The organism is Chelatococcus asaccharovorans, from assembly GCF_003201475.1.
Taxonomy (GTDB): Bacteria; Pseudomonadota; Alphaproteobacteria; order Rhizobiales; family Beijerinckiaceae; genus Chelatococcus; species Chelatococcus asaccharovorans.
This window is the reverse complement of sequence record NZ_QJJK01000007.1, coordinates 1-109,816: the sequence shown is the minus strand read 5'-3', so window position 1 is coordinate 109,816 and position 109,816 is coordinate 1. Positions and strand designations below refer to the sequence as shown.

Here is a 109,816-nt window from a genome sequence, read left to right as displayed (position 1 = left end):
GCTGCGCGTTCCAAGAGGTTGTGGTTCTACGGGCATAAGTCGCGTCGATGACACGCCCCGTGGCTTTCATTGAGCTTGACGACAGGGCGAAGAGGGAGGGTGTAACGCAATGTGCCAACCATTCCCCGATCAGATCCTCTATGGGTTCGGAATAACGTGATTACTGGAGGCGTCCCAGCGCGCGACGACCTCGTCACCAACGGTATGGCGCAGCCCTGTGGTGTGAAGCTGGTTTTGCTCGAAAGCAATGAGCTGCTGGCCACCCTGGGTCCTCAAGTAATAATGGCTTATGAACCCGCGGTAGATCACCTGCTCGACACGCGCCGCCACGACATTGGGACGGTCCGCCACCTCAAGGCCATTCGCCTTCTCGACGGTGATCGCTTCCGGGCGGATGGAAACGGTCACATCCGAGGAGGCCATCGACGGCATGCTGTCGACCTGAAGCCTAATCCCCGATTTGGCTGCGACAAGCCCGCCGGCGCCCTCACGCCGCTCGACAGCACCCTCGAACATGTTAGAAACGCCGATGAAGCTAGCGACGAATTTCGAAACGGGGCGTTGGTAAATCTCGGTCGCAGAGCCGACCTGCTCAAGATTTCCAGCCCGCATGACAACGATCTTGTCGGCCATTGTCAGGGCTTCATCCTGATCGTGGGTGACCATGATCGTCGTCAGGCCGAGACGTTGCTGCAAGGCTCGCAATTCGACCTGCATGCTCTCGCGCAGCCCTTTGTCGAGCGCACCGAGCGGCTCGTCAAGCAACAGCATCGCCGGCTCGATGACCAGCGCCCGCCCCAGTGCAACGCGCTGTTGCTGGCCGCCTGAGAGCTGGGCCGGATAACGGCCCCCAAAAGACGAAAGCTGCACCAGGGTGAGCGCTTCCGCGACCCTGGCCTTCGCCGCCGCCTTTTTGATGCCCCGCATCTCGAGGCCGAAGGCAATGTTCTCCTCGACCGTGAGATGCGGAAACAGCGCATAATTCTGGAACAACATGCCGATGTTCCGGCGATGGACCGGAACATGCGTGATATCAGCATTGTTGACGAATATTCCACCTGAAGTGGGGCGGATAAGCCCGGCGATCATGCGCAGGCAGGTGGTCTTTCCACATCCGCTTGGACCGAGCAGCGCGATCATGCTGCCCGGTTCAATCTTCAGCGAAACATTGTCGACCGCCGTCAAGCGGTGGTATTGCTTGCTGATATTCTCAAGCCTGACTTCGGCCGACTTCATGACATCCACTCAGCTTGTGAACAACTGGTTGTAGCGCTCGAGCCACGGACCCCGGCGTGGGACGATATAGTTCCAGTCCGGCGTGAACAACCCGAGTTCTGTGGCTTTGGTATCGGGGTAGGCCAAGAACTTTGCGACTTCCGGCTTGAACTCGATACCGCTGACTGACGGCGCGCTCAAGGTCTGCTCCGCCAGCATCTTGGCCACGGACGGCTCGAGAATGCGATTGATGAAGGCGGCGCCCAGTTCGGGCTCCGGTGCATTCTTGACCATCGTGATGCTGTTGATGCCTGTGAAGGATCCTTCCTTGGGGAAGGTCATGTCGAGCGGAACGCCCTTGGCAGTATGCGGATAGACGGCCTTGGAGTATTCGATACCGCCGATAGCCGCCTGGCCCTGGGCGACCTGCAGCACCTGTGCCTCGCTGTCGTAAATCGTCAGAATGTTTGGCTTGAGCGTCGCCAGCTTGTCCCAGCCGCTGTCGACCAGATACTGCGCCTCCTTGAGGGGCTTGCCCGTCGCCAAGGCGGTCGCGACGATGAGCATCAGGATGCTCTGCGTGTTCTTCGGTGTATTCAGCAATATCTGCTTGCGGTACTTCGGATCGAATATTTCTTCGTAGCTCTGGATAGGCTTGGTAACCTGCGGGTTGATAAAGAGCGCCGCGCTCGATATAGCGAAGCCCACGCCAAAGCCGTCCTCGAAAATATAGCGCTTGTAGACCTTTTCCAGATTCGGAATCTTGGCGGGATCGAGCTTGTCGATCAGGCCTTCCTGCTTGGCTTGCGGAATGCCGACGTCGTCCATCGACATGACGCTGAAGCGTGGGGCATCCCGCGTGGCGCGCAACGCGGCGATATTGGCGAGCGTCGCGCCCTCGGTCGTGAAGACCCGGCACTTGTACTCCGCCTCGAATTTGGGAATGACTTCTTTTTGGATGAGTTTGCCTTGTGCCGAATTATAAACGCCGACATGCAGCTGCTTGGCCTGCGCCGACGCGCGGCTGATGATCGTCGGAAAGACAGCCGCAGCCGCTCCTGCTTTCATAAGATTTCTGCGTGTAAAGGTCATTATAAGTTCCCCATCATTATAAATAGTATTTGAGCGAGGCGAATTTTCAACACCCTGGTAAATCCAGGTATATTTCTTGTCCTACTAGACCGGTGTATCGTTAGGACCCGCGTCGATCCTATACGGTTAGGGCTCGCCGCAGGCCAACCAAGCGCTCCAGCACCAGCACACCGGCCATCGCGAAGAGAATGATGATCGTCGACATCGCTGGAACCGATGGATCGAAGACATTGACCAGTTGGCGCATGAGGACAAGCGGCACAGGCGAATACTCCGAGTTCGCCAGCCACATGGAAATCGGGTAATTGTCAAAAGAGACCATGAAAGCGAACAGCCCGCCGGCAGCAACGCCAGAGGCGATCTGTGGCAACGTCACCCGCCAGAACGTGCGCATGCGGCTCGCGCCCAGCGTCCGTGCGGCGTCCTCGAGATTCTCGTCGACCAGCAGCAGGCTGCTCAAAACCGTGCGGATAACATAGGGCGCTGTCACAACGATATGGCCGATCAGAAGGTTCAGACGCGCATCCTCGGAACCCAGCCTGGACAAGACCTGCAATAGGGCCAAGCCCGTGACAAGTGCCGGAAAGATCAGCGGCGAGAGCAGGAAGCCCGTGATCGCCGCCGCGCCGAAGAAGTCGCCGCGCACGAGCGCGAAGGCCGCGGGGACACCCAGGAGAAGCGAACCTATGGTGGCGCCGAGCGCGAGCAGGATGCTCAATTGCATCGCGTCTATGAAGTCCCGATCCTGCAGCACCTTGGCGTACCATTTCAAGGTGAAGCCCTCGGGTGGAAAGGTGACGAAGTACGAATCCGAGACCGATACGGCCATCACCAGCAATAGAGGCGACAGGATGAAGATCATCATGGCGATCGTTATCGCATAGAGGATCCAGGCTCCTGGGCCGGAAAAGCGCTCGTCCATCAGGCCGGCCTCCTCAGGCGGCGGCCCTCAAGGAGCCACATTGAAAACCCGTTCACCGCAAAGACGACGGCAACAAGGATGAGGGCGATCGCCGCGCCGAAGGGCCAGTCGTAGACCACGAATATCTGTTGCTCGATGAGATTTCCAAGCATGATGGCTGAAGCGCCGCCCAATATCGCGGGGATAACGAAGGATCCGGCGGTGAGCGAAAAGACGATCGTGAAACCCGCAACGAATCCTGGGAGGCTGAGCGGAAGCGTCACCCGAAGGAATACCTTCCACCAGGGCGCGCCAAGCATGCGTGCGGCGTCCTCGAGATTGGGATCTATTTTTCCCAAAGCCGAAGCGAGCGGCAAAACCATCATCGGATAGAATACATGCAGGGAGCCGATGATGACCGCTGCCTCGGTATAGAGAATGGACAGGGGCGCATCGACGATCCCGAGGCTCATCAGAAGCCAATTCAGGAGGCCCTTCGGCCCGTTCGTCAGGATGAGCTGCCAGCCGTAGCCGCGCACGACCACACTGACGATCAAGGGGGCGATGACGATGAGGGTGATGATCCGCGTCACCATCGGCCGACTTTTGACCATCACGATCGCGACCGGATAGGCCAGAATCGTAGCAATCAACGATGTGATGACGCTCATGCGAAGCGTATTCCAGAATACGCGTGCATAGAGATCTACGTTGAGCAGGCGCGTATAGTGCTCCAAGGTATAGGGTGGGCCGACTATCCCCTGACTGTTCTGCGTCTGAATGCTGGAGAACAGCAGACGCAGCGCGGGATAGAAGAAGAAATAGGCGAGGAAGGCCAGCATTGGTATCATCAAATAACTGGCCGATAACCGGAGACCGAACGCCGGCGCCCGCCCGCGGGGCTGAGTGATTGAGGAATCAATCTCAGCGGCCATCACCGGATGCCCTCGGCGAAAACGGATTGAAATGGTCGCTCAAATCTACCTCCCGTGAACGACAACCTCTAGACCTTCCGCCAAGCGGCTGCAGTGACTGAATGGTCCGCCCAAACGAATCATCGCAGACGCGCGATGCGCCACAATGATGTTCAGCAAATGGCTCATAGCCAATACTAATACGCGTCAGATCGCCTGGGCCGAGTGTGGCGACCGAACCCCTCACTTTTGCAATAGCTTAGGCGGCACCCCTCTTCTGCGCCAAGACGATCTTCGTTTAGGGTCATCGTTGCGCCTTATGGCTTATGGACCGGAACGCGCCTGATCAAGCTGGGGTTGGTCAGCCGAACCCAGGATTGATGGCCGAGCCAGTCCGATCCACGATGGCCCTATGACGACAAGCCAGCGCAGAGCTGAGCAATGCGGAGACATCCCTCTTTCAGCGAGTCAATATCCGTCGCATAGGAAATGCGAAAGTGGGGGCTCATGCCATAGGCGCTACCCGGTACCGCGGCGACATGAGCTTCCTCCAACAAAGCAGACACGAAGTCCGTGTCCGTCTCGATAGCGCGACCGCCCGCTGTCGTCTTGCCGATACAGCTGGCGATGTTCGGATAGACGTAGAATGCGCCCTCGGGCTTGTGGCAGGTGATGCCGGGGATCGCATTGAGCAATTCCACGACGAGATCGCGACGGGCCTGATAGATCGTGGCGCGCTCCTTCAGAAGGTCTTGGGGCCCGTCCAGCACCGCGACCGCTGCCGCCTGACTGACGGTTGTAATGCCCCCCGTCGCCTGTCCATGCACATTGTTCATGACGTCGATCAAGGACTTCGGGCCTCCGCAATAGCCCACGCGCCACCCCGTCATCGCATAAGCCTTCGAGACCCCGTTCACCGTCAGGACGCGGTCCCGCAACGCGGGTTCGACCTCCGCCAAAGTGCAGAACTTGAAGCCGTCATAGGTCAGATGTTCATAGATGTCGTCGGTGAGGATCAAGACATGCGGATGCCTGAGCAGGACCTCGGCGATCGCCCGCATCTCGTCCCGCGTGCACGCTGCGCCGGTCGGGTTATTGGGGAAGTTTAGGATCAGCCATTTCGTTCGGGGCGTGATGGCTGCCTCGATATCCTCCGGGCGCAGCTTGAACCCGTTATTCTCCGGGCAGGGAACGGGAATCGGGGTTGCCTCGGCGAGATAGGCGATATCCGCATAGGTAATCCAGCCCGGCGATGGGATGATGACCTCGTCGCCAGGATTGCAGGTGGCAAGCAGCGCGTTGAAGATGATCTGCTTGCCACCGTTGGCGACGAGGATTTCCCCGATCGCATAATCGAGATTGTTGTCGCGCTTGAACTTGCGCTGGATGGCCGCGCGCAACGCGGGCGTTCCGGGTTGGGGCGGATACTTCGTGTCACCGGCAAGCGCTGCCTTATGGGCGGCCTCGATCGCGTGGAGAGGGGTTGGAAAGTCAGGCTCGCCGGAGGACAAGCTGATGATCCCGATCCCTTGCGCGCGCAGTTCGCGCGCCTTGTCAGTCATCGCCGCTGAGGCGGACACTTTCACGTTTCTAAGGCGGTCTGCAGACATCAGCATCAGTATTCCAATCGTTTATGCTATACTGTGAGTTTGAGCCCCCCTTAGACGGCGCGCCTGGCAAACTGCAGACCGCCGACGACTTGACAGGTCGGCGTCACTTCCAGAGTTGCCACATTCATGCGTTCCGGGGCCTTGATGGCGAAGATCAACAGGTCGGCGATATCCGACGGCTGCAAGGTTTCAAACGATGTCGTGAGTCGCGCGCTGTCATCCGGCGCGACTTTGGCGTGGGCGAAGACATTGGTGGCCACGCGGCCCGGCGCGATCTCGGTGACGCGCACGCTCTTGCCTAGCAGATCCACCCGCAACTGCTGCGATAGCAAATGGATACCGGCCTTTGTCGCATGGTAGGCGATTGAGGAGTTGAAGGTCGTCTCGTTCTCACCAAAAGCATAAAGCCCGGCGATGGAGGAAATATTGACGACATGGCCACGGTTACGCTCGCCCATGCCAGGTACAATAAGGCGCGTGAGATGAAGAACCGCGCGCAGGTTGATATCGACCAGCGTGTTTACATCTCCGGGTGTCGTTTCGAGAATAGTGCCGCGCCTTGACTGTCCAGCATTATTGACGAGGATATCAACGTCGATGGACTTCACTAGGCGTTCGACTGCGAAGCTGTCGCACACATCCAACGCGTGTGGTTCGCAGCCTGTCTCCGCAGCGAGCTCTGCGAGGCGAGCGGCGTTCCGCGCAACAGCGTGAACAGTCAAGCCCTCAGCGCATAGCCGGCGCACCGCGGTGGCCCCGATCCCGGATGAGGCACCCGTCACGAGCGCCATGCGATAATCCGAAAAAGCCATGCGTTACGTTCCCCGCGCCCACGCCAGTCAGGCAAGCGCCGTGCTTGTCTCTGGGGCCACGTTAGGAGGGCGATCCTGCAGCGCATACTAGCTATTTGATCTGCCCTCATAAGGAGGGGCGATGCGGCGCTGGTCGGTGCAGCGGTTTCAAGCGGGGGCGGGCTATAAGCGCATCGGATGGCGACAGAGCGAATTGCTCTTAGCTCCGCCGGGCAGCACCTCCTAGTTTTGTTGCCAATACAGAATGAAATACGAACGAGGAGCGGCATATGCTGGCTGTCGACAACCGCATCGTCATGGTATCAGGCGCCTCGCGCGGCATCGGACGGGCGGTGGTGGAGCTTCTGCTCGCCTCCGGTTTTCGTGTGTCCGCCGGGATGCGCGATCCCTCGCGGCTGGCGGAGACCGATCGCCTCATGACACATGCTTACGAGGCCGAGGATCCCGACAACCCGCGCACCTGGGTCGCAGCAACGGTCGCCCGGTGGGGCGGGGTGGACGCCCTCGTCAATTCCGCCGGGATCAACCCCAAGGTCAGGGTGTCGGATCCGGAGGAAGATGCGCTCGATCAGATGTGGCGGATCAATGTGAAGGGGCCCCTCAGGCTTGTGCGCGCCGCTCTGCCCCATCTGGAGGTCTGCGGCCATGGGCGGGTCGTCAATCTTGGGTCGCTTGCCGGAAAGCGAGTGGGCTCCAACGTGGGCTACGCCATGACCAAGTTCGCGGTCGTCGCGCTCACCCACGGCATCCGGCGGGAAGGCCGGGCGGCGGGTATTCGTGCGACGGTGATCTGCCCCGGTTATGTGGCGACGGACATGACACTTGCGGACGATGAGATTCCGCGTCACGATATGAGTTCGCCTGAAGATCTGGCGCAACTGGTGCAGACCGCACTGCTGCTACCTAATAATGCCGCCGTATCAGAGCTTCTGGTCCATTGTCAGTTTGAACCGACCCTTTGATGAAATGGTATCAAGGGCTGACTACAATTAAGTTCTGATCAACAGACGCCCGGCTTCAACGGCGTTGAGAACCGGGCTCCGCTTTGTATGGATACTCAGAGCATTGGCTCAAACTGGGAGTGAACGAGCAACTCCGAAACCGCAGCGTTGTTGGGTAAGTTAAGTACGGTCTCAACTACAGCCGCTATGTCATCAGGCAGCCCTGAAGGTGCCGCTGCGTTGGTCGACGCACTAACCTCACATCCAGCGCAAATCCTGTTGCCGCCGTCACTTTGTCAGCTCGTTCCGCAGCTACTCGAACGTGTAGCCGCTGGAGTGCCCACAACTGGCATCAAGTCTCGGCTTGCGATGGCGCTATCGGAATTTCTCCGTATCACCGCGGACGAGATCCCGGAGCCGATCGCGATTCCGGCACTTCAGGTGGCTGCGATCCTCTTAGAAGACAAGCGGTCGTCATCTATCGGCGAGTTCGGCGAGGCTGCACGTTACGTGCTTTCGGCGATCTAAACTTGCGCCAAACGTGTTGCGTCCCGAAATGGCGCAGCGTCACGGCTCGGTGACGCGCACACTCTCTCTCGAGGCCGGGGCACTGCCGTCGATGCGATGGAAGCCGGAAGGCTCTCGCGTAGGTCTGGAAGCCGACCTTCACGCGGCGACAATGTGTTCACGCTAAGCCGCGTAAGCATCGCAAGGGGCACGGCAACACCCGAAACCGAAGCCTACTTGTTACCCAGGAAATCGAGCTCGCATTGACGTTGGACGCAGTCGGTATCGGCGTTCGTCCCGTTCTTCTGGGCGCGCGTTTATCCGTTGCGATCCTGCCGAACGTGGCTGCAAGCGGACATGCCGCGGCCAGGGCACCGCCAAGAATGCGGACATCACCATTCTTACCGCCAGAGTTGGGGGTTGGCCCGAATCGGTCGACGGTCGCGGGGACAAGGCCACCGCGAAAGTCCGACTTTTACGAGGGCGTTTTGCGGCGGAACGGCTTGAAGACTTCAGGACATCACAAGACTGACCCAGCTTTCAGACGGCCACGAAACCGCCGTCGACGAGTAGTTCCTCGCCGCCGACAAAGCTGCTTTCGTCCGATGCCAGAAACAGAACCGCCTTGGCGACTTCTTCGGTCCGGGCGAGCCTGCCGAACGGAATGGTTTGCTTCATCCAGTCTTCCGCACCAGCATTGTTCTGAAGATAGGTCTGCATTGCCGGTGTCAGGACCATGCCGGGCGAAACGACGTTCACACGGATGCCCTGGCTTTTGAGATCGGTCGTCCACGTTCGTGCGAACGAGCGGATCGCCGCCTTCGTCGCGCTATAGATGGACAGGTTGCCAAAGCCTTTGCTGCCTGCCCCCGATCCAGTCATCACCACAGCCCCTCCAGCAGACATCAGCGGGAGGGCCTTTTGCACCGTGAAGACAATGCTCTTCACGTTGATGCCGAAGACGCGGTCGAAATGGTCCTCTTCAATGGAACCAATGGCGGCAGACTCGGACACGCCGGCATTGGCGAATACGACGTCCACACGGCCGTGATCACGCTTTATGTCTGCATAGAGCCTGTCGAGATCTGCAAGACTGCTGACATCGCCTTGAACGCCCACAGCGCCGTTGCCGATTTCCTCAAGCGCCTCGGCCAACCGTTCTTGCCGACGTCCGGTGACGTACACATGGGCACCTTCTGCGGCGAACGACTTGGCGGCTGCCAAGCCTATGCCGTCCGTTCCGCCCGTGATCACCACGACCTTGTCCTCAAATCGCTTCATCATGTCATTGGCCCGCCCGCGCAAGAAGTGGAGGATTGCTCCAGTTATTATATGGAGGTATTCTCCACTTACAAGTCATGGTGAGGCAGATTCCTTGGCTGACGAAACGCCATTGCGCGCCGATGCGCAGCTCAACAAGGAGCGAATCCTCGCGGCAGCGGAGGACATCTTTGCAGAGCGAGGCGCCGGTGCCTCATTGGACGACGTCGCAAGGAGCGCCGGGGTTGGGATCGGGACGCTCTATCGCCGCTTCCCAACACGGGAAGACCTTCTGGCCGCGACGTATAGCGCCCGGTTCTTGGTATTGGCTGAGAGGAGCCGTGCCAGATCAGTTCATCTTGCACCCTCACACGCCTTGCGCGCTTACCTTGAAGAACTCGTCCAATATACAAATATTTATCGAGGTTTTTCGGCTTCCCTCGGGACAGTTCTACAGATTGGAACGCCCGGATGTGTCGCAACCAGTGAGGAAGGTGCCCGACTTTTGCATGCGGCGCAGGAGGCGAAAGCTGTTAGGCCTGATATCAGCTTCAAAGACATCGTTTGCGTTGTGACCGCAATTTCACTCGCTACAGAGCAAGACAGCTCACCACAAGCGCGCATCGCTCATCTGGTAGCCATCTTTATGAATGGGATCGTCGAGCGCTCAAACTCCTGCGATGATCGCGGTAGGCGCATTGATGTCGTCAAGGGATAGCATGATAGCCATCTGCCTTCGGGAAAAACGCCAGAGCGGACTTTGGCTGCGGCGCGCAAATTTGCAGCCAAATGCGCAATATTGCCGCCGTTCGATGCGCAGACGCCGGCACCAATTGCCGCATAATGCTGAATATCTTCATAATTGTCAGAGTCTTCTCACTTTCTCATCGCACTCATCGTCGGTCTCTGCCCGCCATATCGGCAAAACGGCCAACATCGCGAAAGGCTTCCGCCGGTTTCCCTCCAAATCCCCCTTCCCTGCTCCGCGTTGATGACCCGCATGGTTGTGGGCCAATCCGTCGCGGCCGCGATCGGACGAGCTTGGTTAGGCAGGTCAGGTGGCTCGCTTCGGCTTGTCCCATTTCCCGCGCCTGGCACCCCGTTTGCCCGCCATGTCGACCAGTCGGCGAAACGTCGGACACTCCATATGGGAGGGCGCCGGGCAATCAGCGACGTGACGCAGCGTATCGCGCAGCGCCACCAATTCGCGGATCTTCCGGTCAATCTCGTCGGCCTTCGCGTGTATCACGGCGCGCGGCAGATTGGGCATACCGTCTCGGTGAAACATTCCTCCGATCTCGCCGAGCGAAAAGCCGGCCGACTTGCCCATCGCAATCAATTTGAGTTGCAACAGGACTTCCGGGGCAAACTGTCGGCGCAAGCCATGGCGTGAAACCGAGGAAATCAGCCCGGCCTCTTCATAGTAGCGAAGCGCCGAGGGCTTGATACCGCTCTTTTCCGCAACCTCTCCAATATCCAGAAATTTCATGCTTGACCTCAAGTCGGCTTGAAGTGGCAGCATGCTCTGCAACGGACATGCAAGCAAGAGGGATTGGCAATGGAACAGGCGGAATCAGTCGTATCGGAGAGTTCCCAGCCAGGCATCACGATCACATCGGCGCTCGCGATGCTGTTGGCCGCGCTCGGCACCAGCATCGCCAATATCGCACTGCCGGCGCTTGCCGAGGCCTTCTCAGCCCCCTTCGCGCAGGTGCAGGCCGTTGTCGTCGCCTATCTCGCGACCCTGACGATCTGCGTGGTGATCGCGGGTCGGCTCGGTGACAGTCGTGGACTGAAGCCCATGCTGGTGGCCGGCCTCGCCATTTTCTCCGCCGCCTCGCTGCTATGCGCAGTCGCTCCGAACCTCTTCCTGCTGATCGCTGCGCGGGCGTTGCAGGGCATTGGCGCGGCATTCCTGATGACGCTCGCCATGGCGCTGATGCGCCAGACCGCGAGCGAGGCGCGTGTCGGGCGGGCCATGGGTCTGCTCGGCACCGTATCGGCGCTGGGCACGGCGCTGGGCCCCTCGCTCGGTGGGCTGCTGATCCCGCTGGCAGGATGGCGCGGCGTCTTCTGGGTACAGGTGCCATTGGCGGCGCTGGCCCTGATACTGGCGATCACCATCCTCCCGGCCGAGCCCGTCAAGCAGAGGGCACCGGCCGTTCGCCTGCGCTCCGTCATGAACCGGAAGCTCGCGCCCAATCTCCTCGTGAATGGCGTGGTCGCGGCCGTCATGATGACGACGCTGGTGGTCGGGCCCTTCTATCTCGGCATCGGGCTTGGTCTGCCGCCGGCGCAGGTCGGCTTCGTCATGGCGGTCGGGCCGGTGATCTCCATCGTCAGCGGCGTACCGTCCGGGCGACTGGTGGATGCCTGGGGCAGCAATCGCATGCTCGCCATCGGCCTTGCCCTCCTCGCGACCGGCGCGTTCCTGCTGGCCCTTCTGCCGAACGGCATCGGCGTGGCCGGCTATGTGCTCTCCATCATGGTGCTGACGCCTGGCTATCAGCTCTTCCAGGCCGCCAATAACACCGCCGCGCTGGCCGACGTCACCAAGGACCGGCGCGGCACGGTGTCCGGATTGCTCGGCCTGTCACGCAATATCGGACTAATCGCCGGGGCATCCGCCATGGGGGGCGTCTTCGCCATCGGCGTGGGGTCGGAAGAATTGGCGCGCGCGACTGCCTCGGCTATCGCAGCGGGGATGCGGCTGACCTTCCTGCTGGCTGGCACCATGATGCTTGTCGCCATCGGCATTGCGTTCGTAGATCGTAAGCCCACCAAACGCCCACCCTGACGCTGCAATGACCGCCATGACTTGCGAAACCGTCGCGGCCCCCTCGATTCCGACATAAATCCACCAGCGTTGTTCGGGATCATCAAGTGATGCAGGTGATCGTCGCCGGGGCCTGATTGGCGCGCGCGCCGAGCCTTGTTCTCGGTCCAGCATCAAGCTCTTGCAGTTGAATGGCGTGAGGTGCCTGATCAACGCTCGGGCGATTCCCGCTGTCGCACGTTCCTTTCACGATTGCCGCTGAGACCTCATGTCCTTTTCCGATTCCGTCTATCGCCCCTTCGAGACGCTCGTCCATCCGCTCGATATTCCCGCAACGCCCCTGCCCTCGAGCGGTCCTTTCGCGCTTCTCAGACATTTCGCCGCGCTGTTCCGCGGCGTGCTTGTCGCCGTCGCGTTGCTCATGATCGCCGTCGAGGGCATCAATCTCGCGACCATCTGGGGTATTTCCTTCGTCGTCGATGGCGTGACCGCCAGCGGTGCGGCCGCTTTCCTGGATAAGGAGTGGCCGACGCTGGCCCTTCTTGGGGTTTTGATTTTTCCCCTTCTGCCGGTGCTGATCTTCCTGGGCAACACGCTGAACTCGCAAGCCGTCGCGGTGTGCATGCCAGCCGCCATCCAGTGGCAGGGCCATAAGGCGGTGGAGCGTCAGGACCTCGCCTTCTTCCACGACCTGTTCGCCGGACAGGTCGCGGCACGCATTGCCCAGGTCGCCTCGGCGGTGCAGCAGCAGATCGTGGTGGCCTTCTACCAGATACCGCTCTTCCTGGTGCAGTTCGTCGGGTCATTAGCGCTGCTTGGCGCATTGTGCTGGCCGCTGGCGCTGCCGGTCTTCGTCTGGATCGTCGGCAACATCGCCCTCGCCGTTGTCGCCGTACCCCATTTTTCCGAGCGTTCGCGCCGGACGGCCCGGGCGCGCAGCCTCATCGTCGGCGCCATGACCGACGTCTACAGCAACATCCAGATGGTGAAGCTGTTCGCGGCTGAAGACAGCGAAGCAGGCGCGATGCGGACCTTCATGGCGACCGCCATCGAGACCCAGCAGCGCGAGAGGCGGGTCCATCTGACGACGGACACGGCCGTCATTTTGCTCAACACCCTGCTTGTGCTCGCCAATTTTGCCATCGGCTTCTGGGGCCTTGTTGCCGGCTTCGTGACGATCGGCCAATTCGTCGCCTCGATCGCCATTGTGCAGCGCCTCAGCGCCAATTCCCGCGCCTTCCTCCAGATGGGGCAGCAGATCTTCCAGGCGGTTGGCACGATCCGCGACGCGATGCCGGTGGTGACGACCCCGCCCACCATCATCGATGCTCCCGACGCCCAACCGCTCAGGGTCACCGCGGGCGAGGTCGAATTCCGCAACGTCCATTTCGCCTATCGACAGGGACAGGCCGTCATCGAAGACCTCTCGCTCACCGTCCGCGCCGGCGAGAAGGTCGGACTGGTCGGCCTCTCCGGCGCGGGTAAATCGACCCTTGTCAGCCTGCTGCTGCGGTTCTTCGAACTGAAGGACGGCACGATCCTGATCGACGGGCAGGACATCCGCTCCGTCACCCAGGCGAGCCTCAGGGAGAGCATCGGCGTCGTCACCCAGGAGGTCTCGCTGCTGCATCGCTCGGTCGGCGACAACATCCGCTACGGGCGCCCCAGCGCCTCGCCGGCGGAGATCCGGCATGCGGCCGTGCTTGCCGAAGCCGACGGCTTCATCACCCCGTTGAAAGACGGGGAAGGCCGCACCGGCTACGAGGCTTTCGTCGGGGATCGGGGCGTCAAGCTTTCGGGCGGACAGCGTCAGCGCGTCGCGATTGCCCGCGTGCTGCTCAAGGACGCGCCTATCCTCATTCTGGATGAGGCGACTTCGGCGCTGGACAGCGAAGCCGAGGCGGCGGTTCAGGACAAGCTCACCCTCCTGATGCAAGGCAAGACGGTCATCGCCATTGCCCACCGCCTCTCGACCATCGCCAGCATGGACCGCATCATTGTCGTCGACCGCGGACGCATCGTCGAGGAAGGCACGCCGCAGGCCCTGCTCGAACGCGACGGCCTCTATGCCCGTCTCTGGAAGCGGCAGACCGGCGGCTATATTGCCGACACCGTCGAGGCGATGTGAATCCGGTCCCGTGACAAGGCGGGGGCCGCGAGCGGGCCTTTCGGCCCGCCCCGGAATGACGACGGAGCTTCCGGCGGCTTCATCAGGGCAACTGTCCACACGGCGCTAGGACAGACAGAGGAGTCTTGCCGTTTGGTACGATTTTTCGAACGCGTCCAATGGAAGAAACTCGAACCGCGAGTGAAAGTTGTACGCGCCCGTGAAGACATTCGGCGTGGGGATACCCCGTGCCGACAGCACGGAGCCGTCCGTTCCGCCGCGCATCGGCACGATCTTTGGCGCGATATCCAAAGCTTTCATCGCGGCAAGGAGCCGTTCGGCCGGGCGGGTATCCGCCTTCATGGATTGCCCGATGTTGGCGTAGGTATCCGTGATCACGCAACTGACCTTGGCGGACGGATAGTGCGCTGCCGCGAGGCGCACGGCTTCCCGGAGACATTCCTTGCGTTTCAGCAATCCGTCTTCGTCGAAATCCCGGATCAGGACCGTAAGGCGCGCCTCCTGATCATTGGACGTCAGCTCCTTGAACCAGAAGAAGCCCTGGCGCCCCTTCGTTCTCTCAGGCGTATCGTTCCGGTCGAACCCGGCGATGAAATCGGTCGCCATCAGCAGGGGATTGACCATGACGCCATAGGCGGACATCGGGTGGACGCTCACGCCCGAGAAGACGATGTCCGCCGTGGCCGCGTTAAAGGTCTCGAGGACGACCTCGCCCAACTCGCAGCAATCGATCGTATAGGCGAAGTCGCAGGCGAAGCGCGCGAGATCGAGCGCCTTGGCGCCGCGCATGCCGATTTCCTCGTCCGGCGCGAAAGCGATGTGGATGTCACCGTGGTCGCGATCGGGCGGAAGCCGCGCGAGCAGCGTCATGATGACGGCGATCGCGGCCTTGTTGTCGGCGCCCAGCACACTCGTCCCATTGCTGAAGATGATGTCGTGGCCGCCCCACGGCATGATCTCGGGGTGCTCGGCCGTGCGCAACCAGATATCGTCCTTGGCATTCAGGCAGATATCCACGCCCTCGAAGCGCAGAACCTGCGGCCGGATGATCGCGGACAGGCCGACATCGGCCGTATCGAGATGGGCGATAAAGCCGATCTTGGGCGAATCCATCCGTGTTCCGCGTCTGACCGCCGTCACGGTCGCATGATCGTCGAGAACGATGTCATCCAATCCCAACTCTTGCAGTTCGCTCGCCAGCAATGCCGCAAGTCGTTGCTGCCCCTGGGTCGAGGGCAGGCTGGTGGAACGGGCATCGCTCTGGCTTTCGACGGCAAGGTAGCGAAAGAAGCGTTGGGTCAATTCACTGCGGATATCCATCGGGCCCCCTTTTGCGTCACAGACGACGGCTGACGATATCATTCCAGATCAAACTGCCCGTGCCCATCGGCAATTTCGATGCGGGAGCCATAGTCTGCGGAGGATGTTTTAACCCTCTTGAGAATGCGTTCGGCGGACGCGCCGGTTGCCGGATGCGGTACAAGCCGGTTCTCAAGCCGGTCGTCCCGAAGCCCCTCTTCGCCGCCGACGATCAGCGGATGCAGCGTCAGCGCGGTGAGCCGGTTGTCCGCGCCGAACGTACAGCGCGCAACGACGCTCTCCCAGACCTCCCTCTGCTGCCAGAGCGCGATCTCGGACCGCGTGTGAAAGATGAAATTGCCGAGACTGTGGAAGATCGGGCGTCCGCGATAGATCTCGATCGGCAGGAGCACGGGAACGCCGTGGCTCACGAAGATCGCCGCACCGGCGTCGATGAATTGCCGCGCGAATGCGCTCATCCAGTCCGGGGATTGCAGCCAGTCGCTCGACCAGTGATGGTGATGAAGATAGGCGATGACCAGATCTCCCGCCTCCGCCGCGATGCGAACGGCGCGCAGATTGGCCTCGAGATCGTCCGGGTCGATCTTCACCGTTCGCTTGAAACGGTCGGAACTGCGGAAGATCGCGCGGCCGATCGCGAGTTCATCCGCCGCAACCGGGGGTTCGTCATCCGGTTGATTGTCCATCAACAAGTTGAGGGAAGAATATCCGGCCTTTTCGAGGATCCCCTGCAGCTGTTGGAAGGTCTCGCTTTCGAGCTCGAGAATGCGCGATAGGCGGATGCGGTTGACGCCGGGTCTCTCGCCCCGTTCACCTGCGGCATCGGTCGCATACATGAAGTCCGGTCCTGGCCCGCCGTCCATCGCGACCATAGCGACAGACTTGCCGTCGAATGAGGTGCTCGCCGCCTCTCGCGCCGCGCTTTTGCTGCGCCCGATGCCGGCATGCAGAAATCCCCGCCTGCCGACTTCATCCAAGGTCGACAGAACGCCGGGGGGCCCGAGATCGAAGGCATGGTTGTTGGACAATGACAGCGCCTTGAAGCCGATCTCGTCCAGCGCATCGAGAACGGCGGGCTTGGCACTGCCGTAGTAGAAACCCTTCATCGGCCAGCCGCCATGGGTCCCGTATATGGTTCCTTCGAAATTGGTGAAGGCGAGATCCGCGCTTTTCACAACCGCCTTGATACGATCGAACTCCGGACTTTGTATAGCTCTCGTGTCATGTTTTATCAAGGATTGGCCCGTAACGGCCAAAGTAAAACTATCGCTCATTCGAGTACTCGCGTTATGAGTGTTTGTTGATAGAGGAGCATCTAGAGCAAATCCGGCTTAAACGGAATCGTCTGATACCATCTAAGCCAGTGAATTTGCTCGTCAATTTTTGAACGGAGCAAGTCCGCAACAGACGGACTTGCTCTAGGCGGCGAGGATTTTCGGGCGCGCGTCGATCAGATGCCGGGTGTAGGGATTCTCGGATTGGCCGAAGATGAAATCGGACGAGCCGTAGTCTTCGATCCGGCCATTCCGCATCACGCAGACATCGTCGCAGATGTCCTGGACGACGGCGAGATCATGGGAGATGAAGATCATCGAGAGGCGGTTCTCCGCAACCGTCTCCTTGAGCAGCGCCAGGATTTCCGCCTGCACGGATACATCGAGCGCCGACGTGGGTTCGTCTGCGATCACGATTTTTGGCCGGGCCAGCAGGGCGCGTGCAATGCAGACGCGCTGCTTCTGGCCGCCGGACAATTGGTGCGGAAAGCGGTCGAGATGGAGTGTCTGCAGGCCGAGCCTCTCGATCGTCTCGATGACCCGGGCCCTAACCGCCGCCTGGCTGGTATCCTCTCCAGCCGGCGCGGTCGCCCGCGCACATTCCGTCAACGCTTGCGCCACCGTAAGCCGCGGGTTCAGCGCGGAGGAAGGGTCCTGAAAGATCATCTGGACCCGGCCGAGCAGGCTTCCGGCCCGGTTGCGGTGGCTGATGTCGCAACGCTGTCCGTCGAGCTCGATCCTGTCGGCCTCGGCGGACTCGAGCCCGGCCAGTATGCGGCCGATCGTCGATTTGCCGCTGCCGCTTTCCCCGACGATGCCGAGGACGCCGGCGCGCGGCACCCGGAAGCCGATATCGCGCAGCGCGAAATGGGGCTTTCCGGCACCGAACAGGTCGAGGATGCTCCTGCCGCCGAACGACTTCGACAGGTTTTCGACGACGAGGATCGGTTCACGCGCGCCCACACCCGGGGACGCCGGGTCGGGGTGGACCGAACGCAGCTTCGGCACCGCCGCCAGAAGCCTCTGGGTGTAGGGATCCTGCGGCGCCTGCAACAGCGCGGCGGTGGCGCCCTGTTCGATGACCGCGCCATCCTTCATGACCACGACCCGGTCGGCGATCTCGGCGATGACGCCCATGTCATGGGTGATGAGGAGGATGGAAAGGCCGTGGTCTTGAACGAGCCCCTTCAGCACGTGCAGGATCTGCTTCTGAACGGTGGCATCGAGCGCCGATGTGGGCTCATCGGCCACGATCAGGGAGGGCGCGCCCGCCAGCGCCATAGCAATGACGATGCGCTGCCGTTGGCCGCCCGACAATTGGTGGGGGTAGCTGTGGTGACGCCGTGGCGCATCGGGTATCCCGACCCGCTCCAGGAGCTGGATGGCGCGTGCCCGTACATCGGAACGGGACAGTTCGGGCGAAAGCGCCGCGATTGTTTCGTCAAGTTGCGCCCCGACCGTCATCAGGGGGTCGAGGGAGGATGAGGGATCCTGGAAGATGCTGGCGATCGCCCGGCCCCTGAGGGCACGTCTCGCCTCGCCGTCGACGGCCTCGAGCGCGGTTCCCTCCAACCGGATGGTGCCGGCGGTCTGCGCGATGCCCGGCGCCAGAAGGCCGATCACGGCATTGCCGATCGAGGACTTGCCGGCTCCCGATTCACCGATAATGCCGAGCACTTCGCCATGGTCCAGCGAAAAATTCACGTTGCGAACGATCGGCAAGGATCGCGACGCTCCCCGGTAGACGAGGGATAGTTCGCTCACCTCGAGCAGAGGGGCCGTGTGGTTCTCCGCCGTCATAGCGACCTGCTCCTTGGGTCCCAGAGCCGGCGGATGTCCTCGCCGGAAAAATTGATGGCGGCGATCAGCGTGAACAGCGCGATGCCCGGAAACAGGCTGATCCAGTACTGGCCCGTCAGCAGGTACTGGAAGCCGTTCGCCACCGTGGAGCCGAGCGAGGGCTGATCCATCGGGACGCCGAGCCCGAGGAAGGACAAGGTGGCTTCGAGGGCGACCGCGTGGCCGATCTCGATCGGTAGCAGCGTGATGGCCGGCGCGATGCTGTTCGGCAGGAGATGCCGCAGGATGATCCGCCCGCGCGACAGCGGCATCGTGCGCACTGCATCGATATAGGGCTTTCCCGCCTCGCTTAGCGCCACGCTGCGGACCACCCGCGCATAGGTCGCCCATTGCACGATGATCAGCGCCAGGATGATCCGGTCGACGCCGGGTCCCAGAGTGACGATCGCGATAAGCGCGACGAGCATGGTCGGCAGGCTGAGTTGCAGGTCGACGACGCGCATGATCACCGCATCGACCCAGCCGCCGAAATAGGCGGCGGCGACGCCAAGCGTGAGGCCGAGGGCTGCCGCAACCGCGGCGCTGATAACGGAGACCAGGAGGCTGATACGCAATCCGAAGAGAATGCAGCTCGCGATATCGCGGCCAAGCCCATCGGTCCCGAGCCAGTAGCGATAGCCGTTGCCGCTCATCGTGCCGGGTGGCGAGGAGGCCTCCCAGCCCAGGATCTGCAGGAGGTCGTAAGGATTCTGCGGCGCCAGCAGCGGCGCCGCAAGCGCGGCCATCACGAACAGCGCGAGGATCGCATTGGGCAGCGTCAGGACCGGTAGGAAGCGGCGTGGCGCGCGGGTCATGGTGTTGATAATCTCCATATCCGCTTCCCCATCAGGCCGAGATACGGACGCGTGGATCGAGCACGGCATAGAGCAGGTCGACGATCGCGTTGAGGACGACGAAGGTGAGCGCGACCAGGGTCAGCGTCGCCACCACGACGGGCCGGTCGAGAAGCTGAATCGAATCGATCAGCAGTTTGCCGACCCCCGGCCAGGCGAAAATGCTCTCCACCACGACCGCAAAGGCCAGCATGCCGCCGAATTGCAACCCGACGATCGTGATGATCGGCAGGCTGATGTTGGGCAGCGTGTGCCTGAACAGGATGCGCCGGTCGGATATGCCCTTCGCACGGCAGAAGCGCACGAAATCCGCCCGTTGCACCTCCACCGTGCCGGCGCGCGCAAGCCGGGCGATCAGCGCGATATTGGGAATGGCGAGGGCCAAGGCGGGCAGCACCAGATGCCTGAGCCCGTCGATCGTCAGGAAACTCCAGTCCCATCCGAGAAATTCGGCGGTGCTGCCCCTCCCCCCCGACGGAAACCAACCGGTCGTGACCGCGCAGAGCAGTATCAGCATCATGCTGAGCCAGAACGACGGGACACTCAGGGCATAGACGGTGGCCGCGACGACGACGCGATCGAGGCGGCTTCCCGGCCGGGTCCCCGCGAGCAATCCGAGCCCGGTCCCCGTCACCGTCGCGACAATCATCGCGACGGCGGCAAGTTCGAATGTGGCCGGCAGCTTGCTCATGACGAGCGCGAAGGCCGGCTGATGGTAGATGTAGGAGATGCCGAAGCTGCCGGTGGCGAGGTTCTGAAGAAAGACGAAATACTGGCGCCACAGGGGCAGGTCCAAACCCAGCAGCTCGGTCGCGCGCCTGATGTCCTCCGGCGTGGCCGTTTCGATATTGACGACGTTGTAGACCGGGTTGCCGACGCTATGGATGCCGACGAACCCGACCAGGGACATCACGGCAAGGAGGAGGAAGGCCTGATAAAGCCTCCCCGCGATGACCTTGAACAGCGCCATCACTCAGTTCGCCGCCGGCTTCGCCTGCATCGCTGTGGTCCAGCCGCGCGGATGCATCAGATAGCTCGTCACGCGCGGGCCATGACCCGAGATGTGGTGGAAATGATAGAGCGGAATGATCGGCTCGTCGCTCATGACAAAATCCGTCAAGTCCGCCAGCGCCTTGTCGCGATCCGGGCCGGCATCCACCGTCCGGGCCTTGTCGAGCCTCTCGTCGTAGGCTGGATTGCGATATTGCCCGAAATTCAGCGCGCCCGCGCCGGTCGCGCTATCCGGCGATTTCAAGACGGCCTCGAGGCAGACATCAACCGACTCGCCGGAGCATCCGCCGTACCAGATGCCGTATTCACCGGCGCCGCGCTTCGTATTGAACACGGAGAAGGGAACGCCGACAGGCCGCGCGTTCACGCCGATCCGTGCCCAGCTCTGGGCAACCGCCTGCAGCGTCTCACCGTCACCGGGATAGCGGCCGGCCGGTCCGTTGAGCACCACCTTGAAGCCGTTGGGATATCCCGCTTCCGCGAGCAGGGCCTTGGCGTCCTCGTAGCGCGCCGGCTGCGGGGTAAGGTTTGGCGACGTGCCGGCGAGCCCGTTGGGAAAGAACTGCGAGGCGGCGGTGCCGTAGCCTGACAGGATCTTGTCGACGATGACGTTGCGGTCCACGGCCAGGGCCAGCGCCTTGCGCACCCGCGCGTCGCGGAAGGGGTTTGGGATGGGTTTGTCCGCCTTGTCGGTCACGCCCGGCGCGACCTCCTTGCCGAGCTCGAACTGAAAGAAGTTCAAGCGCGCGGCGGGGACGCTTTCGACCTTCGCCCCCCTCTGCTTCAGCGTCTCGACGTCCCGGGCCGGCACGAAATCGGCGATGTCGACATCGCCGGCTGCCAGGGCGGCGACGCGGGCCGCGGGGCTTTCGACGATGCGGAAGGACACGTTCGACCAGGTGGGACGGCCGCCCCAGTAGTCGTCATTGCGGGCGAGGTCCAGGGTCTCGCCGGAACGCCAGGCCTTGAACTTGTAGGGGCCCGTGCCAACAAGGGACGAGCCGGTGTTGAGCGCTTCGGTTGTTGCGAAACCGGCCGAGCCGCGCGGCATGATGAAGATCGCCGAAAGCGCGAGCGGCAATGTCGGCTGGCTGTCGACCGTGTCGATGACCACGGTTGTCGGGTCGACAGCCTTAACCGCGGCGATGGCCTTGGTGTAGGCCTGAAATCCGCCGCTTGGCGGCTTCAGAAAGTCGCGGACGCGTTCGATCGTGTAGACGACGTCATCGGCCGTGAAGGGCGAGCCATCGTGAAAGCGGACATTGTCGCGGAGCTTGAACTCCCACCGCGTATCGGAAACGCGCTTCCAGGATGTGGCAAGCCCGGGCTGAAGCGCAAGTTTCTCGTCCTGATAGACCAGCCGCTCGAAGACATGGGACAGCAGCGAGGAGTTCTCATTCAGGGTCGCGAAATGCGGATCGAGCGTCATCAGCTTATAGGACGTCGCAACGCGCAAGTCCTGCGCGGCGCCCGGGCCCGCAGCGAACAGTGCAATTAATACGGAAGCAACCGACAGGCCGCTGGCGCGAAAACGCGTCGTGATGTTCATCCTCGTTCCCCTTATTATCGGCGCGGATCGCGCGAAACCCGAACCGGATCCGCATATTTGAGAGTCAAAAAACCCTGAGATCGAGAATTCAAAAATTTGGGGCAATCCGTCAATTTATTAAGTTTTTTCGCCACCCTATTAGGCTGACTTATATCAAAAATTCGGCGCTTCGCGGCCGCATGCCAGCCGAGGACGACGAAGGAGGGACGAGATGAAGGACGATGGCGGGGTCGGGCTCAGGCGCGCCGAGATCTTCCGGGAAATCGTGCGCTCAGGGTCCACGCGGCGGGCGTCCAAAGTCCTCAAGATCACCCAGTCCGCGGTCAGTCAGCAGTTGAAGCTCTTCGAGGAACTGGTGGGAGAAAAGCTCTTTGTGAGGGATCGGCGTGGCCTGATCCCGACCACCCGTGCCATCGATATCTACAACCGGATCGATCGCTATTTCGACACGCTTGGTCATATCGAGCGCGAGATTCTCGGCTCCTTCAGTTCCGCACAAAACAGCTTGAGCATCTCGGCGCCGCATGTCGTCTGCCTATCGATGCTGCCCAAGCTGGTCGCCGCCTTGGAGCCAACACATCCAGCGCTGGAATTTTACATCAGGGCGCAGAGCTATGATCAGATCGCCCAGCATGTGCTGACCGGAGAGGCCGACATCGGCATTTCCCGATTGCCGCTCGACGAGCGGTTCTTCGAATGGCGGACCATATCCATCAGCAAGACCATCTGCCTGATGCGGGCCGGACATCCCCTCGCGAACAAGAAGCTGATCACGGCCGAGGACGTCTCCGCGGAGAGCCTGATCACGCTCGACCGCGAATTCTCATCCAACCTGCTCGGATTGAACGCCTTTGTTCACAAGGGCCGCTATCCGAATGTCCGGGTGCGTACCGATGCCATCGGCTTCGCCGCCGCTTTTGCCGCCCATGGTTCCGGTATCACCTTGATGAACGAATTCATCGCGCGACAATGCGGCATGTTCGATCTCGCGATCGTGCCCCTCCATCCCGCCATCACCTATGAACATGTGGTGTTCTGGCGCCGCGGCAGCGATAAGGTGGCGCGCCAGGCTGCCCTGGTCGAAGCCGTCGTCGCATTTGCCAGAGATCAAGCATCGGATATGGCGCAGGATTAGGCGCGCCGAGAAGCGGGCTGACCTCGCTGTTGGATGCGCCACCGACGGCCGCTATACCGCCTCGCCCACGTCCGTCGATTGTGGATTTGCGCCCACGCCGAAATCGACACGCATCGTCAGCGGCGGGTCCGCGAAAGCACCTCCCGAATGGCCTGGACAACTGCATCGGGACGTTGGACGGGAATATTATGACCAGATTGGACCTCACGGATGACCGCATGAGGGTAGAGACGGGCGAAGTCGGCGCGCTTGGCATTGTCGAAGGCCCCGATCGCCGTCCCTGATCGATTCGGCGCGATCAGGATCACGACCGGCATGTCGGCCGGCAGCCCCGGCGCAGCCAGAACAGCGCGGCCGGTCGGCTCCACGCCGTCGAACTCGGCCTTGACCGGTCCGAACAGCCCTTGCGTGGCGATGAGCGCTGAGGCGAGGCCGCGGTTCTCGATGGCGCCTTCCCCCTCAAATTGGGTCGGGTGGGTCGGATCGACCAGCACCAGCCCCGCGACTTCGGAGGGATAGCGACGAGCGTAGAGTTGCATGTACAGTCCCCCCACCGAATGCCCGACGAGGATATAGGGTGGTTGCAGGTTCCGGCTGCGCAAGAGGGCGCGCAGCTCTGCGACGATCGTTGCGCCGTCGCGCGGTCGTGTCGTTTCCGCGCTTCGGCCAATACCCGGCCGGTTGTAGGCGAAGACGGTGTTTGTGGATGACATCGCGACAAACACGTCACGCCAATATTCCTTGTGAGCGCCCATGCCAGCCTCGAGCACAATCGTCGGCGCCCCTGCCCCGGCGACCGAAGCCTCGAACCGCCCGGTATCGGTGCGATAGACCTCACTCCCCGGCAAGGAGGCGCAGCCTGCAAGCAGCAGGCTGAATGCGACGGCGCCAGTCACCGCGCGCAAAGGCCAACCAGCCCGCACAGGGGCTTGGGAAAATAGCGGGTTCATTGACATCTCATGAAGGTTATATTAATTATTGTTACACGATGATTTTTTGCTGTCAATCGTCGATGAGGGCGAGTCAATGCTTATCTCGAACACCACTCCCCAGGCCTTGATCACGCCTGTCCATGGCCGGTCGCTCACGCGCATCGCAAGTGGCCTTCGCCTCGCAACGGTTTTCGGCGCGGTGACGACCCAGTGTATTCTTGCGTGGGTGTGGCTTTCGCCGGATCGGGTCGTGACATTCATCGCGGCCCGGCTGAGGTTGGAACACGTTCCGCTGGCGCTTGATGACGGGTCGCGAGCGCTGGGGTTCTCGATATCCATGGTCCCGGTGGCTGTGCTGTTCTATGCGCTTTACCAGGTTTATCGGCTCTGTGATGGACTGCGACGAGGGGCCGTTTCCTGGCAGCTATCTGCGTTGCATCTTCAACGGATCGGATGGGCCATGCTGGCGATCAGCGTGCTCCGTCCGCTCACCAACACGTTCCTGTCCGTCGTCCTCACCTTGGCGAACGCCGCGGACGATCGGCACATCGTGGTGGCATTGTCAACGGACGACGCCATGATCGCCATTCTCGGCGGGCTGGTCCTCGTCCTCGGCCGCGTGATGAGCGAAGCCGGACTGATCGCCCTGGAAAACGAGCAGATCATCTAGAGCATTTCCGCGAAATACGGTTCGCCGGACATGCTCTATCTCTGTGATATTACACAATTCCTCACGCGGAACCGCTACACACGTCCGCTGGAATCGCTCTAGGGGAGTTACATGGCAATCGTCGTCAACCTCGATGTCATGCTCGCGCGACGAAAGATGCGATCCAAGGAACTTGCCGAACGCGTCGGCATTACGGAACAGAATATATCGCTTCTGAAATCGGGAAAGGTGAAAGGAATACGGTTCGACACGCTCGACAGAATTTGTGCTGTCTTGCGCTGTCAACCCGGCGATATCCTCGAATATCGTCCTGATGATGGGCTGGATATTATCGAGATGAGACCAAGACGCGCCGCCGGGTAGATGTGGTGTGACGGCAAGGCTCAACATCGACGGACAATCATCGGTGGCGGATGCCACCCCGGGTTGGGGTTGCGCCTTCCTCTCATGCCGCTCCTACAAAATACGCGCTGTCGCCGCTATGACCCAATCCAATTTTCAGGGGGGAAGACGTTCTCAGTGAAAGATCATCGCGCCTGCATTGATTGCAATCCCCCATGAACCAACGCTAAGGTCGCGGACGTCACCGTCACAGGCGGCGACAACTTTCTATGGTCTTTGCGCGCCGCCGGCGGAGGGTAGATGTCCAGATCGACTGTCAACGACGATCCATTGTCGGGACTTTTGCGTTTGAAGCCGGCGACTTGGCAATGGACCCGTGCAATACGATCTGCCTTATGCATCGGGCTCCCATTCGTCTTTGGCTTGATTATTAACGATATCATGACCGGCATGTGGATCGCCATGGGCTGCCTCATGATGATCACGGGCGAAAGCGCGGGCAGCTACGGCTCCATCTACAAGACAATGTTGATCTCCGCGCCGATCGGCGCGCTGGGATACCTTCTGGGCTACCTCGGTACCCTGCCATGGGGCGCGGTTGTTGCCGGCATGATGGTGATCGGGTTCGCATCCGCGTTGCTGAGCAGCAAGAACAGAGCGCTGTCGATCGGGACGTTGCAGACTTTGCTTGTCGCTTCGATTGCCGTGGGCGTTCCAGCCATTGCCCCGTTCTGGCAGCCTGCCGTTCTCTACCTCGTTGGTGCATTATTCTACGCTCTGGTGCTTGGCATCGAAGTTCTCATTCGCGGCTGGCACGCGCAGGATAATCCGACCGAGACCCAGTCCTCGCAGAAGGAGGCCAAAGGAACGCCCCGGCCGGTTGCCTCGAACTGGGCTCCGCCTGCAGCGTTTTCACTCTGTCTGGGCGTCGCCTATTGTACGCATTGGGTCAACGACACGGCGCATTGGTTTTGGGTGCCATTGACCGTCGGACTTGTCTTGAAGCCGGACTTCGGCTCTATCCGTGATCGCGCGCTGCAACGGACCATCGGCACGCTGGCGGGCGTAGTGATTGGCGCGACGGCGCTCGCCACTGTGCCGAAGGGCTTGCCGCTAGTCGTTGTGATGTCCGTCCTGGCAGGGATATTGCCTTGGGCGATGCAACGCTCTTATGTGCTGCAGGCCGTTTTCCTAACGCCGCTGGTCCTGATACTCGTCGACGTCATTGTGCCGGGTACCCGCGACATCGATTATGGGGTGCAGCGGCTCATCGATACTGCAATCGGGGGCGTCATCGTGATCATCTTCGGCTATCTCCCCTTGCAATATCTTCAGAGCCGCCGCAAAAACCCCTGACGACAATGCAACGTGATGCTCGCACCCCCGATTGGACGTTCAGTGGGCTCCTCAAAAAGTGCGTTCAAGAAAGACCTGAACAGAGTTCTGGCGCGCAGCAAGCGGGATCGACGCCAGACGCCCCGAGATGGCGGCATCTTGCCAGGCGATCGAGCCTTCTACGCCAGCTTTGAAGCCATCGAGAGGCTTCCAGACCAGGTTCGCGGACAGTCGATCGATACGAAGATGTCCGGCCTTTGATCCTGATTGCAGCAGGTAGAGATCGTAACGGCTGACATAGGCATTGGCAGACCAGGTGTCGGACAGATCGCGGCCGATCGAGACCACGCCCGACCACCCCCGTGTTGCATCGTCCGCCACGAGCAGTCCCGCCACGCTCCGGCGGTCGAGCTGCGAGCCGATGTAGGGCGCCGCATTGATCGCGCCCGCGACCTGGCCTGAGATTGTCGTGCTTTTCCCGAAGAGATCGGCCTGCCAGGTTGCACCGACGATCCCCGCTCTGCCCAGACGGCCGGGAGACAGGGCTGTCGCCGGGACGTCATGATAGGCAGCAGCGGTGTGCAGCGTCAGCGTGCCATCGTCGTAGACCAGTCGCGCCACACCGTCCGGCACACGCGCACCATCGGGAAGCTGTATGGAGTTCTGATTGCTTTCAAGGGTCTCGGCCGACAGCGAGAATGTGACTTTATCCGTGACGGCCCTGTTGATCCCGGCGAGGCCGACAGTCCGGCTCGGAACGCGGGCGACGAGGACGAAATCCTCCCCTGTCCAGAAATCGAACCACGAATCCGTGACCCCGAAGGTGTAGGGGCCGAGCGTCATGCTCGCTTCCACGAAGGTTGGATTGTCCCCACCGTTCGGGGTATCGAACGAAAATTCCAAGGCCGTGGAGAGATAGAGTCCATTGGCCAGGGCTTGCCCGGTTTCAAGACGAAACGAGGCCGTTATCGGAAATGTGGTCGTATCGAGGGCCGCCAGTCCGGCTGCCTTTGCCGCCGCCTTCGCCTGCGCCTTGATCCGGTATCCATCATACTGCATGCCGGTCGTCGCTGTTCCCGAGATCGCCATGCAGGTGTCCGATCCCGGAACGTTGAAGCCTGCAGGGCTATCGTCGTCGTCATCCGCGTCGTCATCATCGCCGTCGCCGTCATCACCGTCGTCGGAATCCTCGGAATCGGAATCGTCGTCCTGCGCGCGCCGTGCCCCATCTCCTTCCGCGGCAGCGAAAATCGGGTTGGGCGTTGGCACGGACACGGTGCAGCCCTGGAGGGCGGGTCGTCGTTTCGCCAAGGCGAGCGCGCCGGTGGCCGTCGGCAACGCGAAGAGGCTGGCGAGAGCCACGGTGACGCCGGGATATGCGAACAACCGGTGCCTCATTGCCCATCCCGACGCCATGCGGCTGCTCATCAACCGCTACGCCTTCTTTTGCGCGCGGCAGCCCGGCGCGCAAGAGCCAACCGGTCGCATGTCCCGCGCGCTCTTGAATGTCACGCATTCCATTCGTTCGGCATCGGCGTTCCAAGACGCCCCCTGTGGCCGCGATTGCCTTGCTCACGCTTGACGCAACTCCAGGTCGGGCGCCTTCTGATGTCAGTCTCCGCCCCAGACACGGGAGGTTCTGATGGAGGCAAGGCAGAGCAGTTCAAGACAACCAATCTCGCGTGAGATCGACAGCACCAAGCTGCAAGCGTTCGTCGACAAGATGCTCGGCGATGTCGGCGCCGCGATGACCGGTTCGCTGGTCATGATCGGCGACGAACTCGGGCTCTATCGGGCGATGGCCGAGGCCGGACCGGTCAATCCCTATGAACTGGCGCAGCTCACCGCCACCAATGCCCGGATGGTGCAGGAGTGGCTCGCGGCCCAGGCCGCCGCAGGCTACGTGAATTTCGATCCGGTCGCCGGAACCTATACGCTCGATCCGGAACAGGCCATGATCTTCGCCGACGAAGACGGGCCGGCATTCCTGGCGAGCGCCTATGACATCGTCGCCGCCGGCTACCGCGACGAGCCGCGTGTGCGAGAGGCTTTCAAGACGGGCCGCGGGCTCGGCTGGCACGAGCATCATACCTGCCTGTTCCGCGGCACGGAGCGCTTTTTCAAGACAGGATACAAGGCCCATCTCGTGTCGGAATGGCTACCGAGCCTGGACGGCGTGGTGGCGCGGCTTGAAGCCGGCGCGCGTGTGGCCGACGTCGGCTGCGGCCATGGGGCCTCGACCCTGATCATGGCACAAGCCTTTCCGAAATCGCAGTTCTTCGGTTTCGACTATCACATGCCGTCCATTCTCGCCGCGAGGGAGGCGGCAGCGGATGCCGGCCTGGCGGATCGCGTCCATTTCGAACGCGCCACGGCGAAGGACTTCACAGGCGGGCCGTACGATCTCGTCTGCTTCTTCGATTGCCTCCATGACATGGGAGATCCGGCCGGCGCGGCCGCCCACGTCAAGGAAGAGCTCAAGCGGGACGGCGTCTGGATGGTCGTGGAGCCGCAGGCGGCGGACAGTGTTGCCGATAACCTCAACCCCGTTGGCCGGATTTTCTATGCGGCCTCAACCATGATCTGCACCCCCGCCTCCATGTCCCAGGACGTCGGGCTTGCGCTCGGCGCCCAGGCCGGCAGGAAGCGCCTGGGTGACGTAATGAGAGAGGGCGGCTTCAACCACGTGAAGGTCGCGGTGGACACGCCGTTCAACATGGTGTTCGACGCGCGGCTGTAGCGCGCTTGTCCTTGGTGGCGAGACGCGCCAGCAGATACTCGACCTCCGCCTTGGCCGTGGCGGACAGGCCGCCCGCGGGTGCGCGCTGGGCGTCGGAGGCGATCAAGCCACGGCGCGCCATCACATATTTGCGGACGGCAAGGCCTATGCCCTGCTGCTGCTCGTAGCGCAGGAGCGGCAGATGCGCATCGAAGAGATCATGCGCCGCGTCGCGCTCACCGGCCGCCGCGAGGCGTACGAGATCGGCCAGCATGTCCGGGAAGGCGTAGCCGGTCATGGCGCCGTCGGCCCCGCGCTCCGTCTCGAAGTCGAGGAACAGGCCGCCGTTGCCGCAGAGGATGGAGACATGGCGCAGCGAACCCTCGGCTTCCCACTTGCGCAGTGTCGAGATCTTCTCGAGGCCTGGCCAATCCTCGTGCTTCAGCATCACGCAGGACGGGTTGTCCGTGATGATCCGGCGGATCACGCCGGGCGTCATGACGACCGTGAAGGTCAGCGGAAAGTCCTGGATGCAGAAGGGAATGTCCGCGCCGATCGCCTCGACCGCCTGCCGGTAGTAGGTGACGATCTGGTCGTCCGTGCGCAGCGTGTTGGGCGGGGCGATCATGACGCCGGCCGCGCCCGCGTCCATCGCCGCCATGCTCAGCCTGCGCATGGCCGCAAAGCCCGGCGCGGACACGCCGACGATCACCGGCAGTTGCGGCGCGCGCTTGATATAGCGCCTGGCGACGTCGAGCGCTTCGGCCCCATCGAGCTTGGGCGCCTCGCCCATGACGCCAAGGACGGTCATGCCCGTGCTGCCGCATTCCCCGTAGAAATCCGTCAGCCTGTCGATCGAATCAAAATCGATCGCCCCGTCGGGAGTGAACGGGGTCGGTGCTATGGGAAAGAGCCCCTTTGCGGACGCCTCGAGTGCCATGGCGATGTCTCCTCTTAGTCTTGCTCGATACACAAAGCCAGCAATCGCAGGAACCGCAAGACGTCTCGCCAAAAAAAGGCGGCCATGCAGAGCGCGGCCGCCGGAAGACAGGGAGGAAATCGGAAGGATTAGGGCCAAGCGACATTCAAGAACTGCCCAAAATGCCATCGTCATCACCGGGCTTGTCCCGGTGATCCCGACCCGAAAGACACCTCCATTCATCGGGATGGCCGGGACAAGCCCGGCCATGACAGCGGAGAACGCTGACTGTCGGTTGAATCTAGTGCTTCGCCGCCCGCGAACCGCCCACGCGGCGGCCGCTGTCATGGGCGAAAAGCGAGAAATCGCTCAGATCACAGGTCACGGTCACCACGTCGCCGAGGCCAAGGTCCGTGTAGCCCGGAAGGGCTGCCATGACCTTGTCGCCGTGGCGGCCCTCGTCGTCATGGGCGGTCTGAACGCCATCGAGCGCGACCGACACCAGCGACTCGGCGCCGATATGCTCGATCAGCGCGACCCGCCCCGTCAGGGAAGCGCTGTCGGCCGGCGCGGCGCCCGCCTTGAGCTTCAGCGTTCCCGGGCGCACGCCCAACCAGACCCTGGTGCCGTTGCCGGCGGGCAATTCCGCGCTCTCCGGCACGGGCAGAAGCGCCGCACCGATCCGGATCGCCCACCCCTCGACGACAGCCTCGATCAGGTTCATCGGCGGCGTGCCGATGAAACGCGCGACATAGGTATTGGCCGGGCGCTCGTAGATCTCGCGCGGGGTGCCGAACTGCTGCAGCTTGCCGTCGCGCAAAAGGGCGATGCGCGTGCCCATGGTCATCGCCTCGATCTGGTCGTGCGTGACATAGACGAAATTGCCACCGACATCGCGATGGAGCTGGGTGATTTCGGCACGCATGGCGGTGCGCAGCTTGGCGTCGAGGTTCGACAACGGCTCATCCATGAGGAAGGCCGACGGCTGGCGCACCATCGCGCGCCCCAACGCCACGCGCTGCCGCTGTCCACCCGACAAGGTGCGCGGATAGCGATCGAGCATCTTGGTCAGGGCCAGCATATCGGCCGTACGCTCGACCTTTTCGCGCACGTCCGATGAGTTCTCGATGCGGCGCTTGAAGTATCCGCCGACGACCGGCAGGTGATACCACCAGCGAAACTGCCGCATGATCAGCGGAAAGGCGATGTTCCGGCGCACCGTCATATGCGGATAAAGCGCATAGGACTGGAACACGAAGGCCATGTCGCGCTCGCTCGGCGGCAATTCATCGACACGCCGCCCGCCCAGATGAATACTGCCGCCGCTGACCGTCTCGAGCCCGGCGATCATCCGCAGGATCGTGGATTTTCCGCAGCCTGAAGGCCCCAGCAGGACGAGAAATTCGTTGTCGCCGACCTCGATATCGACCCCGTCGATCACCTTTACGTCCTGAAAGGACTTGGTGACGTTGTTCAACTTGAGCGACATGCGCGTCCCCTTGGAGAATACGGCCCGTTCGTGATTGTCACGGTGTCGATCATCCCTTGACACCACCGGACGTCATGCCGGCAACCACGTAGCGCTGGACGAAGAGATAGAAGACAACGGCGGGAACCGTGTAGATGAAGCCCACCGCCATCACCGTATGAACCGGCGTGCTGAGCTCGCCGATGAAGCTCGCGAGGCCGACGGAGGCCGTGCGCCACTGGTCGTCGCTGATGAAGGTCTGCGCGAAGACATATTCGTTCCAGCCGTGGAAGAAGGCGATGACGGCGGCAGCCGCCAGCGTCGGCGCGATCAGGGGGACAACGACGGCAAGGACGATGCCGATGCGCGAGCAGCCGTCGATGCGCGCCGCCTCCTCGATCTCGTAGGGAACCGCGTCGATCGCGCCCTTCAGGATCCAGGTGACGACCGGCACAGTGAAGGCGGCATTGGCCAGGATCAACCCGAGCAGGGTGTTGAGCAGGGAGAGCTTGGTGAAGATGTCGTAGAGCGGCACCACCAGCATCGCTTCCGGCAGCATCTGCGTCAGGAACAGCGCGAAGCCGAACAGAAGCTTGCCCCTGAAATCCATGCGCGAGAGCGCATAGGCCGGCAGGATGGCGAGGACGATGCTGAGCGCCGTTGTGCCCACGGCGACGATGATGCTGTTGAACAGCCAGTGCCGGAGCGACGTGCCGCTCCAGGCCTCGATATAGGTGGGCAGTTGCGCAAGCGACGGCAGCAGCTGCGGCCGGTCGGCGAAGAGCTGGTCGGACGGCGTCAGCGAGGTGACGAACATCCAGTACAGCGGGAAGACGGCGACGCCAAGAACCGCAAGGACCGCAGCGGCATGGAAGGGATGGAAACGCGCCATGCTGGTGCTCACCGCTTGCCGGTCGCAGCTTCGGTGCGCTGCGAAACCCAGAAATAGATGACGGTCACGAGAACCGCGATGACGAGGCCGATCACGCCGACCGCCGCAGCCTTGCCGAGATCGAGATAGACGAAGGCGCGCCGGTAGAGATCGATGACGAGGGTGTTGGTCTCGCCAAGCGGACCGCCTTGCGTCATCAGCCAGATCACGTCGAAGCGCCGCAGCGACCAGACCGTGATGAGCAGCGTGAGCAGGGTGACGGTGGGGCGGATCGTCGGCCAGACCACCGCCTTGAAGACGCTGAAGCGATCGGCGCCATCGATGACGGCGGCCTCGCGCAGTTCCGATGGAACGCCCTGAAGCGCGGCGAGGATGACCACGGCCGAGAAGGGAAAGATCTGCCAGAGCGTGGTGATCAGGATCGCCGGCAACGCCATGGACGGCTCATCCAGCCAGTTCACGCCTCCCGCGGAGAAACCGAGGAACTGCGACAGCCGGCTGAAGAGGCCATATTGCGCGTTATACATCCAGGTGAAGATCAGTGCGGCCGCGACGGGCGGCGCAGCCCAGGGGACCGTCACCAAGGCGCGCGCCAGACCGCGCCCGCGGAACGGCCGATCGAGCAGAAGCGCCGCCATCAGGCCGAGGAAAATGGATCCCACGACGCAGACCACGGTGTAGACGACAGTCACCCGCAATGACTGTGCGAATTCCGGATCCGTGAGCAATTCCCGGTAGTTGTCGGCCCCCACGAAGGTGCTGCTGCCGGGATTGAGCAGCGACGTCGAGGTCACGCTCAGGAAGAACTGCTGCACGAGCGGGTAGAACTGGAAAGCCAAGAGATACAGCGTCACAGGCGCGATGAAGACCATCGGCAGCCATCGGCTCGGATCCGTTTTGCGGGCGGCTATCGCCGTATCGTGCGAGGGCGGTCTGGTCATGGCGCAAATCCGGCTGCGGGATGGTGAGAGGCGGCCGCGCTCAAGGCGCCGCCGCCATCCAGAACAAATGTCATCGGCGATGAACCGAAGCGGCCTGCGCTGATCCGCGAAGGCCGACGTCGATCCGATCGGAGCTTACTGGCCGAGGACGCGCGTCTGCACCAGGCGCTGCGCCTCATCCATGGCCACCTGGGGCGCGACGCCGCCCTGCAGAACCTTGAGGAGCTGCTGCACGACGATCTGCTGGATCTCCGGCGACTTCACCTCGAGGCCCTGCGGCAAGGCGGGGACGCTGTAAGGTGTCTGCTCGTCATAGGCCTTCAGCCAGGGCATGGCCTTGAGTTCCTCGGGCGTGCGCTCGACGATCGTCGCGACATTGACCGCCCCGAGCAGGGTCTGCAACTCCTGCTGGTTCTTGGGCTCCAGCATCCACCGCAGGAACTTGGCTGCGGCATCCTTCACCTTCGTATTGGCGTTGATGGTGATCGGGGCAAGGATCATCCCCTGCTCGCGATGCGGGAAGGGCGAGTGGGCGGCGCTGATGGGATGCGCCTTGCCCTGCGAGGTCAGGATCGTCGCCACGCCGCCGTTGTCGACGACGGTCGCGATCTTGCCTTCCCAGAACATGCGACGATAGGTGGCCGCATCGGTGCCCTTCGGGGTGATGCCGGCGTCATAGACCTGCTTGTAGGCGGCGATACCCGCAACGACCTCCGGGCTGTTGAAGGTCGGCGTGCCATCGGGCTTCGACCAGCGGCCGCCGAAGCCGTAGACGAAGTTGGTCACATCGTACCAGGCGCCGCCGCGCTCGGCCATTGTGGCGCGATAGGCGAAGCCGTAGTTGCCGTCCTTCGTCGCCGCCTTGGCGGCGGTCAGGAACTCGTCGAAGGTCTTCGGCGGCTTGCCGTCCGGAAGCAGCGCCGCATTGTAAATCATCGCGTAATTGGCGGTATCGAAGGCCACGCCATAGCGCTTGCCGTTGATCTTCAGATACTTGTCGGCGCTGGTGAATTTATAGTCGGCGTCATTGATCACGCCATCCCAGGGGAGCACGGAATTGGAGGCGGCCGCCGCATAGAACTCCGGCAGGTCGAAGCGGATGAGATCCGGGCCGCCCTTGCCGCCGAGCTGGGTGAAGATGGTGGAGGCGAAGGACGAGAAGGGAATGGTGACCGGCTTGACCTCGATGTCCGGGTTCGCCGCGTTGAACTTCTCGACCCAGGCCTTCAGCCTGTCGCCGCGGCCGACTTCCGCGAAATGCGAGGCCGCGAAGGTGACCACGGTCTTTCCCGACTGCGCAGAGGCACCCGTCGCAGCAAAAAGCATCGTCCCCGCGACCGCTGTCGCAAAAGACCCAGACAATAATTTGCGCATGTTCATCGACGTCATCTCCCGAGATGTTCTTCTAGTGTGAAATAGAACGGTCAGTGCGACATATTATTGTTATGAATGTCCCCATGCCGGTGGCGACATCCCCCTACTTGCGCCGGAAGACCGGCGGGCGCTTTTCCTTGAAGGCCGCGCGCCCCTCGGTGGCATCCTCCGTGGCGAAGCAGATGGTCTGGAGATCGCGTTCATAGGCGATGGCCTGCGTGATCGGCAACGCATGCGCGGCCGCCAGATTCATCTTCGCGGTCTCGGCCGCGACCGGCGCCCGGCTGGCGATGATCGCCGCCAATTCCTGAGCGCGTGCGAGCAAGGCGTCCTGTGGCACGACTTCGCTGACGAGCCCCCAGGCGAGAGCCTTGGCGGCATCGATCGGATCGCCGGTCAGGATCATCATCGCCGCGTTGGACGAACCGATGCTGTGCGACAGGAAGGCCGCCACGCCGCCACCGCCGATCCAGCCGAGCTTGATCTCCGGCGCGCCGAACTGCGCATTGTCGGAGGCGATACGGATGTCGCAGCTCATCGCGGTCTCGAGCCCGCCGCCGAAGGCGTAGCCGTTCACCGCGGCGATCGACGGCTTGCGCAGATTGCGGATGGCGTCGCAATAGTCCTCGCGGTTGCGGAAGTTCCAGGCGGTGTCGTAGCGATCGAGCTCACGGATATCCGAGCCGCAGGAGAACGACTTTGGACCAGCGCCGGTCAGCACCACGCAGCGGATGGCATCGTCCTCGTTGCAGCGCTTGACGGCGGCCACGAGGGCCGAGGCCATTTCCGGCGTGACGGCATTGAGCTTGGCCGGGCGGTTCAGGGTGATCGTGGCAACGAAGCCCTCGATCGTGAAGCCGATTTCTTCTGTCATCTCAAGCTCCTGCAAAGTCTGGAGTATGCTGTGTTTGGATGGAATCCCGCCGGTCATTCCGGGGCCTCGCGTCAGCGAGGAGCCCGGAACCCATGAACACGACGTCTGAGAACAAGGCGCATCGGACTGTGCCTCCCCGGTTAAGCGTAGTGTTCATGGGTTCCGGGCTCGGGCCTTTCGGCCCGCCCCGGAATGACACGGTGGTTCCGTATAAAATCAGCATGCTCTAACGCTCGCCGCCGCTGCGGCGGCTCTCGGCATATCGATCCTGGAGACGGGCAAGGACCTCACGATGCGAACTGCGCGTGGCGAGGGCGTCGCGCAGCATCGCCGCGGCATCCGTCTGAAAGGCGATGTAGCCGTCGTGGCGCGGGCGGACATAGGCCGCCTCCAGCGTCTCGGCCGTATGGGCGTAGAATCCGCCCCAGCGCGCGTTGACGCCGGCGTCATGCCAGGCCGCGCGCCGGCTCGGCTGGCCGTCATGATCGGGAATGAAGCGGCGCTGCGTCTCCGCACCCAGCAGCCAGCGCAGATGATCGAGCAGCTGCGGGGTGATCTCGCAGCGCGTCGACAGCCCGATGCCGGTGCCGCCCAGCGTCGAGCCGGGGTGCCCACCCGCCTCCCCGCGCGGGGCATTGGCGAAGGTGATGGGCAGGCCCTGCCCTTCCCGGGGTGCTGCGTAGTTCACATAGCCATAGACGAGCGGGCAGAGCGCCACATCGGCGTGGCGCGCCATGTATTCCAGGATGCCGATCGGGTTCTTCGCGCGCGTTGCCTCCGGCATCCGGCCATCGAGCTCGGCCATGATGGCGAGCACCGCGAGGCCGACTGTCTCGGATATGAGGACATCGGCATCCGCGACGGCGGGCGGCTCCCCGAGCGCTGCGGCGATCGACAGGAAGCTGAGGCAGGCATGGGGGCCGGCGAGCGACAGCACCACCGGCTTGCGCCGGGAGAGATCGAGAACATCCTGCCAGGTCCGAGGGGGCGCCTCATCGAGAAGATCGGCGCGCAGCGCCATCACCTGCGTCGCGGCATCGAGCGGCAGCGCCCAATGTACGCCGCCGAAACGGTAGCTGGCGAGGCTCGGGCCGATGCTGTCGCGCCCCCAGGCGGCGATATCTTCCTCCGGAAAGACATCTTCGAGCGCGCGCAGGCAGCCGCGCGCCACCGCCTCGCCGACATGGGGATGGTCCATCACCACGAGATCGTAGCGCGCGCAGAGATCCTCGATGGGATGCGCCTCGAAGCCCTCCAGCGGTTGCTTGTCCCAGTCGATGGCGAGGCCATCCCGGCGCGCGTCGAGCCGGCCCGCAGCCGCGGCAAGGGCGTTGTAACCGCGGGGATGATCCCATGTGAGGGCACGATAGCGCATCACGCCGTCTCCGCCTCGCCGACGACGCCGGAGGCCAGCAGTGCGTCGATCTTGTCCGGGGCATAGCCCGCTTCCGCCAGCACCTCGCGCGTATGCTCTCCTGCGAGCGGCGCGCCGCGTTCGACGCTGGACGGGGTCTTCGAGAATTTGATCGGGAAGCCGGGCGTGGTGACACGCCCCTCGGTCGGATGATCGTAAGTGACGAAGGTGCCGTTATGGGCGATCTGCGGATCCTTCAGCAAATCCTCGTAGCCATAGACCGGCCCGCACCAGATGTCGTTGGCGCGGAACAGCTCCAGCCATTCAGCACTTGTGCGCTCCGTCAGCTTTGCGCGGGTCTTCGCGAAGATCTCGTCGCGACGCGACCAGCTGTCGACTTCGTCGTTCATGGTGAGGAAGGACGGCTCGCCGATCAGTTCGCCGAGACGTTTCAGCGGTGGAAAGGCGAGAATGATGAAGCCGTCGCGCGTCGCGAAGGCGCCATAAGGCGAGCGGATATAGACATGGGCATGCGGCTCACTGGAACGCTTCTGCGGCTTGCCGGCCACCGTATAGACCGATAATTCCTGCATCTGCAGGGTCGTGATGGCATCGAGCATGTTGACCTGGACGAGTTGCCCCTCCCCCGTTCGCTCGCGGTGGAGGAGCGCGGCGAGCACGCCCTCGAAGGCCGTGTAGGCGGTCACCGCGTCGACGAGATACTGCCCGGCGGGTGTCGGCGCCTCGCCCTCGCGGCCTGCCGACAGCATGGCACCGGAAAGCCCCTGGAGGATGAGGTCCTGGCCGGGATGGTTGGTATAAGGCCCACTCTCGCCATAGCCGGACATGGAGCAGTAGACCAGGCGCGGATTGATCGCCGACAGGGTTTCATAGTCGACGCCAAGACGTTGCGCGACACCCGGACGGTAATTCTGAAGAAATACGTCCGCCGTCTTAACGAGATCAAGCAACAGCGCCTTGCCCGCCGGGTCCTTCAGGTTCACGGACAGCGAGCGTTTGTTGCGATTGAGCGAGAGGAACGACACGTTGATGCGGTTGCCGCCGGCCCCGCCCGCCGCGACATGGCGCTGCCATTCGCCCGTCACCGGCTCAACCTTCACCACATCGGCGCCAAGATCACCCAGCCGCTGCGCCGCCAGGGGGCCGGCCATGGCGATCGAGCAGTCAAGGACGCGATAACCGCTGAGTACGTTACGCTTGCTGGTCATAACCTGATTTATCCTGTGGTGCAGTCGCGGCGACGATCGTCTCAAGAGACCGCGGCGGGCAAAGATCTGCCGTCTCCGCGGCCCTTGGGGACGCGGATGATGGACAAGGACAGCCGACAGCATCCGGCGTCCACGCCGTGCCGGTCGTGGGCCGCGAAACTGGTATCGGCAAAGTATTCGTGGAAGCGAACCACCAGACCGGATCGCTTCCGTCAGAGCGGCGCCGAGCCGCCCTGTCTGTGATCAGCCCGCCTTGATGAAGCTGCGATTCCAGGTTGGGCTGATGACAATTTCATTCACACAGATCCGCGCCGGCATTTCGGCGACCACGCGGATCATCTCTCCGATGTCGTCAGGCTTGAGCAGGCGCTCCAGTTCGTCCGGCGTCGGCGGCACGGCGCGCTTCATGATGAGCTCCGTTGCAACCTCACCCGGCATGATGACACTCGAACGGATGCCGTTGCCGCATTCTTCCATGTTCAGCGAATGGCTGAGCGTCACCAGTGCCTGTTTTGACGCGTTATAGCCGGGGCCTCCCATAAGCGCGGGGTGCCGCCCGACCCAGGACGATATGATGATGACGAGCCCATCACGCCGGGCGCGCATGCCGGGCAGCACGGACTGGATGGCATACATCGTCCCATTCAGATTGACGTCGATCAGCGTCGTCCAGCTTGCCGAATCGAGGGCCGAGAAGGAACGATTGGGCACATTGACGCCGGCGCTGGCGACGAGAATATCGATGCCGCCATGGTTGGCGATGATGCTATCGGCGACGCTGCGCACCTGAGCCTCGTCAGCCACATCAACGACGGCCGCCTCGGCGGTGCCGCCGGACGCGACAATGCGCTCCACGACATGGTTCAAAGCCTCTGAACGCCGGCCCGAGACGATGACATGTGCACCGGCCGCGGCGAGCACCTTTGCACCAGCCTCGCCGATACCGCTTCCGCCTCCGGTTATCCAGGCGATCTTGCCAACCAGCCCGCTCATGACCCGCGCTTCCGTTCCCGCGCAGCCCGGTAACCCGCCCGGGGCTCCGCCTGCATCTCAATTTTGTTACCGCTAACATGAGCGATAACATACTCCGCGAAATGGATGCAAGCCGACTCGCGAAAAATATGTTAGCGCTAACGCAATTGCCCCAACCCACCTGGCAAGAGGCCGGCGCGGAACCAGGAAAGCTGCGCCTTGCGCGGCAACGCGGGTGCGGGCATCAAGTCTAGTAAAAGTGTGGGCGACGACGTCCATGCCATGGTGATCGAGGAGAGACTGTCGCCCCATGCCCAGGGAGAGCGTACCGACGAAAACGAGGGCTCCGCGTCGCCGCTCCGCCACGTCAGCCGTGACCATGGCTGATGTCGCGGCGGCCGCAGGCGTTTCGACCCAGACCGTTTCCCGCGCTCTGCGTGATCCGGCGAGCGTCAGCGGCGAGACGTTGCAGCGCATCGAGGAGGCCGTCCGCAACACGCATTACGTGCAGAATTTCGCGGCGAGCCATCTGGCATCCAACCGGAGCATGACCGTCGCTGCGATCATTCCGGCCATATCAACCTCGATCTTTGCCGAAACGATCCAGGGGCTGTCGGACGTCCTCCTGCCGGAAGGCTACCAGGTCTTCCTCGGCCACACCGACTATGTCGCCGCGCGGGAGGAAGCGCTCATCCGGAGTCTCAGCGGCCGACGGCCGGACGGCTTCTTCATCATCGGCACACAGCACACCCGCGACGCGACGCATATTCTCAAGCGGGCCGGCGTGCCCGTCGTCGAAAGCTGGGGCCTGACCTCGCGGCCGATTGACCTCGTGGTCGGCTTCTCCAACCACGCGGCCATGAAGACGGTGGTGAACCACCTCGCCGACCGCGGCTATCATCGGCTCACCTTTGCCGGCGTCATGAAGCCGGGCGACGATCGCGCCAAGGAACGCCGCAAGGGCTTCCTCGACGCTCACGGGGAACGGTTTCCCGGCGTCGAACCGCAGGTGGTGACGGTCGCCAGCAACTCGATGATCATGGCGACGGGCGCCGAGTTACTTGACCTTGTGCGCGCCACCTATCCCGAGACCGACGCCATCGTCTTCACCAGCGACGTGCTTGCCTCCGGCGCCGTGCTGCGCTGCAATGATCTGGGCGTTCGGGTTCCAGCCGATCTCGCCATCACAGGCTTCGGCAACTACGATATCGCGGGACATCTACGGCCGAGCCTGACGACCGTTGCCATTGCAAGCCGCAGGATCGGCATGCTCTCGGCCGAGCTGCTGCTCGCCAGGATGCAGAACAAGCCCGTCACAGAACGCGTGATTGACATCGGCTTTGAACTCTTGGTCCGCGACAGTTCATGACGACGGTGGAATGACGCCGGAGCGGCATTCCCATCGTCTGCCACGAAGGGCGCGGCGATCAATTGGCCGCGAAGCAATAGAACAGGCCGGCCCCGCCGGTCGTCTTCAAGGCATCCTGGCTACAGCCGCGTGAGGGATGCGATGAGTTCCAGGACTTTGCCGGCGGCTCCTCGTTGAGGCCCATGCGGTCGTGATGGCCGACCATCGCCGCGCCGTCGGCACCGCCCTTCGTCCAGTTGCCGCATGTCATGTCGTTGCCCGCGGGAAAGGCGGTACCATCCGGCTGGGAGCCCGTGAGCACGTCGTGGATGTTGGGCGTGTCGCCGCGCCCGTTCACGACCGTGCCCTTTTCCGTCAGGGCCGTCTGCTTGGTGAGGTTGTTGCCAGCGCCGTGAAGGTCAGCAACATCCTTAGCTACAACAACGCCCTTGACGTTCTGCCATGGTCCCCGGCCAATGCGATCGCGGGCATTGACGGCCGTGGCGCCGTTCGCGGCCTGGGTCGAGAGATAAGCGCGCCAGCTCTTCGCCCCTGCGCCAACGGCCTGGGCCAGCGTCTGGCACAGGCGGTCCGCGCCTTCGAGGCCGCCCAGATTGGCGCCCTGGCCGGAGCCGGCACTCGTCACGAAAAACGTCATATCCGCCTGCTGAGCTAGAGCAGTGGCTCCCAATGCGCCGACCAATAACCCGCAAGCCAATGCCGATGTTCTGATTACAAAGCCCATACCGCCCTCCCTCGTCGCGCTCGCGATCTTCGTCCGAGCCATGCAACTCGATTTAAACGGGAGAACGATCGTCCTGGTCCCATCACATTCTCTTGTGCGAGGCCTTGCTTCCAGATGATATTCCAGCTTGGACTTTGCCTTGCTGCGGCAAAGGCGGGATTCGCGCGCCCCGCATGCGGCAGGGCCGGGTTTCTCGGTGGGAGACTACCCAAGTTATCCCTCTTCTGGACTATGGACATAGGCAGCGCGACTCGGGGAGGCTTGGCATGCGGCAGCGCTTTATCGTGAGTGCGGTATTCATTGTGGCCAGTGTGGCGGGGGCCAAGGCGCAAACATGCGCGCAGAACTTCAGCGTCAGCGGCGTGCCGATGATGACGGCAATGACTTTCAAGACCTTCCAGGAATTCCCCAAACTGCGCGCCGACGTGGCCCTGAACCGGCTCGCCCAGGGCGTGGCGGCGGAGGGATTTCGCGGCGTCAAGGTCAACAAGGCGCTGAGCGCGATCGACGCGTTCCAGGAGACGTCGGGCTCCGGCCGCATCCAGACCTTGCGCGTCGTGGCACGCAAGCGCGGTTCCGGCACGCGCGTCGATGCAATCTTCGAAATCCAGGCCGGACAGGTCACCGACAACAGTGTGGTGCGTAAGGGACTGTGCGACATCGTCCAGTCGGCGATCGACTAGATGAAGCTGAGGGGCCGCGGCTCCCGGCCTTGCTATTCATGTACGGCCAGACCGAGCGGCGGCGGTGCACCCTTGGGCATGAGAATCTTCAGCCTGATTTCAGCGTCGGGTCGAGGCGATCACGGATCCAGTCGCCGAGGATCGAGATGGACATCGTCGTCAGAAATATCGCCATGCCGGGCAGGATGGCGATCCACCACGCCGTCATGAGATAGGCGCGGCCGGCGCCGAGCATCTGGCCGAGGCTCGTCAGCGGCGGGCGGATACCGAGCCCGAGGAAGCTCAGCGATGTCTCAAGCAGGATCACCTGCGGAAAGTTCAGGGTGAACTGGACGATCAGGACACTCAGGATGTTGGGCAGGATATGCCTGGCATAGACATGCCAAGGCGGCGCACCGAGCGCCACGACGGCCAGGGCAAAGCCCTGGGTGTTGGCTGATATGACGACGCCGCGCGTGAGGCGCGCGAAGACCTCCCAGCCGTAGAAGCCCATGATGACGATGAACAGCGCGAAGCTGCCGCCGAAGAGGGCGATCAGCGCCAGTGCGATCAGCATGAAGGGCAGCGAAGCCTGCACGTCGGCCATCATCATGATGGCTTCCTCCACCCAGCCGCGGAAATGCGCGGCGAGGAAGCCGAGCAGCGTGCCGATGACGGCGCCGATCGTCGTTCCACCCAGCGCGACCAGCACGCTGAAGCGGATGGCATAGATCAACCGGCTCAGGACGTCGCGCCCGAGTTCATCGGTCCCCAGCATGTGGGCCCAGGTGCCCCCGAGAAAAACCGGCGGCTTCAGGCGATTGATGAGCGACTGGGTCCGGTAGTCATAGGGCGCGAGCACGTCGGCGAACAGGAAGACGACGACGATCAGCGCCACGAAGACGAGCGAGGCCACGACGAGCGCGGGATAGCGCGCCTCCGCCTTGACGGGCGTCTCAACGCCGCGGCGCGTTGGCCAGAACAATGCCATATCGCCCTCCCCCTCAGCTCTCGGCCCGCGCCGCACGCATGCGGGGGTCGATGAGGGTGTAGATGACGTCGACGGCGAGATTGGCCAGGATCATCGTGATCGACACCATGATGAGGATGGCCTGCACCAGCGCGAAGTCACGCGAGGTCACGGCATTGACCAGGAGCCGCCCGACGCCGGGAACGGCGAAGACGGTCTCCACGATGATCGAGCCGGCGACGAGATCGCCGAGCTTCAGGCCAATGATGGTGATGATCGGGATGGCGGCATTGGGCAGCGCATGCCACAGCACCCGGCGCGGGCGCGGCACGCCCTTGGCGCGCGCGGCAACGACATATTGCTTGTTGAGCACCTCCAGCATCGCCGAACGCGTGAAGCGCGCGAAGGTCCCGGCAAAATGGGTGCCGAGGGTGACCGCCGGCAGGATGAGATGCCAGATGGTGGCGTCGCCGGAACTCGGCAGGAGCCGCCAGTGGAGTGAGAACAGGAGGATGAGCAGGATACCGAGAAAGAAGTTCGGCAGGCTGAAGCCGAGCACGGCAAAGCTCATCACGAAGCGGTCGATCGGCCGGTTGCGGTTGAGTGCAGCGACGATGCCGAGACCGATGCCGAGCAGGAGCCCGACGGAAAAGGCGAGGAGGCCGAGCCGCAGCGTATGCGGCAGGGCGGCGGCGATCAGCGATACGGCCGGCTGCTGATCCGACAGCGACAGGCCGAAATCCCCCTGCGCGATACTGCCGAGATAGGCGAGATATTGCTGCCATAGCGGCCGGTCGAGACCGAACTTCTCGCGATAATGGGCGATGACCTCGGGCGAGGCTTGGTCTCCCACCAGCGCATCGACCGGGTCTCCCGAGAGGTTCAGCGCGATGAAGGTGAACGTCACGATGATCCAGATGGTCAGGAGACCGCGGACGATTTTCGTGAGGTAGTGACGACCGAGCATCAGGTGGCTCCGGCGGCGGACGGTGCTGTCAGCAGCGTCGGATCGTTGACGAGCACGGCCTGTGGCGCCTTGGCGATGATTGTTGAGAGGGTTGCCCCGTCGATGTCGCCCGCGTCACGGCCGGTGCGGGGGCCCCCCGCCGTCACCCACACCGGCCGCCTAGCGAGGAGGCGCTCGGCCTCTTCGCCCCCCAAATCCCCTTCCCAGACGCGGAATGCGCGCGCACCGGCGCGTGCGAAGGCCTCGACATCCGCTTTCTCCGGCAGGAAAGCGAGAATGTTGACGCCCGGAATGAGACGGCTCGCCTCGGTTGCCTGGCGATGATCACGCACGCCGATCCAGACGCGATCACCGGCCCCGGCGCGCGACACCGTCGCGGCGATGGCATCGATGATGGCGAGATCCTGCGTCTTCACGTCGATCAGCGCCGGCCGCTGCGGGCAGATCGTCGCCAAAGCCTCCGCAAGGGTCGTGATCGCGCCCTGCGCAAGCGGCATGGCGAGGAGCACGTCGCTCGGGAGATCGGCGACCGCATCGTCGCGGCCTGCCAGACGCGCCAACGTCGGGTCATGGCAGGCGACGACGACGCCGTCGGCGGCAAGGCGGGCATCCGTCTCGACGATATCGGCGCCGGCCGCGATGGCGGCGCGATAGGCCTCAAGCGTGTTCTCGGGGTAACGCGCGGAATAGCCACGATGCGCGATGGCGAGCGGTCTGGTCACGACGGGAGCCTGGTCATGATGCGGTCCTGAAGTCTTCAGCGAAATGGCAGCGAACACGCCGGTCATCGACGGCGCGCAACTCCGGCTTCTCCGCAGAGCAGCGTGGCTGCGCATAGGGGCAGCGGGTGTGGAAATGGCAGCCGGACGGCGGATTGGCGGGCGACGGCGGATCGCCGACGAGCCGCGCCCTTGGTTCACCCTTGGCCACTGACAGGTCCGGAATGGCGGCCAGCAAGGCCATGGTGTAGGGGTGCAGCGGCTGCCGATAGAGCGGATCGGTCAAGCCCTCCTCGACGATCTGGCCGAGATACATCACCGCGACCCGGTGCGAGAGCTTCTTCACCACCCTGAGGTCGTGGGAGATAAAGAGATAGGCGATATCCAGTCGCTCCTGCAGGTCCTGAAGCAGGTCCGTCACGGTCGCCTGCACGGACACATCAAGCGCCGACACCGGTTCGTCACAGACGATCAGGCTCGGCCGCATGGCAAGCGCGCGGGCAATGACCACGCGTTGCGCCTGCCCGCCGCTGATCTGGTGAGGATAGCGATCCGCCAATTCGACGGGCAGCGCGACGGCCTGCATCAGCCTCGCCACCTCCTCGTCGCGACCGGCACGCGCGCCGATATCGTGGAGATCGAGCGGCTCGCGGATCTGACGGGCGATCGTCAGGCGCGGATCAAGCGCCGACTGCGGATTCTGGAAGATCATCTGCACATCGCGCCGCTGGCGTTGCCAGTCCTTCGGCGTCAGCCGCGTCAGATCCCTACCCTTGAAGGTGATCGTACCGCCGCTCGGCGTTTCGAGCCCGACGATCATGCGCCCCGTCGTGGACTTGCCGCAGCCGGATTCGCCGACAAGGCCGAGCGTCTCGCCCACCCGCAACGTCAGCGAGACATCCTCGACGGCACGAATGGTGCGCTCCCGCCGCAACAGCGCGTGCCGGCCGCCGAAATGGCGGCGCAGATGTGTGACCGTGAGCAGGGTGTCAGGCATCTCCCGCTCTTGCGAGCCGGTCCCTTGCGTCTTTGGCCCTTGCATCTGTGGCCCTTGCGTCTGTGGCCTTTGCGCGTCCGTCATCTGGCGCTCCGCTGGCGATAGACCGGCGCGGCCACATCGAGGCGCGGCATCGCGGCAAGCAGGGTCTGCGTATAGGGCGCCTCCGGTGCGCTGAGCACCCGCGCGGCCGGCCCCGTCTCCACCACGCGCCCGTGACGCATCACGACCACCGTGTCGGCCATTTCGGCGACCACGCCGAGGTCGTGGGTGATGAACAGGATCGCCATGCCAAGCTCGGCCTTGAGACGGTTCAGGAGGTCCAGGATCTGCGCCTGGATCGTGACATCGAGGGCCGTCGTCGGCTCGTCGGCGATGAGCAGTTGCGGCTCGCAGGCCAAAGCCATCGCAATCATGATGCGCTGCGCCATGCCGCCGGAAAACTGGTGGACATAGGAGGCAAGCCGCTGCTCCGGTTCCGGGATACCGACCATGGCGAGAAGATCCAGCGCCCGCTTCTGGCGCTGGAGTTCGGAAAGGTCGGTGTGCAGGCGCAAGGTCTCGCGCAGCTGCGCCCCGACCGTGTGGAGCGGGTTGAGCGACCCCAGCGGATCCTGAAAGACCATGCCGATGCCGCGCCCGCGGATGCGCTCCAGCGTGGCCTCGTCGGCCGCCGCAAGATCCATCCCCGCGAACAGGATGCGCCCGCCGGTACGGCGGCCGTTGCGCGGCACAAGGCCGAGAATGGCCTGGCAGGTCACGCTCTTGCCGCTGCCGCTTTCGCCGACGACGCAGGTGGTGCGGCCTTGCTCCACGCGGAAGGAGACCGCGTGGAGGACGTCGGCATAGCCCCGCGCCGTGCGGAAGCCGACGGTCAGATCCTCGACCGCGAGGAGGGTGTTCTTGCCCTCCCCCGGTTCCGCAATGGTCATGCCGGTCACTTCGCGGCGATCGAGAAGTTCGACGGGCGGAAGTCCATGTAATACTGGCTATAGGGTGTCCAGTTGATCGTCTTCTTCATGGCATAGCCCGTGACCGGATTGTAAAGCATGGTCATCGGCATGTCGTCCTGGAACGCCGTCAGCAGCCTGGCGAAAATGGCCTTGCGCTTGGCCTCGTCGCTTTCGGCCTGCAACTCGCGCGCCGCGGTGTTGAAGGCCTCGCTCGCCCCGTAGAACTTCCAGCCCGTCTGGTTCTCGGTGTCGGGCCCCCAGAGCGCGAGGATCGAGCCCGTCGGGTCAGGGACGCGGTAGGTGTTCGACCAGGCGAAGACCTGGGCGCCGGGCTTGCGCACCTCGTTGAAGCTTTCGACGAAATCGATCCGGGCATTGATGCCTACGGCGCGCCACATCTCCTGGATGATCTGCGCCGCCTCGACATTATAGAGATAGTAATTCGGAATCAGGCGGTAGGAAATTTCCTGACCCTTGTAGCCACTTTCAGCTACGAGCTTCTTGGCAAGTTCAGGGTTGTAGTCGTAGCCCGGGTTGTCCTTGACATACATCGCTCCGAAGCTCGGAAGCTGATGGCCGTTCGGCGCGTAGGTCTCGCCCTTCCACAGCGCGTCGATCAGCGCCTTGCGGTCGATGGCAAGGCTCATCGCATGGCGCAGCTTCTTGTCCGCAAGCACGGGATCGTTCGTGTTGAACTGAAGTACGTGGCTGTTTTCCAGCGGCTCGGTCTTCAGCACGATGTCATTGTACTTCTTGAGGCTCTCCCACTGATCCGGCGGGATCTCGACGGCAATGTCGAAATCCCCGGCAACGAGCCCGGCGACGCGCGCTGCGACTTCGGGCACAGAGCGGAAGGTGATCGACTTCGCGGCGGGGGCACCCTCGTAATACTCATCAAAGGCGACGAGCTTGATGCGATCGTTTCTCTGATATTCGGAGAACTTATAGGGACCGGTGCCGACCGGTTTCCAACGCAGAGCCTTCGCGGCCTCGTCCATCCAGACCTTGGCCGCGACGCCGTCCTTCTTGAAGGCGTTCCATGGCTCGTCGCAAATGACGAAGGACATGTAGCTCGACAGACGATGCGCCATGATCGGATCGTGCTGGGCGACAGTAAATCGCACCGTAAAGTCGTCGAGCTTATCGACGCCGGTCAAATTTCCGAAGTAAACGCGGCCGTCGGGATAGTAGGGCTTTTCTCCCCATAGGCGGTCCGGCGAGAAGGTCGCCAGTACGTCATTGGCGTTGAAGGGGCTGCCGTCGTGGCATTTGACACCCTGCCTGAGCTTGACGTCGAAGGTCGTCGGCGTGGTCCAGGACCAGCTCTCCGCCAGGCCCGGCACGAGCTTCGCGCCGCCATCGGCCGTCGGATGGGCGAAATCACGCCGGATCAGCGTATCGAAGATCGAGTAATAGACGCGCACGTCGACATTGCCGGTGCGCTCGCCGGGGTCGAGTGCGCGCGCCAGCTCATTGACCGCGACGGTCACGTCGGGCCGGTCGGCCGCCGTCGCCGACAGGCTTGGCAGCACAACGAGGACAGCCGCAAGAGCAGCCCATGATGTCGTTACGGAGAGCCTCGAGTTCATCTTCATTCCTCCCAGTCAATCGCCCCTCTCGCGAGGCTTTTTGAATACGCGGGCGACGCCGATTACACGGCACGCTTAATCAGGTCTTTCCCGGAACATGCGCTGCAACATATCGACCTTCGCAAGCTTCGCGAGCGAGCGACCGTGATCCGTCCGCGACAATTCGAGGATCAGCGTGTTGCAGATCGCCATCGGCACCGAGAGCGAATGGAACTCGCCCTCGTTGCCGCGGGCCGCGACGAGCTTGGTGTCGCAGGCCGGCATGCCCGCGTGGCGATCCGTCACGAGAAGCGTGGTCGCGCCCACGCTCTTGGCATAGTTCACGACCCGCGACGCGCCGGGGCTCGCGTGCCGGAAGACGAAGGCGACGACAATGTCCTCAGCGGTCAGGCTCAAGAGCGCATCCGCAGCCTGCCAGTCGGCGTGGCCAACATGGCGCGCCTCATAGCCGGAGCGCACCAGCCTGCGCACGAAAATCTCGGCGAGACTGCTGGCATGCCCCTCTCCAAAGGCCAGAATACTGTCGGCATCGCGCAGCATCCCGGCCGCATGGACGATATCGGCATCGGACACCTGAGACGGTAGCGCGGCCAATGCGCTGATCTCGCCCTCGACCACCGAGGCGAGCAGCGAGTGGCCCTCCGCGCGCTTCAAACGCCGACGCACGCGCACCGAGGCGTCGAGATCCGCCAGGATCGTATCCTGCAATGCGCCGCGCATGTCGCGATAGGAGGAAAAACCGAGCTTGCGGGCGAGCCGGCCCGCCGTCGAGGCATGGACCCCGGCCTTGCGTGCAACCAGATGCGCCGGCAGAAAGCTGCCCGCGGCCTTGTCGGCCAGCAGGACATCGACCAGCCGCCGGTCTGCCTCCGACAACTTGCCCTGCTGCGCAGCGATGATCTCTGTCAGGCTCATACGCCCTCCCTTGATCATGACGGTAGACGAAGTGCCGCGCGCCATGCAAGTTTTATTGCGCTCAATCCAGCAACGCAATAAAACTTGCACAAACCCGTGATAGGGCGGGTGACATCGAGATTGGCCCATAGCCTCGGGAACCGAATTCCATGACAGAGATCGCCTCGCACCGCGGTGGTGCGCAATGCTGGCCCGAGAACAGCCGCCTCGCCTTTCGCCAGTCGTCCGGCCTGCCGGTCGAATTCGTCGAGTTCGACATTCACCGCAGCAGTGACGGCGTGCTCCTGGTGCACCACGACGCCACTCTCGGCCGCACGGCTGAGGGTGACGGCGCGATCGCCGATCTCGCGTGGAACACACTCAACAGGGTCCGCCTCATCGGCACCGACGGCGAGACCATCCCTTCCCTCGGTGAGGTCCTCGACATCCTCGGCCCGAGCCCGCTCAAGCTCCGCGTCGAACTGAAGAACCGCGCCGACGGAAGCCGTTATCCCGGTCTCGAAGGCGAGGTGGTGGCGGAGCTTTCCGCGCGCGGCCTTTTGGACCGCACGACCTTTACGTCCTTCGACCTCGAGACGCTGGTGGAACTGGCGCGCCTTGCCCCCGGACGGCCGCTGATCTTTCTCGTCAAGGAATCGTATTTCACCACCCACGGCCGCGACATCCGTGCCCTCGCACGCAAGGTTCGCGCCGCCGGCATCGGCGAACTCGCGCTGCGCGTCTCCCAAATGGCGGACGACGATCTGGCGATCTGTGAAGAGGAAGGCGTGCGCTTCGGTGTCTTCGCGGCCCATGACGAGGCGGCCATCAGCCGCGCCTTCGCCGCTGGCGTCTCGGCTTTCACCACCGACCGGCCGGATCTGGCGATCACCCTCAGACCACAGGCTTGACCGCCGGCGACGCTTCCGGCACCAAGCGTCGATGGATGACAACAGGCGCTTGCACGCGGAACCCGCGCTCCGGACTCTGTGAAATGGCGATCGAACTCGACCTGCGTGGCCTGAAATGCCCCCTGCCCGTGCTGCATACGCGCAAAGCCCTGCAGGCGGCTGATCCCGGCACGCGGATCGTGGTGTCCTGCACCGATCCGATGGCCGCGATCGACATTCCCCATCTCCTGCAACAACGTGGCGATCGCCTGGTGTCGCAGGAGCGCCGGGACAACGTGCTCGTGTTCACCATCGAGCGCGCTACTTCCACCTGAAAAACCCACGTGGCGCGGGAACGAAACGGCCCCTATCCGGCACCGGCTGAAAGCCGCTCGGCCGCGTCACGATCGGCAGGCGTATTGATGTTGAAGAACGGGTCGAGCGGTTCGGACGGCCATTCAACCACGGCGATCCGATAGCGATCGGTGAAACCGGCCACGGCGCGAATCCCTTCGGTCGCCACAGCCTCATACAGGGCCGCCGCAAGCGCGACCGGCCACAGCGCCGCCGTATGGTGCCTGCGGCCTCCCGAAGCGGCACAGGCGAGATCCGCGCCGGCCTCGGCACGCTCATGATGCAGCCTGGCCACCAGATCGCGCGGCAGGAAGGGCGTGTCGACGGCACTGCTCACCATCCACGCCACGTCGGGATGGGCGGTCGCGCACCACGAGAGCCCCGCGAGGATGCCCGCAAGCGGCCCGGCCTGCCCCGGGATGGGGTCTTGCACGATGGGATGGCCGAGGCCTGCGAATGGCCTTGTGTCGTTGCCGGCATTGATGGCGACCTCGACACATTGCGGGACGAGGCGCTTGAGGACATGCGCGACCAGGGGCTTGCCGGCAATCGCCAGCGTTGCCTTGTCGGTGCCCATGCGGCGGCTCGCGCCACCTGCCAGCACAAGGCCCACCGTCGGGGGCGTTGTCGGCGGGATCATCCTGTGGAGCCGCTGGGAAGCGAGGCGCCGGATGGGCGCTCGACCTGATCAAGGCTCCAGGCCAGGAGCGCCTCGACAAGAGCCGCGCGCGCGCCCGCTGCCGCCGGAACATCGCCGGCATTGTGCCAGGGACTGCCGAGGAAAGCCTCCCAGTCTGCTAGCCGGCTTGCCGGAACGGAGGTGACCAGAGGAATGCCGTGCGACAAGGCCGTGATGAATTCCGCGCGCAGCCCCCCACCATCGACTTCGGCCTTGCCGAATTTGGAGAGAATGGCGAAGCTGGCCTTCGGCAGGGACTGCGCGGCCAGTGCCGCCGCTTCCGCGAGCCCCTGGCTGTCCAGGCGACAACCGGCGGCCGCCGCGCCGCGCGACTGCGAGATGCCTATCAAACGCCCGCTCGCCAGGTCCTCCGCGACCATCTGTGTCGGCTCCAGCGAAGGCTCCTGCGCCGGCCCGCCCCCGCGATTGTGCTGGATGAGCCCCGCGATAGCGACGCCCCGTTCACGCAGGCGCGATGCCAGCGCGGCGAGGATCTCATCCGCCGCGCCGCGTGCGTCATAGACGATCGCCGCGACCCGGAAGCCGTCCCGCGTCGCTTCATTCATTGCCGACAATTCTCCGCCCGTAAGCCGCCCATCGTTGGCAAACCTATCGTCAACCGCTCGATGAGGCCATCGGACGTTTTGTCAGGCCGCGGCTGCGCCGTTCGCCGTCACGGTCTGGATGACCTCGAAGCCTTCGAACTGCGGATGGCCGATGTAAATTGCGCCGCTCGAACCGGCCCCCTTATGGGCGAGACGGAAGGCCTCCGACTTCGTCCAGGCCTCGAAGTCAGCCTTCGTGCGCCAGATGGTGTGCGAGGAGTAGAGCACGTGATCCTCGCTGCGCGGGCCGCGGAGAAGATGGAACTCTACGAAGCCCGGCAGATCTTCAAGATGCGTCTCGCGCGAAAGCCAGACGTTTTCAAATGCGTCCTCGGATCCGAGAGCGACCTTGAAGCGGTTCATTGCGATAAACATGTCTCACGTCCCTTGCTGATTAAAGGCCTTCGCCGCTAAAGCAATTCCGGTGAAATCCGGCTCACCGGAACTACCCTAAATATTTGTTTTTACGCAGTTTCTTGACGCGAACCGGTTTCCGCCTCGCTTGAAAATGCTTTCGAGCATGGCAGATCAACCGGTGGAGGTCACCAGGTGGAGGGGCGATCTCCCCCACCCGTGATCCCGGTTCGCGCTATTTGCTGGCGAAGCGTACCGTCAGCGCGAACTTGGCGGTCAGGCCGGCGCTCGCCTCGGAATTCAGGTACTGGGTGTACTGGCGATCGAACAGGTTCTGGATGACCACGTCGCCGCGAATGTCGTCGTTGTACTGGTAGGAGGCGAAGAGATCGACGAGGCCGTAGCCGGCTTCCGGGTTGGTCACCGTCTTCTTCGTGCTGTCCACCAGCGTCAGGCGTCCGCCGACCGTCAGCTTGTCGTCGAGGAAGCGGAAGCCCAGCGTCGAGGAGACCCGGTTCGGGGAAACCGTATTGAGCGGACCGCCGGTCACCTCGTTCTTGCCGTTGAGAACCGTGCCGGCCACCGTCATGAAGCCCCACTTCCAGTCGTAGGCGGCCTCGACCTCGACACCGGTGATCTTGGCCTGGGCGATATTGACATACTGGTACGAGTATATCGACATGCAGTACTGCGGCGCCCGTGCGCAGACACTCGCCGGCATGCCGGGAATGTAGGGCACCAGATAGGGGCTGCCGACCTCCTCCATGTCGATGTAGTCGTCGATCTTGTTGCGGAAGACGTTGGCCTTGGCCCGGAAGGTGTCGCCGTCCTTCAGGACGTCGTTGTACTTGACGTTCACGCCCGCTTCGATGTTCCGCGCCACTTCCGGCTTGAGGTTCGGATTGGGCAGGATGTTGAAGGCCGGGAAAGGGTGAGTGCCGGCAATCAGCGTCTCGGTGATCGACGGGGCCCGGTAGCCTTCGGCATAGGTGCCGTAGAGCTCGATGCCCTTGACCGGCGTGACGCCGACCGTGACCTTCGGCGACCAGCGGCTGCCGTCGGATTCATAGCCGCCGCCGTCCAGCTTGTAATTGTCGTAGCGCAAGGCGCCGAGCACCCGGAGCCAGTTGTTGTATTTCACCTCGTCCTGAATGAAGCCGCCGGAGAGACGGCGATTGCCGGAGGGCGTCAGCGCGCCGACATAGCCGCCGGCGTTGTCGACCGTCTTCACCCGGTCCCAGGAACTGTCGAAGCCGTAGGTCAGCGCATGATCGACCGGGCCCGTCGAGAAGCGCGACGTGTTGTTGACGTCGAAGCCAAGGGTACGGATGCGGTCGGAGAGCCTGTCGCCCGCCTCCACCCCCAGCGCGGAATAGGTCGTGTTCGGCGCAATGGTGGTCTGCTGAAGCTTCGTCTCGGTATAATAGCCCTTGATGCTGAGATCGAGCCACGGCACATCGGGGCGGCTGAAGGTATAGCCGAGCGTATAGGTCCCGGTCTCGACCTCGTTGCTCCAGCGTGTGCCGGCGCCACTGGTGCCGTTGTTGTCGTAATCATAGTTCTGCCGCATGGCCGTGGCGCTGATCTGGTGGCCATCGGCGGGACGGATATTGAACTTCACGAGACCCGCAACCAGCTCGCTGCCGGTGTCGGGGATCTTGTCGCCGTTGCCGTCCTTGTAGGAATTGGTGTTGCGATAGACGAACTGGCCGAACAGATCGGCATTCGTTCCGAGGCGGACCGCCCCGGACGTGCTGTTGAGAAAGCCCGCGCCGTTCGTGCCGAAGCCGATCTTCTGCTCCATCCCGAACTTCTCGTCGGGCTTGAGGATGTCATTGATGGTGCGTGTCTGGAACGCCGCGACGCCGCCGATGGCGCCCGAACCGTAGATCGTCGAGACCGGGCCGCGCACCACGTCGATCTGTCCGATGAGTTCGGGATCCAGATAGAACGTGCCGTTCGCGTTATGGCCGGAAATCTGGAAGTTCTGCCGCGCCCCGTCGACCAGCACGTTGACGCGGCCGAAATCCTGCAGACCGCGGATGTTGATCGACTGGCCGGGATCGTTGACCGCCATGGGTGCCACGACGCCGGGGACACCGATGAGCGCGTCGGAGACCGTGGACGCCTGGAAGCGGTCCATGTCGGCGCGCGTCACGACGCTGGCGCCGGCCAGCGTGTCGACCACCGTCTCCTCGGTCTTGGTGGCGGTGATGGTGATCGCATCGAGCGTCACCACGTCCATTGCCTCAGTCATGGCCGGCTGCGGCTGATTCGCGGGCGCTTGCGCCTCAGCCTGCGCCGCCATCATGGCTGAAAGGGATATAAAGGCCAAAGCCTGCAGCCTCATCGCACGAAACATCGCAACGTCCTTGAAAAACGTGTTGAATGTGCTGGCTGGCGAGGTCCCAAAAAGGCGGACCTGGAGGCTGGCTGGCGTCAGAACGTCGAATGCCTGATGCATGCGACGTTTGCGTTTCGTAAATACCTATTTTAGAGGTGTCAATATTGGCGTTCGACCTAGTTTAAGCTTCTTCTAAACTAGCACTTTAACGTCGCCCGACTTTACTTTCACATTTGAACAGTTCAAAATCATGACAAGTCCGCACGACACCTCTCCGCCGGCGCCGCCGGCCTCCGCAAGACGCCCCGCGGAAGAGCCGACCGTGAACGCCCAACAGCTCTTCGGCGACAAGCGCGAGCTGGTTATCGTGCACAACGGCGAACGCTATCGCCTGCGCATCACAGCCAATGACAAACTGATCCTGACGAAATGACAGATATCATCGCTCCGCCGTTGTCCCGACGGTCCCTGCTGCACGTTACCGGTCTGTCCGCGCTGTTCATCGCCCTCCGGCCGATGGCCTTGCTTGCCCAGGACGCGTCGCCACAACGCATTGTCGCCGTCGGCGGCGCCGTGACGGAAACTCTCTATGCGCTCGGCGCCGAGGGGCGGATCGTCGGGATCGACACCACGAGCCTCTATCCGCCGTCCGCGCTGAAAGACAAACCCAACGTCGGCTATATGCGCCAGTTGTCCGCCGAGGGCGTGCTGTCGCTGTCACCCGATAGCGTGCTCGTCTCGGCCGGGTCCGGGCCGCCGGCGGCCCTCAAGCTCCTGGAGGAAGCCGGCGTTCGCCTGGTGACGATTCCCGACACGCCGACGGCGGCCGGAATCATCGAGAAGATCCACGCCATTGGCCGGGCCACCGGCAGCGAGGCAGCGGCCGCCCGGCTGGCGAGCGATGTCGAGACGCGCTTTGCGGCCGTGGCCAAGGCCCGGGAAACGGTGACCAAGCCCGTCAAGGCGCTCTTCGTCCTCGCGATGCAGAACGGCCGGCCGCTCATCGCCGGCACAGGCACGGCAGCCGACGGCATGATCGCCCTGGCCGGGGCCACGAATGTCGGCGCCGGCTTCAGCGGCTACAAGGCGATGACCGACGAGGCCATCATCACCGCCGCCCCGGACGTCGTCGTCATGATGGCGCGCGAGGGTCTGCACGCAGACCCGGATACGGTTTTCGCCAATGCGGCACTGTCTGCGACGCCCGCCGGCGCTGCGCGGCGCCTCGTCACGGCCGATGGTCACTGGCTCCTCGGCTTCGGCCCGCGCACACCCGAAGCGGTTGCCTATCTGATGCAGGCCTTCTATCCGGACCTGCCGGCGGTGAAGGCTCTCTCCGCGAGCGAGCATCTGCCCGCCGCGGCCGGCCGATAATCCCACATCTGGGCAACGGCGGGGACAACGGCGGGGGGTAACGGCGGGCGGGCGGATGCCAGCGTGCTTCCGCATCGCGACGCGAGGTGAATGGCGTGACGATGGATTCCAGGCCGATGGGTGCATCGCCGGCGCGGGCTGCTACGGCCGGCGTGGGCGTGACGCTGGCTGCCGCATTGCAGCGGCGGCGCAGACGAACGGCGTTCGTGTTTGGCCTGCTCATGCTCATTGTCGCGGCCACCAGCGTGCTGTCGCTCGGCCTCGGTGCCGTCCCCATTCCACCCGGCAGAACCCTTGCCGCCCTCTGGACCTCCGTGACAGGCCTGCCCGTCGATGCGGACGCCGCACGCGACAGCCTGGTCATCCTCAATATCCGCCTCCCACGCACCTTGCTTGGCCTGATAGTCGGCGCGACGCTCGCGGTCTCCGGGGCCTTGATGCAGGGGCTGTTCCGCAATCCGCTCGCCGATCCCGGCCTCGTCGGCGTCTCAAGCGGAGCGGCGCTGGCGGCAGCCACCGTCATCGTGCTCGGCGAACGCCTGTTGCCGTATCTGCCCTTTGCTGTCCTGCCCTTTGCTGCCCTGCCGATCGCCGCCTTCTTCGGCGGCCTGCTGTTCACGTCGGTGCTCTATGGGCTCTCATCCGGCTCGGGGCGGACGTCGATCGCCACACTCCTGCTCGCGGGCGTCGCCCTCGGCGCCATGGCGGGCGCCATTACGGGGCTTCTCACCTTTATGAGCAACGACCAGCAGTTGCGTGATCTCACCTTCTGGTCGCTCGGGAGCCTCGGCGGCGCCACCTGGACGAAGGTTGCGACGATCCTGCCGGCCTTCATCCCGATGGCCATCGCGCTGTCCTTCCTCGGACGCAGCCTCAACGCCCTGTCGCTCGGCGAGGCCGAGGCCTTCCACCTTGGCCTGCCGGTGGAACGCATCAAGCGCATTGTGATCGTCGTCGTGGCGCTCGCCGTCGGCGCTGCGGTCGCCGCCGCCGGCGTCATCGGCTTCGTCGGCATCGTCGTGCCGCATCTCCTGCGGCTTGCCATCGGCGCGAACCACAAGGTCCTTCTGCCCGCGAGCGCCCTGCTGGGCGCGGCACTGCTCCTCGGATCCGACATTCTCGCCCGCCTGATCGTCGCCCCCGCGGAACTCCCCATCGGCATTCTGACGGCGGCCATCGGCGCGCCCTTCTTTCTGTGGCTCCTGCTTGCGCGCAGGAGAATGGTCACATGATCCCGCTCGTCGAAGCCCGCGGCATTGGCTTCGCGACCCGCCGCACCACCATCCTGGACGATATTTCGCTTGTGCTGCCGCCGGGACGCATCACCGTCGTGCTCGGCCCGAACGGCGCAGGCAAGTCCACGCTTCTGCGCCTGCTTGTCGGGGAACTCGCGCCGACATCGGGCAGCATCGCCTACAGCGGCGTCCCCCTGCGCGACCTGCCGCACTGGCAGCTCGCCGCCAAGCGGGCGGTGCTGCCGCAATCGGGAACCCTCGCCTTTCCCTTCACGGTCTACGAGGTCGTCGCGCTCGGCCTCGATGGCGCCGGCAGCCCTGTTGCCGGTCGTTCCGCCCAGGCCAGAATCGCCACGGCCCTGGAACAGGCCGACGTGGCCCATCTGGCCGAACGGCAGTTTCCCACCTTGTCCGGCGGCGAGCAGCAGCGCGTGCAGTTCGCGCGCGTATTGTGCCAGCTCGCGGCCGGGCGCATTCACGAGCCCCGCCAGGTGCTGTTTCTCGACGAACCGGTGTCGGGCCTTGATCTCGAACACCAGATCGCCGTCCTCGAGACGGCGCGGCGTCTCGCCACCGAAGGCGCGGCGGTCTTCGCCATCCTGCACGACCTCAATCTGGCGGCCGCCTATGCGGATGAGCTGATCGTGCTTAAGTCCGGTCGCCAGGTCGCACACGGACCCCCTGCTGAGGTGCTGACGGATCGTCTGCTGGCCGAGACGTTTGGCGTTCGCCTCGCCATTCGCGCCATCCCCGCGGCGCCGATGCCCTTTGTTCTGCCACAAGCGCGGCAAAGCGCCCCCTGACGGCGATCGGCGGCGAATCGCCGCCCGGTCGGGCTCGCGCCGGAGAAGGCGATATGCGCCCGCCTTATCCTCGACGCATTCTCGGACCAGAGAGGGGCCGAGCTTGAGATGCGGCCCCGGGGGTGAACGCCGGAGTGAACATCCCGATGAAATCACCCTGGGTATTGAAATACCTTTTAGGTAATTAAATACCGTAACTTTTCCACAGGTGGTTGATAAGGAAGTTCCTCACAGGCAAAATCGGGGCAATGAGCGAAATTTTTATCGCAACTGGCCGAAAAACTGCTATTCGCCAAGGATGTTGTGACGACGAGCTCTGTCGCCACGTTTGCCCTCCGCTCCCCCGGCGGGCGACGGGCCGGAGTCGTAGGCCATGCCTACGAGGCGCCGGAAGCTCCCCCCTTCCGGCGCCAATTCTTTCTCGGGCCGAACATTCACGATCTACGCGCATTTTATGTAGAAAAGCTACGCATTCAACCGCCCAGCCCCCCAGGGATGGCCGGGACAAGCCCCGGCCATGACATCTGAGCACGCCGAATGGCGATTGGCCCTAATGCGGCGTATGCACAGGCTGGATCGTCGCCTCGCCCTGCGTCCGCGTGTCCGCGTGCCAGCGACGGACGAGATCGTCCATGTCGTCAGCGACGGTGAGGATATCGGGGGCGTGGATGCTGGCACTGTCGAGATAGACGTTGCAGCCACCGTGGGAAATCGCCCGGACCATGAGGATGTGGTCCGCATTGACCAGAACGCGGTGCCCCGAGGCTTTCTCCGTCACGGAAATGATGGTCGCCATGCATTCCTCCCGTCTTTGGTCCTGCTTTGCCGGCAAGTTTACCACATCCCGTCCGTCAATTGGACCGGGATTTGCGAAAACATGCAAAGTGCAGGCAACCGCGGGGCTTCCGTGAGGCGGCGGGTGGGGGGAGAGCCGGCAGCGCGCCCTTGAAATCGCTCTGCCGGCATCTGTGCCGGCCTATTTCAGGGTGCTCTTCACGAAAGCGGCGAGTTCGGGGGTTTTCGGGTGGGAGAACAGCTCTTCCGACGGCCCCATTTCCCAGACCTTGCCCTGATGCATGAAGACGGTGAAATCGGCGACGCTGCGCGCGAAGTTCATTTCATGCGTCACGAGCAGCATGGTCATGCCGCCGCGGGCCAGTTCCTCCATGACCAAGAGCACCTCGCCGGTGAGTTCGGGATCGAGCGCCGAGGTCACCTCGTCGAACAGCATGACCTTCGGCTGCATGGCGAGCGAGCGGGCGATCGCCACGCGCTGCTGCTGGCCACCGGACAGGTTGTCCGGATAGACATCGAACTTCTCCGAGAGCCCCACCTGCGCCAGGACCTTCTCGGCCTGTGCCCTCGCCTCCTCCTTCGGCACGCCCTTGGTGATGCGGGGCGCGAGCATGATGTTCTGGCCGACGGTGAGATGCGGGAACAGATTGTAGCTCTGGAAGACGATGCCGACGTCCTTGCGCAGAGCCCGCAACTTCTCGTCGGTATAGGTGACGGTGTGGCCAACCACCTCGATGCGCCCGGACTGGATGGTCTCGAGCCCGTTGATGCAACGCAGCAGGGTCGACTTGCCGGAACCGCTGCGACCGATGATGGCCACCACCTGCCCCGCCTCAACCGTCAGCGAAACTCCCTTCAGGACCTCGAGTTTGCCGAAGCTCTTATGGACGTTCTCAATGTGTACGGCCGACATGGAGCACCTTCTCAAGATGTTTGCTGAGACGCGACAGCGGGAAGCAGATCAGGAAATAGATCACCGCCACCGAGCCAAAGACCTGAAACGGCTGGAACGTCGCATTGTTGATGAGCTGGCCAGCGCGTGCCAGATCGACGAAACCGACGACCGATACGATCGAGGTGTTCTTGACGAGCTGCACGAGGAAACCGACCGTTGGCGGCACGGAGATCCTGAGCGCCTGGGGCAGGATCACGTAACGATACTGCTGGCCGCGCGTCATGGCGAGCGACGAGGACGCCTCCCATTGCTGGAAGGGCACGGCCTCGATCGACCCGCGCCAGATCTCGGCGAGATAGGCACTGACATAGATGCCGAGGGAGAGCGAGGCGGCGATCAGCGGAGGAATGTCGAAGCCTGCCAGCGAGAGCCCGTAATAGGACAGGAACAGCACCATCAGCACCGGAACGGACTGGATGACCAGGATGTAGACCGATGCGACGTTGCGTAGGATGCGGCTCTGCGCCAGGCGCATGATCGCGAAGGCGCCGCCGACGATGCTGCCGAAGAGGAAGGCGACCACCGTCAGAACCAATGTCCAGCCGGTCGCCCGGACGAGGAACATGAATTCAGGCCAGCCAAAGGACTCGATCATGCTGCCTCTCCCTTGACCTGGACACGGGAGAGCCCGGACACGCGGGGGAAGATGAGCCGCCCGAGGCCGAGGAGCCCGACCTTCAAGGTCAGGGCGAGCACGAGATAGAGGAGCGTGGCGACGATGTAGCTCTCGAAGCTGCGGAACGTGCGCTGCTCGATGATGGCGGTGACGCCCGAGAGTTCCTGCACCGAAATGAAGGAGCAGATCGAGGAGGCGAGCAGCATCAGGACGAACTGGCTGGACAGCGCCGGCCAGACCTTGGCGATCGCCGGCACGATGATGACGTGCTGGAAGATCTGGCGCTTGGTCATAGCGAGCGAGAGGCCCGCCTCGATCTGCGAGCGGTGGATCGAATCGACGCCGGCGCGGATGATCTCGGTGGAATAGGCCGCGAGATTCAGCGTCATGGCGAGCAGGGCAGCCTGGTCGGCCGTAAGGCGTATGCCGATCGAGGGCAGCCCGAAGAATATGATGAACAACTGCACCAGAAAGGGTGTGTTGCGCAGCAATTCAACATAGACGTCGACGAGGCCGCCGACCCAGCGTGGACCGTTGGCGCGCAGCGCCGAGAACAGGATCGCGATGATCGATCCGAGGATGATCGAGCCAATCGACAAATAGATCGTCAGCAGGATGCCCTGCATGATGAAGCCGGATTCGGCCAGAACACTGTTGAATTGAAATTGATACTGCATCGTTTCGCCACTGGCCTCTCGTCGTCAACGCGCGCAGTGCGGGCGGCAGGCGGCTGGAGCGAAAGCCTACCGGCTGGAATGCCCCGCCTGTGCTTGTTCAGCGCAGGCGGAGCGGTCGTCGATGGCAGTTGTCCTCGCGTGGTGGATTTGAAATTCGTCACAGAATGGGTCGAGGGTGATGAGCGAATTTCAAATCCGAAAACCACGCGAGAATCATTAGCCTGCTAGTGGTTCGACTCCGACATTTGCATCCGCCTGATACCGGCCTCGGAGCAAATGTCGGAGTCAAGAAAACCACTAGCAAGTTATTGGTTCTAGTGGAGCTTTTGAATTTGACATTTGATCTGGAGCTTGATGTCAGGCGGGACTCAAATGTCAAATTCGCTCCACTAGTGTCCTGATTGAATCCGAAATTCGAACGACGCCTCCCGGAAATGATACGAATTTCGGATTCGGGACACTAGAGCATTTTCGAGCGAAGTGGACACCGGTTCGCGTGAAGAAAATGCGTAGAAACAAAGACCTGCAGCATTTCTGGTGAACCGGAGTTCACCAGAAATGCTCTAGAACACCGGCAGCTCGGGCAGCGGGGAGCCGACCCACTTGCGGGACACGGCATCGAGCTCACCGTTCAGCTTGATGTAGTAGATCACGTTGTTGAGCCAGTCGCGCAGGTCTGTCTGGTCCTTGCGCACCGTCATCGAATTCGGCTGCCGGGCAAAGATGAACTTTTGCTCGTAGTCGGTGACGTTGCGCGCCTTCATGGCTGCGTTGGCCTGCGCATCCGGACCGGCGATCGCGTCGACCTGGCCGGTGAACAGCGCCATCATGACCGTGGCGTCATCCTCGAAGCGCATGATCTGCAGATTGAGGTCCTTCTCGCGGCTCGTCAGCTCGTGCTCCACGCTCGATCCGCGATTGACGCCGACCTTCTTGCCCTTGAGATCTTCCCACTTGGTGATGTTCGCGTTCTTGTGCGCGTAGATGCCCGGCTGGAAAATGCTGTAGGGGATCGTGAACAGCACGGATTTCGCACGCTCCGGCGTCGGGGCCAGCGTTGCGATGAGGAAGTCCACCTTGCCGGATTCAAGCGCCGGAATACGCGACGGCGGCGTCAGCTGCACGACTTCGACGGGCACGCCGAGATATTTGCCGACGATCGCCGTGACATCCGCGTCATAACCAACCGCGTTGCCCTGAGCGTCAACCGAACCATAGGGCGGAGCGCCGATCAGCACGCCGATGCGCGCCTTGCCGCGCTTGACGATGTCCTGGACGGTCTGGGCAGAGGCCTGGCTCGTCGCGCCGACGGCAGCGGCGCCGAGCGCAAGCGCCGCGATCGCATATTTGAAAGTTCTGAAAGACACCATAAAATCTCTCCCTATACGCGGATGTTCCGCTTCGTTCGTCAACCTGGGTTCTTCGTTGGATCCCGGGGAATGCGTTTTGCCTCTATGAATCAGCGCTCCCCCCTTCACGCACGACATTTGTGCAGGGCCGCCCGGCTGCACGGCTCAGGACATTGTCGGCGATGGTCTTTTGTCTCCGGCGAATGGTCCCGCTCGTCCACCCGGACATATGCGGGGTCATGACAACATTCGGCAATTCATGAAAAGGTAGAATTGACGGCAGCACATCAGGTTTGTCTGGGGACGGATAGACATACCATGTGTCGATCACCGCACCGGCGATTTTGTTGTCCCGCAAAGCCGCGTAGAGCGCGGTCTCGTCTATGGTGGGGCCACGCCCCACATTGAAAACGACTGCGGAGGGACGCATCGCATCGAAGGCTTCTTTACCAACAATCCCTGTGGTTTCAGCGGTCAGCGGCACCGACACGACGATGAAATCAGCCGATCCCCAGAATTCATCAAGCTGGTCCAGCGTAAAGGACCTGTCCACCCGTTCCGACGCCGGCACAGGCGAGCGGTTGGCGACGTCGACCTTCATTTCGAAGGCCTTTGCCCGTACAGCGATCGCCTTGCCGATATGGCCGAAACCGAGGAGCCCGATGGTCTTCTCCGCCAATTCGTCGTGGACGCGCTCCGGCGCTCCCGCCCAATAGGACCAGTCCTTCTTACGGAGCTTGGCATCGGCATCGGCGAGCGGCACATGACGCGCGAGAATGCCCGCCATCACATATTCGGCAATGGCCTGCTCATGGCCGAAGCAGTTGCAGACGGTGGCTGAGGCCGGCAATGCGCCGAGATCAACCGCGTCGTAGCCGGCCCCCGGCACGTGAAAGAGCTTCAAGCCTGCAGGGCGTGGAAGCGACGTGTTGAAGCGTGTGCCGACCACGACATCCGCAGCCGCATAAGCGGCGCGATCGGCCTCGCTCGCGAGGATATCGGGCAGAACGGTGATGTCAGCCTCTCCAACCAGATCGGCGAAGCCGTGGCTGAAGGATGCTGCATTTTCACCATGAAAGACGATGCGCATGAGCAGGATCCGAACTTGCGACAGATGACTGACGCATCTGCCCCTTTTGTGGGTTCATCGGGTTGAAGCAGGCGATACGAAAGGTGCGAGGTTGCAATCGAGCAGGGAGGGATCGACCTCCCGCTCCATGATGTCGAACATGCTGTCGACGAAATCCATCAGGGCGTCTGACGCGGCCACCGCCTCATCCACCTGCCGGCCGGCGATCGCATCGAGGATGGCGAGATGGCTGTCGACGGTCGCGCCGAAATTCTGGTCCGAGGCAATCCGGTTGTGGAAGATCCAGCCGATGCGCCGGAACAACGTGTGCAGCGGACGCAGGGTATGTTCCAGAAATGGCTCTCCCGCCGCGGCGAGGATGAGCTGGTCGATGCGGCGATCGAAGGTGTTGAACTCGCTCAGCGTCAGGGTCTCGCGATGCTCCCGCAGGGCACGCGCGAGGTGGAGCAGCTGGTTGCGGTGGGAAGGTCCCGATTTCTCGGTGGCGAGCCTGATGACGAAACGCTCGAGATCGCGACGCAGCCGGAGCAACACACGTTCGCGGGCGAGATCGATGGGCGCGATCTGCACGCCGTGGCGCGGCCGGACGATAACCAGCGTATCCGCAGCGAGACGACTGACCGCCTGATGCACCGGGGTGCGCCCGAAGCCGCTGATGTCCTGAAGATCCTGGATCGCCAGGAACCGCCCGGGCTTGAGCTCGCAATTGACGATGAGATCCTCGAGCCGCTCATAGGCAAGATCAAACAGGTTCACGCGATTGCGGCGACGCGGCGCAGCAGGCTCGGCAGTATCGACCGCCGTGAGCGTGGACTGGCTGCGTGTCTGCGCCATCAAGCGTTTCCCTGTCCCTCCCCATCCGCGGTCAAGCGGCTGGGATCTTCGTTGAGCTTGAACGACCGCTTGTCGAAGCCTCCGACAAGAAGCGGCCGGAACGGGCGTTATTCGTCCCCGTTGCAACTGCATTTTAAAACATGTTGTAATATTTTACAAACGGAAATATAACTATGACCGATGTGGTTCGGTCGGGTGGAAGGCTGCGGTGGCTATGGCCTCAGCTCTTGACAGCCCTGGCACCTGCCACGGCATGGCGCGATCATCGGCAATGTCAATGCGTTTCCAATTGAGCCCTTTCCTATGCGAGCGCGATGACCCGCGCGTCCGGAGCGCCTCTGGCGTCGCGCCGGGGCCCGTTGCCATGGAGCACGACAGCGCCGCGCATGCCCCGCGTGGAATTCCACCGAGCCTCCTCTCGATGCTCCGCGGCGCGCAAGCAGTGCGGCCGCGCGCCACCACGGCTCGCAGTCGCGCGGCATATCACTAAAGTCAGTAGACAAGGTTCATCTCCGCCAGAAACCGATCGGACCGTCTGGCAGGGACAAAAGACGTTTCAGGAGGAAACCGACCGATGAAGATCACGTCCATCGAGACCCTGCGCACGGAGGAATTTGCCAATGTCCTCTGGGTGCGCGTTCATACCGATTCCGGGCTGATCGGGCTCGGTGAAACCTTCTACGGCGCGGGCGCCGTCGAGGCCCATATCCATGACACGCTCGCGGGCCGCCTCCTCGGCCGCAATCCCCTGCATATCGAGGCGATCCACCGCGACATGGTGAACCTGCCGATGGCGCAATCCTCGACCGGTGTCGAATATCGCGCGGCCTCTGCCATCGACATCGCGCTGTGGGACCTGTTCGGCAAGGTCTGCAACCTTCCCGTCCACCAGATGCTCGGCGGGCTCTGCCGCGACAAGCTGCGCATCTACAACACCTGCGCCGGCTACGGCTATGTCCGCTCCAACAACATCAAGCCGGTCTCGAACTGGAACTTCGGCCAGAGCGAGGCCGCCGGTCCCTATGAGGACCTCGAAGCCTTCATGACGGACGCCGGCGCGCTCGCCGAGAACCTGCTCGAGAACGGCATTACCGCCATGAAGATCTGGCCGTTTGATCCGCATGCCATCGAGAACCAGGGTCTCTACATCACCGCGGCGCAGCTGAAGACGGCCATCGAGCCCTTCGAGAAGATCCGCAGGGCGGTCGGCGACGCGATCGACATCATGGTGGAGTTCCATTCGCTGTGGAACCTGCCGACCGCCAAGCAGATCGCCAAGGCGCTGGAGCCCTACAAGCCCATGTGGTTCGAGGATCCGATCCGCATGAACTCGCCGCAGGCGCTCAGTGAATATGCCCGATCCACGGATGTCTGGGTCTGCGCCAGCGAGACGCTCGGCTCGCGCTGGCCTTACAAGGACATGCTCGATCGCGACGCCACCCATGTGGTGATGGTCGATCTCTGCTGGTCCGGCGGCTTGACGGAGGGGCGCAAGATCGCCGCGCTCGCCGAGACCTGGCACCGCCCCTTCGCGCCGCATGACTGCATCGGGCCGGTCGGCTTCGCGGCGGCGGTGCACACCTCCTTCAGCCAGCCCAACACGCTGATCCAGGAATCGGTCCGCGCGTTCTATACGGGCTGGTACAAGGAGCTTGTCACCGTGACACCGACCATCAAGGACGGCTATGTCTATCCGATGGAAGGGCCCGGCCTCGGCCTCGACCTTCTGCCCGCCGTCTTCGACCGCACCGACCTGACCGTCCGCCGTTCGGACGTCTGAGGAGCCCATTCATGGCCAAGAACCTGTTCGACCTCACCGGGCAGACCGCCCTCGTCACCGGCTCCTCGCGTGGCCTCGGCCGCGCCATGGCGCAGGGCCTCGCCGAAGCGGGGGCTACGATCGTGCTCAACGGCGTCGATGCCGCGCGCCTCAAATCCGCTGCCGACGAAATGCGCGCGGAGGGCTTCACCGTGTATGAGGCGCCCTTCGACGTCACCGACGAGGACGCCATCAAGGCCGCCTTCGCCAAGCTCGACGCGGCGGGTGTCGCCGTCGACATCCTCGTCAACAATGCCGGCATCCAGCTGCGCAAGCCGATCGTCGAGTTGTCGAGCGACGAATGGCGCAAGGTCATCGAGACGAACCTCACCAGCGCCTTCATCATCGGGCGGGAGGCGGCCAAGCGGATGATCCCGCGCGGACGCGGCAAGGTCATCAATATCGGCTCGCTGACGAGCGAACTCGCCCGCGCCACCGTGACGCCCTATACGGTCGCCAAGGGTGGCATCAAGATGCTGACGCGCGGCATGGCCGCCGAATGGGGCGAGCACGGCATCCAGGCCAATGCCATCGGCCCCGGCTACATGATCACCGACATGAACCAGGCTCTCATCGACAATCCGACTTTCGACGCCTGGGTGAAGGCACGAACCCCCGCGCGCCGCTGGGGGCGGCCGGACGAGCTGATCAGCACCGTCGTCTATCTCGCCGCACCGGCATCGAGCTATGTCAACGGCCAGCTGATTTTCGTGGACGGGGGCATGGCCTCCGTGCTGTGAGGCCGGAACAGCACGCGCAATTTTGGACACCACCCCGGCGCTTTGCGTCAATCGTGTCGAGCAGGCTTCACAACTTCGGCACGCGGATCCCTCCCCTTCAGGGGAGGGTGGCCTCGCGAGAGCGAGGTCGGGTGGGTTTCAGCGGCCAAGCCTTGTGCTTTGGAGTTATCACAGCGAGCAGGCCCCACCCGGCGCCTGCGGCGGCGCCCTCCCCTGAAGGGGAGGGGTCCGCGCCATATACCTCGCGCATGCCGGTCATCCGAAAAGCCTCCGCAGATCGCCCTCTATTCGCCAGGGCCTCACGGGTCTAAAAAAAGCTTCTTCTACCCCTTGGAGCTCCCATGCAACGTTTCAAAGCCGTACCGCTGACTGCTGAAGCCTTTGCGCCTTATGGCGAAGTTCTCTCACACAAGGGCGAGGTCAAGTTGCAGCCCGTGCCCGGCGCCTTCGACCGCACGGACGACGCCCCGGTGCCGATGCTCAGCCTGCTGCGCATCGAAACCGCAAATGCGTTGCCTGTCGTGATCGACCGGCTCGAGCGGCATCCGTTCTCGGCGCAAAGCTTCCTCCCGACGGAAGGCGGACGCTGCCTCATCGTCGTGTGTGATACGGGCGCCGACGGCTTCCCGGATATCGCATCGACGCGGGCTTTCATCAGCGAGAAGCGCGAAGGCATCACCTACAAGCGCAACGTCTGGCACCGGAGCGTCACGGCGCTTGAAGCGCCGTCGCAATTCGCGACCGTCATGGCCCAGACCGGCGACGGCCGCGACAACCTGTTCTTCGACCTGACCGCGCCGATCGAGATCGTTGCCGGCTGAGGGCCCGACCGCTTCATCGTTTTCCGTTTGATATCCGCCGGCCCGCGCCATAGCTTACCGGCGTTGGTCGGGCTACGGCTGGAGACAAGGTGTCCACGCGGGGAGAGACAGCAGCGCCGGAGGGTTCCTGCGACCTTCTGGTCATCGGCGGCGGCGTCAATGGCGTGGGTATTGCGCGCGACGCGGTTGGTCGCGGACTGAAGGTCATCCTTTGCGAAAGCAGGGATCTCGCCTCCGCCACGTCGTCGGCGTCCAGCAAGCTCATCCATGGCGGCCTGCGCTATCTCGAGCAATACGAATTTCGGCTGGTGCGCGAGGCGCTGGCGGAGCGCGAGGTGCTGCTGGGCATCGCCCCCCATATCGTGCGGCCGCTGCGCTTCGTGCTGCCCCACAATGCCACGCTGCGGCCGGCCTGGATGATCCGCATCGGTCTCTTTCTCTACGACCACCTCGCCAAACGCTCGCGCCTGCCGGGCTCGCATGGGGTCGACCTGCGGCACGGCGCCGAAGGCGCGCCGCTGAAGCAAGAGCTGACCAAGGGCTTCGTCTATTCCGACTGCGCCGTTGATGATTCCCGCCTCGTGGTGCTGAATGCCATGGACGCCGCCGCCCGCGGCGCCGAAATCCTGACCCGAACGGCCTGCACTGCCGCGCGGCGCGAGGGCGCGCTCTGGCATGCGACGCTCACGGGGGAGGACGGACAATCCCGCACGATCCGCGCGCGCGCGCTGGTGAACGCCGCCGGCCCCTGGGTCACCGATGTGCTTCAGCATGTGCTGCATTCGAACTCCCAGGATCACCTGCGGCTTGTCCAGGGCAGCCACATCGTCGTCCCACGGCTCTATGACGGCGACCACGCCTATATCCTGCAGAACCCGGACGAGCGCATCGTCTTCGTCATCCCCTACCAGGGCGCCTACACGCTGATCGGAACCACGGACGTGGCCTATGACGGCGACCCTTCCGTCGCGGCCATTTCACCCGCCGAGACGACCTATCTCTGCTTGTCGGTCAGCCGCTATTTCGCAAAGCCTGTCAGGCCGGAAGACGTCGTATGGAGCTATTCCGGCGTGCGGCCGCTCTATGACGATGCGGCGCAGAACACGTCCCCCAACAACCCCTCGACGGTCACGCGCGACTATGTGTTCGATCTCTCGGGCGGCACCGATGGAACTGCGCCTCTGCTGTCGGTGTTCGGCGGCAAGCTGACGACCTACCGCCGGCTCGCCGAACATGCGCTTGAAAAACTTGCGCCCCTCCTGCAGGCTCCGACCAAGGGCTGGACGCATGCGGCCCCCCTGCCCGGCGGCGATCTCGGCGGCGCCAGCATCACGGCTTTCGCACGCGACTTTGCGGGCCGCCATCCCTGGCTGCCGGCCGATCTCGCGTCCCGCTATGTGCATAGCTACGGGTCGCTCGCCACGACATTGGTCGGCGACGCGCGCTCCCTCGCCGACCTCGGCGAGCATTTCGGGGCCGGCCTTTATGCGCGCGAGGTCGAATACCTCGTCACGCATGAATGGGCCCGCAGCCCTGATGACATCCTGAACCGCCGGACGAAACTGCTGCTCGAGGCCGATACGGCCATGCGCGAAAAGCTCGCCGGCTGGCTTGCCCGATACGGCCGCTCCGAGGCCCGTGCGGTCTCTTGATCTCCCGCAATGATACTGCGCTCCGGCCGCGCTAACCTTAAAAGCAAGCGCCTGCCTTTTTGGCTACGGGTTAAACATTCAGCGCGTCTATCTTGTCTCGCGGTCCAGGTCTGTGCAACGACCGCGACGTCTATCGGCAAAGTCCTTTTGTCCTCCATACGCGCATTAATCTTAATACTTGTGTCGGATAAGAACGGACAGCCGAACGGCCCAACAAAGGACAGAACATGTTCCGTACAGTCGCTACGACGATTGCATTAATCGCTGCCATGAATACGGCCCTTGTGAATACGGCAATCGCTTGCACGGCCGTCGATATCGTCGCAGCCGACAAGAGCGTGATCGCCGGACGAACCATGGAATGGGCGTTCGATATGAAATGGACGCTCGTCAGCCAGCCGAAGGGCACCGCGCTGACGCTGACCGCTCCGAAGGACACAGGTTTGCCGGCGAAGTCCGTCACCACGCGCTACGGCGTTGTGGGCGTGAGTGCCGGCATCATCCCGGGCGGCGCCCTGCTCGACGGCCAGAATTCGGAAGGCCTGTCGATGAGCGGCAATTTCCTGCCGGGATTCACGCAGTATCAGACGGTTACCGCACAGGACAAGGAGTACCAGTCGGTCCTGACCTTCGGCAGCTGGGCGCTGGGCAATTTCGCCACCGTCGATGCGTTGCGCGAAGCTGTGAAGACCATGAAGGTCTGGGCCGACGATAGCCTGCCGACCGGCCCCACGCCGGCGACCATCCACTTCGTCTTCGTCGATCGCAGCGGCGCGGGAATGGTCGTGGAATATGTCAAGGGCGAGGTCAAGATCCACGACAACCTCGCGCATGTGCTCACGAACGCGCCGACCTATGACTGGCACATCAACAATGTCCGCAACTATCTCAACCTGTCGACCGTCGGCGTGCCGGCACGTCAGGTCGGGGCTGTGAACGTGACCGAGCTCGGCCAGGGCGGCGGGCTCCTCGGGCTGCCGGGCGATTACACGCCGCCGTCGCGTTTCGTGCGCGCCACGATGCTGCGTCACGGCGTGACGGAGCCGAAAACCGCGGCCGAGGCGGTCCAGACCGTCGCGCATATCCTCAACAACGTCGACATTCCCGTCGGCATCGCGCAGTCCCGCATGCCCGATGGCAAGCTGGTCTCGGACTACACCCAGTGGGTGGTGTTGAAGGATCTCACCAACAACCGCCTGATGATCGCCGACTACAACAACCGCCTCAACTATCTGACGATCGACCTGGCGCCGATCTTCGCGGAGGGTAAAGCGGGCGCGAAGCTTGTCGACGACCTGCCATACCCGAAGCCGGTCGCGGGTGCGGCGGCACTTCAGCCTTGATCGAAGGGTGCCTCACGTCATTGGGCGCGAGGCACCGCACCAAAAAGCCGCGTCAGGCGACGTCGGCCGCTTCCACCGCGAGGGCTGCGGACTGGATGATCGCGGCGAAACGCACGGCCGTCTGGATCGCCTCCGTCGTCACGCCGCCCTTGCGCAGCACGTCCTCATGGGCGTCGATGCACATGCCGCAGCCGTTGATGGCGGAAACGGCCAGCGACCACAGCTCGAAATCGAGCTTCGGCACGCCCGGATTGCCGATGACATTCATGCGGAGCTTCGCCGGCAAGGTCTTGTAGTCCTTGTTCCCGGCCAGATGCACGAAGCGATAATAGACGTTGTTCATGCCCATGATCGCGGCCGCAGCCTTTGCCGCCGCCATGGTCGCCTCGTCCAGATGCGCCGCGGCCTCGGCGACGAGCGCCTTGCGAACGACCGCGTTCCGGGAGGCGATGCCGCAGGCGACGAAGAGGCCGTATTTCTGCGCAGGCGTCAGGCTTTCGTCGCCGCCCATCGATGACAGGTTGAGGCGGACGTCCTTGGCGAAATCCGGGATCTGGGATTTGAGCGTATCAATCGACATCATACCCTCGACATAAAAAAACCGGCAACGCGGCCGGGACAGAAAAGTGGCGGCCTCCAGAGTGGAGACCGCCATACGCATTACATCGGTCGTGAAATCACGCCGCCTTCAGCGTCTCGCCGCCGACCTCGCGGTTGCAGGGGCAGAGTTCGTCCGTCTGCAGCGCATCGAGCACGCGGAGCGTATCCTTCGGCGCGCGGCCGACGTTCAGGTTGGTCGCATAGACATGCTGGATGACATTGTCGGGGTCGACAATGAAAGTGTAGCGATAGGCGACGCCGTCGGGCGAGCGCACGCCGAGGCCGTCGACGAGCGAGCCGTTGGTGTCGGCGAAGGACCAGATCGGCAGCTTGTTCAGGTCCTTGTGGTCGCGGCGCCAGGCGAGCTTGACGAATTCATTGTCCGTGGAGCCGCCGAGAACTACCGCGTCGCGGTCGGTGAACTCATCGGCAAGGCGGGCGAATTCGGCGATCTCGGTCGGGCAGACGAAGGTGAAATCCTTCGGGTAGAAGAAAATGATCTTCCACTTGCCCGGGAAGCTCGCCTCGGTGATTGGCTCGAAGGCCGAGACGCCGCCTTCCTCGTGATTGTTGAAGCCGGGCTTCACGCCGGTGACCTGGAATGTGGGAAGCTTGTCGCCGATACCAAGCATGCGCTGAACTCCTCGTAGCCGATTGATTGCGGGCCCATGTCGCAGCTTCGAAATGCACGACCATGATTCCCCCAGCGGGTAGTGGGATAGCCCCTCTGGTGCAGTGCAATCAAACCGATTGTGCAAATGCGAGCTATCGGCCATATCGATAGGTGTTATCGCCGTTCGGACAGGTTGCGTTTGCGCATGATGGCCGAACCCTAAACTGATCGAGCAGAGCGTGTTGAACGTGAGCTTCCGCCAGCTGCACTATCTCGTGGCGCTGGCCGAAACCAGATCCTTCTCGCGTGCCGCGGAGCGGGTCGGGGTTACCCAATCGACCCTGAGCGCCGCGATACGCGCCTTGGAAGCCGAGCTCGGCACCGATCTCGTCGATCGATCGGCGCGGGCCATCCAGCTGCTGCCGGCCGGCGAGGCCGTCACCCGGCGCGCCAAGGCGATCATCGGCCTCGTCGAGGAATTGCCGGAACATGTCGCGGAGGCGGTGCGGCCGCTGACCACACCGCTGCGCCTTGGGGTTATTCCCTCCGTCGCCCCGTTCATCCTGCCAAAGGTGATACCGAGCCTGCGGGCCACTTATCCTGAGCTGCATCTCTTCGTCCGGGAAGGACTGACACGCTCGCTCCTCGAAGCCTTGCGCAGCGGCGGACTCGACGCCGCGCTCATTGCCGCACCCTACCCCTTGGAGGGGCTAGACTGCGAAATCCTCGGCGACGACCCGTTCCATCTCGCGGTCCCGCTCGACCACCCCTTCGCCAATCGCGAAACCGTCGAGCTCGGTGAACTCAGAAGCGAAACGTTACTGCTGCTGGAAGCGGGCCACTGCCTGCGCGAGCATGTCATCGCCGCCATCGGCCTGCGCGATCTGCCCGAAGCGGGCGACGTGCGCGCGGCCAGTATCATGACGCTGGTGCAGATGGTCGAATTCGGCATGGGCGTGACGCTTTTGCCCGATATCGCCGTGGAGGCGGGCGCGACCCGTGGCGCACGCCTGCGCCTTCTGCCCTGTGCGGATGCGCGCGCCAAGCGCAGCCTTGCGCTCGTCTGGCGCACGGGTGCGGCCCGGCGGCGCGACTATCTGCTGCTGGCCGACCACCTGCGCGATCATTGCCTGCCGCACCGCGCAGTGAAGGCCGAGGCTTAGCAGGCTCTGCTCGTCGGCACGCCCCCTTTCTCGCAAGCAAGCGCCCTTGCCCCTGCCCGTCTTTAGGTTGATCCTGCGGCGGTCGACATGACGAGGAAACGAACAGGACAAGTGATGCGAACCGATCTCCCCGCCAATTCCTTCAAGGCCAGACTGCAGGCGGACAACCCGCTGATCGGTTTCTGGCTGACGACGGCGAGCCCCGTCTCGACGGAAATCGCCGCCGGCGCGGGTTTCGACTGGCTGCTCATCGATATGGAACACAGCCCGAACGATCTGCCGGACGTCACGCATCACCTGCGCGCGGCGGAAGGCGGCACGGCCGAACCGGTCGTCCGCGTGCCGTGGAACGAGCCGGTCATGGTGAAGCGGGTGCTCGACATGGGCGCGCGCACGTTGCTTTTCCCCTATGTGCAGTCGGCCGAAGAGGCCCGCCGCGCGGTCGAGGCCACACGCTATCCCCCGCAGGGCATCCGTGGCCTCAGCGGCCTCACCCGCGCCAACCGCTATGGACGCGTCCCTGACTATTTCGGCCGCGCTGCGGACGAGATCTGCGTGCTCTTACAGGTCGAGACCCGGCGCGGGCTCGATGCCATCGAGGAGATCGCCGCCATTCCCGGGGTGGATGGCCTGTTCATCGGCCCGGGTGATCTATCCGCCGATTTCGGGAAGGCGGGGAAATGGCGCGAACCGGAGATCTGGAGCGCCATCCTGGACGGGGGACGGCGCATCAAGGCGGCCGGCAAGGCCGCCGGCTTTCTCTCCCCCGCCGAGGCTGACTGCCGCGACGTCATCGCCGCCGGCTTCGACTTCGTGGCCGTCGGCATCGATGCCGGCATCCTGGCGCGGCAGACGGACGCGCTCGTCAAAGCCTACAAAGGTTGAGAGTTCGGCAATTGGTCGCGTCGTCGGTTTACCCCCACCCCTTACCCCTCCCCCACGGATCTTGGACCTGTCCAAGATCCGCAGGCATCTGCGCAAGTCGCGCAAGCCCGACTCGCGTTGGGGAGGGGCGACGGCAGCGTGGAGCTTTTCCGTTGAACTTTGGGGTATCAGGACGCTTTGGAGCGCCGACGCGTTTTCCAGGAATCTCGACGCCGAACGCGCCCCTCCCCCTTGCGGGGAGGGGTAAGGGGTGGGGGAAGCCACAGCGCGCGCCCGGCCCGCCGAGGCCTCCTCAAAATCGCATCGTACCCGTCTCGATATACCGCTGATGCCAGGACAGCGCCTCGGCGGGCAGGCAGGGCGTCTGTAGGCCATAGGAATGCTCGCGCGCGCGCCTGAAATAATCGGCGAGCGCCGGGCGGAAGTCCGGATGGGCGCAGTTCTCGATGATCACCTTGGCGCGTTGCTTGGGCGAGAGGCCGCGCAGATCCGCCAGCCCCTGCTCTGTCACGATGACCTGCACGTCCTGGTTGATATGGTCGACATGGCTCGCCATGGGCACGATCGCCGAGATCTGGCCTTTCTTCGCCGTCGACGGCGTGACGAAGATCGAGACATAGGCGTTGCGCGCGAAATCCCCCGAGCCGCCGATGCCGTTCTGGATCCGTGACCCCATCACATGGGTCGAATTGACGTTGCCGTAAATGTCGGCCTCGATGAGGCCGTTCATGGCGATGCAGCCGAGGCGGCGGATGATCTCCGGGTGATTGCTGATCTCCTGCGGGCGCAAGATGATGCTGTTCCGGAAGCGATCCATATCCGCATTGAGGGCAGCGGCGGCCTCGGGGCTGAGCGAGAAACTGGTGGCCGAGGCCATCCTGAGCTTACCCGCCGCAAGAAGATCCAGCATCCCGTCCTGGATCACTTCCGTATAGGCCGTCATGGCCTCGAAGGGGCTGTCGAGCAGGCCCGCGAGCACCGCATTGGCGATGTTGCCGACGCCGGATTGCAACGGCAGGAGCGAAGGTGGCAGACGGCCGCGCGCCACCTCATGTCTCAGAAACTCCAGGAGGTGCCCGGCGATGGCGCGCGCCGTCGCGTCGGGTGGCGAAAATGGCAGGTTGCGATCCGGCGCATCCGTCTCGACGATCGCGACGATCTTCTCGGGATCGCAGCGCAGGCTCGTTTCGCCGATCCGGTCATCCGGGCGCACGAGCGGGATCGGGATCCGGTTCGGGGGCAACGCGGTGCCGTAATAGATGTCGTGCATGCCCTCGAGCGCAGGGCTCTGCCAGCTGTTGACCTCGAGGATCACCTGGCTCGCCTGGTCGATCCATGTCTTGTTGTTGCCGACCGACGAGGAAGGGATGAGGCTGCCGTCGGCGCGGATCCCCGCCACCTCGATGACGGCGGTGTCGAGCGGCCCGAGAAAGCCTTGCCAGGCCATCGGTGCGACCTGGCTCAAATGCATGTCGAAATAGTCCATCTCGCCGCGGTTGATTTTCTCACGCGCGATCGGATCGGAATTGTAAGGCAGGCGGAACTCGATGCCGTCGGCCTTGGCGAGGGCGCCGTCGAGCTCCGGACCGGTGGAGGCGCCGGTCCAGATGCGCACGCGGAAGGAATCGCCGGCGGCATGCGCCGCCTCGATGCGGGCAGCCAGCGCGAGCGGCACGGCCTTCGGATAACCCGCGCCGGTGAAGCCGCTCATCCCGATCGTCGTGCCGGAGGTGATGAGGGATGCCGCTTCCTCAGCGGTCGCAAGCTTGGCCCGCAGCCGCTCACATGCGATGCGCCCACGATCGATCACGCCGCTTCCTCCCGTATCCCAGAGCCATTGTGCCGGCTATCGGAGCCTGTATCTGATGCAGGCTACACAGTCTACTCACGGCCCCGTGTCAATTCGGAAAGTCTCCAAAGACCCAACATGCGGCAATTGCTCGCAAAACAGGCCCTGAATTCCGGCCTTCAGTTTCACGCGCAACGAAATCCGGCCGTTTCATTCGGGATTACTCGGCCGGATCCAAGCGCTTCCATATACTATAGTCTTACGTTGTCCGGTGCAGAGAAGATTCCAGACGCGTGCTACGGCTCAATTACGCGTCAGCACGCGCACGTCGCCGCGCCGGGACAGCACATTGACCACGACCTGATGGCCCGCCCGGCGCAGGGCGACGTCGACCGAGCCGCCGCCCACCGCGAGGCGATGGAGCGTGATCTCGTCGAGGAAGTCGGGCAGCACCGGCTCGTCAAAAATCGTCTCGTGGTCGGCCATATTGAAGCCAAGCCCGAGGCACGACTGGATCAGCGACAAAGGTGCTGCCGCCGCCCAGGCCTGGGGAATGCAGGCGACGGGATAGAACGTCGGACCGCGGCTGCGCTGGCGCGGAAAGCCACAGAACAATTCGGGCAGCCGCCGCTGATCGATGTAGAGAGAGCTGGAAAACAGCCCCTCGAAAACCCGGGCGGCTTGATGCCTGAACCCGTAGCGGGCAAAACCTGCCGCGATGATCGCGTTGTCGTGCGGCCAGACCGAGCCGTTGTGATAGCTCATGGGGTTGTAGCGCGCCTCGGTGGTGGCGACCGTACGCACCCCCCAGCCCGAAAACGACGAGCGCGCCATCAGGGTCTCGACGACGACGGGCGCCCGTTCGGGCAAGGCGATGCCTGTGAAGAGCGCATGGCCGGCATTTGAGGCGCGGACACGGCAGGGCTGCTTATGCCCGTCGAGAGCGAGCACATAGGTCGCAAGATCCTCGTCGAAGAAGCTTTCATCGAACCGCTTGCGCAGAATGCGCGCCTTCTCGTCGAATTCCTGCGCCCGGCGCCCGTAGCCGAGCGCCTGCGCGATATGTGCCGCGGCCCGCCAGGCGCCGTAGACATAGGCCTGCACCTCGACCAGCGCGATGGGGCCGGATGCCAGGCTCCCGTCAGCGTGGAAGATGGAATCGTGGCTGTCCTTCCAGCCCTGGTTGATCAGCCCGTCGGCGGTTCGCCGGCCATATTCGACGAAGCCGTCGCCATCGCGGTCACCGTCGGTCTCGATCCACTTGAGCGCCGCGTCGATATGCGGCCAGAGCTTGGTCAGGATCGCGACATCGCCGGTGCGCGCGAGATAGGCACCGGCCAGCATCACGAACAGCGGCGTAGAATCGACGCTGCCGTAGTACCGCCGGAACGGCACTTCACCGAGTTCCGCCATCTCGCCCTGGCGCAATTCATGCAGGATTTTGCCAGGCTCGGCATCCGCGACGGGGTCGTATTGTGTCGCCTGATTGGCGGCGAGATGGCGGAGTACCCCCCGGGCGATGGTTGGATCGAGCCACAGCATCTCAAGGGCGGTGATCAGCGCATCGCGTCCGAACACCGTGCTGAACCAGGGAATCCCCGCATAGGGATAGGGTCCCTCGGGTGTGTTGGTCACCAGCATATAGAGATCGGAGACGCCGCGACGCACCGCTTCGTTGCAGATCTCGTTCGAGGTCGCGACCGTGGCGGCGCGCGACGACGAGATCCTGAGAGCCCGGCGCGCGTCGCGCAGGGCCACGAAGAAGGCGCGGCGGGTTTCCCGCTTCTGGTACGGCGGTTCGCTGTTGTCCGCCGTCTGCCGGTGGCGCTCACCATCGCAGTGGATTTCGAGGAAGGCGAGTTGCGCTTCCCGTGGCGCGAGCGAGAACGCGAAGACCGCCTGCGATGCTGTCAACGCAACCGGGGCCGGATCGAAATGAAGCGCGGTGTCCCGCCGCCGGCCATCGAGCCCGGTATAGGCGAGCGTCACAGAATGGGGGGTGATCTCGGCCTGATGGTCGCTGCCGCGCCGCTCCCGCCGCGTGCCGCGGACCTCGAAAATATCGGCAAAATCGGCCGCAAAGGCGATTTCGATGCGCACGCTCCGGCGGCTCTCGTCGAAGTTGCGGACGGATAGACGTTCGAAACAGGCACCGTTCCACAGGAAGCGCGACCGCCTGATATGGATGAGATCATGCGCGAGGACAAGCCTCCCGGCCGCGTCGTAGAGATCGGGATTGGTCAGATCGCAGGTCAGCGATGCATTGTCGTCGCGCGAGTTCGAGGACAACAGCATGGGCCGGACGCCGCCGATGGTGAGATAGAAGTGAGAGAGGTGGCGCGTGTCGCGGTGATAAAGGCCTTCGGGACTCCCGGGCCCCGCCAGGGCGTCGCCGTTGTGATCAAAGACAGCAAAGGTGTCGCCGTGCTTCAGGATTCGCGGGCGGCGCTCCTGGAGCGATGCTGCCGCCGGAATGAAGAACTGGGCGAGCGGTGCGTCGCCCGCGCTCAATGGCGCCGGCGCATGCGCCACTGTCTCGGCGGTCCTTGTCTGCATAGCCCTCTTCCGCTGTCGTCACGCACTCCGACCCGCCGCCTGCATCGCTACCGACCTCATGCGGCGGCTCGACCAGGAACGCCGCGGCGTCCCCGTCAGGCAACGACCTGCAGCGGCGCATCGCTGTCCGCAAGCGGCCGGTCCGCCTCCGTGCAACGGCTCGCTGCGAGGCGCCGGTAGATCGACACGTAAGCGCGGGCCATATGGTCCACTGTGAAGCGACGCATGAACGTTTCGCGCACCTGGGCGCGGTCCAGGTGGCCCGCGCGCCCCACAGCCTCTACGGCCGCGTCCATGTCATGCACGATAAACCCACTCACACCGTCGTCAATCACCTCCGGCACGGAGCCGCTGCAAAAAGCAATGACCGGCGTGCCGCAGGCCATCGCCTCAATCATCACAAGACCGAATGGTTCAGGCCAATCGATGGGGAAGAGCAGCGCCCGCGCATTGCCGAGAAACGCCGGCTTCTGCTGGTCGTTGATTTCGCCGATGAAAGTAACATTCGCATGGGCCGCAACCAGGGGCGCGATGACTTCATCCCAATAGGCCTGATCGACTTTATCCACCTTGGCGGCGATCTTGAGGGGCAGTCCCGCGCGCGCGGCGATCGCAATGGCGCGGTCCGGCCGCTTCTCCGGCGATATACGCCCGAGGAAAGCGAGATAGTCGCCGGCAGGCGCGGGAACGAACGGCAGCAAATCCGCCGGCACGCCGTGCGGAACCGTGCCGACCCAGTTCACCGGCGGCATCGGCCGGCGCTGGGCATCGGAGATCGAGACGAGCGGGATATCGGGGAAGGCCCGGTAGAAGGGAACGAGATCGGGCAGGTCGAGCCGTCCATGCAATGTCGTCACCGTGCGGTCGGCAAAGGCATGGATCAACGGGGCGTGCAGCACGTCGACATGGAAATGGAGGATGTCGAAGTCATCCGCGCGTCGCCGCACCTGATCGAGCATGATCATGTGATAGGGAATGGGATCTCGGACCGCCGGATTCAGGCGCAAGGCCATGTCCGTACAGGGCACGAGCGTTGCGTTCGTGCGCGAGTCCCCACTGGCAAACAGGGTCACATCATGACCTTGCCTGACCAGTTCCTCCGTGAGGAAGGACACGATCCGTTCCGTACCGCCATAGAGCCGCGGCGGGCAACATTCGGCCAGCGGCGCAATCTGCGCGATCCTGAGGGGTCTAACTGCGGCATGGTCGGAGTTGTGCACAGGACGCGGCAAATACGCAGGCGACGAACGATCCGCGGGCGTAGAAGGGGAGATAACTGGGCTCATAGCGTAAGTTTCCTTGGCGCGCGCAAGCCCCTTGATGCGCGCACCGCGGATAGTTAATGCACGGACAGCGCGATCGGATCCCTCTGCCCGCCATAAAAATTGCAGGGACCAAGCTGTGCACAGCCCACCCCGCGGCCGCCTCGGCGCGCCGCGCTTCGCGACCTCGCAACACTCGCAGACCCGACGGCGGGCCAGCCTGTCGAACGGCGGCAGGCACCGTCGGCGACCCCAGTTCGCCTGTCGCCACAGACAAGGGCCCTGGGCCAGTCCGTCTGGCGCGGATTTGCCCCTGCAAAATAAGATAGCGAATGCAAATATTTGGAAGATATCAGACGGTTTCATACAAGTCGGATTTACGCCAGACGCTGGGCACAGGGCACCGCGCGGGTGCCGCCGCCGCGCCGCGCCGCGATGCCACTCCCTTTCGCGGGCCTCCGGCAGGCCGGACCTGCCAGCATCGCGCCGCCGGATTAAGGCCCGGCCGGCTTGCAGGAGCCCCAACGGAACGCCGATCCGTCTGCCTGTCATCAGCCGATGTTTCTCCTACAATAACAACGCGGCACGAGTCTGTGTGCAGATCGAATTCTGCCTCTGGACAGAGCGCAAGAGCCTCTCTATAAGGCGCCTACGTTCTGCATTTCGACCCGTTCGAGCCAGCAGAAACGCCCGGGTAGCTCAGTTGGTAGAGCATGCGACTGAAAATCGCAGTGTCGGTGGTTCGATTCCGCCCCCGGGCACCATCACTCTCAAAGGCCATTGAAATCGTTGGGTTTTTCCGAGGATTCTTTCTCACTGGGCACAATGGCCTTTTGCGGTGGGAAAGAGTGTTCCTGATCTAGCCCTCGTCATCGCCTTCGACGTCATCGACGCCAGCAAGATCTCCGAGGTCAATGAAGTGCATGGCGGCCCCCGCAAGCTGCCTGCGATTCGCCTTCCGGGTGTACAGCGCAGCTTGCTTCGGGCTCTCCCATCCGAAGATCGCCATGAGCTGATGTTCGGTCGCCCCGTTGTTCGCGGCGATCGTCGCGCCGGCTTTTCGGAGCCCGTGAGCGGAGCAGTGCGTAAGGCCAGCTTCATCGCAGCGCTTGCGAAACCAATTACCGAATCCGTTCGCAGTGAATGGCTTGTCGAATTCCGTCACCAGGAACGTGAGGTTCCCCAGAGAGCTTTTCTCGATGATCTGTTTCATCACCGGCAAGAGCGGTAACTGCCGGACCTTTGGCTTAAGCCCAACTCCCTTGGACTCGGTGAAATAGAGCCAACCATCCGACCGGATCATTTGACGGCCAAGCTTCACAACGTCAGATCGGCGCACACCCGTGAAGAGCAGAAGACCCAAGGCCAAATGGGCCTTCGTGCCAATGGGATGCCGCGTTGCGAAGGTCCGAACCTCGTCAATGCTCCACGTGTGAAACCCGTCGCCTTTGGATCTCAGGTACTCGATATCGCGTGCCGGGTTTCCTCGGACATAGTCGTTCTCCGGTTTGCCAGCCCACTTGAATACCTGGCGGATCGCCTTCACCCGGCCATTGGCCGCTTCCGGGAAACCAGCCTTCCGATCGCGGAGGACGCCCACGGCTTTCGCGGTGAATTTACCGAGGGGCACATCTCCGAACCTCATGTCGTCCTTAGAAGATATTTGCTCGTCCCATGTCTTCTCCAGGATCTGGCGCCTCACTCGGCAGGTGCTCGCGTCCAACTGGGCGTACTCCGCTGACGCGAAGTACTGCATGCACAGCCACTTATAGGTGTTCGTGATGGGCGCCTTTGTCCGTTCGGAGGCTGGCTGCGACCGATCAGGGGCAGCCGCGCATGCCGCAGCCGCAGCTTCACATGCCGTCGCGAACTCGCTTGTCCCGGGCACGGCTCTAATGCGGATCTTAGGATGCCCCTTGCCCCGCCAATAATAATAGCGGTCATTTTTGTGGCGATCCGTGTCCTTGTAGACATACGGAAAGGCGATCTTCATCGGTGGCCTCGGCCAGCCTTAGACCGAAAAATCATAGGCACGTTCGTTCTTATCAGGCAATCCATCGAAGGCTTCGTCAAGCCTTCTGCGGTCCCATACGGTTCTGGCATTGATCCTCTTGGGTTGCGGCATTCGCCCGTCTTCGACCATCTCATCGAACAGAGAAGGCGATACGCCGATGTAAGCCGCGGCTTCTCCACGTGAGAGGCCGCGAGGTGGAAGAGATTGCGGGAGCACATTGCGCCGGGCTTCGCCTGGCATTTTATTTCTCCAGGATGGAGCCGGCCGAGGCGTTGGCCTGACAGCGGTTGAGGCCGCACTTGCCGCCGAAGAGGCTTGGCTGGCCTTCTGGGGTGACCGGCCTATCCCGCCGGAGTGGCTGCGGCAGTGAGAGACTAGCCATGGGCTCGCTCCGGCATGGCATTGTGCTCGATGCCGTCGAGCAGCCGCCCGGCGGCGCGCTTGCCGATGCGGATTGCCGCGCCGCCGATGACATCGTCGCCGTCATAGAAGTGCCATCTGTCTCCACGGGGCATCCCATCAGCGCCGAACATGTCGGCGCCAGGCGCGCATCCCTGCGCGGTCGCTTGGCGCTCATCGCACCAATCGCCCCATTGCTTGAAGAAGAATGGGACGCCAGCCGCTGCGCATTGATCGCGGATTGAACGGGCCCAATCGGGATGCATCGGGCGGGAGCCGGGGCCGCTCTCGCCGCCGACGATGATCCAGTCTAGCCCTGCCATGTCACCGACGATCGGTCCGAGCAGCGGCTCGGCGCTGACGAAGCGCTCGGCGGCAGGCGTTTCTTTCAAGTCGGGAATTCGCTCGTCCCACCGGCGCTGATCCTCGGCCGACACGCCAAGCCAAACGTTGGGAAGCGGCCACGGGACCGAGCAGTAGAGGCTATAGACATTGCCAGCCTTTTTGATCTCGTCCCAAAATCCGCCATCGCCTTCGAAGTGTGCGGCGGCCTCCAGGTGGACGCGTTCCAGAGGCATCGCGCCGAGTATCGGCACTGAGAATTTCTTTCCGTTGACGTAGTCCCGCATCCGCGCCGACCGCTTCGTCAGCACCTGAAAACTGTGCTGCGGCGCCAGCGCCATGACGGCGAAGACGCGATCGATCCATTCGTCCGGCACGCTCTCGTGAAAGAGATCGCCCATGGAATTCACGAAAACCCTGCGGGGCCGCTTCCAGCGCAGCGGCTGGGTCAGGATAGTATCGGGCGCCAGCGCCATCTTGCCGGTCCAGACGGTCTTGTCCTTCACCCGCGTGGTCGTGCCGGCATAGTGGGTGCGGGGCTCGAGCAGCTGCAAGGCGTCCGCGCGCTGCTGCTCGGTGCCATAGTCGAGGAAGCCGGCGGCGGCCTGGTTGTAGCGACCCATGGCGGCGGCTGCGTCGATGCTCTCGATCCGCGCCGCCATCTTCATGGCGTAGCAATTGGTGCAGCCAGGCGATACGATCGAACAGCCGACGATTGGATTCCAGGAGGCGTCCGTCCATTGAATGCCGGTGCGGTCACCCACGGTCACCTCCCATGCGTGGCGCGGTGGTGAGCCGAACGATCGCAAGTGCCTTGACCAGGCCGTCGCCATCCGGTTCGGAGACCAAGGCACCGTGGCTCGGCTCATAATTCGCGAGGGCATAGGCCGCCGCGATCAGGCGATCGTCGGGAACGCAATGGATCGTGCGAGTGCCGCCTAGTGGGGGCTTGTCATTCTCGGCTTCTATGACCCGCTTCGCCTCGATCATCTCGGCGAGGGATACACCGTGAAGCTCTCCCGATAACTCTGCCATCCCCATGGGATGGAAGCTGCGCTCGCAGATGGCCCCGACGATGGCAAACGCGCGGGCGGTCGGCATTGCGGGCCCGGCGTTGGGTAGGCCTCGATACACCGTGACAACGTGACCGCCATGCCTGCGCACATGGTCAACAGCGAGTTCGCGCATGAAGAACAGCTTGTTGCAGTCATCGCCTGTGCCCGCCGTTCCCGTCTCGGCCCACCATGCGAAGGGCTGCGCATCCTCGGCGCGTTCCGCCTTGGCGACATAGGCGAGGATGGTGGTCGCCTGCGCATCGTCGATCGCCAGACCGTCGCACTCGCCTTCGATTGCCGCTTTCAAGGCCTCCATCGCTGTCGCGCCAGGAGGTGGTGCAAGTTCTGCACGCTCCTTTTCAAGTATAGTGTGCGCGGCGATGGTCGCGGCGAGCCCGACGCGTTTTGTAACCTCATCGCTTGGCCGCGCGATCCACGCGCTGTTCTCGTCGAGGATTTGTTCGACAGCTTTGTAGACCGGCGCGGGAACTGTTGCCGCTGGCGCCTGCCGCCCGGCGCGCTGATCGATCCGATCGGCGCGCTCGCGCAGCTCATCTGTAAAGCGCGCTACTATTTCCGGCGCAACATCGCCTTCGCAATCCAGCGTGTCCCCTGCCCATGCTGATGCATTCTTGGCGATATAAGCGCAGTACTGCGCGAACCGGTGCTGTGTGAGTGGCATGGTTACTCCCCCTCGCGACGGTGGGCTGGTGCCGTCTGACCATCCGTGATGGCGAGGCCCGGCAAGTCTCTGAGGGCGCCCCCGGCAGCAACGTGCATCGCCACGCCGGCGCGATCTTCGTCGAGATCTTCTGCCCGGGCGGCGCTGGCACGCAGGCCCTTCGCCTGCTTGCCGATGCCGCGGCCGACGTCTTCCGCAACGCCCGTTTCGGCGGCGTGCTCTGCCGCGTCCCATCAATGAGCGCGATCCGCGAGGAAGCCCCATGGATCTCGGTCTCAATGTCCATCCCGTTTCAACGAGACGAGCTTTTCTGACGGAAGCCGCCGCTTCCGAAGCACCGCCCGCCGTGTTGGCGGGCTTCTTTCATTGAAGGAGCCTGAACATGGCTTTCGCAGATTCAAGCAGCACCCGCATGGCCTATGTGAAGGAGGTGACGGAGGGCACGACCCCGGCCTCTCCTGCCTGGAAAACCCTGCGCTACACGGGTGAGCAGCTCCAGTACCAGAAGCAGACCACGACCTCGAATGAGATCCGGCCGGATCGCAACGTCTCCGACGTCATCCAGGTTGGCCGGCAGGTGTCGGGCTCGATCAATTTCGAGTTGTCCTATGCGACGCTCGACGATCTGCTCGAGGGCGTGCTTGGCGGCACTTGGGCAACCAACGTCTTGAAGAACGGCGTCACGCGTCATGCGTTTTCGTTCGAGAAGACCTTCGAGCAGGGCGCAACCGACAGCTTCCTTCGCTATCGCGGCTGCCTGATCGGCGGCATGTCACTCGACATCACCGCACAGCAGATCGTCACCGGCTCGGTGAACATCATGGGCCTCGGCGGTTCGGCCGGCACTACGGCGCTCGCCAGCGCGACGTATGCGGCGCCGAATGCAAACCCGGTTCTCAATGCGTCGTCGGATTTCGCGTCGCTCGCAATCGGCGGTGTCAGCCCCTCCCCGCGCATTCGCTCGCTCTCGCTGCAGATCGAGAATAACCTTCGCGCTCAGCCGGAAGTCGGCAACATCGACCTCGCGGGCATCGGGCTTGGCCGCTGCGTCTTCACGGGCCGGATGGAGGCCTATTTCGAGAGCCTCGCGCTCTACAACGCGATCCTCAACCACGACGACATCGACCTCGCCTTCACGGTCGGGGCCGACACCGGCTCGAAATACACGGTGACTCTGCCCCGCATCAAGCTGCTAAACGGCGATCCGATGGCCGGCGGCAATGACCAGGACGTCATGCTGCCGATCGACTTCCAGGCCATCTATGACGCCTCCGGCTCGCCGGCCTTCGGCGCGACCATGAGCGTCACCCGCGGTGTCTCGTGATGGCTGAGACGGTCGAGATAATCCAGACCTTCGACGCCTACCCAGAAGGCCGCAGACGGACATTCCTCAAGGGCGAAACACCATCTCTGGATGCTGATTTCGCCCTTTCCCTCAAAGCGAAGGGCCTGGCGCGTGCGGTGAAAGCCAAGCCTGCGCTAAAGCCCGCCAAACCCTTCCCCAAAGCTCTAAGCGAGGATGCATGAGCACTTTCGAATTCGACGGCTTCGACGCCTACTCTTTGGATGAAAATCTTGAGAACGGCCAAGGCGTAACCATCGAGTACGACGATGGGCGTCGCTTCACGATCCACCGTGCCGGCGGTGCGAACAAGCGATTTGGCCAGCTGCTGTCCGCCAGGATGAAGCCCCTCGCACGCAAGATCGAGACTGGCACGCTCCCCGACGAAACGGCCAATCGGATTTTGGCTGAGGTTTACGCTGCAACTGTCATCATCGGCTGGGAAGGCATTACGTCCAAGGGGCAGCCGGTTCCATTCACTGCTGAGAACGTGGTCGCATTCCTCTTGGCAATGCCTGAGGTGTTCACTGCGATCCGCCAGGACGCGAACAACCTGGCCAATTTCCGCCGGGAAGCGACAGAAATCGCCGCAAAAAACTAACCGAGGCGCTCCTCTGGGATCTCGAATGGGGAGCGCATGAAGAATGGTTGCGAGATGGTGCGGAGGCTGGGCATCCAACGCCCGCCCTCGATCGCAAGGTCACGGTCTGGGATCATCTCCTCTGGGTCTTCGAGGCGTTCACCGCCTTGTCAGGCTCGCGACAGATCCACATGGCTGGGGCCAGGCCGATCTCAGTCTCTGAGATCCACGCTTACTGCGAACTGATGCAGATCGATGACCTCGAAGAGAGGGCTGACTTTCTTCAGTTCATTGGGCGCATGGATCGCGCATTGCTAGGTTTCTACGAGAAGCGCAGGCCGAAAAGATAAACCGGCCATACGCTTAAGCATGGCGTTTCGTCGCGACTATCATCCCGAACAGGGTGCGAGCTGAATCGAGGCTCGTAGCCTTGGCCAAAACCTCGAAGTCGGCGCCGCGCTGACAACTGATGAAATAGCCGGACGCCCCGCCCAAATTATCTCTGTCAACATACTCGGCATAGGTCTGGCTGTGGACAGGAGAGACGTATACGGTTTCACCAGACGCAAGTTTTGCCATCAAGGTGATGTCGTCCATGGCCGATACTCCAAACTACGGGTTTCATCCCAGCCCCGAGTTCACGGTGAACCATATTTCTGAATATCTGGCGACTGAAAACGCTCTTCAGCGCACGCGGATCATACGCGCAGCAAAGTTTCCCAAGAAAGTGGAAATTGCAGCCTACGCTCAGATCCGAAAGTCACTGCAAGCCGCGCTTTCCAAGCCCGAATTTGACCGAAGTGGGTTGGAGCTCCTCGCGGACCGGTTGAGTACAAAGGCTCGGCGGGAAACTGGATACGCCCGTGACGAGGCTCTACGGTGCGAGAGAGCCGTTCGTGCATTCATCGAAACAGTCCAGTCGACGGCGTTGTCGAAATTGCAAATTTCCCCAGCGCCGTCACCACTTAGGCTACATCAAAGCGGCGTCCGCCTCAAAGTTACAATGGATGCAGCCGTTTCGTCAGAAACTGGCGGGACGGTCAATTCTGGGGGCATTGTCCTTCTTTATGCGTTTTCTGCTGATCGCGGGCCAGTCAAGGATCGGCTCAACGCCATGACCGGACTTCTCTTTTGGGCGCTTGAGGGAGGTCAGATGGAGCCGCTTCCGCGACTTTGCTTGGCAATTGATTTAGCTGGAGGAGAGGTCCTTAGGGCGAGCTCGTCACATATTCGCTTTCGGCAGCACGTCGCGGAGTCTTGTCACGAAATCGCAGCAAGGTGGGAAACCATTGACCCCCCTGACGACTATGATGGCCCCGACTGGCGATAGGGTGCCAATCACGCCGTATCAAGCGGTTGTCGCGTGTCGGGCCCATCCTCTATGCTCCGGCCAACAATAGGCGGGAGGCGAGTATGCGGGTTCTGGTGGTTAGGTTAGTGGCGCTCGGGATGGCGGGTGATGTTAAGCGTATCCTTAGTGATTCTGACCAGATGTTACCCTTCCAGCTTTCCTGACCAATGCCGGGTAGCCATGCATCGCAGAATGGAAATTACCGGATACTCCTGATCGCGCATAAAATTGCTGCTCTCGTCCGATTGCGCCCTTAAGCCATTCAATATTTTCACCGGAAGATTTGCTATCCTCCACTCCAATTATACCAGCATGGATCTCGCGACTGATTTCCTCAGCGAGCACGGCCACGTTAATTCTTCCTAATCTCGACGGTATTTCCCACTGTCCTTTGCGTTGAAAGGCTCTTGCGACTAGGTCCGAATCCTGGAGCCGGCTGCCTAGCACAAATAGCGCCACGAGCGGAACCAAATATCCGAGCTCAATCGGAGGGTTCTCTCTCCCTCTACTGATCGCAATGACCTCGATAATCAGCATCAATCGCTCGCACTGTCTAAGAGATAGACGATAATATTCGCAACCGGTCGCAATGAACTCGGACGCATTATCAATGGGCGAATAAAGAGAATCTTTTACTGTTTTGGAGAATCGATAAAATATTCCATCGACAAAATCATGCAATTCCGGCTCGTCAAAATAGTAAACCGATGTAAAAAATCTTGATAAATAGTGCAATGAATCAAAATTTTCTCCATAAACAGCGCAAACAGAATGCCTAAGCTGATCATTATTAGTTGCTATGACAAAAACAACGTTTTTTACACTAAATAGATGCTTAATTCGTTCGAGTGTTCGAATGGCGTAGTCGGGGCGGCATCGATCTAATTCATCAATTAAGACGAATAGAGGGCGATCATCCAATGCAGTTTTCTTGTAAACACAGTCAATTGTTAATTCAATGTTTTCACGAAAAACCGATACCGACTTTTTCTTTTGCTCGAACGATTTAACTAATTTCTCGGCATAAGCATCAATCGATTTTCCAACCATATTTGTTGTCGCGCGCTCCGCGTCTCGAATGTTGTTTTCAGTGGGCATCTGTGTTGAGCCCTCATTAAAACGATCTCTGGCACTGTCTATAATCTCTTCTGTCGCAGCGCCTGTAATACTACTAAAAGCGCGCTTTGCCGTTGCGGCAAACAGGTCCACCGCGAGAGTCGCCCCAGCCTGTTTTGCTTTAACCCACGCGTTTTTTACCCCCAGTTTACGACCGATATGAGGTTTTATGACCTTATCGATCGACGATATTATGGGAACTAGAGGATCATCGGCGAAATCATCCTCCCACGTGTTAATGTAGCAAGATAGAAACTTTAGTTTTTCTAGATTCTGATGAAATCTTTTAAGGAAAAACGTCTTCCCAGCGCCCCAGTCTGCGTCAACATTCAAAACGAAAGCCGAATCGCGGGAATAGGTACTTAAATGTCGACGATTAATAAGTAGTCCCAGTAGAAACGTGGCATCGGCCTTTCTATCAAAGAGGTCATCTTTCCAAATATCATTTTCCTCACAAGTCATATTAGATACCCCTTCGCTTCTAATGAGCATTTTTGCATCAAAACAAAAGCTTTAACCCAGCCGCTAACTGCCTCCCCGCAAATGAGAACCGCAGAAACAACTGTGAAAGAGCGGGGATCGGGCCCAAGATACTTTTATCGAACGCCCTTAGGTAACAGTGGCTGAGCGTTCACCGTTTGGAGCTGGCCCAAGCTCGAAACCACAGAACCGGCAGATTTTTGCCGCGCGCTTTATTGTTTCCGCACAGCGAGGACATTCCATCGTGGAGTTCCCCGGCGGCTCGTCGATAGCGATCCGAAGCCTCAGAGGCTCTTGCGGCGTAAGGTCAGGGAGAACGGCGAGGATCGCCAGCGCTAGGATCGGGGAAAGCACAAGCGCGAACATTATCCATAAGGCCTTCTCTCTTCCGCGCTTTTCTGCGAAATGGCCAGCCAGTATGGAAAGGCCGAGCCATAGTGCCAGTGCGATAACGAGCTCCATTTCACTTCACCGTTATGCGGGCGATAAAGCTTTCGATGCGCGAAATGATGACCGCGATGCCGATCAGGATGAACCCGCCGATGAGACACGTCAGTACGATCTGGACTTGAATATCGCTGCGGATCGTTGACGTCGTTATGAACCCGACGACGATCGACACAATGCCAAGAACGGCGAAAAGATACCTCATAGCGCCCTCCCCCGAAGTCAAATTGGGCGGGATTATGGCAGGGAGGAATCTAGGAGTCGATCATCATTTCGACGACCAATTGCGTCGTGACCAGATGCTTCTCGCGGAACATGTCGCGATCACAACTCCGCATCACGGCGCTTACTTTTCATTCGTGGGGATGGCTGAAGCCTCAAGACGGATGTTCAGCGCCTTCGTCACGCCCAGTAAGGTGGAAAGCGTCGGGTTCCCTGTTGGCGATAGGGCTTTGTACAGCGCTTCCCGGCTCAGACCCGCATCACGGGCAACCTGCGACATGCCACGGGCGCGAACGATCACGCCGAGAGCATGGGCGATATATCCCGCATCCCCGGTTTCCAGGGCATCACGGAGGAAAACAGCCTGCGATTCCGGGTCGCCCAGATACTTGGCCGCGTCGAAAGGTGTGGTCTCAATGGTCATGGCCGATCTCCTGCGCCATCTTCTTGGCCCGCTTGATATCCCTCTCCTGCGTCCGCTTCGTCCCGCCGCACAGTAGGATGTAGATTATCCCGCCACGGCGGCAGAAATAGACCCGGTAGCCGGGACCATAGTCGATCCGAAGCTCACCAATCCCCTCGAAAACCTTGGCATCGCCGACTAAGCCATATCCCAAGCGTTCGATCCTGGATGCCACAAGCGCGGCCGCCCTTTGATCCTTAAGGCCGTCGAGCCATTCGGAAAATTCAGAGGTCAGGCGGACTTCGTTCGTCATGTGTAGCTTATAGTTATCATATGGGCAGCTGTCAACTTTAAACTACAGGCACGGCCTCTTGAGAGCCGGGGACGGCGATCGTACGCATCAGCACCTTGTTAGCGTAGCCCAGCACCGCTAGGATCGCCGGAAATGGGGAGGTATTGGGCAATCGTGCCGACGGCCGCAGGTGAAGCCGTGTTTAGAAGATCCTCGGTCTCGTCACCTTGCGAATGTTTGCATCCGGTACGACAATGGCCAGGGTCGCAGTTCGGCGTTGAAACAGCTTGACAAGGAATTTGTTATTGTCGTCCGCACACGGTCAAACTGCCGCAACACAAACAATAGCGATTGACTGAGCGCCACATTGGAATGAGCGTCATGACGAGGACCATCAAGCTTAAGATCTTGGGGCGGGGGGTGGATACCGATGCGCCAACCGTTGATGACCTCCTTGACCAGGTCCGCGACTATTTTGAAATCCTACGAGGAGTTGAGCAGGCCGTCGCAGAGGATGGGTCTTCGGCCATTGAATGGCGCATTGTGAGTGCAAGTATGAACAGCCCCCTTGCCCTCGAAGCGGGGGCCTTCCCACGACAATTTGCCATGAATGTGGATCATCGCGCAAAAGTGGTGATCACACATGCCGCAAACGGCTTGAATGCGCTGCAAACTAGCAGCAAGCGGCCGCCTTTTTTTAGTGAGAAGGCGCTCGCGCGAGCAGAGCGTTTTTTTGAACGCGTAACGAACGGGCTTTCCGAGACAGCCGTTGAATATGGCCTCGGTCTGCCACCCACCACCCTGAACAGAGATAACGCCACTTCGGCAGCGGCCAACGTGAAAGCAATCCTTAAGCCACAGGCTAAGCCATATAGGGAAATTGGCTCCATCGAGGCTGTGGCTCACGGGTTCGACCGGGATGGATGGGGACACCCAATTCTGAAAGTTCGTCATCGCCTCACGGGCGATGATATCAACTGCCGCGTGGCAGGTCGTGCGCTGGAGGCCGTAGAGGCTAGGCAAGTAGGAGATATTTGGAGTAGCTGCCGCGTTCAGCTATTTGGCACTATTTATTATAAGACCTTAGGCCGAATTAGCCGGATGGACGCCCAAGAAATCCGCTTTTTAAGAGGGCGTTTCGAGCTCCCAACCTTGGACGATGTCGTGGACGAGCGCTTCACAGGCGGATTGCTTAGCGAGGACTATCTGGAGAGGATGCATAATGGCAAACTCTCCTAAGCGCGTTTACTGGGATGCGTGCACCTGGATCGATTTACTCCAAAACGAAAGGATAGCTGATGAGAACGGGCGGATAGTCCAAGACCGCGCAACAATGTGCAAGGCTGTTATTCACCAAGCAGCCACTGGCAGCATTGAGATTGTCACTTCCGCTCTCTCGTTGGTTGAGGTTTGCAAACACCCACGCGTGAGATCTGATAGCCCCGATCTAATTGCAGAATACTTTGAAAACGATTTTGTAATCCTGGCCAACCTTGATCGTTTCTCGGGTGAAAGAGCTAGAGAACTTATGCTCGCAGGATACTCGAAGCTCAAACCACCTGATGCGGCGCATTTGGCCACTGCGGCCATAACCAACGTCGAGGAGATGCATACGTTCGACGATAAGCTCTTGAGCCTCGATGGGTTTATTGATCGGGCGGATGGCATAAAGCTGAAGATCTGTACGCCCCACGCCGATGGGCCGTCGCTGCCTCTGCTAGAGTTGATTGCGGGCTCCACGCTTGAGGGCGATTCATCCGGTAGTGATCCCAACGAAGAGCTTTTAGATGAGGATTTGGACGCCCTTAACGCAGACTTAGAGGCATTGGAGCGCGCGCAAAATAACCACAATTCCCCTGCGATCCCTTCAAAATCGGGAAGGCGTTGATGCGAGTGTTTGTCGTTGTGGTAGCGGGTGCGCTGGCGTTCTGCGTTGCAGGTTGTGTCAGTGTAAAGCCGGGTAGTGAGCGCGTTCGCTTTCTGTCAAACCCCGAACTCGTCAAGGGTTGCACGTTCATTACCCAGGAGACGCTGGCGCTTGGCGGCTTGGACGCAATCAAACCTCTTGAGGAAATCACTATCCGCATGAAGAACAAGGCGGCCGAGTTGGGCGGCACTGATGTGTTGACGCCGGGGCCGAAGTTAACGACGCCCGGGCCGATGACGACGATCACTGGCGACATTTACCGCTGCGGCTCATAGGCAATTAAGCCTGCAGCTCCTTCGTGGGTGCGAATGAGGCGGCCGATCGTGGGTTAGAGGAAACCCTTCTGCCTGAGCCACTCTGCCACAATTCGCCGGATCATTTCCGATCGAGAGGGATTGTCAGATTCTGCGGCCGCGGCCTTGTCGATCGCAGCGGTAAAATCGGGAGAGGAACGCAACCCGATCATAGGGTCGCGGCCAGTCGCTGGCCGCCCTCTCTTTTTTGGTTTATCCGATATTGACTCGTTCATGAGTTTTTGCTAAACCAAAAAGCGAGCCAAGGCAAGACTGGTCCTCTTGCCCTGGCTCTAACCGAAACGCAGATCCTTGGGAGATCGCGAATGGCTACCTATGTCCATAACACATCACTCGATCGTGCCGCCATCATGCGCGCAGCATGGGCCATTTTTCGAGAGGTTTACCGTTTTCCAGCCGTCCCCTTCGCCAGCATCGGCAGGAAATGCTTCGCCTGGGCGCTTCGCGAGGCATGGCGCCGGGGGCGTGAGAAGGCCCGTGCCGCTCTCGTGAAGCCGGAAGCCCGCAAGGCAGAGGTCATCAGGCTTCATCGCGAGATCGAGGTTCTCGATTTCGCAGACACTTTTACCGCCGCCGATAACCGGCGCCGGGAGGCCCTGCGCGATCAGATCGACCGGCTTGCGGCGTGAGGATGAGATGGCAAAACTGACCAGGAGACAGGCGGCCTCCAGCTTAGCCGGAGCCGCGACAATGGCCTTCGCTGTCAACGTCCCACTCGACAGCGCATCAGGGGGCTATGAGGCGTCGGCCGATGAGCGCGAGGCCCTTCTAGATGCATATGCTGAGTGGCTGTTCAGTGAACTCAAGCTGCTTGCGATGGAACGGCATGGCTCGACCGAGCGCATGCTGTTGATCAAGAAAACTCGCGCCGGCGACTTCCATTGGCCCGCTGACAAAAGTTGGACAGAGGTTCCGAAACCCTCGACCCGAGCCGCGTCGGTGCTCACCCATGTCGGCGCGAACTGGCAAGTCGAGGACTGATCCAACCCGCCGCTTATCAAAGCTGATTTCTCTCAACGGGAGAAATCCGCCGCACTACCGCTATCGGACCATTCAAGGCCGTTGAAGTACCGGCCGCCCCACCCACAACACGTAGGTTTTGAGATGACGAGCGAACTGACTTCGCCGAACGACGGCGCTCGCGACCTCCCCGCCAGGCTTGTCTACAATGGCGAGGTGATCCGCGACAAAAACGAGATGCTGTCGCTTACCGATATGTGGAAGGCGGCAGGATCGGTTGACGGCCGACGCCCCGACGACTGGAAGAAAGACGCAGCGCACCGCGAATTCCTTGATCATGTCGCGATGGTTCTAAATGCCCCCGTGGAGGGTATTTGGAAGGGAACACGCGGCCGCCACAACGGCGGTACCATGGCCCACTGGCAGATCGCCTTAGCGTACGCCAAGTACCTCTCCCCTGAATTCCACATGTGGTGCAATTCGGTTGTCCGGGAGAGGATGGAGGGCCGCCGCCAGCCGGGCATCTCAGCCGAGCTGGCCGATGAGATAACCCGATCTTTCGGTATCCTGCGAATGCTCGCGCACAAGGTCACAGTGATCGAAAATTCGCTAGCACCCGCTCAGGTCGACATCCAAGCGCTGGTGCGCTCCGAGATGGCGGCTCAAAACTACATCTTGAGGCGCGGCCGCACTGCCGGGCAAATCTGGCGGGACAACAAGTTCCCTCCCCTGAAGAACGCGGCTTCGTGGTTCGGCAACCGCCTTGAAAAGATGGGCTGCCGCATAGCAGACAACGGGTGCGGAGAGCTTGGCCTCTCAAAAGCAAGGCTTTTCGATCCCGACAAGGCCTCCAACTGGCTTGAGAATGGCGGGCTGCTGATCGTCCAACAGAAAATAAGCGAACGCCGCGGCCAAGGTCGGCTCCGTCTCGTCGGTGAGGTGGAGCGAGTACAGCCATGAGCGAGCGTATTGTCTGCGTCGACGATGATGGCGTTGACGAACTTGGCAACCCCTACCTTTACCGCGTCGCTCCCGAACTCATCGCGCAATGCGGAGATCGTCAGATCCATCCGGGAAAGACATGCGCGGGCTGAGGCTTCTGCCTCTGGAAACGACGACGGGGCGCAGATTGGAACCCTCTCCCCGTCGTCGTCGATTTCGGACCCGGTTGGAAGCCAGGGCCTCGCCACAGATCGGCCGTTGGAGGGCCAGCTATGACTACAAAGAACGTGAGCCAGAAGGGCTCAAAAGACAAGGGCCGGCTGAAAGCCACCCATTATGGCACCGTGAAGCTCGGTCCCGAGCTCGCCTTCGAATGTGCCGTGCTGGAAGATGGCCGTCGCGGGTTCATCCAGCGGCAGATGGTTAAAACCCTTGGGTTCACTGAAAAAACGCGGAGTGGCCGTTTTGAGCGTTTCTGCGCCAAAAATCGGCCTTAACCCCTCTGAAAATAAAGGCGAAATCGGAGTGGCCGTTTTTGAAGTTGACATGCCCAGCGGTGGTACCGCCAATTGGGTCGATCATGAGGTACTGCGGTCGATCATCAAGGCTGGCATCGTAGCCCATGGGCAAGGGAAACTGACAAAGCATCAGGAACACATCGGTCAGCGCTGCGTGCACCTCGGTTCAGCCCTTATCGGCGTCGGCCTCGTTGCTCTCATCGACGAAGCCACGGGCTATCAGTACGCTCGCGAACCGAATGCCCTGCAGGACCTTATATCGAAACTCATTCGCGAAGAGGCGAGAGACTGGGACCGCCGGTTCCATCCCACCTACTATCAGGCGATATGCAAGTTGTTCGGCTTCCACTATGGGAACCAGCATCGTGCCCTGCCGAGCATCGTCGGCAAGATCACAGAAACATGGATCTATAAGGCGGTCGTGCCCAGCGAGATCGTCGAAGAGATCCGGGCGCGGAAAAAGTCCGAGAAGCTCCATCAGTGGCTCACCGACGATGCCGGCCTGCGTCTCTTGGAAAAGCAGATCGACGCGGTAACGACCCTCGCGAAGTCGTCAGTGGACTACAGAGACTTCGAGGCGCGCTGCACCCAGGCGTTCTGCAAACCCGGCCAGCAGCTCTCCATGATCTATCCACAGGGAGGGGTGCAGTGATGACCGACATGAGTGATAGCCAATTTCCTGTCGTGACAGAAGGTGCCATTGGCGCAGCCACGGTGCAGACCGTGCATGCTCGCGATCTGCACCGATTTATTGCGAACCGAGACCATTTCTCGACATGGAGTAAGGACCGCGTGAAGCAATATGGGTTTGTCGAAGGCACTGATTTCGTTTCTTTTTCGGAAAACTCCGAAAAAGGTGCCCCCCGGATCGAGTACGCAATAACGTTGGATATGGCCAAAGAGTTGGCGATGGTCGAACGGAATGAGCAAGGGAAGCGCGCGAGACAGTATTTCATCGAGTGCGAGCGCCGGGCAAAAGGCGGTGTCGATCCTGCCGCCATTCTGAATGACCCGGCCTCCATGCGCGGCCTGTTGCTAAACTATACCGAAAAGGTGATCGAGCTTCAGGGCCAGGTGGAGGAGATGCGGCCACCCTCGCCGACGACCGCGATTAGTCGGACCTTGTCATTGAGGCATGCTTCGACGAAGGGCTCGAGCCACGCTGGTTCGGACAGGGGCAGCAGGAGGAGAATGCGGGGAGCAAAGGACATGGCCGATATCGATTGAAATCACGATCCGCTAGACCGGCTGCCATTCTTTGCAGCGCGCATGGCCTCGATAAGCGCATCATTGATCCGGGTTTGCCAGTCCTCTTCGCCGGTGCGATAGAAATCCAGGACCTCCTTATCGAGGTGGAACATGACGGTCTCCGTCGTCCTCTTGCTTAGCCGGCGCGCACGCAGGGTCTTTGGAAAGGCGCTCCGGATCTCCGGCGGCAGCGCGCTCGCAGGCTTGGAGCGCGCGAACATCGCGTCGGTCCACTCGGGATTGTCGGGGTCCTCGACGTTCTCAGTCCTCCGCTTGGGCATAGGGCCTATCCTCCTATCCGCGGTGACGGGCGACGCTCCGTCGTTAAGGCGCTGCGTCTTGAACACCGGGTTCCTGCTCCCCTTTCCGAGATCCGTTTCCTGATGTCGGGCATCGTTCAGCTTTTCGACGAAGTCCTGGATGCCCTTGTCAAAATCCTTGCCGCCGATCCCATTTAGGCCACCGGCATACCGCAGGCCCTGAAACTGGTCGGTGGACAGGTTGATCCGCTTGGCGGTTTCCGCAAATGACGCCAGCTCAGCATTCGCATCAAAGATCGCCTTATCCTTCCGCCCATCATGGTGGAATGGGCACATGAAGTTCGTGTGCTCGGAAATGAAAATGCTCATCCCGAACCTGGAGCGCAAGGAACGAATGCGGCAGATGCACACGCCGTAGTGGAGTATCTCTCCATGTTGGTCAAAATCGTTTTCGACCTCCCGCATCAAATCGCGGAGCATAGAGGACGTAAGGCCACTCCTTAAGGAGTTGCCCCGGTGGTCTCGGTGAACGGAGTGCACCGCATTTTTCCCTAAGCGGTTCCCTTCTCGATCCTTCGTCAACGCGGGCATGACGGCCTCTTTGACGCGGCGCTTCGATACGCCGAGCGCCTTGGCGGCTTGCTTTGCAACGCCAGGCTGGTTGCCGGCATTTGAGCGCCGGCTAGATCGACCGGTGGAAACGCCGTTTCCACCGGTCGCCTTTTCACCAGCCTCCCGCTCCGCCAGCGCCTCCGCATACGCTACGATCAGCCGGTCGCGCTCGTCCTGGCTCAGGTGCTCGCGGTGCAGCCAAGTGATCACGGCAGGCTTGTTTCCTAGTCTAGCCCAATCTGGCATAGTTCGCGTTGTGTGTCGTCGATTTGCCGGGGGGCAGACTATGCGGCATGGGTTCTATTTGTTCATCGACGAGGCTGGCGATGAAGGTCTTGACAAGGTCAGGCCCATCGATCCGGGTGGGGCATCAGAATACTTCGTTATGGCGGGCATCTTAGTCAGCGCCAATCGTAAGGTGGCTCTCACCTCAGGCTTTGCCGAAGTCAAACGCCCGCTCGGGCTAGCCCCAGATGACGAACTGCATTTCCGAGATTTGAAGGCTGACCATCAAAAGCAAGCGATCCAGGCTATTGGAGCGATGGAGGTCGGTCTAGTCGCTATTGTGTCGAATAAACGCAACATGAAGGGATACAAAAACCGTCGCGTAGAAATGAAGAACTTTCACGTTGTAAGAGGCCGTGTTCGCCCACAGAACTATAACTGGTTCTACAATCACATGTTCCGGTATCTCTTGGAGAGCGCAAGCGAAGCGTGCCTCCGGAAATGTCGTACATCCAATATCCCACCTCTTCCAATCAAAATCATTTTTGCCCACCGCGCGAATTTCGCGTACTCTCAGACGCAGGCCTATCTTCACAAATTGAAGCTCGCTCGATTATCGTCCACCCCTTTCAACAACAAGCGCCAGATCACTTGGCCCGTCGTTGATATCGACGGGATTACAAGCGACCGGCCGAAGAACGAGCCTGGCTTACAGATTGCCGACTGTGTTGCGAGCGCGATTTTTCAGGCGATAGACGAGGACAATTTCAAAGTAGTTCAACCGGCCTATTTGCAAGCGCTTTCGCCCCGATTTATTAGAAAGAACGGCACGCCGCGCGAATTCGGCTTCAAGCTTATCCCAGATGGTTTTGTTGGTCCGCTCTCACCCAAACAGCAGCAGTCCCTGGTGGCTGTTGGCTACAGATTTCCGGACCTATGAGCGATGTGCGGTCTCTCTTCGGACAATGGCCATTCACGCGCCATCCCCGCCAGCATGGACCCCGCGACCGTCGCGCTGATCGACGCGCGCCTGGACGCGATCCGGCGCGAGCACGGTGTCACCATCCCGCTCGCCATCGAGAGCGGCAGCCGGGCGTGGGGCTTTCCGTCGCCCGACAGCGACTATGATTGCCGCTTCGTCTTCATCCGGCCGATCGCGCGCTATCTGACGCCCTGGCCTGATCGCGATGTCATCGAGACGCCGCTCGAGGGCGACCTCGACGTCAATGGCTGGGATCTCGGCAAGGCGCTGACGCTCATGCTCAAGGGCAACGCCGTTATCATCGAATGGCTGACGTCGCCGGTCGTCTACGGCGCCGATCCATGGTTCCGAGACACGTTCCTCGCCTTGGCCAGGCGCCTGGCGCGGCGCGAGTTGATCGGCCGGCACTACCTGCACCTCGGCGAGCGCCAGCGGCGGACCTATTTCGGCGACGGCAAGGAGGTCGCGCTCAAAAAGGTCTTCTATGCCCTGCGGCCAGCCATGGCTCTGCGCTGGCTCCGGCTGCACCAGGAGGCCGCGGTACCCCCGATGCACTTTCCGACGCTGATGGCCGAAGGCGAGCCGCCGGCGGAGCTTGCCGCACTGGTCGGGGATCTGCTCGCCCGTAAGGCGATTACCCGGGAGATGGGTCTCGGGCCGGTGCCCGAGCCCATCGCCGCCTTCATCGACAGGGTGTTTGACGCCGCGCGCGAGGTATTCGAGACCGGGCCGGTGCCCATCGACGAGAGCGCGAAGCGTGAGGCGGAAGCGTTCTTTCGGGAGGCTGTCGAGAGGTTCGGACGATGATCACGCGATCCGACATGATACTGTTGCTGATCGCGGCAGACCCCAGCCTCGAGCCGCAATGGCGCCTGTTCCAGGAGGAATGGGCCGATGATCCTGAACCGCCTCTCTATATTGCGCTTGGCGGCTTGGCGCATCACGTAGCCGGCAAGTTGGAACGAGGAGACACAGACCTGATGCCGGCTATCTTTGCCGTCGTCGAGCGCTGGCTTGCGGACGGCGATCCCTATGTTCAGAACGCCGCGGCCGCGGGGTTTCTGGAAGGCTTGCAGAACCACGCCCTCAATTCCGCCGTCGAGCTTTCATCCTTCCACCAATGGCTCGGCCCGATGAGCCTGCGTGCGTGGAACTCCCTCGATGCGGCCTGGGGACAAGGCCTCGACAATCCGTCATAAGAGTGTCGAGCGGCATCCGGATTACTCTTCCACCTCGACATAATCTCCGCTCTCAAAGTCGCGCATGAGCCGAGACCCGATCGGGGCATCGATGAGATGCAGCCAGCTATCGTCTGCGTTGAGGACAGCACCCAGTGCAACGTACTGGGCCTTGCGCGCCTGGACCTCCTCATCGCTGGCGTCCCCAAAGCGTCCTCGTATGCGCCAGCCGCTATCGGGAAAACTGTCGCCTTCCCGGCCCATATTTGGTTCCTCACGGCACAGATACTCGACAGGCTCACTTCCATCGAGAACGCAAGCATCTACAAGGCAACGGTCCCAGAATTCCCGCCTCTCTTCTGGCTGGGGTTTCCCTGCCGGATCCCTCCATATGATATCCACGACCTGATACCGTTCGAACGCAACGCTATCACCGAGATGGACGGATGAAGCCTCTTCGTACGGCTCGTTCGCGAGTTTTCCTTGCAACGCCTCACCTTGCACCTCCTCGACCGTCACCCACATTCGCTCGATGTTTTCGGATGGTGGCGCATGCTCGAAAATCAGTTTGACCAGGTCGCCGGGTGAGATCGCAGCCAACTCGACTGAGCTGGGCAGAAAGAATGTGTAAGGCGCCTCAGCCGCCCGCTCGCGCGGATCCATCAAGGCGTAGCCGGGTGTATCGGGTGTTTCCATACTTTTTCTTACAGGGACAAGGGGACCCAATGGTAGCTCTATATGCGGAAGCCACCGCCATCTCGATCCGGACGCAGAGCGCGCGCTGAACGAGGGCTAGCTCTGAGAGAAGCCGGAGCAGTGGAATATGCATTGAAGCAGAGCTAGGGGTGAGCCATACAACGGTGGCCGCCATTCGACCATTGCTAGAGAAGATGCGCGGCGCTACATGCCCAGTCGCAAGGCCAGGCCCGCTGATGCCTCTATTGCGGATGTTTGCGTGGCTCTGTAATTTGATGACGCGCGAGCTGGCATCACGCCTCAATCGCAGCGCACACTATCATGACGCAGAAAATTGGCTTCAATGCACTCATGCAGCAAATCTGTGGCTCGTGGGGCCACTGTGGGAGCTTGCAGGCGGGCGAATATGTGCACGTGACGGATTTCATTCCAGCCTGGGGTACAGTGACAGCGTCCCAGTTCGCTGAATGGGTTCTCTTAGCTGAAGGAGAGGCCGACGCCCCGCTATCCTATAGAGAGAAATGGCTGCCACGCTTGAGAGCTTCCTTCGTTGAGCACATGGGAGCTGATTGTGTGGATGCGCGGCGATTGCGGTGGCACTCGGACGCGTGAAACGGCCTTCCCTCCTAAGACATCTCGCGCGCTAGGTGCGGTGCCAGACACACAGAAAAGCCCGGCCGCGGTAGCGCCTCGTCGCTCCAGCTGCCGCATATAATCGACGTTTGGTCTCGATGCGCCAGCTCCATTCGATCATGAGACCGATCTCAGTCGGTGTGGCGAAGGGGGACGAGGCTATGGATTTAATCTTAGGGCCTCATCAATGGCGGCGACGGCTTCGCGCAAGAACCTGTCTCTCTCGTCGTCCTCAAACCGGCCATCACCTTTCGGCATGGCCTCGTAGACGATGCCTCCATCCACATCTGGAACACTTGCATCGAACCGCCCGTGTCGCAGTCGCAGATAGCCGACTTGCTCAGCGCCCCGGAATACATCGTATTGCTCGGGGCAGGCCCAGCAGGTTTGCTTGAGACGATACCCACCAACCGTGCGATCGCCTTCGTCGTCCATAACTCTCTCTGTTGCGAAACCGCGGCAGGATAAGCTGCCTAAGCCTATTTAGCCGTGCGAAAGCGGAGGGTCGATAATCATTGCCATATCGGCTCTGATCATCAGCCCCTCTTTAGATTGCGGACCGAACTGGTTGATGCCGGCATAACTTATCAAGAAACGGCTAAAAGCGACGGCGCTTCCGCTTATCCTCTTCCGGTGGAAGCCCAGCGTCAATGGGCGCTTGCCGGCGCGCCATGGACTGCACCAACTCTAGCAAGATAGGGTTTACGGGCCGCGGTGCGACGCCTCGAGCAGCTGCTGCGCGCGCTTCGGCGCACCTCTTCTCAAGCCGCGCAGCGAATTCCTTCTCCGTCATCCTGGAGCGGGGACCATTCGCCTGGCTTCCCATCCCATCGCAATTGTCACCGCGCGCCTTCTGCTTGCCGCGGGCAACGCGCGCGTCGATGACATCCTTGAGCTCAGAGAGCTTTTCGCAACACCACCCGCTTTCCGATAACGTCAGGTAGCGGCACTCATCTTCTTTACCTATTCGGCACGTATTCTCGACGTGCGCCTCGTCTGGAGGTGCCCGATGATATTCGGTCGTGTTCGCTCCGCTTCATGAGAGTTGGATAAAGCCTTCCCAGTCGCCGACAATCTGTCCAGCCCGGGCGCGATGGCACGGCGCGCAAAAAAGGCCCGGCCGCCGTGGCGGACCGAGCCCATCAAAGGATCGCCGGAAGTGACTGCGGCAGGGTCGCCGCAAGGCGCGCTACATGAGAGCCGCAGACGGCTGACGCCGCTCCTCTTTCCGCAACCGCGCTGCGTCACGGGCAGCGCTCTCGATCAGGCGGAAGTCGCGCTGGTCAGTCCATTGCTCACCAAGGAGATCCAGGGCGTAGGTCAGCTTCTCGGCCAGTTCATCGACCGACAATGCCGGCGTGGCAACCAGCCGGTTGATGACTTCTTCTTTCCGATCGGCGATCACACAAAACACGGGGCTCTCTTGAGCCCGTTGCGCCGCCTGGGCAATCGGCTCGTCGAAGGCAGCATCGTCCCAATACGCGTAGCGATCGAGAAGCGCGGTCACGGTCACCTCGTCGGCGACGGCTGGGGGCAGCAGGCGCGCGGCAAGCGCGGCCTGCTCGGACCGGGAGAGTGACGGAAGGTCGAACGGATCGGACGGCGGCTCGTTGGGGGGAAGCGATATCGACATAGGCGGCCTCTTGGTCATCAGGGCGAGCGAAAGCGTTTGCCGCGCACAGGGGGCCGCGGCAGCGGTGAAGCAAAGCAACGTTTTCCGTTGTTTCTAAAAGTTAACCACGAAGCTGATCGTGGTCCATCTTTTTTCGTTGGTTCTGGCTACTATTTCGCAATGCGCATATCGTGCGCAGATGATGACAGCATCCCAATGCCGCGCCGCCAGGGCGCTTTTGAACTGGTCGCAGGCCGACCTCGCCAACACCGCCCAGGTCGGAATATCGACCGTGCGAACCTTCGAGGCCGATACGGCGATCCCCCGGCGGGCGACGCTCGCCATGATGGTGCTGGCTCTCGAAAAGCACGGCATCGTCTTCCTCGCCGCCGGCGACCCGGCGCTTGGCGAAGGCGTCAGCCTGCGCCAGAGTGCCGATGAGGGACTGAAGCCCGAGCAGCTCAATGCTGAGAACGACGGGTGATCAAGCGCCTGGAGAAGTAGCGCAGGGGACCAAGCCAGCCGAGCTGAACGGGGAGAATGCGGGTGGGGCCTGTGTTCGTGACGATTTATATGCCGCTGCTGGAGGAAGGCACGGAAGTATGGCGTCCTGTTCCCGCAGAGCATCTTGGGCGTGATATGTACCGTATTGCAGGTCCGCGACCGGTCAATGAAAATTGGAAATTTGAGGTCGGCGCAGTCATTACAGCTCGTCAGCGAGAATTCCGCGATGGAAGCCGCGGTCTCGTCGCGGAAGCCATCAAGCCGGACGCGCAACCGGACAACCACGAGTGAGCAAGCTGGATGTGGGCGCCGCCGCTAAAGGAGGCTTCGATGAAACGGAAGGAAAAGCCCCACATCGTCGATCACCGGACGCGCTCACTCGAGGATCTGGAGAACGACCGCTGGGGAGAGCCGACATTCGGCAGTTCCGTCGTCCAAAGGGTGCACGCCGCGCGGACAAAGCCCATCCGGGATCTCACAGCCGGAGAATTGCGGCTGTTGATCAGCCAGAAGGTCGGGCTGCCCTATCTGGTACCGCTCGCATTGGAGAAGCTCGATGCCGATCCGCTGACGTGGGGATCTTTCTATGAGGGTGACCTGCTCGCCGCAGTGTTGGCGCTGCCGCCGGAGACAGTGGCTCGTCATTCCGGCTGGCGTGAGCGGATCGACCAAATCGCCCAACGTTATTTCGAAGAAATCAACCGACTGGAAGGCTCAGCGTCTCTGCGCGACGACATGCGCAGCAGATACGATCGGTTCAAGAATGGACGCTAGGACGGGCCTTCCTTCGCAAACAGTCGGTCGGAAGGACGGCAGTCGCGTCAATCTGCCGGCGGGTGAAAATGGCGGATAAGGAACTCAATCAGCTATGGAACGAGCTTGAGATGCTGCTCGCTTGTGCTTTGGACGGTAGTAAGACGCTGCGGTGCGAATTGCAGGTCGCTCAAGCTCGCGAGTTTCTCGCGCATCGGGAATATGGCCTGGCCGCTGAGACGCTGCGGGATCTGTCAGCAGGTGGCGACGTCGTACTATCGCCAATCGCAGCCGAGGCCTTGAAGAGCGCTTTGGCTTTGATGGAGCTTGAGTAGAAGTGGCGGAGATAATCGACCATCGCCTTTTCCACGACGCGCCGATTGAAGCGGTCAGGCTCGTAGGCGACGAAGTACATTTCGCGGTCGAAGAATTCTCAACGGGTTTCGATACCCCGGATATGCCGCCGACCACGGTTTCCATCCGCGGTATCCGTTCGATCACCAGAAACGGCGAGCCCGAGAAAGAGTTCACGCCGCGTCTCGAATTTGGGGCGATCTATTCGATAAAGAAAGACACATCCGGCGTTACGATTTGCATTGAGTGGGACGGCCTCTCGCCAAGAGCCAGTGATTTCGGCGAGTATGTCTTTGAAGGTGCCGACGTGGATGTGTCTCTGCGCTAAGCCAAACGCCGCGAAGGCCTGCTAAGCCGCGTCGTCGATGATGTTGTCGATAAGCACCGGATCCTCGATGCAGGCCCTGACCAGAGCCGCGACGAGATCGCCGGGATCGAAGTCCCGGCGATCGGCTTCAGCAACCAGCGAAGCCAATTCGCGCCGGCGCAGATGGGTCTGAAGGATGGCGTCGTCACCGCCGCGCCGGGTCATGCTCAAGCCAGCCTTACGCAGCATGGCGCGCACCTTATGGCTGCTGGTCCCGCCGAGCACCGTCGCGATCTCTGTGCCCGAGCGGCCAGCGCCGGCCATAAAGGCGGCGCGCATTTTCTCGGGCCCGTAATACAGGCGGCGTGGTGTCGATCGCCTGGTTTTCTTTTCCATCATTCGCACTCCTCAGAGAGAAGCCCTGCCGCGGTTGGCGCGATCAGCGCGCGCTTGCGCCAGCGTGACGAGCGGTGATTTCCCAGCCTGTCCGTCAGAGCCCTGCCGGGTTGCGGCAGCTGCGGCGCTGGAGCGCGCCAAGGTCACGATGGCGGCCTCACCGGTCTTCGCTCCGGTGGAGATCCCGGTTGCAGCAAGCCTGGCGCGCAGATCGGCGGCGGACGTGCCGGCGCGAACCTCCGCTTCGATGTCAATTCCGGCGGCAACTGCCGCCGGCGCCATGGCAATGAGTTCGTGGGCTTCTGCAACAGAAATGGTATCGGAAGTCATCGGCGATCCCCGGGTTGATGAGGTGGAAGGTTGAAGGACTGGCCGGCGATGCGATGAGGTGCGATCACCGGCCAGAGTTCCCAGCATCGGCGGAGCGGCGCGCCATCTCGACGAGCGCGGAGCGCTTGGGTCTAGCTGGACCGGCGGCGACGGCCGGCGCTTCGGGCTGCGCGGCGACGACGGCAGTGGCGTCGCTCCGCGCGGCAGCAGCATCGAGAACGGCCAGCCGAAGACCACGAGGATCGACCCCTAGCTCGAGGGCCGAGGTGACATCAACAGCGATCCCGAGACGCCGCGCCTGTGCGCCGACGTCATGGATTGCGATAGCGCGGCGACGTTCCGCCGCCGCATCCGCGGGCTTGGGCAGTCGCGCCAAGGCGGCGATATCGATTGCGCCAACCGGAAGCCCGGTCGTGTCAGGTTGGTCATGATCGTGCATATGAGTTCCTTCCTTTGACTTCCGTCAGCGCGCCTCAATTCCAGGGTCGGCGTGAACGCCGCGCAGCTTCTGGGCCAGCCCATCGCGGGCAGCGCGGCCGGCCGCCTGCGCAAGAGATCCAGCCCGGCTCAGCTCTGCGTTCAATTCGCGCGCCTTGGCTGTCGCGGCGTCGATTGATGACGTGTCCACCTTCGGCGTCGCGGTCACGCTTAGGCCCTCGTTCGCAGTGCCGATCGACGTGACTAGATTTTCGACAGACCCCTTCAGGTTCTCGAGAGAGCCACCCAGGCCGGACATGATGTTCGTGGCCATATTCTTGGCCATGTCCTCATCGTCACCGGCATTCTTTATTTGCTGGCGTGCGGCCTTGAACTGATCCCACTGCGACTGGGTTATGGCGCCACGACCGCCCTGCTTGTCCGTGAGGAACGCATTGAGCTGGGCAAGCGTCATGTTGCTGCTCATCACCGCATCGAGCAGTCCCTCGGCATCGACGCTCTGTGCGGAGAGCCTGTAAAAAGTGTCGGCGACTTTGGAGATATTGACCCGATCGGCCGGTCGCATCGTCCCCTTTTTGGTTCGGGGAAACTGCTCCTCTACCGCGCCGGTGACCGCCTCAATGAACTTGCCCCGATCTCCCAGCAACCCCTTGTCGGCCAGGATGTCCGTGAGCTTCTTACGGACACCGTCTTCGAGGCCGATGCCCATGTTCATCTTAAACTGGCCTTCGAGCCCGCCGACATCGAGCTTGTCTGGCATCCGCACATAATCGCTGTAGTTGATGCCAGCCGCGTTGAGCGCCGACAGGCCCTTTTTGGTCGGAGAGGCAATCTTGGCGGAAGCCGATCTAACAAATACGCCAGCCTCATCACCGCGAAGACCACCGCGGCGGGCCAATGCTCCGAGCGACATCAGCGTGTCTGTCGTCAGGCCTAGCGTCGTTGCAGATGCTGCCGAATACTTGAAGAACTGCTGGACATCTTCATCGTCCATGCCGCCCATTTTGGCCATCTTGACCATCTGGTTGACGGCCTTGCCGGCTTCCTTAAGAGCCTTCTCCTTGGTGGAGATATCTTTGCGGGTGGCCAGCAGATAGGAGCGGACAGCTTCGGCAGACGTTTCGAGGTCAGCCTCCATAATCATGGCATAGTTTTTGACGTGCTCCATCAAACCTTGAGCAATATCGGCCCGCACGCCAGGCGCGGCAGCGTCAAGACCCTGCATAGCCTTGGTCTGTGCGCGGACGACATCGAGGTTCGTAAATTGCGTTTCCTGCCCTATCCTCTTGGCTTGCTCGATGAGCGGCGCCTGCTCTTCACCAGATAGGCCTTGAACGTAGCGTTGACGTTTGACACCCAGATCGAATTCGGCAGCGCTCACAATAGATTTTTGTCCTAGACGCCGGGCATGGTAACCCGCGACGAGCGCGCCGGCGGCTCCCATGCCGCCAAGGCCGCGAAGCGCGTCCGCGCGCTGCGCGCGGCGCTGGAGCGCGGCGTTCGTGCGGTCGATCGCGTTGCGGAGCTTTGCCTCGTCGCCGGCCAGTCGGCGGACCGAGCCGCCGGACTGCTCGAGCGCGGTCCGGGCCTGGCGCGCAGCCTGTCCCTGATCCATGAACGCCTTCTTGGCACTCGCGGCCGCGCGCTCGGCTGCCTTCAGCGCGCTCTGCAACTTTCTCGAAGGACTGTCCGTACCAGCCAGCTCGGTCTTCAGCCGCCGGACTTGTTCTTGCGTCCGCTTGAAGGCCGATGAGGCCTCCTTCATGGAGCGCATGGCCTCACGGAAAGCGGTGATCTTTCCGAGCTTCTCGAGATTCTTCGTAGCGGAGGCGAGACCCTTGAGCGACCCGGCGGCGCCCTTCGCGGGGCCGCTCATTTGGTCGATCAGCTTCAGGACAAGAGAGGAGGTAACCGTTGCCATGGTGGACCTTAGTTAAGTGAGCCGGCTTCGAGCCGTTCATTAATGGCGTGCGCGAGACCAGACATCTCGGACGCACTCTCGTTGAGCGCCCGCGCGAGCGCGTCGCGCATGCGGGTGAGGGTCGCGACGTCCCCGCCCACCTCATCGGGGACCAGGACGAGCCGCTGCCCCAGGCGCCCGACAAGGTCCTGAAAATTTGCACCGACCATTGCCACGGCCATGGCCGTTTCCGCAGAGGCGGCGGGCGGCGCAGCGACCGCGAGTATCTCAAGGGCGCGCCGATTGAAAGTTTCAGCACTCTCCCCAGGAAGCGGTTTGATCTCGACACCATACCGGGAAGCCAGCGCCGCAATCCGGTCGACGAACTCGCGGTCAACCATCGAGAGCCACCTCGGTGGGGGACGGAGCGTCGGCCTCAAAGCGCACCGTGATCTGCGACGGTCGCTCCGGCGTGAGCGGCTTTGCGACACGACGCTCGCGCTCGAGTTCATCGAGACGGCGCAGGACATCTGCCGGCTCGACGTAGCCGCGGTCCTCGAACGACCATGCATCCGGCAGTCCAGGGCGAAGGCCGGGCACTCGAATAGCCGCCGCAAGCGAGGTCGGGATGATCGGCATAGCGCTGTCGGTTATCTCGACGCGCCGGAGGTGACGGCGCGCAACCCTCGCCGCGTGCCGGGATGCTGCGGTATGCCTCGATGGCGTGACGCAGCCTCACCGACGACCGTCGCGGGGTCAGTCCACCAACCAGCGTTGGGATCCGTGGCGTCGACCTCGATGGCGCCGGCGATTTGATCAGGAAGCGGATCTGTCTCATCTGAGAACGTCCAGGCCGTAAGCCGCGTCTCGGTCACGATCTTCGGGAGGTAGGGTATCCAGCGGGATCGCGCTTCGACTGTGTCAAGTGGATCCGAGCCATCGGGCAGGCTCGCATTTACCGCGACAACCTTAGCGTCGGCCTCCGCAATGTCACGAACCAACGCGACGGCGAGATCGCCGCGTTCGGACGCAGCTTCGGCGAGCAGCTTCGCAAACTCGGCAGATGCTGCTGGCTTTTTACTTGCTGCGATGCGTTTCAAGCTCTGAAATATGCTCATGATGTCCCATCTGGAACGGCGGCCGCCGATGGGAGCGACGGCCGCCGGCGCTGTGCTCTGTCCGCGCAGGAGCTTACGGACGGCACGTCAAAAGTAGCGCGGAAAGGCGCATCGCACAATAAAAAATCTTTCAACTGAAGTAAATGGTCCGCAGTTGCTCGTAGTTGCTCACGATCGGACGCAGTTGGACGCAGTTATTACGGGTTCGTTTGCGGACGAATACGATTTTTCTACTTTCATAAGCATCCTCGGGCAGGATCACCGCGAAGACGGCCAGGTTCCGGGCGACCCAAAGCAAACTCGAAATTTCGATTTTCCGAAAACGTGCGAAAGGTGCGCTTGCCCCTCAGCCCGGCACCCACCCGTGGGGGGAAGAACCTAACCCGCCGGGGTCCGCCCGCCCGCACATCCTCGCGGACACCCCATAGGATGCCCAGGGACGGCCAGGGAGCGGCATCGGCTCAGTTCCGCTTCTGGCGTTGATAAACGCGCCATGCGTCTCTACAGCCTCGCTAGAGGCTTACAGCATGAGGCGCCTTATGCGGCGCAGGATATTGGTTTATCTTCGGGGACACGCTCGACACACCCGCCCGGAGCAAGTGTCCCACCTCAATCCACAATGCGGATCCGGATCTGGGTCCCGTCGGGCAGACACCTTATCTGGCGCCACATGTCAGCCGTAAAGCTCAACCATTCTCCGGGCCGCGCGCGAGGCGCGGCCCGGCCCAATGGTGTCAGCTGATTAGTCAGCGTCATCTAGGCACGAGTATACTTCAAGCGCCTCGACGATATGGTGCGAAAGATACCACTCTAAGAGAGCGCGATGTGTGCGGATCAGAGAATGGGTCATTGGCTGGAAGGCCTCCGCGTCCTCTTCGCCTTCTGCCTGATGCCAATCGTCTCGCCGGTTTGCTGCTGCGCGAACCATAAGCAGGAAGTTTGAAGGGTCGAGGCCGTCGGTATCACGTCCGTCGATCCAATCGTCGACTAGTTCCTTCAGCGCCCACGCCTCGCCACGGCCAGCACTCTGCCAAAGCTTATCGTAAAACGTCGGTGTGCGCTCGAGTGATGCTATGTCTCTTTTCGTCATCGCCGCGCTGGTCTTCGGTCCCAAGTACCCGCGTGTAGATAACCTCGGTCTCGGCTAAGAACGTGTTCTTCGCCAACGCCATGTGTGACCAAGTTGGCCGACTGCTCGCGAATAGCGGTTTGAACACCTTGTAGAACTCCATTGAGATCATCGTCCAAAGGAATTCTTGCGATGTATGATAAAGGTCTCCGGGCAGATAGAAGCTGAGGATCTCATGAGCGCGATTTCGGGCCTGCATCTCGATTGCTGACGGCCACTCCTTTTTGGGAAGCGCGCGAAGCCTGTCTTTGAAATCGTTGATGACGATGTGCGACAAGGGTCCCGCGTCTACAAGACGCTGGTACTCCGTTGCTGTTCCGCACATCGCGCGTAATCCATTTTCAATAGTGTCCACGATTTGCTGGTTCAACTTGTCTCTCCGGTTGATGACGGCCGGTCGCGCGCGAGGCGCGCCGGCCTCTGACGACGGATCGATCAATCTCGATCCGGGTTAGCTAGCTGTCGTTTCCAAGAAGGTTGTTCAGCCTCTGGAATGGCGGGATGCCGTTGAGGGCCGAGTGGGGTCGTCGGGTGTTGTAGGCGTCGATCCAGGAG

General features: G+C 62.1%; 122 protein-coding genes and 1 tRNA gene. 50 read left to right on the top strand and 73 right to left on the bottom strand.

The window, feature by feature from the left end; all coding sequences use genetic code 11:
• Nucleotides 1-138 precede the first annotated feature (138 nt).
• The 6 genes from C7450_RS17280 to C7450_RS17255 form a co-directional block, all read right to left on the bottom strand.
• Nucleotides 139-1,236, bottom strand: a complete 1,098-nt coding sequence (locus tag C7450_RS17280; RefSeq protein WP_110375712.1) for an ABC transporter ATP-binding protein — start codon at nt 1,234-1,236, stop codon at nt 139-141.
• Between the two features lie 9 nt (nt 1,237-1,245).
• Complete coding sequence (locus C7450_RS17275) at nt 1,246-2,283, bottom strand: extracellular solute-binding protein (RefSeq protein ID WP_245449861.1); 1,038 nt, start codon at nt 2,281-2,283, stop codon at nt 1,246-1,248.
• A gap of 142 nt (nt 2,284-2,425) precedes the next feature.
• On the bottom strand, nt 2,426-3,229 hold the full coding sequence (locus C7450_RS17270) for an ABC transporter permease (protein ID WP_110375710.1): 804 nt from the start codon (nt 3,227-3,229) through the stop codon (nt 2,426-2,428).
• Complete coding sequence (locus tag C7450_RS17265) at nt 3,229-4,050, bottom strand: ABC transporter permease (protein WP_245449859.1); 822 nt, start codon at nt 4,048-4,050, stop codon at nt 3,229-3,231. The genes C7450_RS17270 and C7450_RS17265 overlap by 1 nt, the downstream gene beginning before the upstream one ends.
• A gap of 482 nt (nt 4,051-4,532) precedes the next feature.
• A complete protein-coding gene (locus C7450_RS17260; protein ID WP_110375708.1) occupies nt 4,533-5,738 on the bottom strand; it encodes a pyridoxal phosphate-dependent aminotransferase in 1,206 nt (401 codons plus the stop codon).
• Between the two features lie 44 nt (nt 5,739-5,782).
• Nucleotides 5,783-6,544, bottom strand: coding sequence for an SDR family oxidoreductase (locus C7450_RS17255; RefSeq protein ID WP_110375707.1), 762 nt, complete (start codon nt 6,542-6,544; stop codon nt 5,783-5,785).
• A gap of 269 nt (nt 6,545-6,813) precedes the next feature.
• On the opposite strand from C7450_RS17255, the gene C7450_RS17250 reads away from it, so the two are divergent.
• Nucleotides 6,814-7,506, top strand: coding sequence for an SDR family NAD(P)-dependent oxidoreductase (locus C7450_RS17250; protein ID WP_110375706.1), 693 nt, complete (start codon nt 6,814-6,816; stop codon nt 7,504-7,506).
• A gap of 219 nt (nt 7,507-7,725) precedes the next feature.
• The gene (locus tag C7450_RS33595; protein WP_146227376.1) at nt 7,726-8,013 is read left to right on the top strand and encodes a hypothetical protein; all 288 of its coding nucleotides are present in this window, start codon (nt 7,726-7,728) and stop codon (nt 8,011-8,013) included.
• A 519-nt stretch (nt 8,014-8,532) separates the two neighbouring features.
• On the opposite strand, the gene C7450_RS17240 is transcribed toward C7450_RS33595, so the two are convergent.
• Nucleotides 8,533-9,276 (bottom strand): SDR family NAD(P)-dependent oxidoreductase, encoded by a 744-nt coding sequence (locus C7450_RS17240; protein ID WP_110375705.1) that lies wholly within the window; start codon nt 9,274-9,276, stop codon nt 8,533-8,535.
• Between the two features lie 91 nt (nt 9,277-9,367).
• Between C7450_RS17240 and C7450_RS17235 the strand changes: the two genes are divergently transcribed.
• Nucleotides 9,368-9,970 carry a TetR/AcrR family transcriptional regulator gene (locus C7450_RS17235; RefSeq protein ID WP_110375704.1) on the top strand — a complete coding sequence of 201 codons (603 nt, stop codon included), beginning with the start codon at nt 9,368-9,370 and terminating at the stop codon, nt 9,968-9,970.
• Between the two features lie 336 nt (nt 9,971-10,306).
• Here C7450_RS17235 and C7450_RS17230 read toward each other — a convergent pair whose 3' ends face one another.
• Nucleotides 10,307-10,741, bottom strand: coding sequence for a helix-turn-helix domain-containing protein (locus C7450_RS17230; RefSeq protein ID WP_110375703.1), 435 nt, complete (start codon nt 10,739-10,741; stop codon nt 10,307-10,309).
• A gap of 69 nt (nt 10,742-10,810) precedes the next feature.
• Here C7450_RS17230 and C7450_RS17225 point away from each other — a divergent pair, with 69 nt between their 5' ends.
• Nucleotides 10,811-12,049, top strand: a complete 1,239-nt coding sequence (locus C7450_RS17225; RefSeq protein ID WP_110375702.1) for an MFS transporter — start codon at nt 10,811-10,813, stop codon at nt 12,047-12,049.
• 247 nt (nt 12,050-12,296) lie between these two features.
• Nucleotides 12,297-14,156, top strand: a complete 1,860-nt coding sequence (locus tag C7450_RS17220) for an ABC transporter ATP-binding protein (RefSeq protein WP_110375701.1) — start codon at nt 12,297-12,299, stop codon at nt 14,154-14,156.
• 105 nt (nt 14,157-14,261) lie between these two features.
• Here C7450_RS17220 and pepT read toward each other — a convergent pair whose 3' ends face one another.
• The 6 genes from pepT to C7450_RS17190 all read right to left on the bottom strand — a co-directional run bounded on the left by pepT (nt 14,262) and on the right by C7450_RS17190 (nt 22,003).
• On the bottom strand, nt 14,262-15,476 hold the full coding sequence (gene pepT / locus C7450_RS17215; RefSeq protein WP_110375700.1) for a peptidase T: 1,215 nt from the start codon (nt 15,474-15,476) through the stop codon (nt 14,262-14,264).
• 38 nt (nt 15,477-15,514) lie between these two features.
• Entirely contained in the window at nt 15,515-16,750 is a 1,236-nt protein-coding gene (locus tag C7450_RS17210; protein ID WP_110375699.1) for a CapA family protein, read from the bottom strand.
• Between the two features lie 144 nt (nt 16,751-16,894).
• Nucleotides 16,895-18,550 (bottom strand): dipeptide ABC transporter ATP-binding protein, encoded by a 1,656-nt coding sequence (locus tag C7450_RS17205; protein WP_110375698.1) that lies wholly within the window; start codon nt 18,548-18,550, stop codon nt 16,895-16,897.
• Nucleotides 18,547-19,422 (bottom strand): ABC transporter permease, encoded by an 876-nt coding sequence (locus C7450_RS17200; protein WP_110375697.1) that lies wholly within the window; start codon nt 19,420-19,422, stop codon nt 18,547-18,549. Before C7450_RS17200 ends, C7450_RS17205 begins: the two co-directional genes overlap by 4 nt.
• Nucleotides 19,423-19,435: 13 nt before the next feature.
• The gene (locus C7450_RS17195) at nt 19,436-20,413 is read right to left on the bottom strand and encodes an ABC transporter permease (RefSeq protein ID WP_110375696.1); all 978 of its coding nucleotides are present in this window, start codon (nt 20,411-20,413) and stop codon (nt 19,436-19,438) included.
• Nucleotides 20,414-20,416: 3 nt separating this feature from the next.
• Entirely contained in the window at nt 20,417-22,003 is a 1,587-nt protein-coding gene (locus C7450_RS17190; protein ID WP_110375695.1) for an ABC transporter substrate-binding protein, read from the bottom strand.
• Between the two features lie 211 nt (nt 22,004-22,214).
• Between C7450_RS17190 and C7450_RS17185 the strand changes: the two genes are divergently transcribed.
• Nucleotides 22,215-23,138 (top strand): LysR family transcriptional regulator, encoded by a 924-nt coding sequence (locus C7450_RS17185; protein ID WP_110375694.1) that lies wholly within the window; start codon nt 22,215-22,217, stop codon nt 23,136-23,138.
• 116 nt (nt 23,139-23,254) lie between these two features.
• Here the strand turns inward: C7450_RS17185 and C7450_RS17180 are convergent, their stop codons facing one another.
• Complete coding sequence (locus C7450_RS17180; RefSeq protein WP_110375693.1) at nt 23,255-24,088, bottom strand: alpha/beta fold hydrolase; 834 nt, start codon at nt 24,086-24,088, stop codon at nt 23,255-23,257.
• A gap of 76 nt (nt 24,089-24,164) precedes the next feature.
• Here C7450_RS17180 and C7450_RS17175 point away from each other — a divergent pair, with 76 nt between their 5' ends.
• The 3 genes from C7450_RS17175 to C7450_RS17165 all read left to right on the top strand — a co-directional run bounded on the left by C7450_RS17175 (nt 24,165) and on the right by C7450_RS17165 (nt 26,438).
• Nucleotides 24,165-24,740: a DUF2975 domain-containing protein gene (locus C7450_RS17175; protein WP_146227374.1), complete on the top strand. Its 576-nt coding sequence runs from the start codon at nt 24,165-24,167 to the stop codon at nt 24,738-24,740.
• 111 nt (nt 24,741-24,851) lie between these two features.
• A complete protein-coding gene (locus C7450_RS17170) occupies nt 24,852-25,103 on the top strand; it encodes a helix-turn-helix domain-containing protein (RefSeq protein WP_110375691.1) in 252 nt (83 codons plus the stop codon).
• 279 nt (nt 25,104-25,382) lie between these two features.
• Nucleotides 25,383-26,438: an FUSC family protein gene (locus C7450_RS17165; RefSeq protein ID WP_110375690.1), complete on the top strand. Its 1,056-nt coding sequence runs from the start codon at nt 25,383-25,385 to the stop codon at nt 26,436-26,438.
• A gap of 51 nt (nt 26,439-26,489) precedes the next feature.
• Here C7450_RS17165 and C7450_RS34015 read toward each other — a convergent pair whose 3' ends face one another.
• Nucleotides 26,490-27,803, bottom strand: coding sequence for a porin (locus C7450_RS34015; protein ID WP_170147273.1), 1,314 nt, complete (start codon nt 27,801-27,803; stop codon nt 26,490-26,492).
• A gap of 256 nt (nt 27,804-28,059) precedes the next feature.
• Between C7450_RS34015 and C7450_RS17155 the strand changes: the two genes are divergently transcribed.
• Entirely contained in the window at nt 28,060-29,157 is a 1,098-nt protein-coding gene (locus tag C7450_RS17155; RefSeq protein WP_110375689.1) for a class I SAM-dependent methyltransferase, read from the top strand.
• Here C7450_RS17155 and C7450_RS17150 read toward each other — a convergent pair.
• The 9 genes from C7450_RS17150 to C7450_RS17110 all read right to left on the bottom strand — a co-directional run bounded on the left by C7450_RS17150 (nt 29,129) and on the right by C7450_RS17110 (nt 39,180).
• Nucleotides 29,129-30,076 carry a dihydrodipicolinate synthase family protein gene (locus tag C7450_RS17150; protein WP_110375688.1) on the bottom strand — a complete coding sequence of 316 codons (948 nt, stop codon included), beginning with the start codon at nt 30,074-30,076 and terminating at the stop codon, nt 29,129-29,131. The genes C7450_RS17155 and C7450_RS17150 overlap by 29 nt on opposite strands.
• A 280-nt stretch (nt 30,077-30,356) precedes the next feature.
• Nucleotides 30,357-31,544 carry an ABC transporter ATP-binding protein gene (locus tag C7450_RS17145; RefSeq protein ID WP_110375687.1) on the bottom strand — a complete coding sequence of 396 codons (1,188 nt, stop codon included), beginning with the start codon at nt 31,542-31,544 and terminating at the stop codon, nt 30,357-30,359.
• A gap of 49 nt (nt 31,545-31,593) precedes the next feature.
• Complete coding sequence (locus C7450_RS17140) at nt 31,594-32,415, bottom strand: carbohydrate ABC transporter permease (RefSeq protein ID WP_110375686.1); 822 nt, start codon at nt 32,413-32,415, stop codon at nt 31,594-31,596.
• Nucleotides 32,416-32,423: 8 nt separating this feature from the next.
• The gene (locus C7450_RS17135) at nt 32,424-33,356 is read right to left on the bottom strand and encodes a carbohydrate ABC transporter permease (RefSeq protein WP_110375685.1); all 933 of its coding nucleotides are present in this window, start codon (nt 33,354-33,356) and stop codon (nt 32,424-32,426) included.
• 135 nt (nt 33,357-33,491) lie between these two features.
• Nucleotides 33,492-34,736: an ABC transporter substrate-binding protein gene (locus C7450_RS17130; RefSeq protein WP_110375684.1), complete on the bottom strand. Its 1,245-nt coding sequence runs from the start codon at nt 34,734-34,736 to the stop codon at nt 33,492-33,494.
• Between the two features lie 97 nt (nt 34,737-34,833).
• Nucleotides 34,834-35,604 carry an enoyl-CoA hydratase/isomerase family protein gene (locus tag C7450_RS17125; RefSeq protein ID WP_110375683.1) on the bottom strand — a complete coding sequence of 257 codons (771 nt, stop codon included), beginning with the start codon at nt 35,602-35,604 and terminating at the stop codon, nt 34,834-34,836.
• A gap of 226 nt (nt 35,605-35,830) precedes the next feature.
• The gene (locus tag C7450_RS17120; protein WP_170147285.1) at nt 35,831-36,979 is read right to left on the bottom strand and encodes an ABC transporter substrate-binding protein; all 1,149 of its coding nucleotides are present in this window, start codon (nt 36,977-36,979) and stop codon (nt 35,831-35,833) included.
• Nucleotides 36,979-38,187, bottom strand: coding sequence for a CaiB/BaiF CoA transferase family protein (locus C7450_RS17115; protein WP_110375681.1), 1,209 nt, complete (start codon nt 38,185-38,187; stop codon nt 36,979-36,981). The genes C7450_RS17120 and C7450_RS17115 overlap by 1 nt, the downstream gene beginning before the upstream one ends.
• 243 nt (nt 38,188-38,430) lie before the next feature.
• Nucleotides 38,431-39,180, bottom strand: coding sequence for an SDR family oxidoreductase (locus C7450_RS17110; protein WP_110375680.1), 750 nt, complete (start codon nt 39,178-39,180; stop codon nt 38,431-38,433).
• 358 nt (nt 39,181-39,538) lie between these two features.
• Here C7450_RS17110 and C7450_RS17105 point away from each other — a divergent pair, with 358 nt between their 5' ends.
• Nucleotides 39,539-40,528 carry a LacI family DNA-binding transcriptional regulator gene (locus tag C7450_RS17105; RefSeq protein ID WP_245449857.1) on the top strand — a complete coding sequence of 330 codons (990 nt, stop codon included), beginning with the start codon at nt 39,539-39,541 and terminating at the stop codon, nt 40,526-40,528.
• Between the two features lie 58 nt (nt 40,529-40,586).
• Here C7450_RS17105 and C7450_RS17100 read toward each other — a convergent pair whose 3' ends face one another.
• Entirely contained in the window at nt 40,587-41,252 is a 666-nt protein-coding gene (locus C7450_RS17100) for a hypothetical protein (RefSeq protein ID WP_110375678.1), read from the bottom strand.
• A gap of 266 nt (nt 41,253-41,518) precedes the next feature.
• Here C7450_RS17100 and C7450_RS17095 point away from each other — a divergent pair, with 266 nt between their 5' ends.
• A complete protein-coding gene (locus C7450_RS17095; RefSeq protein WP_110375677.1) occupies nt 41,519-41,935 on the top strand; it encodes a hypothetical protein in 417 nt (138 codons plus the stop codon).
• An 88-nt stretch (nt 41,936-42,023) separates the two neighbouring features.
• Here the strand turns inward: C7450_RS17095 and C7450_RS17090 are convergent, their stop codons facing one another.
• The 7 genes from C7450_RS17090 to C7450_RS17060 all read right to left on the bottom strand — a co-directional run bounded on the left by C7450_RS17090 (nt 42,024) and on the right by C7450_RS17060 (nt 49,024).
• Nucleotides 42,024-42,905: an ABC transporter permease gene (locus C7450_RS17090; protein ID WP_110375676.1), complete on the bottom strand. Its 882-nt coding sequence runs from the start codon at nt 42,903-42,905 to the stop codon at nt 42,024-42,026.
• 13 nt (nt 42,906-42,918) lie between these two features.
• Nucleotides 42,919-43,851, bottom strand: coding sequence for an ABC transporter permease (locus C7450_RS17085; RefSeq protein WP_110375675.1), 933 nt, complete (start codon nt 43,849-43,851; stop codon nt 42,919-42,921).
• The gene (locus tag C7450_RS17080) at nt 43,851-44,573 is read right to left on the bottom strand and encodes a glycerophosphodiester phosphodiesterase (RefSeq protein WP_170147284.1); all 723 of its coding nucleotides are present in this window, start codon (nt 44,571-44,573) and stop codon (nt 43,851-43,853) included. The genes C7450_RS17085 and C7450_RS17080 overlap by 1 nt, the downstream gene beginning before the upstream one ends.
• Nucleotides 44,574-44,586: 13 nt before the next feature.
• Nucleotides 44,587-45,567 (bottom strand): ABC transporter ATP-binding protein, encoded by a 981-nt coding sequence (locus C7450_RS17075; RefSeq protein WP_110375673.1) that lies wholly within the window; start codon nt 45,565-45,567, stop codon nt 44,587-44,589.
• A gap of 80 nt (nt 45,568-45,647) precedes the next feature.
• Nucleotides 45,648-46,499 carry an ATP-binding cassette domain-containing protein gene (locus tag C7450_RS17070; RefSeq protein ID WP_110375672.1) on the bottom strand — a complete coding sequence of 284 codons (852 nt, stop codon included), beginning with the start codon at nt 46,497-46,499 and terminating at the stop codon, nt 45,648-45,650.
• Nucleotides 46,500-46,504: 5 nt separating this feature from the next.
• Nucleotides 46,505-48,109: an ABC transporter substrate-binding protein gene (locus C7450_RS17065; protein ID WP_170147283.1), complete on the bottom strand. Its 1,605-nt coding sequence runs from the start codon at nt 48,107-48,109 to the stop codon at nt 46,505-46,507.
• 75 nt (nt 48,110-48,184) lie between these two features.
• A complete protein-coding gene (locus C7450_RS17060; protein WP_170147282.1) occupies nt 48,185-49,024 on the bottom strand; it encodes a MurR/RpiR family transcriptional regulator in 840 nt (279 codons plus the stop codon).
• 149 nt (nt 49,025-49,173) lie between these two features.
• Here C7450_RS17060 and C7450_RS17055 point away from each other — a divergent pair, with 149 nt between their 5' ends.
• Nucleotides 49,174-49,914 carry a glycerophosphodiester phosphodiesterase family protein gene (locus tag C7450_RS17055; RefSeq protein ID WP_110375669.1) on the top strand — a complete coding sequence of 247 codons (741 nt, stop codon included), beginning with the start codon at nt 49,174-49,176 and terminating at the stop codon, nt 49,912-49,914.
• Between the two features lie 83 nt (nt 49,915-49,997).
• Nucleotides 49,998-50,228, top strand: a complete 231-nt coding sequence (locus C7450_RS17050) for a sulfurtransferase TusA family protein (RefSeq protein WP_110375668.1) — start codon at nt 49,998-50,000, stop codon at nt 50,226-50,228.
• Between the two features lie 32 nt (nt 50,229-50,260).
• On the opposite strand, the gene mobA is transcribed toward C7450_RS17050, so the two are convergent.
• The 4 genes from mobA to C7450_RS17030 all read right to left on the bottom strand — a co-directional run bounded on the left by mobA (nt 50,261) and on the right by C7450_RS17030 (nt 54,142).
• Nucleotides 50,261-50,887 (bottom strand): molybdenum cofactor guanylyltransferase MobA, encoded by a 627-nt coding sequence (mobA, locus tag C7450_RS17045; RefSeq protein ID WP_110375667.1) that lies wholly within the window; start codon nt 50,885-50,887, stop codon nt 50,261-50,263.
• Entirely contained in the window at nt 50,884-51,492 is a 609-nt protein-coding gene (locus C7450_RS17040; protein ID WP_110375666.1) for a DUF2478 domain-containing protein, read from the bottom strand. Before C7450_RS17040 ends, mobA begins: the two co-directional genes overlap by 4 nt.
• Before the next feature lie 81 nt (nt 51,493-51,573).
• Complete coding sequence (gene hmuQ, locus C7450_RS17035) at nt 51,574-51,906, bottom strand: heme-degrading protein HmuQ (RefSeq protein ID WP_110375665.1); 333 nt, start codon at nt 51,904-51,906, stop codon at nt 51,574-51,576.
• 214 nt (nt 51,907-52,120) lie between these two features.
• Nucleotides 52,121-54,142, bottom strand: a complete 2,022-nt coding sequence (locus C7450_RS17030) for a TonB-dependent hemoglobin/transferrin/lactoferrin family receptor (protein ID WP_245449855.1) — start codon at nt 54,140-54,142, stop codon at nt 52,121-52,123.
• A gap of 409 nt (nt 54,143-54,551) precedes the next feature.
• Here C7450_RS17030 and hemP point away from each other — a divergent pair, with 409 nt between their 5' ends.
• From hemP to C7450_RS17010, 4 genes are all read left to right on the top strand, one after another.
• Entirely contained in the window at nt 54,552-54,662 is a 111-nt protein-coding gene (gene hemP / locus C7450_RS34600; RefSeq protein WP_245449853.1) for a hemin uptake protein HemP, read from the top strand.
• Nucleotides 54,659-55,603 carry a heme/hemin ABC transporter substrate-binding protein gene (locus C7450_RS17020; RefSeq protein WP_110375663.1) on the top strand — a complete coding sequence of 315 codons (945 nt, stop codon included), beginning with the start codon at nt 54,659-54,661 and terminating at the stop codon, nt 55,601-55,603. The genes hemP and C7450_RS17020 overlap by 4 nt, the downstream gene beginning before the upstream one ends.
• Before the next feature lie 116 nt (nt 55,604-55,719).
• Complete coding sequence (locus tag C7450_RS17015; RefSeq protein WP_210206474.1) at nt 55,720-56,835, top strand: FecCD family ABC transporter permease; 1,116 nt, start codon at nt 55,720-55,722, stop codon at nt 56,833-56,835.
• Nucleotides 56,832-57,641, top strand: a complete 810-nt coding sequence (locus tag C7450_RS17010; protein WP_110375661.1) for a heme ABC transporter ATP-binding protein — start codon at nt 56,832-56,834, stop codon at nt 57,639-57,641. Before C7450_RS17015 ends, C7450_RS17010 begins: the two co-directional genes overlap by 4 nt.
• Before the next feature lie 550 nt (nt 57,642-58,191).
• Here C7450_RS17010 and C7450_RS17005 read toward each other — a convergent pair.
• From C7450_RS17005 to C7450_RS16975, 7 genes are all read right to left on the bottom strand, one after another.
• Complete coding sequence (locus tag C7450_RS17005) at nt 58,192-58,437, bottom strand: hypothetical protein (RefSeq protein WP_110375660.1); 246 nt, start codon at nt 58,435-58,437, stop codon at nt 58,192-58,194.
• A 180-nt stretch (nt 58,438-58,617) separates the two neighbouring features.
• Nucleotides 58,618-59,349: an amino acid ABC transporter ATP-binding protein gene (locus C7450_RS17000; protein WP_110375659.1), complete on the bottom strand. Its 732-nt coding sequence runs from the start codon at nt 59,347-59,349 to the stop codon at nt 58,618-58,620.
• Nucleotides 59,330-59,986: an amino acid ABC transporter permease gene (locus C7450_RS16995; RefSeq protein ID WP_170147281.1), complete on the bottom strand. Its 657-nt coding sequence runs from the start codon at nt 59,984-59,986 to the stop codon at nt 59,330-59,332. The genes C7450_RS17000 and C7450_RS16995 overlap by 20 nt, the downstream gene beginning before the upstream one ends.
• Nucleotides 59,983-60,684, bottom strand: a complete 702-nt coding sequence (locus C7450_RS16990; protein WP_110375658.1) for an amino acid ABC transporter permease — start codon at nt 60,682-60,684, stop codon at nt 59,983-59,985. The genes C7450_RS16995 and C7450_RS16990 overlap by 4 nt, the downstream gene beginning before the upstream one ends.
• 563 nt (nt 60,685-61,247) lie before the next feature.
• Complete coding sequence (locus C7450_RS16985; RefSeq protein ID WP_110375657.1) at nt 61,248-62,054, bottom strand: transporter substrate-binding domain-containing protein; 807 nt, start codon at nt 62,052-62,054, stop codon at nt 61,248-61,250.
• Nucleotides 62,055-62,136: 82 nt separating this feature from the next.
• Nucleotides 62,137-63,123 carry a 2-hydroxyacid dehydrogenase gene (locus tag C7450_RS16980; protein ID WP_245449851.1) on the bottom strand — a complete coding sequence of 329 codons (987 nt, stop codon included), beginning with the start codon at nt 63,121-63,123 and terminating at the stop codon, nt 62,137-62,139.
• Nucleotides 63,124-63,177: 54 nt separating this feature from the next.
• A complete protein-coding gene (locus tag C7450_RS16975; protein WP_110375655.1) occupies nt 63,178-63,957 on the bottom strand; it encodes a GntR family transcriptional regulator in 780 nt (259 codons plus the stop codon).
• Nucleotides 63,958-64,531: 574 nt separating this feature from the next.
• On the opposite strand from C7450_RS16975, the gene C7450_RS16970 reads away from it, so the two are divergent.
• From C7450_RS16970 to C7450_RS16950, 5 genes are all read left to right on the top strand, one after another.
• A complete protein-coding gene (locus C7450_RS16970) occupies nt 64,532-65,737 on the top strand; it encodes a mandelate racemase/muconate lactonizing enzyme family protein (RefSeq protein ID WP_110375654.1) in 1,206 nt (401 codons plus the stop codon).
• 11 nt (nt 65,738-65,748) lie between these two features.
• Nucleotides 65,749-66,516 (top strand): SDR family oxidoreductase, encoded by a 768-nt coding sequence (locus tag C7450_RS16965; protein ID WP_110375653.1) that lies wholly within the window; start codon nt 65,749-65,751, stop codon nt 66,514-66,516.
• 341 nt (nt 66,517-66,857) lie between these two features.
• On the top strand, nt 66,858-67,337 hold the full coding sequence (locus C7450_RS16960) for an ureidoglycolate lyase (protein ID WP_110375652.1): 480 nt from the start codon (nt 66,858-66,860) through the stop codon (nt 67,335-67,337).
• An 89-nt stretch (nt 67,338-67,426) separates the two neighbouring features.
• Nucleotides 67,427-68,989: a glycerol-3-phosphate dehydrogenase gene (gene glpD / locus C7450_RS16955; RefSeq protein WP_110375651.1), complete on the top strand. Its 1,563-nt coding sequence runs from the start codon at nt 67,427-67,429 to the stop codon at nt 68,987-68,989.
• 227 nt (nt 68,990-69,216) lie between these two features.
• A complete protein-coding gene (locus C7450_RS16950) occupies nt 69,217-70,332 on the top strand; it encodes a choloylglycine hydrolase family protein (protein WP_110375650.1) in 1,116 nt (371 codons plus the stop codon).
• Between the two features lie 52 nt (nt 70,333-70,384).
• On the opposite strand, the gene ahpD is transcribed toward C7450_RS16950, so the two are convergent.
• Together ahpD and C7450_RS16940 are read right to left on the bottom strand one after the other, a co-directional pair.
• Entirely contained in the window at nt 70,385-70,912 is a 528-nt protein-coding gene (gene ahpD, locus C7450_RS16945) for an alkylhydroperoxidase, AhpD family (protein WP_110375977.1), read from the bottom strand.
• Nucleotides 70,913-71,009: 97 nt separating this feature from the next.
• Entirely contained in the window at nt 71,010-71,564 is a 555-nt protein-coding gene (locus C7450_RS16940) for a peroxiredoxin (protein WP_110375649.1), read from the bottom strand.
• A gap of 220 nt (nt 71,565-71,784) precedes the next feature.
• On the opposite strand from C7450_RS16940, the gene C7450_RS16935 reads away from it, so the two are divergent.
• Nucleotides 71,785-72,708 (top strand): hydrogen peroxide-inducible genes activator, encoded by a 924-nt coding sequence (locus C7450_RS16935; protein WP_110375648.1) that lies wholly within the window; start codon nt 71,785-71,787, stop codon nt 72,706-72,708.
• A gap of 114 nt (nt 72,709-72,822) precedes the next feature.
• Entirely contained in the window at nt 72,823-73,593 is a 771-nt protein-coding gene (locus tag C7450_RS16930; RefSeq protein WP_110375647.1) for an HpcH/HpaI aldolase family protein, read from the top strand.
• A gap of 292 nt (nt 73,594-73,885) precedes the next feature.
• Here the strand turns inward: C7450_RS16930 and scpC are convergent, their stop codons facing one another.
• The 3 genes from scpC to C7450_RS16915 all read right to left on the bottom strand — a co-directional run bounded on the left by scpC (nt 73,886) and on the right by C7450_RS16915 (nt 79,158).
• Entirely contained in the window at nt 73,886-75,403 is a 1,518-nt protein-coding gene (gene scpC / locus C7450_RS16925) for a succinyl-CoA:acetate CoA-transferase ScpC (RefSeq protein ID WP_210206473.1), read from the bottom strand.
• A 282-nt stretch (nt 75,404-75,685) separates the two neighbouring features.
• Complete coding sequence (locus C7450_RS16920; protein ID WP_110375646.1) at nt 75,686-77,938, bottom strand: amylo-alpha-1,6-glucosidase; 2,253 nt, start codon at nt 77,936-77,938, stop codon at nt 75,686-75,688.
• A 95-nt stretch (nt 77,939-78,033) separates the two neighbouring features.
• A complete protein-coding gene (locus C7450_RS16915) occupies nt 78,034-79,158 on the bottom strand; it encodes a glycosyltransferase family 4 protein (protein ID WP_245449915.1) in 1,125 nt (374 codons plus the stop codon).
• Nucleotides 79,159-79,888: 730 nt separating this feature from the next.
• On the opposite strand from C7450_RS16915, the gene C7450_RS16910 reads away from it, so the two are divergent.
• Nucleotides 79,889-79,964: transfer RNA gene (locus C7450_RS16910), tRNA-Phe, on the top strand.
• 95 nt (nt 79,965-80,059) lie between these two features.
• Here C7450_RS16910 and C7450_RS16905 read toward each other — a convergent pair.
• From C7450_RS16905 to C7450_RS16890, 5 genes are read right to left on the bottom strand one after another with little or no spacing between them, the layout of a single operon-like run.
• Nucleotides 80,060-81,193, bottom strand: a complete 1,134-nt coding sequence (locus tag C7450_RS16905; protein WP_110375644.1) for a tyrosine-type recombinase/integrase — start codon at nt 81,191-81,193, stop codon at nt 80,060-80,062.
• Nucleotides 81,194-81,211: 18 nt separating this feature from the next.
• Nucleotides 81,212-81,454 carry a helix-turn-helix transcriptional regulator gene (locus C7450_RS16900; protein ID WP_110375643.1) on the bottom strand — a complete coding sequence of 81 codons (243 nt, stop codon included), beginning with the start codon at nt 81,452-81,454 and terminating at the stop codon, nt 81,212-81,214.
• Nucleotide 81,455: 1 nt separating this feature from the next.
• Nucleotides 81,456-81,596 (bottom strand): hypothetical protein, encoded by a 141-nt coding sequence (locus C7450_RS34010; protein WP_170147280.1) that lies wholly within the window; start codon nt 81,594-81,596, stop codon nt 81,456-81,458.
• Entirely contained in the window at nt 81,589-82,719 is a 1,131-nt protein-coding gene (locus C7450_RS16895; protein WP_110375642.1) for a DUF5131 family protein, read from the bottom strand. Before C7450_RS16895 ends, C7450_RS34010 begins: the two co-directional genes overlap by 8 nt.
• Nucleotides 82,712-83,692, bottom strand: a complete 981-nt coding sequence (locus C7450_RS16890; RefSeq protein ID WP_110375641.1) for a hypothetical protein — start codon at nt 83,690-83,692, stop codon at nt 82,712-82,714. Before C7450_RS16890 ends, C7450_RS16895 begins: the two co-directional genes overlap by 8 nt.
• Here C7450_RS16890 and C7450_RS16885 point away from each other — a divergent pair.
• From C7450_RS16885 to C7450_RS35135, 5 genes are all read left to right on the top strand, one after another.
• On the top strand, nt 83,686-84,006 hold the full coding sequence (locus tag C7450_RS16885; protein ID WP_146227373.1) for a phage tail terminator-like protein: 321 nt from the start codon (nt 83,686-83,688) through the stop codon (nt 84,004-84,006). The two genes, C7450_RS16890 and C7450_RS16885, sit on opposite strands and share 7 nt — an antisense overlap.
• Nucleotides 84,007-84,074: 68 nt before the next feature.
• On the top strand, nt 84,075-85,016 hold the full coding sequence (locus tag C7450_RS16880; protein WP_110375639.1) for a phage tail tube protein: 942 nt from the start codon (nt 84,075-84,077) through the stop codon (nt 85,014-85,016).
• Nucleotides 85,016-85,219, top strand: coding sequence for a hypothetical protein (locus C7450_RS16875; RefSeq protein WP_110375638.1), 204 nt, complete (start codon nt 85,016-85,018; stop codon nt 85,217-85,219). The genes C7450_RS16880 and C7450_RS16875 overlap by 1 nt, the downstream gene beginning before the upstream one ends.
• Nucleotides 85,216-85,635 carry a hypothetical protein gene (locus tag C7450_RS16870; RefSeq protein ID WP_110375637.1) on the top strand — a complete coding sequence of 140 codons (420 nt, stop codon included), beginning with the start codon at nt 85,216-85,218 and terminating at the stop codon, nt 85,633-85,635. Before C7450_RS16875 ends, C7450_RS16870 begins: the two co-directional genes overlap by 4 nt.
• A 47-nt stretch (nt 85,636-85,682) precedes the next feature.
• Nucleotides 85,683-85,964, top strand: coding sequence for a phage tail assembly chaperone (locus C7450_RS35135; protein WP_110375636.1), 282 nt, complete (start codon nt 85,683-85,685; stop codon nt 85,962-85,964).
• 13 nt (nt 85,965-85,977) lie between these two features.
• Here the strand turns inward: C7450_RS35135 and C7450_RS16860 are convergent, their stop codons facing one another.
• Nucleotides 85,978-86,211: a hypothetical protein gene (locus tag C7450_RS16860; protein ID WP_110375635.1), complete on the bottom strand. Its 234-nt coding sequence runs from the start codon at nt 86,209-86,211 to the stop codon at nt 85,978-85,980.
• On the opposite strand from C7450_RS16860, the gene C7450_RS33590 reads away from it, so the two are divergent.
• A complete protein-coding gene (locus C7450_RS33590) occupies nt 86,210-86,944 on the top strand; it encodes a hypothetical protein (RefSeq protein WP_146227372.1) in 735 nt (244 codons plus the stop codon). The genes C7450_RS16860 and C7450_RS33590 overlap by 2 nt on opposite strands.
• Before the next feature lie 144 nt (nt 86,945-87,088).
• Here the strand turns inward: C7450_RS33590 and C7450_RS16855 are convergent, their stop codons facing one another.
• From C7450_RS16855 to C7450_RS16835, 4 genes are all read right to left on the bottom strand, one after another.
• Nucleotides 87,089-88,573, bottom strand: coding sequence for a KAP family P-loop NTPase fold protein (locus C7450_RS16855; RefSeq protein WP_110375634.1), 1,485 nt, complete (start codon nt 88,571-88,573; stop codon nt 87,089-87,091).
• A gap of 451 nt (nt 88,574-89,024) precedes the next feature.
• Nucleotides 89,025-89,213: a hypothetical protein gene (locus tag C7450_RS16845; RefSeq protein ID WP_110375632.1), complete on the bottom strand. Its 189-nt coding sequence runs from the start codon at nt 89,211-89,213 to the stop codon at nt 89,025-89,027.
• Nucleotides 89,214-89,354: 141 nt separating this feature from the next.
• Nucleotides 89,355-89,654 carry an addiction module antidote protein gene (locus C7450_RS16840; protein WP_110375631.1) on the bottom strand — a complete coding sequence of 100 codons (300 nt, stop codon included), beginning with the start codon at nt 89,652-89,654 and terminating at the stop codon, nt 89,355-89,357.
• The gene (locus C7450_RS16835) at nt 89,644-89,946 is read right to left on the bottom strand and encodes a type II toxin-antitoxin system RelE/ParE family toxin (protein WP_110375630.1); all 303 of its coding nucleotides are present in this window, start codon (nt 89,944-89,946) and stop codon (nt 89,644-89,646) included. Before C7450_RS16835 ends, C7450_RS16840 begins: the two co-directional genes overlap by 11 nt.
• 360 nt (nt 89,947-90,306) lie before the next feature.
• Here C7450_RS16835 and C7450_RS16830 point away from each other — a divergent pair, with 360 nt between their 5' ends.
• Genes C7450_RS16830 through C7450_RS16820 form a run of 3 tightly spaced genes read left to right on the top strand, consistent with a single transcriptional unit; the run spans nt 90,307 to nt 92,127 of the window.
• A complete protein-coding gene (locus C7450_RS16830; protein ID WP_146227371.1) occupies nt 90,307-91,164 on the top strand; it encodes a hypothetical protein in 858 nt (285 codons plus the stop codon).
• Nucleotides 91,148-91,813, top strand: a complete 666-nt coding sequence (locus tag C7450_RS16825) for a type II toxin-antitoxin system VapC family toxin (protein WP_170147279.1) — start codon at nt 91,148-91,150, stop codon at nt 91,811-91,813. Before C7450_RS16830 ends, C7450_RS16825 begins: the two co-directional genes overlap by 17 nt.
• A complete protein-coding gene (locus C7450_RS16820) occupies nt 91,813-92,127 on the top strand; it encodes a DUF4156 domain-containing protein (RefSeq protein ID WP_110375627.1) in 315 nt (104 codons plus the stop codon). The genes C7450_RS16825 and C7450_RS16820 overlap by 1 nt, the downstream gene beginning before the upstream one ends.
• Before the next feature lie 53 nt (nt 92,128-92,180).
• Here C7450_RS16820 and C7450_RS35125 read toward each other — a convergent pair whose 3' ends face one another.
• Complete coding sequence (locus tag C7450_RS35125) at nt 92,181-92,318, bottom strand: ribbon-helix-helix protein, CopG family (protein WP_110375626.1); 138 nt, start codon at nt 92,316-92,318, stop codon at nt 92,181-92,183.
• 153 nt (nt 92,319-92,471) lie between these two features.
• Here C7450_RS35125 and C7450_RS16810 point away from each other — a divergent pair, with 153 nt between their 5' ends.
• The 7 genes from C7450_RS16810 to C7450_RS16790 all read left to right on the top strand — a co-directional run bounded on the left by C7450_RS16810 (nt 92,472) and on the right by C7450_RS16790 (nt 95,813).
• On the top strand, nt 92,472-92,795 hold the full coding sequence (locus C7450_RS16810; protein WP_110375625.1) for a hypothetical protein: 324 nt from the start codon (nt 92,472-92,474) through the stop codon (nt 92,793-92,795).
• A 7-nt stretch (nt 92,796-92,802) separates the two neighbouring features.
• Nucleotides 92,803-93,147: a hypothetical protein gene (locus tag C7450_RS16805; protein ID WP_146227370.1), complete on the top strand. Its 345-nt coding sequence runs from the start codon at nt 92,803-92,805 to the stop codon at nt 93,145-93,147.
• 123 nt (nt 93,148-93,270) lie between these two features.
• Nucleotides 93,271-94,086 carry a KilA-N domain-containing protein gene (locus C7450_RS16800; RefSeq protein ID WP_146227369.1) on the top strand — a complete coding sequence of 272 codons (816 nt, stop codon included), beginning with the start codon at nt 93,271-93,273 and terminating at the stop codon, nt 94,084-94,086.
• Nucleotides 94,083-94,220, top strand: coding sequence for a hypothetical protein (locus tag C7450_RS34005; RefSeq protein WP_170147278.1), 138 nt, complete (start codon nt 94,083-94,085; stop codon nt 94,218-94,220). The genes C7450_RS16800 and C7450_RS34005 overlap by 4 nt, the downstream gene beginning before the upstream one ends.
• 120 nt (nt 94,221-94,340) lie before the next feature.
• The gene (locus tag C7450_RS34000; protein WP_170147277.1) at nt 94,341-94,565 is read left to right on the top strand and encodes a hypothetical protein; all 225 of its coding nucleotides are present in this window, start codon (nt 94,341-94,343) and stop codon (nt 94,563-94,565) included.
• Complete coding sequence (locus tag C7450_RS16795) at nt 94,534-95,238, top strand: P63C domain-containing protein (protein WP_170147276.1); 705 nt, start codon at nt 94,534-94,536, stop codon at nt 95,236-95,238. The genes C7450_RS34000 and C7450_RS16795 overlap by 32 nt, the downstream gene beginning before the upstream one ends.
• A complete protein-coding gene (locus C7450_RS16790) occupies nt 95,238-95,813 on the top strand; it encodes an antA/AntB antirepressor family protein (protein ID WP_245449849.1) in 576 nt (191 codons plus the stop codon). Before C7450_RS16795 ends, C7450_RS16790 begins: the two co-directional genes overlap by 1 nt.
• A gap of 2 nt (nt 95,814-95,815) precedes the next feature.
• Here the strand turns inward: C7450_RS16790 and C7450_RS34595 are convergent, their stop codons facing one another.
• Nucleotides 95,816-96,916 carry a BrnA antitoxin family protein gene (locus C7450_RS34595; RefSeq protein ID WP_245449847.1) on the bottom strand — a complete coding sequence of 367 codons (1,101 nt, stop codon included), beginning with the start codon at nt 96,914-96,916 and terminating at the stop codon, nt 95,816-95,818.
• A gap of 94 nt (nt 96,917-97,010) precedes the next feature.
• Here C7450_RS34595 and C7450_RS16780 point away from each other — a divergent pair, with 94 nt between their 5' ends.
• From C7450_RS16780 to C7450_RS16770, 3 genes are read left to right on the top strand one after another with little or no spacing between them, the layout of a single operon-like run.
• Nucleotides 97,011-97,871 (top strand): DUF3800 domain-containing protein, encoded by an 861-nt coding sequence (locus C7450_RS16780; RefSeq protein ID WP_170147274.1) that lies wholly within the window; start codon nt 97,011-97,013, stop codon nt 97,869-97,871.
• Between the two features lie 3 nt (nt 97,872-97,874).
• Complete coding sequence (locus C7450_RS16775; RefSeq protein ID WP_245449845.1) at nt 97,875-98,720, top strand: nucleotidyltransferase domain-containing protein; 846 nt, start codon at nt 97,875-97,877, stop codon at nt 98,718-98,720.
• Complete coding sequence (locus tag C7450_RS16770; protein ID WP_110375619.1) at nt 98,717-99,112, top strand: DUF7674 family protein; 396 nt, start codon at nt 98,717-98,719, stop codon at nt 99,110-99,112. Before C7450_RS16775 ends, C7450_RS16770 begins: the two co-directional genes overlap by 4 nt.
• Before the next feature lie 21 nt (nt 99,113-99,133).
• Here C7450_RS16770 and C7450_RS16765 read toward each other — a convergent pair whose 3' ends face one another.
• From C7450_RS16765 to C7450_RS16755, 3 genes are all read right to left on the bottom strand, one after another.
• Complete coding sequence (locus tag C7450_RS16765) at nt 99,134-99,787, bottom strand: immunity protein Imm33 domain-containing protein (protein ID WP_110375618.1); 654 nt, start codon at nt 99,785-99,787, stop codon at nt 99,134-99,136.
• 792 nt (nt 99,788-100,579) lie between these two features.
• On the bottom strand, nt 100,580-100,855 hold the full coding sequence (locus tag C7450_RS16760) for a hypothetical protein (RefSeq protein WP_110375617.1): 276 nt from the start codon (nt 100,853-100,855) through the stop codon (nt 100,580-100,582).
• A gap of 754 nt (nt 100,856-101,609) precedes the next feature.
• Nucleotides 101,610-102,053: a hypothetical protein gene (locus C7450_RS16755; RefSeq protein WP_110375616.1), complete on the bottom strand. Its 444-nt coding sequence runs from the start codon at nt 102,051-102,053 to the stop codon at nt 101,610-101,612.
• Nucleotides 102,054-102,234: 181 nt separating this feature from the next.
• On the opposite strand from C7450_RS16755, the gene C7450_RS16750 reads away from it, so the two are divergent.
• From C7450_RS16750 to C7450_RS16730, 5 genes are all read left to right on the top strand, one after another.
• The gene (locus tag C7450_RS16750) at nt 102,235-102,516 is read left to right on the top strand and encodes a helix-turn-helix domain-containing protein (protein ID WP_210206471.1); all 282 of its coding nucleotides are present in this window, start codon (nt 102,235-102,237) and stop codon (nt 102,514-102,516) included.
• Between the two features lie 62 nt (nt 102,517-102,578).
• On the top strand, nt 102,579-102,827 hold the full coding sequence (locus tag C7450_RS16745) for a hypothetical protein (RefSeq protein ID WP_146227366.1): 249 nt from the start codon (nt 102,579-102,581) through the stop codon (nt 102,825-102,827).
• Between the two features lie 9 nt (nt 102,828-102,836).
• Nucleotides 102,837-103,310: a contact-dependent growth inhibition system immunity protein gene (locus C7450_RS16740; protein ID WP_146227365.1), complete on the top strand. Its 474-nt coding sequence runs from the start codon at nt 102,837-102,839 to the stop codon at nt 103,308-103,310.
• A 68-nt stretch (nt 103,311-103,378) separates the two neighbouring features.
• Nucleotides 103,379-103,624 (top strand): hypothetical protein, encoded by a 246-nt coding sequence (locus C7450_RS16735; RefSeq protein WP_110375612.1) that lies wholly within the window; start codon nt 103,379-103,381, stop codon nt 103,622-103,624.
• Nucleotides 103,625-103,626: 2 nt separating this feature from the next.
• Nucleotides 103,627-103,971 (top strand): hypothetical protein, encoded by a 345-nt coding sequence (locus tag C7450_RS16730; RefSeq protein WP_110375611.1) that lies wholly within the window; start codon nt 103,627-103,629, stop codon nt 103,969-103,971.
• A 21-nt stretch (nt 103,972-103,992) separates the two neighbouring features.
• Here C7450_RS16730 and C7450_RS16725 read toward each other — a convergent pair whose 3' ends face one another.
• From C7450_RS16725 to C7450_RS35120, 9 genes are all read right to left on the bottom strand, one after another.
• Entirely contained in the window at nt 103,993-104,346 is a 354-nt protein-coding gene (locus C7450_RS16725; RefSeq protein ID WP_146227364.1) for a hypothetical protein, read from the bottom strand.
• Between the two features lie 12 nt (nt 104,347-104,358).
• On the bottom strand, nt 104,359-104,676 hold the full coding sequence (locus tag C7450_RS16720) for a hypothetical protein (RefSeq protein WP_110375609.1): 318 nt from the start codon (nt 104,674-104,676) through the stop codon (nt 104,359-104,361).
• A gap of 64 nt (nt 104,677-104,740) precedes the next feature.
• The gene (locus C7450_RS16715) at nt 104,741-105,115 is read right to left on the bottom strand and encodes a hypothetical protein (protein ID WP_110375608.1); all 375 of its coding nucleotides are present in this window, start codon (nt 105,113-105,115) and stop codon (nt 104,741-104,743) included.
• Between the two features lie 24 nt (nt 105,116-105,139).
• Entirely contained in the window at nt 105,140-107,035 is a 1,896-nt protein-coding gene (locus C7450_RS16710) for a phage tail tape measure protein (RefSeq protein WP_110375607.1), read from the bottom strand.
• Nucleotides 107,036-107,043: 8 nt separating this feature from the next.
• Nucleotides 107,044-107,415: a hypothetical protein gene (locus C7450_RS16705; RefSeq protein ID WP_110375606.1), complete on the bottom strand. Its 372-nt coding sequence runs from the start codon at nt 107,413-107,415 to the stop codon at nt 107,044-107,046.
• Nucleotides 107,408-107,653 (bottom strand): hypothetical protein, encoded by a 246-nt coding sequence (locus C7450_RS16700; RefSeq protein ID WP_110375605.1) that lies wholly within the window; start codon nt 107,651-107,653, stop codon nt 107,408-107,410. Before C7450_RS16700 ends, C7450_RS16705 begins: the two co-directional genes overlap by 8 nt.
• 11 nt (nt 107,654-107,664) lie before the next feature.
• Entirely contained in the window at nt 107,665-108,114 is a 450-nt protein-coding gene (locus C7450_RS16695; protein ID WP_146227363.1) for a hypothetical protein, read from the bottom strand.
• A gap of 1,055 nt (nt 108,115-109,169) precedes the next feature.
• The gene (locus C7450_RS16685; protein ID WP_146227362.1) at nt 109,170-109,631 is read right to left on the bottom strand and encodes a hypothetical protein; all 462 of its coding nucleotides are present in this window, start codon (nt 109,629-109,631) and stop codon (nt 109,170-109,172) included.
• An 85-nt stretch (nt 109,632-109,716) separates the two neighbouring features.
• Nucleotides 109,717-109,816 (bottom strand): integrase core domain-containing protein (locus C7450_RS35120; RefSeq protein ID WP_146227340.1); only part of this gene is annotated, 100 nt, incomplete at its 5' end.

What these genes read in the sequence shown, in the direction of transcription:
- C7450_RS17210 (WP_110375699.1), bottom strand. Translation starts at nt 16,750, where the DNA reads ATGAGCGATAGTTTTACTTTGGCCGTTACGGGCCAATCCTTGATAAAA.
- C7450_RS16900 (WP_110375643.1), bottom strand. Translation starts at nt 81,454, where the DNA reads ATGCCAGGCGAAGCCCGGCGCAATGTGCTCCCGCAATCTCTTCCACCT.
- C7450_RS17200 (WP_110375697.1), bottom strand. Translation starts at nt 19,422, where the DNA reads ATGGAGATTATCAACACCATGACCCGCGCGCCACGCCGCTTCCTACCG.
- C7450_RS17000 (WP_110375659.1), bottom strand. Translation starts at nt 59,349, where the DNA reads ATGTCGGCCGTACACATTGAGAACGTCCATAAGAGCTTCGGCAAACTC.
- C7450_RS17220 (WP_110375701.1), top strand. Translation starts at nt 12,297, where the DNA reads ATGTCCTTTTCCGATTCCGTCTATCGCCCCTTCGAGACGCTCGTCCAT.
- C7450_RS17120 (WP_170147285.1), bottom strand. Translation starts at nt 36,979, where the DNA reads ATGCGCTATCGTGCCCTCACATGGGATCATCCCCGCGGTTACAACGCC.
- C7450_RS17095 (WP_110375677.1), top strand. Translation starts at nt 41,519, where the DNA reads ATGCGGCAGCGCTTTATCGTGAGTGCGGTATTCATTGTGGCCAGTGTG.
- C7450_RS16975 (WP_110375655.1), bottom strand. Translation starts at nt 63,957, where the DNA reads ATGGCGCAGACACGCAGCCAGTCCACGCTCACGGCGGTCGATACTGCC.
- C7450_RS16860 (WP_110375635.1), bottom strand. Translation starts at nt 86,211, where the DNA reads ATGGACGACATCACCTTGATGGCAAAACTTGCGTCTGGTGAAACCGTA.
- C7450_RS16965 (WP_110375653.1), top strand. Translation starts at nt 65,749, where the DNA reads ATGGCCAAGAACCTGTTCGACCTCACCGGGCAGACCGCCCTCGTCACC.
- C7450_RS17135 (WP_110375685.1), bottom strand. Translation starts at nt 33,356, where the DNA reads ATGACCAGACCGCCCTCGCACGATACGGCGATAGCCGCCCGCAAAACG.
- C7450_RS16870 (WP_110375637.1), top strand. Translation starts at nt 85,216, where the DNA reads ATGAGCACTTTCGAATTCGACGGCTTCGACGCCTACTCTTTGGATGAA.
- C7450_RS17060 (WP_170147282.1), bottom strand. Translation starts at nt 49,024, where the DNA reads ATGAGCCTGACAGAGATCATCGCTGCGCAGCAGGGCAAGTTGTCGGAG.
- mobA (WP_110375667.1), bottom strand. Translation starts at nt 50,887, where the DNA reads ATGATCCCGCCGACAACGCCCCCGACGGTGGGCCTTGTGCTGGCAGGT.
- C7450_RS17115 (WP_110375681.1), bottom strand. Translation starts at nt 38,187, where the DNA reads ATGACCAGCAAGCGTAACGTACTCAGCGGTTATCGCGTCCTTGACTGC.
- C7450_RS16825 (WP_170147279.1), top strand. Translation starts at nt 91,148, where the DNA reads ATGGCAAACTCTCCTAAGCGCGTTTACTGGGATGCGTGCACCTGGATC.
- C7450_RS16830 (WP_146227371.1), top strand. Translation starts at nt 90,307, where the DNA reads ATGACGAGGACCATCAAGCTTAAGATCTTGGGGCGGGGGGTGGATACC.
- C7450_RS17065 (WP_170147283.1), bottom strand. Translation starts at nt 48,109, where the DNA reads ATGAACTCGAGGCTCTCCGTAACGACATCATGGGCTGCTCTTGCGGCT.
- C7450_RS16810 (WP_110375625.1), top strand. Translation starts at nt 92,472, where the DNA reads ATGGCTACCTATGTCCATAACACATCACTCGATCGTGCCGCCATCATG.
- C7450_RS17020 (WP_110375663.1), top strand. Translation starts at nt 54,659, where the DNA reads ATGACAGATATCATCGCTCCGCCGTTGTCCCGACGGTCCCTGCTGCAC.
- C7450_RS17085 (WP_110375675.1), bottom strand. Translation starts at nt 43,851, where the DNA reads ATGCTCGGTCGTCACTACCTCACGAAAATCGTCCGCGGTCTCCTGACC.
- C7450_RS16835 (WP_110375630.1), bottom strand. Translation starts at nt 89,946, where the DNA reads ATGACGAACGAAGTCCGCCTGACCTCTGAATTTTCCGAATGGCTCGAC.
- C7450_RS17175 (WP_146227374.1), top strand. Translation starts at nt 24,165, where the DNA reads ATGCTTATCTCGAACACCACTCCCCAGGCCTTGATCACGCCTGTCCAT.
- C7450_RS16890 (WP_110375641.1), bottom strand. Translation starts at nt 83,692, where the DNA reads ATGCCACTCACACAGCACCGGTTCGCGCAGTACTGCGCTTATATCGCC.
- C7450_RS16980 (WP_245449851.1), bottom strand. Translation starts at nt 63,123, where the DNA reads ATGCGCATCGTCTTTCATGGTGAAAATGCAGCATCCTTCAGCCACGGC.
- C7450_RS17125 (WP_110375683.1), bottom strand. Translation starts at nt 35,604, where the DNA reads ATGACAGAAGAAATCGGCTTCACGATCGAGGGCTTCGTTGCCACGATC.
- C7450_RS34010 (WP_170147280.1), bottom strand. Translation starts at nt 81,596, where the DNA reads ATGGCTAGTCTCTCACTGCCGCAGCCACTCCGGCGGGATAGGCCGGTC.
- C7450_RS17275 (WP_245449861.1), bottom strand. Translation starts at nt 2,283, where the DNA reads ATGAAAGCAGGAGCGGCTGCGGCTGTCTTTCCGACGATCATCAGCCGC.
- C7450_RS16820 (WP_110375627.1), top strand. Translation starts at nt 91,813, where the DNA reads ATGCGAGTGTTTGTCGTTGTGGTAGCGGGTGCGCTGGCGTTCTGCGTT.
- C7450_RS17190 (WP_110375695.1), bottom strand. Translation starts at nt 22,003, where the DNA reads ATGAACATCACGACGCGTTTTCGCGCCAGCGGCCTGTCGGTTGCTTCC.
- C7450_RS17055 (WP_110375669.1), top strand. Translation starts at nt 49,174, where the DNA reads ATGACAGAGATCGCCTCGCACCGCGGTGGTGCGCAATGCTGGCCCGAG.
- C7450_RS16855 (WP_110375634.1), bottom strand. Translation starts at nt 88,573, where the DNA reads ATGCTCATTAGAAGCGAAGGGGTATCTAATATGACTTGTGAGGAAAAT.
- C7450_RS17185 (WP_110375694.1), top strand. Translation starts at nt 22,215, where the DNA reads ATGAAGGACGATGGCGGGGTCGGGCTCAGGCGCGCCGAGATCTTCCGG.
- C7450_RS17230 (WP_110375703.1), bottom strand. Translation starts at nt 10,741, where the DNA reads ATGAAATTTCTGGATATTGGAGAGGTTGCGGAAAAGAGCGGTATCAAG.
- C7450_RS17110 (WP_110375680.1), bottom strand. Translation starts at nt 39,180, where the DNA reads ATGAGCGGGCTGGTTGGCAAGATCGCCTGGATAACCGGAGGCGGAAGC.
- C7450_RS16990 (WP_110375658.1), bottom strand. Translation starts at nt 60,684, where the DNA reads ATGCAGTATCAATTTCAATTCAACAGTGTTCTGGCCGAATCCGGCTTC.
- C7450_RS16720 (WP_110375609.1), bottom strand. Translation starts at nt 104,676, where the DNA reads ATGACTTCCGATACCATTTCTGTTGCAGAAGCCCACGAACTCATTGCC.
- C7450_RS16700 (WP_110375605.1), bottom strand. Translation starts at nt 107,653, where the DNA reads ATGCCGATCATCCCGACCTCGCTTGCGGCGGCTATTCGAGTGCCCGGC.
- C7450_RS16800 (WP_146227369.1), top strand. Translation starts at nt 93,271, where the DNA reads ATGACGAGCGAACTGACTTCGCCGAACGACGGCGCTCGCGACCTCCCC.
- C7450_RS16845 (WP_110375632.1), bottom strand. Translation starts at nt 89,213, where the DNA reads ATGAGGTATCTTTTCGCCGTTCTTGGCATTGTGTCGATCGTCGTCGGG.
- C7450_RS17015 (WP_210206474.1), top strand. Translation starts at nt 55,720, where the DNA reads ATGGGTGCATCGCCGGCGCGGGCTGCTACGGCCGGCGTGGGCGTGACG.
- C7450_RS16805 (WP_146227370.1), top strand. Translation starts at nt 92,803, where the DNA reads ATGGCAAAACTGACCAGGAGACAGGCGGCCTCCAGCTTAGCCGGAGCC.
- C7450_RS16950 (WP_110375650.1), top strand. Translation starts at nt 69,217, where the DNA reads ATGTTCCGTACAGTCGCTACGACGATTGCATTAATCGCTGCCATGAAT.
- C7450_RS16960 (WP_110375652.1), top strand. Translation starts at nt 66,858, where the DNA reads ATGCAACGTTTCAAAGCCGTACCGCTGACTGCTGAAGCCTTTGCGCCT.
- C7450_RS16735 (WP_110375612.1), top strand. Translation starts at nt 103,379, where the DNA reads ATGGCGGATAAGGAACTCAATCAGCTATGGAACGAGCTTGAGATGCTG.
- C7450_RS17170 (WP_110375691.1), top strand. Translation starts at nt 24,852, where the DNA reads ATGGCAATCGTCGTCAACCTCGATGTCATGCTCGCGCGACGAAAGATG.
- C7450_RS17030 (WP_245449855.1), bottom strand. Translation starts at nt 54,142, where the DNA reads ATGACTGAGGCAATGGACGTGGTGACGCTCGATGCGATCACCATCACC.
- C7450_RS16715 (WP_110375608.1), bottom strand. Translation starts at nt 105,115, where the DNA reads ATGCACGATCATGACCAACCTGACACGACCGGGCTTCCGGTTGGCGCA.
- C7450_RS17250 (WP_110375706.1), top strand. Translation starts at nt 6,814, where the DNA reads ATGCTGGCTGTCGACAACCGCATCGTCATGGTATCAGGCGCCTCGCGC.
- C7450_RS16770 (WP_110375619.1), top strand. Translation starts at nt 98,717, where the DNA reads ATGATCACGCGATCCGACATGATACTGTTGCTGATCGCGGCAGACCCC.
- C7450_RS17010 (WP_110375661.1), top strand. Translation starts at nt 56,832, where the DNA reads ATGATCCCGCTCGTCGAAGCCCGCGGCATTGGCTTCGCGACCCGCCGC.
- C7450_RS17050 (WP_110375668.1), top strand. Translation starts at nt 49,998, where the DNA reads ATGGCGATCGAACTCGACCTGCGTGGCCTGAAATGCCCCCTGCCCGTG.
- C7450_RS34000 (WP_170147277.1), top strand. Translation starts at nt 94,341, where the DNA reads ATGACTACAAAGAACGTGAGCCAGAAGGGCTCAAAAGACAAGGGCCGG.
- C7450_RS16750 (WP_210206471.1), top strand. Translation starts at nt 102,235, where the DNA reads ATGACAGCATCCCAATGCCGCGCCGCCAGGGCGCTTTTGAACTGGTCG.
- C7450_RS17140 (WP_110375686.1), bottom strand. Translation starts at nt 32,415, where the DNA reads ATGGCGCGTTTCCATCCCTTCCATGCCGCTGCGGTCCTTGCGGTTCTT.
- C7450_RS17165 (WP_110375690.1), top strand. Translation starts at nt 25,383, where the DNA reads ATGTCCAGATCGACTGTCAACGACGATCCATTGTCGGGACTTTTGCGT.
- C7450_RS16705 (WP_110375606.1), bottom strand. Translation starts at nt 107,415, where the DNA reads ATGGTTGACCGCGAGTTCGTCGACCGGATTGCGGCGCTGGCTTCCCGG.
- C7450_RS17195 (WP_110375696.1), bottom strand. Translation starts at nt 20,413, where the DNA reads ATGGCGCTGTTCAAGGTCATCGCGGGGAGGCTTTATCAGGCCTTCCTC.
- ahpD (WP_110375977.1), bottom strand. Translation starts at nt 70,912, where the DNA reads ATGTCGATTGATACGCTCAAATCCCAGATCCCGGATTTCGCCAAGGAC.
- C7450_RS17255 (WP_110375707.1), bottom strand. Translation starts at nt 6,544, where the DNA reads ATGGCTTTTTCGGATTATCGCATGGCGCTCGTGACGGGTGCCTCATCC.
- C7450_RS16970 (WP_110375654.1), top strand. Translation starts at nt 64,532, where the DNA reads ATGAAGATCACGTCCATCGAGACCCTGCGCACGGAGGAATTTGCCAAT.
- C7450_RS17130 (WP_110375684.1), bottom strand. Translation starts at nt 34,736, where the DNA reads ATGAACATGCGCAAATTATTGTCTGGGTCTTTTGCGACAGCGGTCGCG.
- C7450_RS16940 (WP_110375649.1), bottom strand. Translation starts at nt 71,564, where the DNA reads ATGCTTGGTATCGGCGACAAGCTTCCCACATTCCAGGTCACCGGCGTG.
- C7450_RS17260 (WP_110375708.1), bottom strand. Translation starts at nt 5,738, where the DNA reads ATGCTGATGTCTGCAGACCGCCTTAGAAACGTGAAAGTGTCCGCCTCA.
- C7450_RS16880 (WP_110375639.1), top strand. Translation starts at nt 84,075, where the DNA reads ATGGCTTTCGCAGATTCAAGCAGCACCCGCATGGCCTATGTGAAGGAG.
- pepT (WP_110375700.1), bottom strand. Translation starts at nt 15,476, where the DNA reads ATGGATATCCGCAGTGAATTGACCCAACGCTTCTTTCGCTACCTTGCC.
- C7450_RS17270 (WP_110375710.1), bottom strand. Translation starts at nt 3,229, where the DNA reads ATGGACGAGCGCTTTTCCGGCCCAGGAGCCTGGATCCTCTATGCGATA.
- C7450_RS33590 (WP_146227372.1), top strand. Translation starts at nt 86,210, where the DNA reads ATGGCCGATACTCCAAACTACGGGTTTCATCCCAGCCCCGAGTTCACG.
- hmuQ (WP_110375665.1), bottom strand. Translation starts at nt 51,906, where the DNA reads ATGTTTATCGCAATGAACCGCTTCAAGGTCGCTCTCGGATCCGAGGAC.
- C7450_RS17280 (WP_110375712.1), bottom strand. Translation starts at nt 1,236, where the DNA reads ATGAAGTCGGCCGAAGTCAGGCTTGAGAATATCAGCAAGCAATACCAC.
- C7450_RS16755 (WP_110375616.1), bottom strand. Translation starts at nt 102,053, where the DNA reads ATGTCGATATCGCTTCCCCCCAACGAGCCGCCGTCCGATCCGTTCGAC.
- C7450_RS17100 (WP_110375678.1), bottom strand. Translation starts at nt 41,252, where the DNA reads ATGGGCTTTGTAATCAGAACATCGGCATTGGCTTGCGGGTTATTGGTC.
- C7450_RS17105 (WP_245449857.1), top strand. Translation starts at nt 39,539, where the DNA reads ATGGCTGATGTCGCGGCGGCCGCAGGCGTTTCGACCCAGACCGTTTCC.
- C7450_RS34005 (WP_170147278.1), top strand. Translation starts at nt 94,083, where the DNA reads ATGAGCGAGCGTATTGTCTGCGTCGACGATGATGGCGTTGACGAACTT.
- C7450_RS17040 (WP_110375666.1), bottom strand. Translation starts at nt 51,492, where the DNA reads ATGAATGAAGCGACGCGGGACGGCTTCCGGGTCGCGGCGATCGTCTAT.
- C7450_RS16840 (WP_110375631.1), bottom strand. Translation starts at nt 89,654, where the DNA reads ATGACCATTGAGACCACACCTTTCGACGCGGCCAAGTATCTGGGCGAC.
- C7450_RS35125 (WP_110375626.1), bottom strand. Translation starts at nt 92,318, where the DNA reads ATGATCGGGTTGCGTTCCTCTCCCGATTTTACCGCTGCGATCGACAAG.
- C7450_RS17090 (WP_110375676.1), bottom strand. Translation starts at nt 42,905, where the DNA reads ATGGCATTGTTCTGGCCAACGCGCCGCGGCGTTGAGACGCCCGTCAAG.
- C7450_RS17070 (WP_110375672.1), bottom strand. Translation starts at nt 46,499, where the DNA reads ATGACCATTGCGGAACCGGGGGAGGGCAAGAACACCCTCCTCGCGGTC.
- C7450_RS17155 (WP_110375689.1), top strand. Translation starts at nt 28,060, where the DNA reads ATGGAGGCAAGGCAGAGCAGTTCAAGACAACCAATCTCGCGTGAGATC.
- C7450_RS17005 (WP_110375660.1), bottom strand. Translation starts at nt 58,437, where the DNA reads ATGGCGACCATCATTTCCGTGACGGAGAAAGCCTCGGGGCACCGCGTT.
- C7450_RS16920 (WP_110375646.1), bottom strand. Translation starts at nt 77,938, where the DNA reads ATGCAGACAAGGACCGCCGAGACAGTGGCGCATGCGCCGGCGCCATTG.
- C7450_RS17150 (WP_110375688.1), bottom strand. Translation starts at nt 30,076, where the DNA reads ATGGCACTCGAGGCGTCCGCAAAGGGGCTCTTTCCCATAGCACCGACC.
- C7450_RS16710 (WP_110375607.1), bottom strand. Translation starts at nt 107,035, where the DNA reads ATGGCAACGGTTACCTCCTCTCTTGTCCTGAAGCTGATCGACCAAATG.
- C7450_RS16905 (WP_110375644.1), bottom strand. Translation starts at nt 81,193, where the DNA reads ATGAAGATCGCCTTTCCGTATGTCTACAAGGACACGGATCGCCACAAA.
- C7450_RS17075 (WP_110375673.1), bottom strand. Translation starts at nt 45,567, where the DNA reads ATGCCTGACACCCTGCTCACGGTCACACATCTGCGCCGCCATTTCGGC.
- C7450_RS16930 (WP_110375647.1), top strand. Translation starts at nt 72,823, where the DNA reads ATGCGAACCGATCTCCCCGCCAATTCCTTCAAGGCCAGACTGCAGGCG.
- C7450_RS16775 (WP_245449845.1), top strand. Translation starts at nt 97,875, where the DNA reads ATGTGCGGTCTCTCTTCGGACAATGGCCATTCACGCGCCATCCCCGCC.
- C7450_RS17145 (WP_110375687.1), bottom strand. Translation starts at nt 31,544, where the DNA reads ATGTCGCTCAAGTTGAACAACGTCACCAAGTCCTTTCAGGACGTAAAG.
- C7450_RS16985 (WP_110375657.1), bottom strand. Translation starts at nt 62,054, where the DNA reads ATGGTGTCTTTCAGAACTTTCAAATATGCGATCGCGGCGCTTGCGCTC.
- C7450_RS16760 (WP_110375617.1), bottom strand. Translation starts at nt 100,855, where the DNA reads ATGGACGACGAAGGCGATCGCACGGTTGGTGGGTATCGTCTCAAGCAA.
- C7450_RS16875 (WP_110375638.1), top strand. Translation starts at nt 85,016, where the DNA reads ATGGCTGAGACGGTCGAGATAATCCAGACCTTCGACGCCTACCCAGAA.
- C7450_RS16790 (WP_245449849.1), top strand. Translation starts at nt 95,238, where the DNA reads ATGACCGACATGAGTGATAGCCAATTTCCTGTCGTGACAGAAGGTGCC.
- C7450_RS16740 (WP_146227365.1), top strand. Translation starts at nt 102,837, where the DNA reads ATGTGGGCGCCGCCGCTAAAGGAGGCTTCGATGAAACGGAAGGAAAAG.
- C7450_RS17225 (WP_110375702.1), top strand. Translation starts at nt 10,811, where the DNA reads ATGGAACAGGCGGAATCAGTCGTATCGGAGAGTTCCCAGCCAGGCATC.
- C7450_RS16765 (WP_110375618.1), bottom strand. Translation starts at nt 99,787, where the DNA reads ATGGAAACACCCGATACACCCGGCTACGCCTTGATGGATCCGCGCGAG.
- C7450_RS17205 (WP_110375698.1), bottom strand. Translation starts at nt 18,550, where the DNA reads ATGACGGCGGAGAACCACACGGCCCCTCTGCTCGAGGTGAGCGAACTA.
- C7450_RS16725 (WP_146227364.1), bottom strand. Translation starts at nt 104,346, where the DNA reads ATGGAAAAGAAAACCAGGCGATCGACACCACGCCGCCTGTATTACGGG.
- C7450_RS17265 (WP_245449859.1), bottom strand. Translation starts at nt 4,050, where the DNA reads ATGCTGGCCTTCCTCGCCTATTTCTTCTTCTATCCCGCGCTGCGTCTG.
- C7450_RS17180 (WP_110375693.1), bottom strand. Translation starts at nt 24,088, where the DNA reads ATGAACCCGCTATTTTCCCAAGCCCCTGTGCGGGCTGGTTGGCCTTTG.
- C7450_RS16995 (WP_170147281.1), bottom strand. Translation starts at nt 59,986, where the DNA reads ATGATCGAGTCCTTTGGCTGGCCTGAATTCATGTTCCTCGTCCGGGCG.
- C7450_RS17240 (WP_110375705.1), bottom strand. Translation starts at nt 9,276, where the DNA reads ATGATGAAGCGATTTGAGGACAAGGTCGTGGTGATCACGGGCGGAACG.